Consider the following 115,343-nt stretch of genomic DNA (forward strand, 5'->3'; position numbering starts at 1 on the left):
TACTTACGATGTTTTGCAATGGGGGGCACTAAATACACCGGGTACGGGTGCCGGAAGTATTCCTTTCGAGTGGATCAGTGAAATTATGGGAGACCGCTGTTATGCCGGTGGAGACAATGCAACTGATGCAGCTACTATGGAACATTTCAATAGAGGAACTCTTGATGGAGATCTTGTTAATGTACGCTCTCTATGGCGAAAATATTATTCGGGAATATATCGGGCTAATCTACTGCTTGAAAAGTTGCCTGATGCCAAATTTGATAAAGAATCGAACAGAGAAAGATATGCTGCCGAAGCAAAATTCTTACGTGCTTATTTCTATTTCGACTTAGTGCGCTTGTTCGGCAATATTCCTCTTATAACCAAGACTCTTTCGAGTAGCGAATACTCACAAGCCCAAGCTGCTCCTGAGGCTGTTTATGGGCAGATAGCAACAGATTTGCAAGATGCAATATCGGTGCTTTCTCCATACAAGGAACTTCCTTCAGCCGAGCTGGGCAGAGTAACTAAGAGTGCAGCTCAAGGTCTATTGATGCGTGTATGGCTATACTATACCGGATACTATGGGCAGAGCCAACTCGGAGGAGTATCTCTTCAGAATATATTAGATATAAGCGAAGAACTGATCAATTATAGCGGTCACAAACTACTGCCTGATTATGGAGACTTATTTTCTCCATTGAATAAGAACAATACAGAGTCTGTATTTGAAATTCAATTTTCAGAAAAATCATATCAGGGATGGGACAATAACAATAGGGAAGTAGCTGATGGTAATTTATCCGTATTGTTGTGGTCGATGCGCCTTAACCCCGGAGATAAATCTAAATATGCCGACGGATGGTCTTTTGCTCCAATATCGAAAGCATATTACGCAATATTTAGTGATGTAGACACTCGTAAAGCTGCTTCTTTTGTTGTACCTAAAAGTGAAGGAATTAATTATAAGCCAGGCTATCAGGATTCAGGAATATTCCCTCGTAAGTGGGCTGCATTAAAAGAATTTCAGACAAATAAAGGAGATGTGCGGGTAAACTATCCATACAACAATCCTGTACTTCGTTTCTCTGATATTCTGTTGATGGCTTCCGAATTGAATTTAAAAAGTGGTGGAGATCCGGGCAAAGCTCTCAACTATTATAAAAAGGTTAGAGAGAGGGCTATGGGTGCTTCTGCGAATGTGACCTCTGTCAATTTGGATCTTTTATATACAGAACGCGATCTGGAGTTTGCCTGTGAAGGAATTAGATATTGGGATCTCATGCGTAGAGGTATTGACTATGCAAAACAACATATCGACGAATCTGATCCAAATGGAATTTATGTACAAAGGTTTAATTATGAAGCAAAAGGTTTATTACCAATACCTACTTCGGAAATAATCAACAGTAAATATAAACTTAAGCAGAATCCGGGTTATCTATAATCAATTATTAAAAGATAGAGAAAATGAAAAAGATAATATCAATTATAATTATAGCCCTTTTATATGTATGGGCTTGTACTCCCGATAATCCTAGTATGGATTTTGGCTCTATACCTGACGATGGACGTATAAAAGTATTCGATGTGGCCGATGATAATTCTTTTATGTTTGTCAATGGCTTGCAAGGGGCGGTTCTTCCCCCAAAATGGGATTTGGGAAATGGTCAGACGGCTGTAGGCGATACAGTATATGCAGGTTATGCGTTTACCGGAACTTATACTGTAACGATGACCTATTATAATGGGACAAAAGAAGTTTCCGTATCAAAGAGCATCAAAATTACACAAGATAATATGGCACTTGTGAGTGATCCTGTGTATAATATGCTTACCGGAGGAATAGATGCTCTGAATGGTAAAACATGGGTGCTAGACTCGTTGAGAACAGGGCATATACGTTTGTGGAGACGCCAGACAGGGCAGGAGTCAGATGATAAAAAAGCACCTTTATTTTATGCCGGTACAGGAATGTATGACGATGAAATAAGATTTAAGCTATTAGGTGCAGAGTGTACTTACGAAAATCATGGACAATCGTATTCTCATGGTGGAACAATAGATGGAGTAGCTCAATACCGTATAGAACAACTGAGGCAAATGGGTTCTGTAACCGGAGTTACGGCTTCGCCAAAAGGAGACTTTATTGTTAATTATACTCCGGGTATGCAGCCTCAAAAGTGGTCGCTCACCAAGCGAGAATTAAACGGTAAAATGTATTACTATCTCAAACTTACAGGAGGGGCGTATATGTTTTTCTATCGAGGAAACTCTCCTTCGGATATAGAGTACCGGATAGATTCGATTGCAGATAACTACCTGCGGGTGGTACATGCAGAAACATATCCGGCTTCTAGGGCAACAGCGAAATGGGAAGATCATTATTTACTTGTTCCAAAAGGGTATCCTATTTTGCCTGAAGTTCCGACTCAACCAGACCCTCCAAAAGAAGAAACTATAAAAGAAAATTTTGAAAGTGCATCTAAATCTTTGGCATTTACTCTTTCCGATATGGAGTCTAATCCTTGGGGCTTGCCTTCATATTCGACTGTGAGAAATGTAAGCATGACAGAGCCAAACCCTTCAGATTCTATAGCTCGTGTAGTTAGAGGATCTGGATACAATGAGCGACTGACTCTTAGTCGTAATTATACATTCAACCTTTCTTCAAAAAATAAATTGAAAATGCAGGTCTATCTACCGAAAACGAACAACTATGATGGAGTAAATCTTAAGCCGACAGTTTCAGTAAGCTTGGTCGATAGTAAAAATTCGGCATTGACTGTCGTGAAGACTCAAACAATTTTATCATCTAATTATGGTAAATGGGTAGATGTTGTGTTCGATTTTTCTGATAGTTCTGCCATCACTTCTTTCAATACTTGGGTCATACAGTTTGGTGGACAGTATACAAAAGGAACAAGTGCCAGTCCTGGTATATTCTACTTTGATAATATAGAATTAGTTAATTAAAAAATATACATTGTAATGAATTTAAAAGGGAAATTTTTATTATTGGGAATCTTATTCTGTAATCTATGGTCTTTCGGTCAGACCTCGAAAGAACTAGCTCCTCTGATCCAGAATGTTTATGATAGACAACGCATAAGCCTCAACGGTTACTGGAACTATACCGTAGATCCTCTCGAAACCGGATATTATGACTATAGACGTCGTCCTAACCCCGATGGCTTTTTTAAAGACCATCAGGTAGATAATATTAATACATATAAAGAGTACGATTTTGATACATCTCCCGTAATGCCAATACCGGGAGATTGGAATACCTTCTCTGATAACCTGTTCTTGTATGAGGGTACTGTATGGTTCAGACAACAATTTCTTTATACTCCTAAATCGGACAATAAGGTATATTTGTATTTCGGTGCATCAAATTATGAAACAAGAGTTTATCTGAATGGAGAAAGAGTAGGTATGCACGAAGGCGGTTATACTCCTTTCAATTTTGATGTAACAGACTTTGTGAAATCAGGTAATAATAAGTTGATTGTAAAAGTAGATAATAAACGCAGAGCAGATGCTGTACCGACTAATAACTTTGACTGGTTCAATTATGGAGGAATAACACGTGATGTAATGCTTGTAGAAGTTCCGCAGACTTTTATTCAGTCTTATAAAGTTCAGTTGAAAAAAGGAACATCCAATATTTTGGAAGTAAAAGCTCAAATGTCTGAGAAAATGGCAGGACAATCTGTGTATATAGAAATTCCCGAACTCAAGATAAAACAGACTATAACAACGGATGCCTCGGGTCTTGCTACAACAGAAGTAAAAGCTAATCCTGCGCTGTGGTCTCCGCAATCGCCCAAACTATATGCCGTAAAAATCGTATCAGGTAAAGATGCTGTAAACGATGAGATCGGATTTAGAACGATTGAGACTCGTGGGCGGGAAATTTTGCTGAATGGGAAATCTATTTTTCTGAAGGGTATAAGTATTCATGAAGAAGCAGCTTTCCGCAACGGACGTATTTTTAGCGAGGATGAAGATCTTACGTTGTTGAACTGGGCTAAAGAATTAGGGTGTAACTATGTACGTCTGGCGCATTATCCGCACAACGAGCAAATGGTACGTTTGGCAGAAAAAATGGGCTTGTTAGTATGGTCAGAAATACCTGTCTACTGGACAATTCACTGGGAAAAAGATTATGTATATGCAAATGCACTTAATCAATTAGATGAAATGATAGAGCGCGATCAAAACAGGGCTAATGTCTTTGTTTGGTCTATTGCAAATGAAACACCTCATGGAGATGCTCGTGATAAGTTTTTGTCATCATTGGCTAAATATGCTCGCGAAAAAGATGATACTCGTCTGATAAGTATGGCTATGGAGCGTAATGATAAATCGAAAGAAGTACTTTCTATAAAAGATAATATGAGCAACTATGTTGACATTGTCAGTGTCAATCAATATGTGGGTTGGTACGATGGTACTAATGAAAAGCTGGATCGTGTAAGATGGGAGGTTGATTATGATAAGCCGTTGATGATAAGTGAATTTGGCGGAGAGGCTGTAGCAGGCTACCACGGAGATGCAAGTCAGATATGGACAGAAGAATATCAGGCGGAACTATATCGTAAGACTCTGAATATGGTAGATGAAAGAATGGGCTATGTTGCCGGTATTTCTCCATGGATACTGAAAGATTTCAGGTCATCGAGACGTCTATTGCCTAATATTCAGGATGGCTTTAACCGCAAGGGTATTATCTCCGATAGAGGTGATCGCAAGCAAGCTTTTTTTATACTGCAAGAGTGGTTCAAGAAAAAATAAAGACTATAGCAGGTATGAATAAAATTATTATATTTCTTCTTTTCTTTTTCTGTATTTTCTCTATAAATGCTCAACAACAAAATGTTGAAAAGAGAGTTGATGAGTTACTGTCTAGAATGACTCTTGAAGAAAAGATCGGACAGATGAATCAACTCAACTACAGTAAAGGAGAAAGAGTAAGTTTAACTTCCAGAGTGGAAAGAGGGGAGGTTGGTTCTTTGTTGAATATAACTGATCCTATAGCTATAAATGAAATACAAAAAGCGGCTATGGAAAAAAGCCGCTTAGGTATTCCTCTTATTATAGGGCGAGATATAATACATGGCTTTAAGACAATATTTCCTATACCATTGGGACAAGCTGCGTCATTCGATCCGGAGTTAGTCGAAAACGGTGCACGTATTGCTGCCATAGAAGCTCGTTCTATTGGGATAAACTGGACATTTGCTCCCATGCTCGATATCTCCCGTGATGCCCGTTGGGGGCGGATAGCCGAAAGTTTGGGAGAAGACCCGTATTTGAGCGGACAGTTGGGGGCTGCTATGGTTAAGGGTTTTCAAGGAAATGGAAATTTATCAGATAGTAATGCAATTGCTGCCTGCGTAAAGCACTTTGTCGGATATGGAGCATCTGAAGGCGGACGTGATTATAACAGTACTAATATACCCCCTCATTTGATGAGGAATACATATTTGCCTCCATTTCGTGCTGCTATCGAAGCCGGAGCTGCTACTCTGATGACATCCTTCAACGATAATGATGGTATACCCGCATCCGGCAACGATTATATATTGAAGACTATTTTGAGAAAAGAATGGATTTTTGATGGTTTTGTTGTATCAGATTGGGCATCGATGACCGAAATGATAGCTCATGGTTATGCCAAAGATTCTAAGCAGGTATCAGAAATATCAGCCAACGCCGGAGTAGATATGGAGATGGTAAGCGGTTCTTACATTAAACATCTGGCCGGATTGGTAAAAGATGGAAAGGTGTCTATAGATGTGGTAGATGGTGCAGTGCGTAATATTCTTCGTGTGAAATTCAGAATGGGATTGTTTGAGAATCCATATGTAGATGTAGAAAGGCAATCGGTGTTATATGCCGAGAATCATTTGAAGGCTGCTCGTCAGGCTGCGATAGAGTCGGCAATATTGTTGAAAAATGATAATGGTCTTTTACCTTTAGCGGAGAATAAGAAGATAGCAATTATAGGGCCATTGGCAGATGCTCCGCATGATCAGATGGGTACGTGGGTATTTGATGGGGATAAGAATTATACTGTTACTCCTCTCACTGCTTTAAAGCGTGAATATAGCCATGTCAACTATCTGTATGAGCCTGCATTAAAATACTCTCGGGATAAAAATACCTCGGAATTTGATAAAGCAAAGGCGGCGGCAGCATCGGCAGATGTTGCGGTTGTGTTTCTTGGAGAAGAAGCTATCCTATCGGGAGAGGCTCACTCTTTGTCTAACATCGATCTGATAGGAGTACAGTCTGATTTGCTCAGGGCTGTAAAAAGTGCGGGTAAACCTGTTGTATTAGTTATTGTGGCAGGGCGTCCATTGACTATTGAGCGAGATCTTCCTTTTGCCGATGCAGTCTTGTACAATTTTCATCCCGGTACGATGGGAGGACCTGCTATTCTTGACCTTATATTCGGCAAAGCAAACCCAGGTGGAAAACTACCTGTAACGTTTGTAAGAGAGGTGGGACAAATACCCATGTATTACAATCACAACAATACAGGGCGTCCTGCTCCTGATAAGGTTATGACCTTAGATGATATATCTTTAGAAGCTCCGCAAACATCGCTGGGTAATACATCTTTCTATCTGGATTCGGGTAAGGATCCTTTATATCCGTTTGGATATGGGCTCTCTTATAGTAAATTCGATTACTCAGATCTGCACTTGTCATCCGGTAGCATTGCTTTGGGGGGAACTTTAACAGTAAAAGCTACTATACAGAACACAAGTAAAATAGACGGAACAGAGGTTGTGCAGCTTTATATTCAAGACTTAGTAGGCTCTATAGTTCGTCCTGTCAAAGAGTTGAAAGGATTTCAGCGTATATCACTGAAAGCAGGGGAGAGTAAAATTGTCGAATTCAGATTAACTACAGATGATCTGGCTTTCTATGGTCGCGATCTGGAGAAAAAGGCTGAAGCCGGTGATTTCAAACTTTGGGTTGGCGGAAGCAGCAAAGAAGGTCTTATGACAAAATTTAAGATCGAATAAACTTTTACTGAAAGATAACAGAACTTTATCTATAAAATGGCTCTCCAAACTCCCGTAGGGAGGCTTAGGCGAAGTAGAGATGATTAAATAATTACAATTGAAAAAGCAGATAAAAACTGTACAAGTTTGTCAGGTTTTAGTTAAAATAGCCCCACCAACCTCCCCGAAGGGAGGCTAGGGCAAAGCCAGGAGAATTGATGATATTGATCAATCAACAGTTAGCACAGGAGCAATGAATTGATAGCGTCAACAGTTTCTCCCCTCTGGGGGAGACAAAGAGGGGCTCAAAGTGTACAAGTTTGTCAGGTTTTAGTTAAAATTATAGTTGAAAGCAACTGGTCAAGTCGTTGTTTTGGATAAAGATTGACTACTGATCGGTATAATTAATTAGATAGAATGAGAAGAATATTGTTTTTATTGATACCCTTAGCACTTATTGTTTTGAGTTCTCATGTATTGAACCCTCAGAACGATAAGTTTATAAAAGTAAAAGATCAAAATCTGGTTATGCCGGATGGCAGCAAATTTTTTATCAGGGGTATTAATTTAGGTAATTGGTTGAATCCGGAAGGATATATGTTCTTTTTTAAGGATGTAAATTCATATCGCTTGATAAACGATGCCTTTTGTGAGATGGTAGGCCCTGACTTTACAAATTGGTTCTGGGAGGAGTTTCGGAATAATTATATTACGCATGAAGATATAAAATACATTAAACAAACTGGAATGAATTCGGTGAGAGTTCCTTTTCATTATAAATTATTTACCGACGATAACTATATGGGCAAGAATACAGGTAAGATCGGTTTTGAAATTTTTGACCGTTTACTCGATTGGTGCCGTCAAGAGGGCTTGTATGTGATTCTTGATATGCATGTAGCACCGGGAGGACAGACAGGAGACAACATCGATGACAGTTATGGCTATCCATGGCTTTTTGAAAGCGAGGAAAGTAAAGAGCTTTTTTGTAATATTTGGAAACAAATAGCTACCCGATATGCTGACGACCCTATTGTGTTAGGCTATGATCTTGTAAATGAACCTATAGCTCATTATTTTAAATCGGATTATGATAAGTTGAATACTGCACTCGAGCCTTTATATAAGAGATGTGTAGATTCAATACGTACTGTAGACCGAAATCATATAGTATTGTTGGGAGGAGCGCAATGGAACAGTAATTTTAAAGTATTTACAGATTCAAAATTTGACAATAATATGATGTATACCTGTCATCGATATAAATGTGATATATTGAAATCAAGTATTCAGGATTTGATAAGCTTTCGAGATAGTGTCAACCTGCCTATGTATATGGGCGAGACAGGAGAGAACACGGATGAATGGGTTGGAGGTTTCAGGCGTTTGTTGGAAGATAATAATATAGGATGGCATTTTTGGCCTTACAAAAAAATGGCAACAAGGGCATGTATGACAATTATTCCAACTCCTGAGAATTGGGATGTAATCGTTGAATATACAAAAGCAGACAGAAGCAGTTATGCGAAAATACGTGAAGCACGTCCAAATCCGGAAACAGTGAGGAAAGCAATGACTGAGTTACTGAATAATATGAAATTTCGTAATTGTATTCAAAATAATGGATATACCAAAGCTTTAGGTATGTCTGTAAATTAGATTTGTGGGTAGTTTAAAAAGAGAGTCAGCAAAGGGCTCTCTTTTCTTTCTGTAATTATATCAACTGCTTTTTCTATAAGCGATAATTGCTTACAAGTTAAACGCTATTGCAAACCCGCATAAGGCAAAGAGCTGAGGTAACAAGTCCATTATACTACTTCCTTTGAGATAGATCTCATTACCTGTATGAAGCAGTTTAATGAATTTATCTTTGTTATTATTTGTGCCCACTCAGGCATACTTGTAATTGGAGTATACAAGCCGCTCAATAAGATGAGAATAAGCATAAAGAAGAACATTACAAACATTGCTTGTTGCATAGTGTTCGAATAGTTGGAAATAACCAATCCTAATCTTGACACTACAAGAATATTAACAGCAGCATATAAGTAGATCGTTAGCAAGCTACCTGATGGTATAAGCCCATAAATAAGCATTGCCATTGCAAAATCTATACTTTTCATAGCCTCGCTATTCGGAGAAGAAATATCTTCGAGTATGAAATATCCCGAAGCTATTGTTTTATTCATCAAATGTTCCGAAAAATATCTCTAAAAGAAAAAGAAATATTACAATTTTTCATTCCTAATAATTTAAGGAGTTATGTTATTTGTGTTAAATTGGTCTTCCGTTCGCTGAGATGTTGGTGTTTTGTCTAGGTTGTTTGTGTTTGTGAGTTGCTTGTTGTTGATATTTATGACGAAATGATATAAAGGGTAGTCCTAGATTCTTTTGCCTCTATCGTATATTTATTATACTTTTGTTATCAAAAGATTGTTGATCTTTATACCCTATAACTAATCTGTGATTAGATATAGAGAGTAATAAATAAAGAATTTATATATCTTTATTACAAACAAGGCGCATATATGTGTCTTTGTACTAATACCAAAGCTCTACAGAGCTAAATATAATATCTAATAACTAGAAAAATAGAGTAAAATTGGTTAATATGTCTCAAGAACCGTCTATGCATATAACCTCTATAGAATTTGGTCAACTGTTTCAACAGTATAAATCCCAATTTGTAATTATAGCCCGTTCTTACGTACGTGACGCTATGGTTGCTGAAGATTTAGTAATGAATTGTTTTATCTCATTTTGGGAGAATCGGGATAAAATAGAATCATCTCAAAATATACCTTCATATATATTGGTTTCGATAAAGCGGCGTTGTTTAAATTGGCTGCGGGATCAGAGTATCCATTTGAAAATTCAGGAAGATATTCATAACTCTACCTTGCGGTTAATATCTTCACGTATAGAAACATTGGAGGCAAATGATCCCAGTTCTCTTTTTCTTGAAGAAATATCAGGTATTATAGAGCATGAATTAGAGAAAATGCCGAATCAGACTCGACTGGTATTTATTGCTAGTCGCTTCGAGGAAAAGACTTATAATGAAATAGGTGAATTATTCGGTTTGTCTTTTAATCAGGTTAGCTTTGAAATAAGAAAAGCAACACAGATCCTTCGTTTATCTCTTAAAGATTATCTTCCTCTTTTGGCCTTATTAAATATCTTCCCGTTTTTATTCTAGTATATTTTGTATATGGTTGAAATAATGCGTTTTATTGATAATCGGCGTAAATAAATGTTTTTTTATTACAAATGCAGAAGAGTTGTGTGTTTATTATAATATGATGGATATTTTAAATTTGAAGTAAAAAAATATCAATTATATTACAAACCAAGATTATTTGTGTGTCTTTATAATATATGGAAAAAGAATTGTTGTTAAAATATTTGAAATGTGAGACCTCTCAGGATGAAGAGACTCTTCTATCAGAGTGGCTTGACGCTGATCCCGAAAATCAGAAAGAACTGGATGCAATGCAGTTGATGATGGAAGGTTTGGCTTTATATGCACCAAAGATCGAACGAATGGATATGTCTACATCCACACATTCTCCCAAAACAACAATATTTGCAAAACTTTCGAAAATATCTGTAGCTGCCTCCATATTATTAATAATAGCTGCTGGTATTGGCTACTTCCATTTTACTAATGAGATAAAAAGCTTATCGGATCAGAAAACAATAGTTGAGGTTCCTGATGGACAGCGTATCAATATAACATTGAGTGATGGTACTGAAGTTTGTCTCAATGCAGGCTCTAAACTAGAGTACCCATCTGTGTTTTCAGGAAAGCAACGTCGTGTTAGTGTTTCAGGTGAGGCTATGTTTGATGTTAAACATGATGTTGAACACCCCTTTGTTATAGAGACTTTTGCTTGTGATGTGGAAGTGCTTGGAACGAAATTTAATATTGAAGCAGAAGAAGTGTCCAAAGTATTTTCTGTAGCACTCATGGAAGGCTCTATAAAACTAACAAGCCGATTGAAAGAAGAGAATCCCATTATAATGAAAGTAAATGAAGAGGTAGAGCTTGTTAACGGACATTTCCAATTAGGGAAAATACTAAATCATGATGAATACCTTTGGCCTGAGGGAATTATCAGTATTCATAATATTGGATTTGAAGAACTTATCACAAAATTTCAAAGAATATACAATGTTCAGATAGAAATAAAATGTAAAAGTATACCTAAAATTAATTATACTCGAGGAAAAATACGTGTTTCGGATGGTATAGATCATGCTTTACGGGTTTTACAATCCGCATCTGATTTTACCTATAATAAAGATCCTGAAACCGGAATAATAACAATATTATAAACCTTTATTCATAAAATTATTATAGCCTATGGATTAATACCTGAAAAACAACCAAAGTCTGTGATATAAAATAAGCCTGCCAATGCTGTAACATTAGCAGGCCAACGAATCACAGCAACTAACTTTAAAGTTCTAACCACTAATGATTCTTATTTCACAAAGTTATGGATAATAAAAATATTCAGCAAAAAAAAAGGCTTTTTGCGTATGTGCTGGCTATTAGTTTTTTTCTGATAAACCTACCGCTCCATGCGCAAAATATTCGTGTGACGATAAAAATGCAAGATGTCCCCATGGAAAGTGTCATGAACGAGATTGAAAAACAGACAAAATATCTGTTTATCTCTAATAATGATATTGACATCAAGCGTAAGATAACTGTAAATGTACAGGACAAATCTGTTAATGATGCCTTGGCTCAAATGGTAAAAGGAACAGATGTCTCTTACAAAATTAGTAACTCTAATATTCTTCTTTCCAAACAAAACCCTTCGGATAATAAACCTGTTACAGTATCGGGCATTGTTTCTGACGATCAGGGGAATCCTGTTATTGGAGCTGTAGTGAGTGTACGCGGGACTACTACCGGAACAATAACTGATGTTGATGGAGGCTTTACTTTACAAGTCAGTCCTCCTTTGGCTAGTGCTATTCTTGCAATATCGTGTGTAGGATACGAATCTGCAAGTGTCACCGTAGGAAATCAAACTCATTTTAATGTAACTCTTCCTGACAAGAATATTGTTTTGAGCGATGTTGTTGTTACAGCATTTGGTATCGAACGCTCCAAAAAGGCTTTGAGCTATAATGTTCAGGAAATAACTTCCGGCGATATTGTTGGGGTTAAAGATGCAAACTTTATAAATGCGTTGAATGGTAAAGTTGCCGGAGTTAATATTAATGCCAGTTCATCAGGAGTTGGAGGGGCCAGTAAAGTTGTAATGCGTGGTTCAAGATCTATAGAACAGTCTTCAAATGCATTTTATGTTATAGATGGTATCCCAATGAATAATGTCACTCGGACTGGAGGTACTGAATTTGATTCAGCAGGCTCTTCAGATTTTTTGGCAGACATCAATCCCGAAGATATCGAGTCTATATCTATTCTTACCGGAGCGTCTGCAGCTGCGCTTTATGGAAGTAGCGCTGCTAATGGTGCGATTGTAGTTACTACTAAAAAAGGAGCTATCGGGAAAACCAGTATAACCATTACACAAAATACTGAGTTTCTAAAACCTTTTGTAAAATACGACTTTCAGAACAGATATGGAACAAGTGCCAACGATACAAATATGAGCTGGGGCAATAGACTCAATAATTATAATTATATGGGTTATGATCCATATAAAGATTATTTTACAACAGGTGCAGTTACCACAGAAAGTGTTGCTCTTTCTACAGGAAACGATAAAAACCAAACGTACTTTTCTGCTGCTGTAGTAAACTCAGACGGTATAATACCTAACAACGAATATAATCGTTATAATTTTACCTTTCGTAATACGACCTCTTTTCTGAACGATAAGATGACATTGGATATTGGAGCAAGCTATATTAAGCAGACCGATTTGAATATGACAAGTCAAGGAGTTTATAGCAATCCAATAGCAGCAGCTTATCTTTATCCTCGTGGTAATGATTGGGAGAATGTGAAAATGTTTGAGCAATACGATGTCCAACGTAAGATATATACCCAAAATTGGGATATGGCTCCCGGCGAATATGTCTTGCAAAATCCATACTGGGTCAATTACCGAAACTTACGAGAGAACAAGAAAGATCGTTACATGTTAAATGCCGGCTTAAACTATAAAGTGCTTGACTGGTTAACACTCTCTGGTCGTGTTCGCTTAGATGATTCTCAGGAAAAGTCTACAAAGAAATATTATGCAACAACAAATACTCAGCTTACCGAGAATTCAACGAATGGTCTTTACGGAGAGAGTACGCTGGACAATAGGCTAATATATGCCGATGCAATGGCGAGAGTAAATAAACGTTTTAATGAAGATTGGAGTTTAGATGCCTTTGCCGGCGCTTCTATACAAGATACAAGAACATTTGTAAATGGTATCTCAGGCCCTATACGTGATGGTTCTGTTGATGGAGAAACTGCTCTTATTCCAAATGTATTTAATATACTTCAAATAAGTAATTCTCTTTCTAAAAGAGATGTTTCCGGAATAAAAGAGCAACAACAATCTATTTTTGCAAGTGCAGAGGTTGGGTTTAAAAATTCATATTACTTATCAGCTACATTGCGTACAGACTGGCCATCACAGTTAGCTGGTCCCGAATCTGTAAATAGTTCTTTTACATATCCTTCGGTAGGAGGTTCGTTGATATTATCCGAAATATTCAAGCTGCCCAAAGTAATAAACTATCTTAAGCTCAGGGGTTCTTATGCAGATGTAGGGTTAGCATTTCAACGATATTTGTCAAATCCTACCTATTCATGGACAGGAACACAATGGTCTACGACTTATGATTCTTACCCTATTAAGAATCTGAAACCGGAACGCACCCATTCATATGAAATAGGTCTTACCGCAAAATTCCTTAATGACTTCAATTTTGACGCTACTTTGTATCATACTAATACTTTAGATCAGCTTATAAATACAGGGATTTCACCCGGATCAGGTTATAACACCATGTATATACAGACCGGAGATGTTCGTAACCAAGGTATTGAGCTTAGCCTGGGATATGCTAAGAAGTGGAAAAATTTTGCATGGAACAGCAATTTTACTTTTAGTGCTAACAGGAATAAAATAATGAAGCTTGCGGGGAATGTAACAAATTACGAAACAGGAGAAACCTTCTCTTTCTCTCATCTCGATATGGGTAATCTTGGAGATGTTCATTACTTGGTTGCAGAAGGAGGTACTTTAGGTGATCTTTATTCGTCAGCAGATTTAGTTCGCGATAGCGATGGGAAAATTTATGTTGATGAAAATGGTCAGGTGCAAGCTATCCGGGGAATAAAAGATATCTCTCAGTGGAAAAAATTGGGGAGTGTTTTCCCTAAAGCGAATTTGGCATGGAGAAATGATTTTAGCTATAAAGGTATAAGTTTAGGTTTTCTTGTAACTGCACGTTTGGGTGGGGTTGTATTTTCTCGTACACAAGCTACTCTCGACTATTTTGGCGTTTCAGATGCCTCAGCTGCAGCTCGTGATAATGGAGGAATCGAGATAGATGGAAATATGTTGGATGCTTATAATTGGTATAGTGTCGTAGCTAGTTCTGATGGCATACCTCAATACTATACATATAGTGCAACTAATGTTCGTTTGCAAGAAGCCTCTATTGGTTATACAATACCAAGAAAATGGACTAAAATATGCGATGCGACAGTATCGGTAGTTGGCCGTAATTTATTGATGATCTACAAGAGAGCTCCATTCGATCCTGAATCTGTTTCTACAATTACTGACAATTATTATCAGGGAATGGACTATTTTATTACTCCGAGTACAAGAAATATTGGTTTTAGTGTACGAGTGAAATTTTAATTAGCAAAGATTATGAAAATAAAAATATCTAACATATTTTTTGTAATTGTCGTACTGTTAGCAACTGTTGCATGTACAGCTAATTACGAAGATATTAACAAGAATCCTTATTCTACAGATTCGGAAGAGCAAGGTCGTGATGGATATAATATATCAGCTCCATTACGTACAATGCAATCTAATGTGATTTCAACAGATGTGAATAGATGTCATCAGACTGATATATTACTAGGTGGGGCTTATGGTAGATATGCCTCTGAATCTAAAGCAAGTTCATGGCCGAACAAATTTTCAACCTTCGATGCTCCGGACGGTTGGTCGAGTGTGATGTTTGATGAGGTTATCCCAGAGGTATATCCCGCGTATATTAAGCTGAAAGGTCTTACCGATGATCAGATAACACTTTCTATAGCCGAGATTCTTAAAGTGCTAGCTATACACCGGGTTGCTGATGCATATGGTCCTATACCATACTCAAAGATTGGTGCTGATGGGGCAATTCAGGTTCCATATGATTCTCAAAAAGATGTCTATATGAAGATGTTTGAAGAGCTTGATGCTGCAATAGATGCTTTGACAGAGCGACAAACGGGGTCAATAAGTACAAATGCAGATCTTATTTTTGGTGGAGATGTTGTAAAATGGATAAAGCTGGCTAATTCTGTCAAGCTACGTCTTGCTATGCGCATAGTATATGCTGAACCGAGTATAGCTAAGACAAAAGCTGAAGAGGCTGTAAATCATTCGATCGGAGTTATGACGTCGAATGATGATAATGCAGCTCTTTCTACTTTTGGCATTGATGGTAATCCTATAAATGTAGCAGTTAAGTATAACGATGGAGACAATCGCTCTGTAGCAGATATGACAGCATATATGAATGCTTATAAAGATCCTCGGAGAGCTGCGTATTTCTTAAAGTCAGGATTTACTGGAGTAGATTATGCCGGTTATCGATCGGGAGTTTCTATTGGTAGTGTAAGCGAGTTTAAAGACTATTCTATTTTTAATATAAATAGAACAACTCCTTTGCAGTGGATGAATGTAGCAGAGGTTATGTTCCTGAGAGCTGAAGGTTCTTTACGTGGCTGGAATATGGGCGGAACAGCAGAGTCGTTTTACAATCAGGCCGTTACATTGTCTTTTAGTCAATGGGGTGTAACTGGTGCAGACACATATTTAGCAGATGCTACTTCTTTTCCTAATGGATATACAGACCCAAGTGGTAAATATTCTTATAATACACAATTATCGACTGTAACAGTAAAATGGAATACAGATGATGAAGCTAACTTTGAAAAGAGTCTTGAACGTATTATTATACAGAAGTGGCTGGCTAATTTCCCTTTAGGGCAAGAGGCATGGGCAGATCGTCGCCGTACCGGATATCCTGTTATGATTCCTGTTGTAGTAAATAATAGTCCAAATAGCATATTAGCTAATTCGGATATTCCTAGAAGATGTCCTTATCCTGCACAGGAAGCAATTAACAACACTGCTAATTATACTGCTGCAGTTTCTATGTTAGGTGGTGCTGATAATATTGCTACTCGTGTGTGGTGGGATTGTAAACCTAATAAATGATAAGTCATGAATAAAATGCTTAAATCCAAAGTTATATATACTGTTTTTAGTCTCTTGTTAGTCTTTACCGCTTGTAGTGATTGGACTGAAACCGAAAGTCTCGATCTGGTAGAGGCTGATATAGAAAAAGATAATCCGGAACTTTATGCTCAGTATCTGAGTAATCTTCGTGCATACCGAAATATAGACCATAAAATGACATATGTTTGGTTTGACAATATTAAGGATATGCCTAATAGTAGAGGGCAACGTATAAATGCGATACCGGATAGTGTGGATGTGGTGAACTTAACAAATCCGGAAGAATTATCTTCTTGGGTAATTTCTGATATGAAAAGTGTTCGTGAAAATAAAGGGATGAAATTTGTTTTCACTATAAGCTATCCTGATCTGGAGAAAGAATATGAGCAATATCTTTTGCAAAACGGAGAAACGGGAGATGAGACTGTCGATGGATTTTTGGCATATGCCGAGGAATTTGTGAACAAGAAGCTCTCAATCATTGATAAGTATAATTACGATGGAATTTCTGTCCTCTTTTATGGAATGAAAACAACTCATTTGACTGAAGCTGCTAAAAAAGCATATTTGGCTAGAGAGAATGCATTTATGTCGAAGGTAAGCGGATGGGTTAGTCAGAACTCTAATAAATTATTTATATTCGAAGGATATCCTCAGAACCTTACAGACAAATCTATCCTAAAAGAAGCTAAGTTTATTGTAATTCGTACCGAATCTTTAAAATATGCTTCAGGGCTTAGTTACGAAGTTCTTCTTTCTATCGAAGATGGAGTACCTACTGATCGCTTTGTTATAACAGTATCTACGAAGTCTCTTGATCCGACAGATCTAAAGACAGGCTACTATTACAATACAGAGAATGAATTAGTCTCTTGTATTCCTTTAGCAGCCGAGTGGATTGTTACATATGAATCGAAATTTACTAAAGCAGGATTGGGTATATTGAACGTACAGAATGATTATTACAACTCAGGTAATAGTTATCAAAACATACGGAATGCTATTAGTACAATGAATCCTTCACCAAAAAAATGAAAGATATGAATAAAATAAAAATATGCATATTATGTCTATTGACTATTATGCTATTCTCCTGTAAAGAAGATTTTGAAAATTTTGAGAGCAAGGCATATATTAATTCAGATTCTAAACTGACCACATATTTAATTAAGCCTGATGTATCTACATATTCTGCTTCTTTGAATATAGTTGTTCCAAAACCAGCTACACAGGATGTTGAGTTTACCTTCAAAGCTGATGCATCTCTTGTTGGGTCTTATAATAATATATTCTCAGACAATGCAGTAATACTTCCTTCCGACTATTACACTATATCAAAAGCAAATGTGAAGATAGCGAAGGAAAGTGTACGCTCTACTGATATAGATATTGAATTTAATGATATCAATCAGCTTGATCGTAATACTGTATATGTATTACCTGTTACTATAGCCAATGCTGGTATGCAGCTGGTAGAAAGTGCCCGTACACATTATTATTTATTTAAAGGAGGAGCTCTTATCAACTGGGCAGGAGACATCGAAGAGAATTATTTCCCTGTAAAATGGGGCAACAGTTCACTTGTTAGCGGAATGAGCGAGATAACTATAGAGAGTATGCTATATCTACGCCAAGCTGAAAGAGATGGATCTGATAGTCATATTATGACATTCTTCGGAGTAGAAAATGGTTTCTTGATCCGCCTTGGCGACACCTTCGAAGCAGGACAAATAATGGTCGTAAAAGGATCTGGTAAATATCCGGATAATGCGAATGATCGTACAAAAGCTCCTGTCGGAAGATGGTTCCATTTAGCTGTAACATACGATTCGTCAAATCTTATTAAGATATATATTGATGGTGTGTTGAAATCAACTAGTACAGCCTCTAGTGGAACAGTTAATCTTGCGTCTAGCTGCTATATTGGATATTCATATAATTCCAATCGCTGGTGGCCGGGAATGATTGCAGAAACACGTGTATGGAATAAAGCCCGGACACAGGACGAGATTACTACTTATATGTATGGTGTAACCTCAGATGCAGAGGGACTTGTTGCTTATTGGAAATTTGATGAGGGTAATGGTAATACTATAACCGATTATAGTGGCAATAACTCTTCTATTACGGCAAATTCGGCATTGAAATGGACCAGCGTGTCGTTACCTGAAGAATAATGTCTATTAATAAAAATTATCAAGAAATGAAACATTATAAAATATTCAAAACATATATACTTGTACCCAGTATAATGGCAATAATGTCGTTCGTGATGTCATGCACTGATGATGTCGTGGTTACAACCGGAGATTACGGAAAATATGAAGCCGTAAACAGTCCGTATGGGTATATCAAAAATGCTATTGCTCCATCAGAGAGGCTAGTCGATTTGTATCAAACAAATGTAGTCAGGAAAGTACAAATAGGTCTGACTAAGGCTATGAATCATGCTGTGGATATGAAGATTTCTGTTGATGAAAGTATTCTTGCTGTTTATAACAGTACCAACAATCAGAACTATCCAATGTTGCCGGCATCTTTAGTCACTATTGGTCAAAGTGGAGATATTGTTATTCCTCCGGGATATACGACTTCCGAACCAATAAATATAACAATTTCATCATCGGCTGATCTTGTTGAAGGAAAGACTTATGCTATACCTTTACGTATATCAACAAATGATGGTGAAGTGAAGCTGACAGATTCTCAAAAACAATACATCTTCTTTGTTGTAGCACAAGGAGAACGTCTTAATCCTGAAAAAAGTGCAGGCTATAAAGTTGTTAGTTGTATGGAAACCGGAGATGTAGACCCTCGTATTCATTGTGAATTCTTTCTTTCTAATGAAGGTAAACCTCTTTTCGATTATGTAATCTTATTCTCAGGAAACTTAAATTATAATGCTTCTAGTGGTAAGGTATATCTTCATACTAACAATAGTGTTGGGGCTATACTGAATAATAGAGACAGATACATAAAGCCACTACAAGATATGGGTATAAAAGTTATCCTTGGGCTTATGGGTAATCATGATCCGGCAGGAGTATCTCATCTACAAGAAGCTACGGCCATTGAATTTGTTAATTCTCAATTGAAGCCGGCTATAGAAGCTTATGGCCTTGATGGTGTCTTTTGGGATGATGAATATACTTCGGCTAATGCATCTATTCCAGGATTTTCTTCTGCGAGCAAAGCCAATGCATCAAGGCTTATTTTTGAAACAAAGAGAGCCATGCCCGATAAATTAAATATGGTATTTGCTTATTCTACCATTTCATCTTTAAATGAGATTGATGGTGTTAAATCCGGAGAGTATGTTGACTTCTATATTTCCAATTATGGTAGTACAATTGGTGTAGGAAACTTCCCCGGATCAACTACTAAGCAAGGAATGCCAAGACCATATGAGTTTGCATTACAAAGCACAGGTTCTCCATCGACTATTGTCAGTGGTAACTGGGGAGGTATTATGGTATTTGCTTTGAGTGAACATCGCAGTAACTGGAACTCATTCGGACTTCCGGCATTGAGGACTATTGCGAGTACAATGTTCAAAGATGAGCTTTATTATACAGGGAAAAGCTATCCTGTAGAATGGTAATATTCTATATCTAAAAAATGATTATTGTATGAAAAAGTTATTAATTATATTAATATCGTTAGCAGCGTTTCTTATAAGCTGTAGTGACGATAATGATAATACAGGCAGCTTTGAAAACCAAAATCTCTCTCTGAGTGCTGAAGCTATTATTTTAGATGTGCAGGGTAACGTCTCAGAAGGAGCTCAAAATACTATTACTGTAACATCTACGGCCGACTGGAAACTAACCGGAGATGTTTCTTGGTGCACTCCTTCTGTTACTAAAGGCAATACAGGAACAACAGTGACTTTTACTGCTGAAAAAAATAATACAGGAGAATACAGAGAAGTGAACTTATTTTTCATTTGTGGCGATGCTGCTAAGAAATTTACAGTGAAACAGTTTCCTGAAGGAGTAGTTGAGTTCATAAACTTGAGTGATACTTATACGATGAGTAACATTGGGGGACGGATGACTGTAAAGGTAAATACTAATCTTGATGTTTTTAATACTGAAATATCAGAGGATTGGGTATCGATACGTGCAGAGAAAGATAATTCGGAAACGAAATGGGTACAGTTTGTTTTTGATGCGAACAAAACGTTCTATGATAGACCTGTGACTATTACGATGTTTAAAGGAACTGATTTTGAGAAATCTTTTGTTGTAACTCAGACTAAATTTACTGGAGTTATAATAACAGGAACATCTGACTATGAATTTGGTGTAGAAGGAGGAAAAGTAACTGTAACAGCAAGTGCAAACGTCAATTTTAGTACTTCTATAACGACAGCTAATGCTGCATGGATAAGTGCTGTAGAGACATCTTCATCGGGTACTGATGTTATAACAAAAACTTTTGAAATTACTTGTGCAGCCGGAGCTTGGACTCGTAATGGGATTGTAACGCTGTCTCCTATATCAGGAACATCTGCTGTGATAAATATATCTCAAGTAGATCCGAATCCCGAATTATTTAGTGTTCCAGACAAAGTCTTTGCCGATCGTCTGGTTTCTCTCGGATACATTGTTGCTAAAGATAGTAAGTATTATATGACTTATTTGGGTTATACTGCGACATCTTTGTCATTTGGCTCTAGTTCTTATTCAGCAATGGAGTCTGTGGAAGGAATTGAACGCTTTGTTAACTTAACATCTCTGTCTTTGCAATATGTGAATGTAAGGAAACTGGATCTGAGTAAAAATACTAAAATTACGACCCTGACAAGCAATTATTTGCCTCTGGAAGAACTCATCTTAGGAGATCTTTCTCTGACATCTCGTTCTATAACTTATTTGTATAATTATTACAATAATACAAATAGAGCTAAGTCGTTTACAGCGTCGAGTAGTAAATTAACAAGCCTTTCATTAGCTCATACTTCAACTGCATCTTATGATGAAGTGGAATGGATTGATGTTACTAGATGTCCTGCACTAACATCTCTTAATTGCAATCGTAACAGTGGCAACTTGAAGTTCATTTATGTGACTGCTGCACAGAAAGCTGCGTATGATGGTGGTACCCTTGCTATTACAACGAATGCTAATTTTGATAAGACAACAGGAATTGTTGTAAAATAATATAAATTACTTATTCAATACCCCTGCATATTTGCAGGGGTATTCTTTAAACACATAATACTCCTTTTCTATCAAGAATAAGGATGGGTTGTAAAAGTCTATTTATTAGATTAATATGTCAATTTATAATGATGAAATGAAACCAGATTATATTTATGTTTTAAGGAAATCTTTAGGCTATCTATTTTTTGGTATGGTTATGCTTGTCTCTTCTTGTAAGGGAATGAATAGTCATCCTGAAGAATCCGATTTTGCACAATATGTAGACCAACGTATTGGAACAGGTGGGCATGGACATGTTTTTATGGGAGCAAATGTTCCTTTTGGACTTGTACAGTTAGGGCCAACCAGTATTCCGCAAACTTGGGATTGGACTTCGGGATACCATATTTCTGATACTACTGTGATAGGTTTTAGTCATTTACACCTTAGTGGTACGGGAATTGGTGATTTAAGTGATATTGTCCTGATGCCCACAACAGGGGCTGTTAATCACAATCGAGGAACAAATGATAGTTATGATACAGGAATGTGGTCTTATTTCAGCCGAGTAAATGAGCATTTTGCTCCTGGCTATTATGCTACATTTTTAGACCGTTATAAGGTCGGTGTGGAACTGACAACTACAAAAAGAGTTGGTTTTCATAAGTATTCTTTTCCGGAAAATGCTGATGATGCCCGTGTAGTTATTGATTTGGAAAATGGTACATGTTGGGATGCTCCTATAGAAGGTAACCTGCATGTGTTAGATAATCGTACTATTGCCGGATATCGTTACTCGAAAGGCTGGGCTAAAGATCAGCGAATATATTTTGTTGCCGAGTTCTCTCATCCATTCGAAAAATTCCAGATATACGATAAAAATACTCCTAAAGAAGGTTCTGTTTATACTTCACAGCAGGTATACGGAGAGGCTTGTTTTGGATCATCCATTGGCTCAGCACCTGTTTATATTAAAGTAGCTTTGTCTCCGGTCAGTATCGAAAATGCAAAACAGAATATAAAGGCAGAACTCCCAGACTGGGATTTTGAGTTAACTAAGAAAAATGCATATAGCGCATGGAATGAAGAGTTGTCTAAAATAAAGATAAAAACGGAAGATGAAAGCGTAAAAAGGATTTTTTACACAGCGCTCTATCATACAATGATAGCACCATCAGTTTTCTGTGATGTCAATGGTGACTACAGGGGTGCAGATGGAAATTATCATAGAAATGAAGGCTTTACTAATTATACAACTTTTTCACTATGGGACACTTATCGTGCTGCACATCCACTGATGACTATAATTCATCCCGAAAAGGTGAATGACATAATAAATACTATGCTGCATATCTATAAGCAGCAAGGGAAACTACCTGTTTGGCATCTGATGGGATGTGAAACAGACTGTATGGTAGGCAATCCTGCTATACCGGTTGTGGCTGATGCCATATTAAAGGGCTTTAATGGTTTCGATTCAGAATTAGCATACGAAGCAATGAAAGCTTCTGCTATGCTCGATGAACGAGGATTAGATCTGTATAAGAAATATGGTTATATCCCTTTCGATAAATATAATGAGTCTGTGGCCACATGTCTCGAATATGCTTTGGCTGACTGGTCCTTAGCTCAAGTTGCTCAACGAAACGGGAAAAAGATAGACTACCAATATTTCAATGATAGGAGCAGAGCTTATAAATACTATTTTGATACAGAAACATCTTTTTTAAGGGGACTTTCCTCTGATGGGAAATGGCGTACACCTTTCGATGCCTTTCGTTCTACACATCGAGAAGATGACTATACAGAAGGTAATGCCTGGCAATATACATGGTTGGTACCACACGATATTGAAGGCTTAATGGGACTTTTTGGTTCGCAGGAGAATTTTCATAATAAACTCGATTCTCTTTTTACTGTTGAGGGGAATTTAGGTAAGGAGGCTTCTCCTGATATCAGTGGTCTAATAGGTCAGTATGCACACGGGAATGAACCCAGCCATCATGTACTTTACCTGTATACTATGACAGGCCGGCCGGGAAAAACTGCTGATCTTGTAAGACAGGTACTTTCAACCCTTTATCATGATAAACCAGATGGATTGTCAGGAAATGAAGATGTAGGACAAATGTCGGCATGGTATGTTTTGTCTGCGTTAGGACTATATCAAGTAGAACCGGCCGGTGGTCGTTACTTCTTTGGATCGCCTATAATTGACGAAGCAATAATAAATGTAGGTAATGGCAAATCATTAACTATAAAAGTTGTCAATAATTCTAAAGAAAATAAGTATATTCAGAGAATAAAATTGAATAACAATCTATATAAGCAGGCTTATATAAATTTTACAGACTTATCTGCTGGTGGAATTCTCGAATTAGAGATGGGAGCCAATCCTACAGTATGGTTTGAATAATATTTATTATAAGTATAGTTTTTTATAGGAATCGCTAATTGTACATTCTTGCTAAGACATTATAACATGAGATTTAAATTATATATCATATCCTTCTCTCTCCTCATTTTACAGGGAACATTGAGTGTAAATGGCCAAATGGCGACAAGTTATGTATCTCAACGTAAACCTGTCGGAGAGCGGTTATTCTCCTCACAAGCTATTGAGAACGAAATAAATCGTATATCTGGGTTATTGAACAATCCTAAACTGAAGTGGATGTTTACTAACTGTTTTCCTAATACGCTTGAAACTACAGTGCATTATCGTATCAAAGACGGAAAACCCGATACTTTTGTTTACACAGGAGATATTCATGCAATGTGGCTGCGTGATTCAGGAGCTCAGGTATGGCCTTACGTTCAATTTGCAAATCAAGATCCTGAACTGAAACAAATGTTAGCAGGCGTTATAAATCGTCAGTTTATCTGCCTGACAATAGACCCTTATGCCAATGCCTTTAATGATGGATATATTGAAAATAGTCGCTGGAACAGTGATGTAACTAATGAAGAAGCAAATCCGTTAGTTTATGAGCGTAAATGGGAGATAGATTCACATTGTTATCCTATTCGCTTAGCTTATGAATATTGGAAGACGACAGGAGACACAAATGTATTTGACAATAATTGGATAAAAGCTATTCAGAATGTTTTGAAGACAATGCGGGAGCAGCAGCGTAAGGAAAATCCCGGAGAATATTTCTTCTTGCGGATAACAGATCGTCAACTTGATACTAAGAATAATCGAGGTTGGGGGAATCCTGTTAGGCCGGTTGGGCTGATTGCTTCTTCGTTCAGACCTTCAGATGATGCTACTACTTACGAATTCCTTATTCCATCCAATTTTATGGCTGTGACTTCATTGAGAAAAGCGTCAGAAGTTCTTACATCCGTCAATGGAGACTATAAACTTGCCCAACAATGTTCTGCTTTGGCAGAAGAGGTGGAAACAGCTCTCAAAAAATATGCGACATACAAACATCCTGAGTATGGTACTATATATGCATATGAAGTTGATGGCTTTGGTAATTATTATTTGATGGATGATCCGAATGTGCCTAGTTTACTTGCGATGCCTTATCTCGGAGATATAGATGTTAACGATCCTATCTATCAAAATACACGTCGTTTTGTACTCAGTCAAGAAAACCCCTATTTCTTTAAAGGACTAGCAGGAGAAGGTATTGGAAGCCCTCATATTGGCAGATATGATATGATATGGCCTATGAGTATTATGATGCGAGCCTTTACTTCACAAAGTGATGAGGAAATTAAAGATTGTATAAAACTTATATTGAATACTGATGCAGGCAAAGGCTTTATACATGAGTCTTTTAATAAAGATAATCCTGATGACTTTACAAGAGAGTGGTTTGCCTGGCAAAATACACTTTTCGGGGAACTTATAATAAAGCTGGTCAATGAAGGAAAACTTGATATCTTAAATTCTATATCTTAAAATGCTGATATTATGAGAAAAATATACTTATCTCTTTTGTTGATTGTTTTTATCTCTTTTATAAATCTGTCTTGTAGTACAGATTCTACAAAAGTAAAACAAGATGAAACTCGTCCATCAGATTATGTGAGTACGCTCGTAGGTACACTTTCTACATTTTCTCTATCTACAGGCAATACTTATCCGGCTACAGCAGTGCCTTGGGGAATGAATTTCTGGACTCCTCAAACAGGTAAAATGGGTGATGGATGGGTATATAATTATGCTGAAAGTGAGATACGAGGATTGAAACAAACGCATCAGCCGAGTCCTTGGATAAACGATTATGGACAGTTTGCTATAATGCCTGTCAATGGACGAAATAAAATAGATCAAGATAGCCGTAAAAGTAAATTTTCTCATAAGTCCGAGATAGCTAAGCCCTATTACTACAGTGTATATTTAGGTAGTCATAATATAATGGCAGAAGTAGCTCCTACGGAACGGGCTGCTATTATGAGATTTACTTTTCCAGAAAGTAATGAAAGTGCAGTTGTTATAGATGCTTTCGATAAAGGTTCTTACATAAAGATTATTCCTGATAAAAACACGATAGAAGGTTATACTACAAGAAACAGCGGAGGTGTTCCAGACAATTTCTGTAATTGGTTTGTCATAGAATTTGATACTCCTTTTACTGTTGCCAATGTATGGAAAGATGGAGGAGATATTGTCACAGAATCTACTGAGTATAAAGGTAATCATGCCGGAGCAATAATTGGTTTTGATACAAAGCGAGGCCAACAAGTTAATGTTCGTATAGCATCTTCATTCATAAGTACGGAGCAAGCATATACTAATCTGAAAGAAGTAAGCGGACACAAATTTGATGAAGTAAAGGATATTGCTCAGCAACGATGGGATGATGTTTTAGGGCGTATAAAGGTTGAAGGGGGTACTGATGAACAATATCGTACATTCTACTCTTGTTTATACCGAAGTCTTTTATTTCCACGCAAGTTTTATGAAATAACGGAAGCAGGTGAAGTTCTGCATTATAGTCCTTATAATGGAAAAGTCCTTCCGGGATATATGTATACCGATACAGGCTTTTGGGATACATTTCGTAGTCTTTTTCCTTTGCTTAACCTTGTTTACCCTTCTGTCAATCAGGAAATACAACAAGGTTTGGAAAATGTTGCTAAAGAGAGTGGTTTTTTACCCGAATGGGCTAGCCCCGGACACAGGGATTGTATGATAGGAAATAACTCAGCTTCTGTGGTCGCTGATGCTGCGATTAAAGGAGTCACAGGACAAGACCTTAAGGTATTGTATGATGCTCTTCTACATGGAACAGAGAATGTATATCCGAGTGTTAGTTCGACAGGCAGATTGGGACATGAATATTATAATACTTTAGGTTATGTGCCATATGATGTTAATATTAATGAAAATGCTGCTCGTACGCTAGAATATGCTTATAACGATTGGTGCATTCTTCAATTAGCCAAAAAGTTAGGAAGGCCACAGGAAGAATTAGATAAATGGGCTTCACGAGCATTAAATTACAGAAATGTATTCGATCCTACAACAAACCTGATGCGAGGACGCAACAAAGATGGAAGTTTTCAAGAGCCGTTTAGTCCTTATAAATGGGGTGACGCATTTACCGAAGGTAATAGCTGGCATTATACATGGAGTGTTTTCCATGATGTACAAGGTTTGATAAATCTTATGGGAGGTGAAGACCGGTTTACCCAAATGCTGGACTCTATTTTTATTGTTCCACCTATATTCGATGATAGTTATTATGGATATCAGATACATGAAATAACCGAAATGATGATAATGAATATGGGTAATTATGCGCATGGTAACCAGCCTATTCAGCATATGATATACCTTTACGATTGGGCAAGGCAACCTTGGAAAACACAATATTGGGCACGCGAAGTTATGGATAGGCTATATACTGCTGCACCGGATGGATATTGTGGGGATGAAGACAATGGTCAGACATCTGCCTGGTATGTGTTTTCTGCTCTTGGGTTTTATCCTGTTTGCCCTGGAACGAATCAATACGCCCTTGGTTCCCCTTTGTTTGAGAATGTTACTATCACTTTAGAGAACGGTAAACAAATAGGTATAACGGCAAACAATAACAGTAAATCGAATAGATATATAAGAACTATGAGTGTAAATGGTAAACCATATTTAAAAAACTTTATCACTCATGAAGATTTAATGGATGGAGCCAATATAAATTATCAAATGTCGAAAAATCCTGAGAAGGAAAGGGGCGTTCAGGTTGAAGATAAACCTTATTCTTTATCAATGCCACAATAGCTAATTATATAGTTTTGATAAGATTGAAAAAGTTTCTGTTTTCGTTGTAATTTATATTAGGACAGAATATTACATATTATAAGAGTTTCAAGAGGGTTTAGTGATTTATAAATTACTAAATCCTCTTTGTCTGTATTGAAGATAAATTTAATACTTGGAATGAGTAACACCTGAATAGCAGATAATTCTGCTGCTACTCTTCTGAATTCAAAGCTATATTCCCCTTTGTTGTATTTAATATAAATGCAACAACCGCTTAACTGTATTGTAATTGATTGATAATACTTTTGATAAGGATGAAAAAAAGTATTTATGAATATGAAATTTCAAGAAAATTTAAAGAATGAATTGGATAAATTTTTATCAATTCAGGAGAATAGATTCCCCAAGGAAGATATACTTAAGATAGACCTTCATTGCCACGATTATAATAGCGATGTTCCGGATGAACTGATAGGACGTATTTTGCGTGTCCCTGAAACATGGCTTTCGAGTGAACGTCTACTACAAGAATTGGAGAAAAACGGATGTGACGCTTTAACTATAACAAATCACAATAATGCACGTTCGTGCTATATATTACAAGACAAAGGGGTTGATGTGCTCACTGCTGCAGAATTTAGTTGCTGGGTACCGGACTTTGAAATAGGAATACATGTTTTAACTTATGGTTTTACTCCCGATCAGGAAGTACAACTAAACAAATTGAGGAAAAATGTTTACCTCTTTTTGCAATATACTCGCATACATAATATTCCCACAGTTTGGGCACACCCCCTTTACCATTATTCTGTAAAGAAAATGCCCCCAAAAGATTTCTTTGATAAGATGATGTTGATATTCGAACGATTTGAAACACTCAACGGACAGAGAGATACATGGCAGAATATGTTAGTGAAAGAATGGATAGATCAAGTAGATGAAGAACAAGTTGCAAAATATTCGAAAGAATTTGGGATAGATCCCTCAATATATTGCGTCGATCCATATAAAAAGAGTTTGACTGGAGGTTCTGATAGTCATATGGGGATATTTGCAGGGATGACAGGGTCTTATCTCTATGTGCCTGATCTCAAGAGCAGGATGCAAACCGTATCTAAATCGGAACTGGTACTAGAAGCCTTGCGCAATGGTAATATTGCTCCCTTCGGTGCACATCAGAATACTGAGAAACTGACTATTGCATTTCTCAATTATGTTTGTCAAATAGCCCTCAATTATAAAGATCCAGGGCTTATACGCATGCTTTTGCATAAAGGAGATATGTCGGATAAGGTCGTTTCATTCATGGCTTCCAATATGTTTAGTGAGGTGCAAAAACATAAAGTGACAATGTCTTTCATCAGGTTATTCTATAATTGTATGATGGGAGAGAAGCCCTCTTTTTTCAAAAAACTGCTCCTTCCATCACATTATAAACCAATATTCGAAGAGGCTGTGAAAATAGCAGAAATAGGGAAAGGGACAACTGATAAAGATGTGGTAGACGGATATTATAACTCGATACTGACTATCAATAACCAATTGAATGATTTGTTGGCTAATCGCTTAGATAAGAAGATAACTAATTTGCATCTAGATGATAAAATTGGAGAGAAATCGTTAGACTCTATTATCGAGAGCTTAGAACTTCCGATAAGCATTCGTTCATATATAGATAAGAGTAATAATAACTCTTCTATCGATATTTCTAAATTTTTGGATGGTCTCTCATTCCCGTTTTTTGCTTCAGTATTTATTCTAGCTGCACACTTTACCAGCGCAAAGACAATGTTTCATACTCGTCCTTTTTTACGACGATTTTCTGAACAATTGAAGAAATTTGAACAGCCTAAAAGAATCCTTTGGCTAACTGATACATTCGGAGATAAGAATGGAGTGTCTATGTTTCTGCACGAAATGCATGAGCAAATAAAAATAAAAGGACTTTCTATAGATATTCTTACATGTAGTAACGAAGTTGTGCCTGACGATAATCTGATTGTATTAAAGCCTATTGGAGAATTTACAACACCTATCTATAAAGATCAAAAAATTAATATCCCCAATTTTGTAGAATTACATAATCTCTTTCTTAAGGGAGAATATGATCGTATCATATGTTCTACTGAAGGTATTATGGGGATGTGCGGACTGTATCTGAAACATGCCTATACCGTAGAGGCTAATTTTTATATGCATACAGACTGGCTAATGTTTGCCCGTAAGGCATTGGGAATAACAGGGCATAATCTGGACAGGGTACGTCGTATGCTTCGCTTCTTTTACAGATCATTTGACAGGGTATTGGTACTCAACTCAGATCAGAAGAAGTGGCTTACCGGATCGGATATGAATCTTGAGGATCAGAAAGTCTTTCAGACTGCTCATTGGAGCAATAGTTGCTTTACTGTTCAGCCATCGGATAAGTCTTCTTTGTTCGGGGTAGAGACTAATACGCCAATCTTGCTCTATGTGGGAAGAATAAGCAAGGAGAAAGGAGTCTTAGAACTTGCTCCAATTTATAAACGGGTCAAAGAAGTACATAAAGATGTACGAATTGTAATAGTAGGAAAGGGGCCGGCATTGCAACAGTTGCAACAGGATATTCCTGATGGAATATTCATCGATTGGGTTCATCAGTCTAAGCTACCGGCCATATACTCTTCTGCCGATGTCCTTTTATTACCTTCCAAATTTGATACTTTCTGCAATGTTGTACTAGAATCGTTGAGTTGTGGGTTACCTGTGATAGCATATAATAAGAAAGGGCCTAAAGATATTATTGTGGATAATGAATGTGGTTATCTGGTAAATTCAATATCTGAAATGACGGAGAAAACAATAGAGTATTTGTCTTCGGATCTTAATGAAACGTTTAGATCAGCTGCAACAAAACGAGCAAAAGATTATGATGCCGATACTATAATAAAAGAGTTGTTACAATCTGTTGGTGCAGGAGATGAGCAGCAATAATACTGAGCAAACTTATTGGTGGAAATATGGAGTTGTGTATCATATATATCCCCAAAGTTTTATGGATTCGGATGAGGATGGGTTTGGTGATCTGAAAGGAATAATTCAAAAGTTAGATTATCTGGTGTCCTTGGGTATTGATGCAGTATGGTTATCCCCCATATATCCATCGCCGATGGTAGATTCTGGATATGATATAACAGACTACAAAAATATTAATCCTCTCTATGGAAATATAGATGATTTCATGCAGCTATTAGCACAGGCCCACTCTAGAGGGCTAAAAGTTATAATGGACTTAGTGCTTAACCATACGTCGGATCAGCATCCATGGTTCTTAGAATCCCGAAGTTCAAAAAATAATCCTAAACGAGGTTGGTATATATGGGAACCACCAAAACTGGGAAAAAAGCCCAATAATTGGATGACTAACTTTGGACAAAGTGCATGGACATACGATTCTTTCACCAATGAATATTATTATCATTCGTTCTTTAAAGAACAACCCGACCTGAATTGGCGAAATTCCGAGTTGAGGTCAGAGATGTACGATGTTATACGCTTTTGGCTCGAATTAGGTGTTGATGGGTTTCGTCTCGATGTTATAAACTTGATTTTTAAAGATAAGCATTTGAGGAAGAACCCGATTGGTTTTCTCCTTAGTAAGAAGAAAGTATATAACCGAAATCGTCCATCAGTATGTGAGGTGCTTACTGAGTTTCGCAGTATACTTGATGAATATCCTCATAAAACAAGTGTAGGGGAAATATATAGCCCTCCTCCGGGTGATCCTGACCTGACAGCTAGATTTCAGGGAAACGGTTCAGATATGCTTCATATGGCTTTTGATTTCTCTGCCTTTTTCTCGAGATGGAGTGCAAAAGCATATTATGAAATGATAAAAAATTATTATCAGGCTCTACCTAAAGATGGTTGGCCTTGTTTTGTTTTCTCCAATCACGACTTGGGGCGTAGTACTAACAGATGGATGTTTAGTTTCTATAAAATAGAGAAAGCTAAAGTACGAGCTATGCTTCTTCTTACACTAAAGGGGACTCCTTTTATTTACTACGGGGATGAGATAGGAATGGAGAATGTAAATATTTCTAGAAGTCAGATTCATGATATGTATGGGAAATTATTTTATCCTTTTTATAAAGGGCGTGATGCTTATCGCACACCAATGCAATGGAATAGTCAGATAAATGCTGGTTTTAGTAAAACACGACCATGGTTGCCCGTGCATAAAAATTATAAAACCATCAATGTAGAAAATGAAGAGGGTAGGAGAGATTCTATACTGTCTTTGTATAGAGGATTGATACAGTTAAGAAAAAAATATACCATATTGCAATATGGAGATTTTGAATTCATAGATTCTGGCAATCCTAAAGTGTTGTCATATCGGCGATATTTTGAGAATAAATCTATTGTTGTAATATTGAATTTTAGTAATAACTCTGAAAAAGTAGAAATATCCGGCTTAAGAGATTATTCATATTTATATTCAATATCTGACCTCGACAATTGTGATGACACACTTTCTGATATATTAGTGCTTAAAGCTTTCGAGGGTTTTATTTTATCTTCAAAATAGCAAAGTTTTGATAGTAGCTTTCTTTAGGAAACGAATAGAACTAGAGTAAGAATAAAAGGAATAGTATTGGAATAAGTATTCCTATTCCAAATTCGATACCTCCACGTCCCCAGAAACCTTTTGGCCCTTTTAACATAATTATTCCTGTAACAGTTATTATAAGCAACGATATGGCAAATATATCAGAGAACCATGTCCACCAGCGATTGGGGTTCATATGTAGTCGATTGAAAGTATTCAGTATAGGACGTTTCTGTAGTTTTTCATAAATAGCATTCCCTGTATTCATATTCACATCGAGAGAAGAGCCGCCTTTGAGGAAGACTTTCATTTTTTGTTCTTCGTAGTAGTAATGCTTGGCATAAGCATTTTGTTCGTCAATTTGTTTTAGTAAACTATTAACTGCCTGTTCATTTATGTTTGGAGCCATCGGGAACTTACCGGATAAGGTAAGTTCCTGACGAGAAATGCTGTAACTGGGATTGAAATCGCGTTTGTGATTCAGTGCAATACCGGATATCGCATATATAACAATTATACCGGAAAAGAAGAACGAAAGATCGCGATGGATAGTTCTACTCCATTTACGGATTTTAGCTCCAATTTTTTTCACTTCTATATTATTTTTTGTCAGTAGTATATTCGGATACTTCGAGAGTAAACTGGCTCCAATAGTTACGTCCGTGTTTTTCTCTGTTCTCACGCATAGCGTCATATATCTGAGATATTTGCTGTTTCAGTTGCGCAACTGCGGCTGGATTACCATTAGGCCCTTTCAGGCTTTCGTCAAGTTTTGTTTCCCAATCTACAAGAAAAAGACTGTCTACTCTTTTTTCGTGCAATATGCCTTTTACCGTTAGATTATTGAATTTTAGTTCAGAATTGAATGCCGAAAGCTGTTTGTTTGCAATAGCCTGTATAGCTTTTGTCGAATCACTGCCTTGCAATACAATCCAATCTCCTCCCTGGCACATATCGGCACAGAAACCGGATACAGAAAGAGTATCGCCTACTATATCGTAAGCTGCTTCGGTGAGTTCATCTACAGTATATACTTTTTCTGTTGTTTCAGAAGTGTTTTGTTTACAAGAATAGAAGGCAATAAATAGAGTTGCCAATAGTACATTAAATACTTTCATAATTATAATATTAATAGATTTATATTCCTACTTTTAATCCTAACATATACATATTTTCCAAATCTTTACGAAGAGCTATCTTCGATCCGAAGCTAAAATCAAATATTTTGTATTTAACCCCGAATCCGGCAGAGAAGAAATCGTCATTGTCGCCGGAATGGGCTCCTATACGAAGAGAGTACTTTTTGAAGAATGAATAATCGAATCCAATGCTAATAAAAGAGGTTGATTTATTGTCTGCTACCGGAAGAAAAACTCCCCCGTCTAAAAAAGTTTCTATTGTCTGATTACTTGCTGTTGGAATCATAATGGATCCTCCTAATCTTACATTTGGTGACAAGAAATCAGTTTTGCTTTTATAAGAATATTTTCCAAGATTACCGGCTGAGATACCTACCGAATAAGTTACATCTTTGTTGAAGAGATTACCGTTGCCATTATAATAAGAACCAAGATCTACCCGATAAGCCCAAATAGAAGCTACAGTTTTTTCTTTTACATAGCCTACTGTCGAATAGAAAGAAAAAGCTTCGTTAAGTTTGTATGCATAGCCCAGATCGATAGTATATGAGTAAAAACTGATTTTGCCAAGTGTGCTGTTTTCTTCCATGTCGTTATTGAGCCAATTGTCGAAAGAGCCCATCGACAAGTAGCGCCCTCCCACAAAAAAAGCGCTTTTACCATTTCGGTATGCTGTAGTCAATGTATGTAATAGATATGTATTTTCACTTTCGGAAGGAATGATTCCTAGCGAATAATCTACTGCTTTAGAGGTTGAATAAAAGAGTGCTGTCGGATTATTGTATATAAATGCATTGTCTATATTTCCCATCTTAGAGTTTCCCAAACTCAAAGATTTAGGAGAAGAGGGTGACTCTGTCACAGGTAGTATTCTACTTTGGGCTTCTGCCTTAAAGAAAGCTACTATAGCAAATAATAGTAATATATAAATTCTCATTTCTTTTCTTTATTTATTCTTTTACAAAAGATTCTTTATATGTTTTGCCGTTGTTTATTATGCTTAGTTCGTATTTTCCGGGGAAAAGAGAACCCACATTCACGAGTAAAGTGCGTTTCTGAGAATCAATACTATTAGTGTTGTATGTTTTCTCTAATGCCAGTTTGCCCATAATGTTTCGTATTCTTAATTGGATATCTCCATTAATAATATCTCCCAGCTTCACATACACGGTTTGTGATACAGATGTCGGATATAAACTATAGATACCTTCGTTTTGATATATAAATATTGGTAAAGTCAATTCTGATTTTTGGTTATGCTTGTCTGTAACAGAAAAAGACAGCTCCGTTTCTCCAATTTTCTTAGGGGTAATAGTCAGTTGATCGTTGAGGAGAGATACTCTGGCATTCTCATTCTTTAAAACACCAAGAGAGAATATTAACGAACTCTTGTCTTCATCTTCGATGAGATTTCTTAAAGAAATTGTTTTAGGACTGTCGATATGTACATTGATAGAACTGATACTATTTACGAGTCTCGGAGGGTTATCATTTTCTATTTTTACATTTAATTTTGCAGATGAAGAAGCTCCGTATTCATCATTAACAGTCAACTGAATAGTATGGGTTCCGGAAGCAAACTTATTAGCGAAAATTCGGATTCTAATGGTGTTCCCTGATTGTTCGGTAAAGAGTTGTTCTTTATAAGTTATGTTATAAGTCCATGCATGATTTTCTTTATCGTTTATTTCGAAAATAATCTCTTGTACATCGTTTCCAGCCAAGACAATGGTATTATTCAGGTCGACACTGGACGATATTGCTGGAGGGGTATTTGTAAGAGTCGATATTCCTCCTTGGTATATTACCAGATTTGAAGAATTTCCATTTCTGGAGAAGGCCTGAATTGCAAAATAATATGTTTTTCCACTTTTTAAGCTCTTTAGGCTTCTTTTCAATATATCATTCGGACTTGTGAAACTTGCAGTCACTTCAATTTGACTAACATCTGTATTTAGATAATTAGAGCTTGTTATTTCTTTATCAGAAAAGTATAAAATATAGCTTTGTATAGAACCATCATTACTCTCTGATGTAGATTTCCATGCTAATGATATTGAGCTGTAACTCCGTTCAGTCTGATCCGGAATAAAGGCCGGGTTGGCAGGTACAATATTATTATCGTAGTCGGATAGAGCAATTTGAGCGTCTATATAGCCTCTACCCAATTTATTGTGGTATTTTTCAGTATTATAATTATTTGGATTTATCTTTTTTACTCCGGTAAGGAGTCTTTGTCTTAACTCGCTTACAGTAAAATTATCTCCTCCATATTTTGATACAATTAATGCTGCTATTCCCGATACATGAGGACAAGCCATGGATGTTCCTTGCATATATCCATATCTGCTTTGCCCATTTTTGGAAACGATAGTGCTATAAATTCCGGAAGTCATTTCTCCTCCTTCGTAAGGATATTTTTGTCCTATTTTTTGGGTTCCTCCCGGAGCAGCTATATCAACCCAGTCACCATAGTTTGTATACCATGTTGCTGAAAAATCGGGAGCATAAGCTGCAACAGAAACAACATCTGCTTCGGCAGCAGGATATGCCTTAAATTCTGTATAATCATTAGATGCTGCAAAAACTACTAAGCCTCCTTTCATCTGTGAGTTTGTACTTCCTCCAGCATGTTTCGTAAAATAAGCAATGGCTTCTTTTACTACTTGCGGCGTAGATATACCAATATCATATCCCCACGAATTTTGGCTTATTACAGCGCCATTATTTGCCCCGTAGACAATCGCTGCTGCGGTTTGGTTGGTTGTTGTAGATATATTGCTGGACGAATCTGGATCGTTAGGATCATAGTTAGGATTTGTCATAAACATTTGGCAACTCATAAGCCTTACTCCCGAATTTGCAGAACCATCCCCCCCTGCTATACCGCAAATACCTTTTCCATTATTATTTTTAGCAGCAATAACTCCTGCTACGTGTGTTCCGTGATCGTGAGGTTCGATTATTCCTGTTCCATTTACAAAGTTGTACCCGTATACATCGTCTATAAAACCATTATTGTCATCGTCTATTCCGTTACCGGGGATCTCTCCTTTATTTATCCACAAATTGTCTATCAGATCTTCGTGGTAAATATCTATTCCTCCGTCAACAACTGCTACTATAACATTGGGATTGCCACTTTCTTCAGCCCACGCTGGTAATATATTAATATCTGCTCCTGTTATAGAGCTAATTATAACTTCACTGCCTATCTGATAATTACCTACTTTTCCTTCATTATACATATTCCATTGTCTGGAAAAGCCCGGATCGTTGAAGGAGATTTGAGATAAACTTTTAGTAGAAGGATTTTGAACCGCAGAAACTGTATAGTCTCCAATTACGGGATGATATACCGGCTCTACAAAATCGAAAATGCTGGCAGACACTGAAGATTTTACATTCGTTTTAGATTCGTTATACCATACTGTATACCACGCATTAAGACCTTCAGATATCTGTAGATCTTCTGATTTTCCCGCATATGGAAATATTCTTTGCATCTTATATGCTCCGATAGAATTTAAGTATTCGTCTAGTTGAGGATTGCCCGTAGGGATTGCCAATTCGCCAGCCTTATTATCAATTGTTTTTATAATTTGGCTTTGTAGCTTGACAGACTGCATACCCGGAATAGAACTAGGTTCTTCTGTCGTGGTTGTATCTTGATTTCCAATATCGGAAAAATTATCATCCTGACATGAAACTAACAATAGACCAAGGATGATATATAGAAAATATTTTCTCATAATGTATGTTATATAAGAGTGGTTCATACTTTTTTAAAATATATAAAAGAGGTTCAGATTTAGCCTTAAAGATTCTCTATCCGGCTCTGCGAACTGAGATAAAGAAGTGATATAAGGGGCTTTTGTGCGTTGCCCGTACAAAAAGGATATTCTGCTACCAATTTTATTTTTTTGATTCACTGAATGAGAGTAGGTGATCTCTGATGAAAATGTATTATTATCTTCTCCTCTGATAAGGTATGGGATATACGCCTGCTGAATAATTGTTTCTTTATCTACAGCAGGTAAGTCGAATACATTGTCTATGGCTCGTTTAGCAGAAAATCCTAGATTTATTTCGAGACTGTTTTTGTTGAAGATGCTATTATAGCCTATTCCTATGGATGGTGTAATAGATTGATTACAGATTCTTCTGTGGGGAGAAATATACTTTTCTTCATAATAGTCGTAATTTATTCTCCCTAGGAAATGTAGAGAACGAATAGGCGAAAGATTATAAATAGCCTTAAACTGTGCAGAATTGGAATATGAGTTTTGACTGTACAGTTTATTTGATCCTACTTTCACGTAATCTTTTAGAGATGAATTATTCTCGGATGAACTTACTTTTTCATAAACATGCTCTGTTCCTTTTCTGATGTTATTATTACCTGTTAGCAACAAAAAGAAAAGGAAGTCTTTGTGTCTTTTAGAGAGAATAAGGTTGGGACTGAAGTGATGAGTCGTAGAGGAAAATAGGTTTTTGTATGCTCTACTTGTCAATGAACTTGTCCCCATGAGATCCTCAGTGTTCATACTCCTATAATTATATACAAAGTTGAATGTGTAATTTATAGAATTATCATTCGTAGAGAGCCGTTTGTAAGTAATGTCTGCACCTATTCCGTTAATAGTCATGAGTTTCTTATAGGCATTGTCTATTGTACTTTCTTTTCGGTTCCATTCGCCGAATCCATAATAAAGAAAATAGCTAGCAGCCTTTTGTGTATAATTATTAGCATCTATATTTTGTCGGTTCAGCTCCGGATATATTTTGACCGAGTAAAGATTGTTTTTTATTATTTTAGCTATTCCAAAATCCAACCTTAACCACGAGTTGTACACAGATAAGCGTGGATCGGTTACTTTTGACGATGAAATACCTGTATAGGTACCTCCCAAACCGTAGTAATATCCTTTATGTTTGAAACTGAAACCTCCACTTATCTCATACTTCTCATTGTTTATATCTCCTACACCAAGAGTGTCTCCAACCAGATATGGGTAATAATCCGAAGGGTTAGTCGCATAATTGGAATAGATATTTTTTTTACGTCCCGAAGAAAAAGAGGCTGAGCCGTAAAGAGTACCCAGACCGTCAATTATCTTTTCGCCTCCGGCTAGTACTGAGCCTTCGAATTGTTTGTTACCATCATAAAAGACATAGTCTCCATTTGTTTTGTCGAACGATGCTGAACCCAAAAGGATTGCTGATGGTCTCATTCGCTTTATCTGATAACTATTTAGTGTACTGTCGGCGTTATTATAATATAAGTCGATAAATGCCGGATTTCGTCTGAGGATATATATATAATTATTTTCTATATCGAATATTTGTGAAGATACATCTTCGTAAGTCGATACCTTTTTTTCAAACTTGTTCAACTGATAACTGAGGTCGCTTTGTGACTTACACAACAGTGATACAAACAATAAAACCAGAACAATATAATTTTTCTTATTCATAGATTAATGATTAGTTCTGTACCAAAAAATGGAGAATGCCAGTCTCTCTCGGTTCTTTGAAAATTAGTTTTATATGTAGGACTGATTTCTAGTATATTGTTGGCAAAAAAAGAAAGTTTAACCGAGCGATTAAATTCTTTAGTCAGCTTCAGGTTTATCAACATCGAAACAGGTCGTTTATTTTTTTCATATCTAGCATCGTTAAAAACTCTTTTCATTGCTCTTAACTGAGAGTCGTTGTCCACTTCTTGTGGAGTAATATTTATAATGTTTCCATTCAAATCCATGTATTTACTTGGATAAGGATCTACATCGCGTCCTAACTGTGAAGACTCGAACCAAACCAACTGAATAAAATTTGTAAATATCAATTTCAGTTTAGGCAGGTGGGTATTTATCCATACATTTGTATTGAAGCGATCTGAGTATGTTTTTTCGTAACCATCATATATCCCAATATAAGGGTAAAATCCGTTAGCATCTATTCCCCTTGGACGTTCCATCCCTGGTACTCCACTTGTATATAGTGTTTTGTAATAGGCCCCGTTTATTTCAATGTCTGATTTTATAATATCTATCTTAGGTATGCTAATCCGGTATTCAAGACCTTTTTTTATAATCTTGGCACTGTTGACAAGGTTGCTACTGATTATATAATCAGATATTTGTTTAGATTCGAAATCATCTATGTTTGGTTTTTCGGTAATAGGAGGGTTTTTCGGTTTTTCACCATCATACTTTGTATAAGATATGGCTGTATATCCCGGATAATATTCTATGCCTCCTTTCATTTTCTCTCTGAATAATGTAAGTGAAAATATATATTTGTCATATTTTATATCCCAGCCCAGTTCTATTTTCTTGTTTTGATTCTCCCTTATGCCCGAATTGGATGGATCATGTACCGTTGAATAAACGTAGGCTGTTCTTAATTCAGATGTATTGCTGTAATAATTTAATGCGACAAAATCTTTATACACTTTATCCGGATATAAAAAATCTAATGACGGAAGCTTATTTTCAATACCAAATCCGAACCGGATGGTGTTAGAAAGCATGCGCTCTTCCTTTATTTTATTCCGCAGAGTGTAGGAAAACTGTATTCTGGGTTCAAGCAATAGTAATCCATTCAAGGCATAATCCTTAGGCAGGTTTAGCACCTGTGTACCTCTTAGCCCGATAGATGTATTTAGCTCGTTTTTCCCTTTTTGGTAGCGAAGCTTTGTTTCTATGTAAGATGCACTGTTTACAAGAGCAGGTATGTCTGAGTTTGCACGAGGTCTGGTATAAGCATCTGAAGGGAATGGTGGTCTGAAAAGATCAACAACTACTCCTCGTCCGTGATTTTTGACATGGCTCAACGAAGTTCCTGCCAGTACCGAATAATTCAAATTTTCAACAATTAGGCCTTGCTTTGTTCCGCTTATTGAGCTGAAAATATTCAGAGGTTTATTTTCTATCTTATAACTTGTTCTGTACAAATCGGGCAGATATATGGCTTCATTTATTCCTTCTTGTGTTGCTGTTGATGAGATTGTAACTGTAGTAAGCGAAACCTTTTTGTCGTGATTCAGAATATCCTTTGAATAGTCGGCAGATATAAGCACTTCCAATTCGTCGATTATCGGGTAGTCAAGCGATGCTATTATTTTGGAAGATGCAGTATATCTTTTATATGTTGTCTTATAGTGCTCTGTATTTTCTTCGGTCAATTCATCCTTCTTTGTATTACTAAAAGACGAGACAAGGCTACCTCTTAGGTTAAAGTCTATTTTCTTTCCAAATAGATAAAACAAATTATTGTAGTTTGCCTGAGCTGTAATTCTGTTATATGCGTCTTTCGTACTTCTGAGGTCGCTGGCCGACTTTGTTATATCTATTCCTGTATGTAAGGTTCCCAGTTTTTCGGATAAGAAGAATCCTTTTCCCACATAAGCTAATTTATTCAATGGGTCTATTTTTGCTCTGATTCTGAGAGGTGTTTTCCCTTTTTTAGATGATACCTTAATAGAACCACTGCTCAGATTACCCTCTTTTGCTGAAGCTATACCTTTCGTTACAGTTACACTCTCGATATGGTCTGTTGATATTGTTCGCAGATCGACACCTGTATTCAGAGAAGAAACTTTGCCATACGGGTCAGTAGACGATTGACCGGTATATCCTCCCATTTGCATACGTATTCCGTCGTTTTGCATAGGCATTCCATCTACAGATACTCCCATGCCAAAGGATGTGCTTTGGTCGCTGCCTGCTTGTCGGGACGATGTAAGCGAACGATTTTGGATATTGTTGCTGCCGATTGTACCACCCGGTAATAGAAGGAAGATATCTTTTATGGATGTCGGTTGAATGTATTCTAGCGCCTCTTGCCCTATTTTTGCATCGCTTCCCATATTCTCTGAATATTTAGCTGTAACAGAAAACTCTTCCAACTCGATGCTCAGTGGCATTAAAAGAATCTCAATTTGGGATGGATTCTTTTTTATAGTAATATTTTGGGTTGCATACCCTAAGCTACTGAATCTTATTCTCAAATTATCTCTGTATGTTGCAGAAAAAGAAAAGAATCCGTCAGCATCGGTTATTGTTCCTTTCTCTATATCGGGCATATATATATTTGCAAAAGGAATGGGCATCTTGGTAGAATTATCTAATATCCGTCCTTTAATCTGGTATGTAGAACCACCGTTCTGTGCTATAATACCGAAGGCGCAAAATGCAGAAAAAAAGAATACAAGGAATAATCGCCGGATTGTTATATCCATATTGTATATTCAGCAAGATAGGAGATACACTGAACAAAGCAATGTATCTCCTTTTACTTATTTATTTTGTGAGGAATTATTTTTTAGGGTAGCTTTTTTGACCTCCGATATTTAGAATGAAGTCCTTAGCACTGTCATTAGTGTCTTGTACGATATTATTACCTTTGTCGTCTATTATTGGTGTTCTTTGAACAAACTGTTCGTTGAATCCTCCATAGAATGCATCATTTATACGGATAGAACTTCTGTCTACAATAAGAGGGAGTACTTTTCCATAAAACTCGTCAGCGCATCCTGTTTCTACTGCATCAATAATATATTTAGTCGGTAGTTTTACGAAATCTTGATTCATTATTCCCATCGATGCCGGATTTGGTAGGTTCACTTTATTATTTTCAAGGAATGTTGCAGCATCTTCTTCAAGTCGGAACAAGATCATAGGTGCAGCACCTGAATATTGCCAATGGAACGCCTGAAATACAGAGTAGTTTACTATCACGTTAGGAACATCCGGATTGTCTGCGGTCATCCCTCCTTCTACATAAATTTCAAGATCGGCTCCTGAAAGGTCCAGACTCTTTGGCTTGCTTCCGCTTTCGTTATGGTTGATAGCAGAGAAAGCTATAACAAGGCTTTTGTTTGGCTCTATTTTATATGTTCTTCCATCTCCGGGGATTGTATAAAACTGGCTGATAATTACATTGTCGGGCAGATATTTAGACATGTCGTCTCCTATTTCCAATGCATTATAATCACCTGCCACTCCAAATGAAAGTCCATCGGCATATAATGCTCTGTCGCTGATATTACGTATTGTGAAATATTGTTCGTAGTAGGTATAATTCCAACTACCGTTCTTGGCACCATTGAAATATAATTCGTCGAGGACAAATGTTTTTTCCAAAGTGTTCATTAGAGGCTCTACCTTTATCGATAGTGTAGCTTGAGATCCACTTAGAGTATAGTTTTCTACACTTGCATACATAATGCTGGCTCCATCGATTAGATCCTCTACTGTAATTTCGTATGTACCCATAGGCAGTTCAAAAACAGAAGTTCCACTTGCATTAGATTTTCCAGTAGATTTTGTTCCGGTTCTAGACTCTGTAATAGATATTTGAAATATAGAGTAATCTTTGATTGTTTCGTCACTTGTTATTTTAATCGTTAACTGACTCAAAACTTCATTATTATCATCACTGCTACAAGATACCAGTAACAATGCAAATAATAGGATGTGAATTGCTTTCTTCATTTTTAAATAATATTTATGAAAATTAGTTGTCGTAATTTTATGCAAAGGAAAAAGTTTATAGGCGGGGGCACAATACCTAAAAATAATGATTTTGGAGGCCATCTTTTGTTAAGTCTCCCAATAAATAATTAATTTGAACCATTATATTTGTTTGATACTTTTTATAGATGAAGGAAAAAAGGCTATATTTTGTATATAGTCAAAAATGATGAAAGCCGTCTATAATTAGAAGAGTTTTGTAAAAGAATATAAGCAGAGAATATAGTGTTTTTTATAGTGTTACGTCTCTGTTTATCAGTTTTGTATAAAATAAATCAGACTATATTAAGAATATAGCCTGATTATTAATTTCGATAAGTTTATCTTTTATCCGTTTACTTTTTTCATTCCTGCAATGGAATCCAGTACTTTACATGAGAATCCCCATTCATTATCGTACCATGCAACTACCTTAACGAAGGTAGGGCTTAGCATAATTCCGGCTTTTTCATCGAAAATGGCTGTATTAGGATTGCCTATCATGTCAGAAGAAACCACTTCATCTGCTGTGTATGCCAAATATCCTTTCAGTGGGCCTTCCGAAGCCTCTTTCATTGCTTTACATATATCATCATAAGTAGTCGGTTTTACTAAACGTGCTGTTAGATCCACTACAGATACATCGAGAGTTGGAACTCGAAAAGACATACCCGTAAGTTTACCATTAAGTTCGGGTATTACCTTTCCTACAGCTTTTGCTGCGCCTGTTGAAGATGGAATAATATTTCCTGATGCAGCACGGCCTCCACGCCAATCTTTCATAGATGGACCATCTACTGTTTTTTGTGTAGCTGTGGTAGAGTGTATAGTACTCATCAGGGCTTCTTCTATTCCAAATTTGTCGTTTAATACTTTGGCTATTAGAGCCAGGCAGTTGGTGGTACACGATGCATTAGATACAAACTGAGTTCCTTTTATATACTTATCGTCATTGACACCTGGAACAAACATTGGAGTATCGTCTTTAGAAGGGCCTGACATTACTACATATTTTGCTCCTGCGGCAATGTGACCTTGTGCTTTTTCTTTAGTCAGAAAAAGACCTGTAGATTCTACAACATATTCAGCCTCTATAGCACTCCATTTCAGGTTTGCAGGATCTTTTTCAGCTGTAACACGTACCGCATTCCCATTCACAATCAGTTTGTCGTCTTTAATCTCAATGCTTCCGTCAAATTGTCCGTGAATGCTATCATACTTTAGCATGTAAGCTATGTATTCAATATCTATAAGGTCATTTATTCCTACTATTTGTATGTCGTTTCTACTTTGAGCAGCCCGAAATACTAAACGTCCGATACGTCCAAAACCGTTGATGCCTACTTTAATTACTTTCATAATGAATTGGTTTTTAGTGAATAAATTATTCTGTTATCTTTTGTATCACAAAGATACATTATAATATTGTTGTCTGAAATGACAAAAAGTATGTAATTTCTGCCAATCGTATTGTACTCTGATAAATAATATTTACTTTTAAATAACAAAGACTGAGTATCGATCTTTTTAACTAAAAGGTGACAAAAGTGACATATTTTACTTACTTTTTACATATACCTTTTGACATTCTCTAAAAAAGATATTTCCTTTATAGATAAACCTGTAAAATAAATATGACTATGGCGTTAAATATAAAACATATAGTAATATTAGTCCCTCGAAATTCTACGTTACTGACTACTGTAGGCCCATTAGAAGTTTTTACCAAAGCAATAGATCAGTTTTCTTGTGCGCAAGAGAAGCCGGACTTTGTATATCAGACACATGTAGTATCTATGGAAAAGGAGAAATTAATAAACACTTCTTCAGGTCTTCCTATTATGAGCGAAGGATCATATTCGAAGATAGATTATCCTATAGATACTCTTATTATAACAGGATTAGCACGAGATATCGAGATAGATATAAGAACGCAGATGTTAGATTGGTTAAGAGAACAATCGAAGGCTATTCGTCGGATATGTTCGGTATGCTCAGGGGCTTTTATTCTTGCTGAAGCAGGATTGTTAGATGGAAAGAAAGCTACAGCGCACTGGTCAAAGAATGAAGAGTTGGCTCAAATGTATCCTTTGATAGATGTGCAAATAGCACGCATCTTTGTCAAAGACAATAATATATATACGGCAGCAGGTATTACTTCGGGGATGGATCTGGCTTTGGCTCTCATCGAAGAAGACCTAGGACAGTCATTTGCTTTGCAAGTTGCACGATGGTTGGTTCTATATCTGAAGCGCCCCGGAAATCAGTCTCAATTTAGCACTCATTTAGATTGTAAAAAGATAGGTAATCCGACTATACGAAAAGTCTGTGAGTGGATTTTAGAGCATTTGCGAGAAGATATAACAGTAGAAAATCTGGCGGAATATGCCCTTATGAGCCCTCGCAATTTTGCTCGGGTTTTTGTTCGGGAATTAAGGGTGACTCCGGCCAAATTCATTAATAAACTTAGAGTAGAGAATGCTAGCCGGCATTTGATCGAAACAGAGTTGTCGTTGGACGAGATTGCTTATCATTGTGGACTAAGAACAGGAGAGAACTTAAGACGCCAATTTATCAGTCTTTTTGATACTACGCCTGCTCAATATCGGAAAAGTTTTCAGACTTCGCTATGCGATGTGTAATTTTGATTATATTTTAGTCGCTTTTTGTTAAAATAGTGTAAGGTATACTTTGAAAATAATTCAATATTGCTACTTCATTCTTACACTTGCTGTTGTATAACATTATAAATATCTATAATAACTGTACTGAATAAGTATATTTTTGTATTTGGATAAATTTTAATATTTTTGACTCCGATATAATCAAAGCTAAGCGTAGATCTGAGTTGTAATGCTATTTTAGAATTTAATAAATTAAATCGAAATCTTCGGTGATATTAAATTAATATCAGAGCTTATGGGGCAAAAAACATTCGACGATGATCAAGACATAATTGGTCTTCGGACAGGAGATGAACTCTATTTCGAAAAAGTATATAAAAAATATTTTGCAGGGTTGACTGCCTTCGCTTCACAATATATTTCTCTCGAGGATGCTAAAAGTATTGTTCAGGAAACAATGCTTTGGCTATGGGAAAACAGAACCTCGTTAAATCCTAATTTGTCTTTGAAATCGCTGTTGTTTACTATTGTAAAGAATAAATCTCTGAACAAAATAACTCATATCGAAACCAAAAGCAGAGTATTACAGATTATAGAAGAAAAATATCAGGAACAGCTAAGCGACCCCGACTTCTATTTAGAAAAAGAGCTTATAGGTTTGTATGAGCAAGCACTGGAAAAACTTCCTCAAGAATTTCGTAAAGCTTTTGAGATGAATCGGCTTGACGGCTTTACTCACAAAGAAATAGCAGATAAATTGGGAGTCTCGCCTCAAACAATTAACTATCGTATCGGACAAGCATTGAAAATTCTTAGAAAAGAATTGAGGGATTATTTGCCTCTGTTCATTATTTGTATTTCAGCAAGCGATAATCCTTACATTGAACACTTATTCGATTCTTTGTTTTTAAACTAAAGTGAATTGTAGTCATTATAATAGCTGTGTATCTTTTCAATATACTTCCCTTCTAATCATTAATATGGACTATAGAATTATATGACCTTAGAAATCATGTTTGTGATTTCTAAAGTTGCTACAGTATTTCTTTATAAAAATACTGTGCTTTATCGAGAGACTTTAAAATATTTAAAAAAAAAGACAAAACTGTTTAGTATGTTTCTTTTTTGAATTGTATCAATTACAAAGAGGTTAAGAAAAATGGATCAAAAAATAGATAATCAAATATTAATATCATATCTGAACAATCAGCTAGATGCATCTCAATCCGAAGAAGTAGAAGCATGGTATTGGGCATCCAGAAAAAATCAGAATCTTCTGGAACAATTATATTATACTCTCTTCATTGGAGAACGCTTGTATGCCATGAACCAGATTGATGTGGAAGCCTCTTTCAAAGAGCTGCAAAAACAAATTAAGAGTAGAAGGCCTAAGCCTTATATGAGGATTCTGAAATATAGTGGACGCATAGCCGTTGCAGCAGCACTTGTGGGTCTTCTGTTTATGGCCGGATTATTTATAAAAGAAATGCACGATACTTTATCGCAGCCCTTTGTTGTTGTTACAGACTTAGGAGAACGCACACATACTATTTTACCCGACGGAAGTAAGGTTTGGGTTGCTGCGTATAGTAAAGTAGAATACTACAATCCTTATCCTTTTTCGAAAGAAAGAAGGGTGAAACTGGAAGGCGAAGCATATTTTGAAGTAAAGAAAGATGAATCTCATCCGTTTATAGTCAATAGTGGAAATCAGTCAACAAGAGTTTTAGGTACTAAATTTAATATTCGGGCTAATAAAGGTGACCGATATATGGTTACAACTCTTATTGAAGGACGCATACAGCTAACTTCTCCTTTATTAGCAGAAGAAGGGGTGTATATGAAACCCAACCAACAATTCAGAATAGATACTCAAACAGGGAAATCTGAACTTTATGATTGTTCATATGCCGAAGAGTTTGTCAGTTGGATAGATGGTTCTTTACATTTCAGGCAAACGACGTTAGCTGAAATTGCTTTAGATCTGGAGCGGTATTATAATGTAGAAATAATTATAACAACCGATAAACTGAAAGAAGAACGTTTTACGTGTGATTTTGAAACATCTGATAATATTTATCAAATATTTTCTATTCTCAAGTTAACCAATAAGTTCAATTATAAGATAGAAAACAGACGGGTTACCATTTTTGAAAATTAAAGTGGTTGTGTTGCCCCATATTTAGTTTATGTAAAAGCTTACCTCGAAATAATAAAAACAATCCATTAAAAACCAATTGTATGAAACATTGAATTTCTACTCTAATGCTGTACACAAAAAAGAGACAGCAAATTCCTTTATTCTAAACTATTATTTATTAAAGTATTGAATTAAATGATGAAAACTATGGAAAAACCAACAGACAAAATTGCTGTTTGTTGTAGTAAGGCATCGAAATGCCTGAGAGGAAGGCTATTCCTTCTCTTACTTGTTTTGTCGGGTTTGACGACTTCCGTTTTTGCCCAAACGGCCCGTGTCAATTTAAATTTTAAAGACACTCCTGTTACAGATATTTTACAGGAAATCAAAAAGCAAACACAATTGTCTATTGTGTACAATGTTAATGACCTTGATCTAGCTAAAAGCATATCTATAAATGTGCAAAACGAGGAAGTAGGTAACGTATTGAAACAAATACTGTCACCGCTAGATTTGACTTATTCTTTTAAAGACAATCATATTATATTGGCGAAAAGAGAAAAAGGAAAAGATGTGAAAGCTGACATTCCGGTTACCGTTACGGGAACTGTTATTGATGCAAGTGGAGAACCTCTAATAGGGGTGAGCGTAAAAGTACAGGGAACAACACATGGAACTGTGACTGATATTGATGGTAAATTTTCATTGAAAGCTTCTGTCGGCAACAGGTTGGAATTCTCTTATGTAGGATATACAACACAAAACATCAGAGTTGCTGATGCTAATCCACTAAAGATAACAATGGCTGAAAATACACATTTGATGGATGAAGTCGTTGTTACAGCTTTGGGTATCAAAAAAGAAGCAAAATCATTGTCTTATAATGTGCAACAGATTAGTGCCAGTGAGGTTACTAAAGTGCCGGATGCCAACTTTATCAATAGTCTTAGCGGAAAAATAGCCGGGGTGACAATCAACAGTGCCTCTTCCGGGGTAGGTAGTGCTTCACGTGTGGTAATGCGTGGTACAAAATCTATATCGGGAAGTAATAATGCCTTGTATGTGATAGACGGAGTGCCTATGTTTAACGTAGAAAGAGGTGAAATCACAGATCGTTTTTCCGGAGCAGGACAGTCCGGAGATGCTCTTGCGAACATTAACCCTGACGATATTGAAAGTATTTCGGTACTTAGTGGAGCCTCTGCTGCTGCATTGTATGGTAGTGCTGCTGCTAACGGGGTTGTTATGGTAACTACAAAGAAAGGTCAAGAAGGAAAGACTTCTATCAACTTCTCTAATAGTACCACCTTCTCTGAAGCTTTGGTATTGCCTGATTTCCAAAATACTTACGGAACATCTAGTGCAGGAGATTTTTATAGCTGGGGTGATAAAAGCGCTACACCTTATTCTTATTCTCCAAAAGATTTCTTCCAGACAGGATATTCCTTGACTAACTCGTTGAATCTATCTACGGGAACAGATAAGAATCAGACTTATGTTTCTGTTGGTAATATGATGGCGGAAGGAATTATCAGGAATAATGACTACAACAGAATTAATTTTACATTCCGTAATACGACTAAATTCTTGAATGATAAATTGATTCTCGATTTGCAGTATACATTGAGTAATATTAAGGAAGAAAACATGGTTGCTCAGGGTGAATATCACAACCCGATTGTTCCTGTTTATCTTTTCCCTGCAGGAGAAGATTTTCAGAAAGTAAAAGCATTTGAAAGATACGATGCATCGAGAAACTTCCCTGTACAGTATTGGGATTACGATGACGGTATGGGACTTCAAAATCCTTATTGGGTAACAGATAGAGAGCTGTTCCAAAACAAAAAGAACCGTCATATGACTACAGCATCCTTGAAATACGAACTCACAAAGGGAATCAACCTGTCGGGACGTTTCAAATTGGATCAGTCAAATGAGAAATCTGAAAAGAAATTTAATGCATCAACAAACAATCTATTTGCTTCTAAAACCGGATACTATTCGTTAGATAATGTTACTAGCCGTCAGATGTATGGAGAAGCATTGTTGAATATAGACCGTTATTTCTTAGAAGATAAACTAAATCTGATTGCCAATATTGGAGCAAGTATTGATGATATTCGCTTCGATCGCGATCTGTATGGAGGTAAACTCGCTAAAGTACCTAATATGTTTTCATATAGCAATGTGGCGAGATCAACTGCTGAGGCGATTCAGACTGGTTACATTAAACAAAAACAATCTGTTTTTGCCAGTATGCAATTAGGTTATAAGAGTATGGCGTATTTGGATGTTACAGCCCGTAACGACTGGCCATCGACACTAGCTAATACTAATAACTCTTCGTTCTTTTACCCTTCTGTCGGTTTGTCTGGAATTATAACAGAAATGTTCAAGATCGACACATGGGTGATGCCATATATGAAATTGCGTGTTTCTTACTCTGAAGTGGGAAATGAACCGTTGTATCATATTACTATTCCAACTTATCTTGTGGCAGATGGTACACCATATACTCAAACAAGGCTGCATAACCCTTATTTGAATCCTGAGCGTACAAAAGCATGGGAAATAGGAGCTAATTTTGGCCTTTTCAAAAATAAACTAAAGGTAGACGCTACATTATACAAATCAAGTACCTACAATCAGATATTTGATGTGCCTCTAGCTGCCACTTCTGGATATACAAGTATCTTCCTGAATGCAGGAAAGATCGACAATCGTGGGATTGAACTTTCTGCCAGATATGGAGATAAGATAGGCAAATTCTCATGGAGTACTTATCTTACTTATTCATTGAATCAGAATAAGATAGTTAAATTAATTGACGAGAATACAAAAAATCCTGTAAATGGAGATGATATTACATTACCATCATTCGATATGGCCGGAACAGGTAACTATCGTATCTCTCTCAAAGAAGGTGGATCAATGGGCGATATATATGTAAGTTCGATAAGAACAGACGAACATGGTGTTATCTATGTCGATCCTCTATCCAATAAAGTTGTGGCAGAGTCTAACAAGTTTATCTATGCCGGTAACGCTGCTCCAAAATACAACCTTGGATGGGGTGGAGATTTTGGTTGGAATGGTATTTCTTTAAGTTTCTTAGTGTCAGCCCGTGTAGGTGGTGTTGTGGTATCTAATACACAAGCTCTTCTTGATTATTATGGAGTATCTAAAACGACAGCTGATGCTCGTGATGCCGGAGGTGCTTTGGTTAACGGTTACCGTATTCCTGCTAAAGATTACTATCAAACAATTGGTGCACCTAATGGTGGAGCTGCTTCTATGTATACATATAGTGCAACTAACGTACGATTGGGAGAACTTACTTTGGGCTATGATGTGCCTGTCAGCAAATGGACAAATGTTATTAAGGGATTGAATGTGTCGTTTATCGGTCGAAACTTATTCTTCTTGTATAGAAAAGCACCTTACGATCCGGAAGTAACAGCCAGTACAGGAACATATTTCCAAGGGATAGACTATTTTATGCAGCCAAGCCTTCGCAATCTTGGATTTTCTGTTAAACTTCAATTCTAATAAATATGATTATGTTAACAAATAGATTATATAAATATGCTAAACTGATAACCACAAGCGTTATTGTTGGCACGTTTACCATGGGATGTACTGACTCATATATGGATTATAATGAGAACAAACATCAGGCAAGTGAATATCAGATGTCTTTGGACAACCTTAAGACAGGAGCCTTCTTTTCTCAAATGCAACGAAATGTAGTAATATTTAAAGATGGAGTAAATGCAAGTAGTGACTATCAGGTTGCTCAAGGGCTTTCTTCCGATCTTTATGCCGGATATGTAGCTCCAACAGGAACATGGCTCGGTGGTGTACATAATGGATCGTATGCATTTCAGACAGGCTGGATTGCTCAGATGTTCGAAAAACCATTTGTATATGTTATGCCTGCATGGCAATCAGTTTCGAAAATTTCTAAAGATCAAGGACTTCCTCATATAGCTGCTTTGGCCACAGTTGTTAAAGTTGCAGGAATGCATAGAGTTGCAGATACATATGGTCCTATCCCTTACGTTAACTTTGGAGGAGGTGAATTACAGAGCGGATACGATTCGTTAGAAGATGTCTATAAAAAATTCTTCGAGGAGTTGGATAAATCAATAGATGAATTGACTGCTTATGTAATAGGTAATCCGGGAGTCAAAATCATGGAAGACTTCGATTATGTGTACCAGGGTGATGCTACAAAATGGGTGAAGTTTGCTAATACTTTAAGACTTCGTTTAGCAATGCGTGTAGTATATGCAGATGCTACTCTAGCTCAAAGAGAGGCTGAAAAGTCAATAAATAATCCTATTGGAGTGATTACTGCATCTAATGAAAAAGCAAGTCTGAAGCATTCGTCAGATCTTATCTATTATCACCCATTGTGGGAGATAAAAGACTTTAATGCCGGAGAAGCTAGAATGAATGCCAGTATGGATGCTTATATGAATGGATATGCAGATCCGCGTCGTGCTAGATACTTTACTCCTGCTGTTTCGGATGGAGGATATCATGGCGTACGTTTAGGTATTGTTACAACAAGCTGGGGTGATTATGTAGGAAACAAAATCTCGAGCTTCAATATGGATCAGAGCTCTACAGAAATAGTTTGGATGAGTGCTGCTGAATCATATTTTCTTCGAGCAGAGGGAGCTATACGTGGCTGGAGTATGGGAGGCACTGCCCAAGACTTTTATGAGAAAGGTATTGCTGTTTCTTTCGAAGAAACAGGAGCCGGAGCAGCTACTACTTATATTGCCAGTTCTGCCACTCCTGCGGCTTATGTAGATAATGCTAAAGGTTCGAACGGAATGGTTGCCCCTAGTACTATTGCTATAAAATGGTCTGAAACAGATACTAATGAAAAGAAGCTGGAACGTATTATTACACAAAAATGGATTGCTATGTTTCCTAATGGACCGGAAGGTTGGGCTGAATTTCGCCGCACCGGATATCCTAAGCTATTTCCTGTAGTAAGTAATAGAAGTAACGGTACTATTAATACAGATATTCAGGTTCGTCGTATTCCATACCCACAATCGGAGTATAATAAGAACGAAGCAGGAGTACAATCTGGTATAGCTAAACTTGGAGGTGCCGACAATGGAGGTACTAAACTATGGTGGGACAAAAAGTAATTCAAAAATTAAAAATGAATATTATGAAATTTAGAATTATATATTTAATCGCAGTTACGGTGGCAGCATTAGCTTTTGTCAGTTGCGATACCGATGTCGAGACTTTAGAAATACAGAAGCCATATACGTATAGCGAAGAGTATTATGCTGCTTTGCGTGAATACAAAAAATCTGACCATCAGATTAGTTATGCGTATTATGAAGCGTGGTCTCCTGTAGAAGGTGTAGAAGGAACAAAATATCCGTCTTCTTGGGGCGAACGTATAATGGGATTGCCTGATAGTATTGATATCGTAAATCTATGGATGGGAATACCCACAGCAAGTACACATCCTCTAGCCTATCAGGATATGAAGTTTTGTCAAGAGAAGAAAGGTACTCGCTTTGTAATGCATGCTGATGCTTCTCACTACAGACATAAGTTTACTGTTGATGGAAAAGAATATGATATGGGGAATAATCGTAACAATCTTAACGATGAAATGATGGCTGCATATGCAAAATGGATTGTAAATCAGGTACTAGAACCGGGTCTTGATGGTGTAGACGTAGACTGGGAAGGCTGGGAATCTCCCGATTTGTCAAGGTTAATAAAAGAACTGGCCAAATATTTCGGGCCAAAGAGTCCAGATCCGAGTAAACTGCTTATAGTTGACTTTTTTAGTCATGTTCCGCCAACAGATATAATACCTTATTGCGACTATTTTGTCAGCCAGTCTTATTCTAATCAGACCGGTGGTATTTATCATCCATCTGGTTTTCCTTACGAGAATATGATCTATTGCGAGTCATTTGGTGTTTTCTATGCTGATGGAGGCAAACTCCTTGACTATGCAAGGTGGCAGCCGGCAACAGGTCGTAAAGGTGGCTGTGGTGTTTTCTTCTTAGGAAGGAATTACTATTCTGCATCGGGTATTCCTTATAATGAATTCCGTCAATCTATTCAAATAATGAATCCTGCAGCTCATTAATATTCACTTTAAATGGTAAATTAATATGAAAACTAAAAATATATATATTATTCTCTTATGTCTCGTAGCCATCTTAGGCTCTTGTACAGGAGATGATAAATTTGATCCTAACAAAAACTATCTGATGTTTACAGGTACCGAGAGGGAACCTTTTGTTCAGTTCCAGTTAGACGATACACCATCATCTCATACTGTAACTACTTCTTCTACACGAAAATTGACAGAGAATGCAATTGTTTATTATGAGATAGATAATGCTGCACTCGAAGAGTATAATCAGAAGAATAAGACTACTTATTTTGCTGTGCCCGAGTCATCTGTGAAATTATTGGAAAATCACGATACCATTTATGCTGGAAAGGCTGCATCTACAGGTGCCAGAGCTCAGATTATTTCTACAGAAGATTGGGTAGATGGACGTACGTATGTTGTTCCTGTATCGGTTAAGAACATATCGGGAGGAAGTCTGGAAGCGCTAAATTCTTCTAAGACTGTATTTCTGAAAGTTTCTCGCAAAATAATGTTCAGTTCATTGGATGTTTCGGATAATAATTTGTACAGTGAATTTTTGTTTGAAAAATCAAAACAAGGATTTACTCCTATTGATCTTCCTCAATTTACCTGTGAAATAAAAGTATATCTTACCGAAAGCAAGCCGGGTAGAATCAGACGTTTATGTAACTGGGGTGGTGTAAATGGACAAAATATGCTCCGTTTTGGAGAATCTGGTATGGATGGGGATCAGTTGCAATGGGTTTCTCCTGCCGGTAGTATTCCTTCCAAAACCTTATTCTCGCCTAATAGATGGTATACTGTCTCTTTAACTTTCGATGGAAGCAGATATACAATGTATGTTGACGGGGTAAAGGATAACGAAATCAATGGCGGAGATAAATCATTTAAATTCACTAAATTTGAAATAGGAATGTCTTGGGCTGGCTATACTTCTTCTCAGCGAGTAAGAGGTAGAATTTCTGAGATTAAGCTATGGAAGAAAGCTCTCGTATCAAGTGAAATTCAGCTTGGAATGTGCGGTCTCGATCCTAAGACAGAAGGGCTTGTTGCTTATTGGAAAATGAATGAAACATCAGGAGCTATTTTCCATGATGCTACAGGGAATGGCTATGATATAGATTGGTCTGATACTTGGCGTTCTCCGAAAGAAGATGATGTTTATCAGCCATACAATAAGAGCAGTTATGTGAAGTGGCTTAAGGATGAGAAAAACGAATGTTATCAATAATAGGTAACTCTATTGATAATAAGATATTCAAGACTCTTTTAGAGTCATAATAAATTTTCAGTTTTGTTCAATCTTTATACTGAGAATCAGATGTAGATAAAGATTTATTTGGTCTATCAAAGAGGCGGTTTCCTTCTAAACCGAAAACCGCCTCTTTTTTTACTATAACATTAGTATTTCATGAAAAACAATTTTTTATATCTATTTCTAATGTTTTTTTTCAGTGCAAATCTTTTTGCACAAACTCCATCATCTCAACTCTCATATGATAAGCGTATCCACGACTTTGGAGAAATACAAGAGAAGGATGGAAAAGTATCCCATACATTTATTTTTACCAATACCAGTAAAGTTCCTGTTGTAATAGGTGGTACTCATAGCGGTTGTGGTTGTACCTCGACAGACTATACTAAAGAACCTATCAAACCAGGTAGTACAGGAAAAGTGACAGTAACATATAATCCTGCAAATCGTCCCGGCTTTTTTTCTAAAGAAATAGTTGTTTTTTCTAATAATGCGAAAAACTATACCCGTATATGGGTAAAAGGAACAGTAGTTCCTTCCTTGCGTCCGGTAGAAGAAGACCATCCATACAATCTAGGAAGTGGACTTCATTCTAGTCTCAAGGTACTTACTTTTGGTTCTGTGAAAAGAGGCGAAAGCAAAGAAATAGGCATGTTCTATGCCAATAATACAGAAAAAGAAATGAATCTTACCTTTATTGTAGAAGGTAATCATTCCAATATAACGTTTACTAATCCGGGCAAACTAGCGCCGAAAGGAAGAGGGAAAATAAACTTCAAATATACCTCTTCATCTAAAAAACAAGAACGCTTGACTTTCAATATCTATCCTTATGTGAACGAAAAAAAAACGTCAACCCCGATAATTGTTAAAGTAACTGAAATAAGTGATTAATTATAAGATATATAACATGAAGTTTAAAAGTGCTTTTTATTTACTATTTTTCTTCTCTGCTTTTCTCTCTTTCGATGGTGTAGCTCAAAATAAACACACATTTGAAATAAAACAAGGCAATTTCCTATATGATGGTAAGGCAATCCAAATTCATTCGGGTGAAATGCATTATAGCAGAATACCCCATCAATACTGGCGTCATCGTATGCAAATGTTGAAGGCAATGGGGTTGAACAGCGTTGCCACATATGTATTTTGGAATCATCATGAAATTTTACCCGAACAATGGGACTTTGAAGGGGATAAAAATCTGGCAGAGTATATTAAGATTGCAGGAGAAGAAGGCTTACTTGTTGTCTTGCGCCCGGGGCCCTATGCCTGTGCCGAATGGGAATTTGGAGGTTATCCATGGTGGTTGCAAAACATATCCGGTATGGAGCTTCGCAGAGATAATCCGGAGTTTCTGAAACGTACAGAAATTTATATTAATCGTTTATTTAAAGAAATAGGACACTTACAGATAACTAATGGTGGTCCTGTAATTATGGTACAGGTGGAAAATGAGTTTGGCTCTTATGTATCACAAAGGAAAGACATTCCTCTAAATGAGCATCGTAGTTATAATGCAAAAATAAAAGACCAGTTAGTTAGAGCTGGATTCAATGTCCCATTGTTTACCTCGGATGGAACATGGTTATTCGAAGGCGGAGCTATAGATGGAGTATTACCAACGGCTAATGGAGAAGGTAATATTCTAAATCTGAAAAAAGCAGTTGATCAGTATCATGGCAATAAAGGGCCTTATATGGTAGCAGAATTTTATCCGGGATGGCTTGCACATTGGGCAGAACCACATCCGGCTATAGATGCTTCTAATATTGCCCGACAAACAGAGGAATATCTGAAAAATGATATTTCATTCAATCTCTATATGGCTCATGGAGGTACAAATTGGGGATTTACCAGTGGAGCCAATTACGATAAAAAACATGATATACAACCAGATCTTACCAGCTACGATTACGATGCCCCTATAAGCGAGGCGGGGTGGGCAACACCTAAGTTTGATTCGTTGCGTGCTGTGATTAAAAAATATGCTCAATATGATATTCCGGATATACCGGCACCTTTCTCTACAATAGAGATACCATCGATAAAGCTAACAAGAGTTGGTGATGTATTGAGTATTCTCGAAAAGCAGAAAAGTGTTCAGAGCACTACTCCTCTTACATTCGAACAACTGAATCAGGGATACGGATATGTTTTATATTCTCGTAAGTTTAACCAGCCTATCAGCGGCACTCTTGATGTATCAGGATTGCGTGACTATGCTGTTGTCTATATCAATGGAGAGAAAGTAGGAGAACTGAACAGGTACTATAATAATTATACTATGGAGATTGATGTCCCGTTCAACTCTACCTTAGAAATCCTTGTTGAAAATATGGGGCGCATCAATTATGGACCTGAAATAGTAAACAATAAAAAAGGTATAATAAGCCCTGTAAAGATTAATAATATAGAGATCGAAGGCAACTGGGAAATGTACACATTGCCAATGCAGGAAGCTCCTGATTTAGATAATATAAAAAAGAATGATGTGTTTAATGTACCTGCTAAAACGAAACAGTTACAAGGGAAACCTATTATTTATGAAGGAGTTTTCGACTTGTCCGAAGTCGGAGATACATTCCTTGATATGGAAAATTGGGGAAAAGGCATTGTGTTCATCAACGGCATTAATATCGGGCGTTATTGGCATGTAGGCCCACAACAAACCCTGTTTATTCCCGGAGTCTGGCTTAATAAGGGGAGCAATAAGATTGTAATATTTGAGCAGATCAATAGTGAGTTGAAAAGTGAAGTGAAAACAGTGAAAACCCCTGTTCTGAATAAATTAAAATAAATAGACATGAGACATATTTCAATTTTATTTTACTCTGTTTTTTTACTACTGCTATCTTCATGTAGTAGTACTCTTCCTCCCAACCCATATGGAGCAATACCTTCTCCTGCTCAGCTCGAATGGCAGAAGATGGAATACTATATGTTCATTCATTTTGGGCCTAATACATTTACTGATGTAGAGTGGGGGGATGGGAAAGAAAATCCTAAGGTTTTTAACCCTTCCGATTTAGATTGTCGCCAATGGGCTGCAACAGCAAAGGCTGCCGGTATGAAGGGGATAATAATAACAGCAAAACATCACGATGGTTTTTGTCTTTGGCCTAGTAAATATAGTACACATACAGTACGTGAAAGTCCTTGGAAAGAAGGTAAGGGCGATTTGCTCAGAGAACTTTCGGATGCATGTAAAGAATATGGACTTAAATTTGGCGTATATCTTTCTCCTTGGGATCAGAACCATCCTGATTATGGAACCCCTGTGTATAATCAAACATTTGTCAATACATTGGATGAAGTGCTGAGTAATTACGGAGATGTGTTTGAGCAATGGTTTGATGGTGCTAATGGAGAAGGTCATAATGGTAAAAAACAGATTTATGACTGGGAACTGTTTAATAATACTGTGTATAAAAAACAGCGGGATGCAATTATATTCAGTGATATAGGTCCCGGATGTCGATGGGTTGGCAATGAAGAAGGCTATATGAGCGAAACCAACTGGTCGAGATTGAATGTAGAAGGATTCGAAGCCGGAAGAAAATCGCCTCCTCTCGATACATTAAATATAGGAAATACACATGGTGAAAAATGGGTGCCCGCTGAAGCAAATACATCTATCCGTCCGGGATGGTTCTTTAGCCCGTCTACAAATGATAAGGTGAAGTCTCTCGAAAAACTCTTAGACATTTATTACGCCTCGGCAGGACGAAATGCAAACCTATTACTTAATGTACCGCCTGACAGAAGAGGACGTATTCACCCCAACGATTCTACCCGTTTAATGGAATTTAGAAACGCTTTGGACAAATCGTTCGAAACGAATCTTGCAAAAGGAGCTGTTTCTGCCAGCTCTGTTCGGGGAGATTCTAAAAGTTATTCTCCCGATAATATTCTGGATGGAAATTATGATAGTTATTGGACTACCGATGATGATATTACCACTGCATCTATAGAGTTGCAATTTGCTTCATCCCGTACTTTCAACAGAATTCTTTTACAAGAGTATATTCCTCTTGGACAGAGAATAGCCCGTTTTAATATTGAATATTGGGATGATGATACCAATTCTTGGAAATTCTTATCCGATGGAACTACAATCGGTTATAAACGTATCTTATGTTTTCCGTCAATAACTACTTCTGGAATAAAAATTAATATAACAAATTCTTTTGCGTGCCCTATTATTAATAATCTGGAAATATACAATGCTCTCAATTTTTCCTCCGGTCTAAAAGAATCAATAGATATTCATGGAGGTATATCGACAGCTAAATGGTCTGTATTTTCGCCTGCATTGGAGAATGTTGGTAGAATAATTGATGGAAAAGATGATGACCCTATATCTCTGGCTATACAATACCCTGTTATCGTCGATTTGGGAGAGAGGGTTGAGTTTAAAGGCTTTTTCTATATTCCGCAAAACTCAGTGGGTGCAGCCAATGTTTCACGATACAATTTTTATGTTAGCGATGATAATAAAAGTTGGATTAAATTGAAATCAAATTCATTGTTTAATAATTTAAGGAATAATCCAATACGACAGGATGTCTTTTTCGACAAAGAAACTAAAGCTCGGTTTATTAAATTCGAAGCTCTCGAATTGACTAATGATGGGGATAAATACAATATTGTAGAACTAGGTATAATTAAGCCATAATGAATAATAAAACAATTATATTCTCTTTTTTTCTATTAGTTAGTAGTATTATTTCAGCTCAGAATGCGGAAAAAGATATTCCCTTAATCCCTTATCCTCAAAATGTAGAGGTAAGAACAGGAGCTTTTACTCTATCATCAAAGACACAATTGGTGCTGCAGGATAGAGGTTTGTTTTGGCAAGAAGCAGCTTATTTGCAGTCTTTAATAAACTCTCTTGTCGGACAAGGTCTGTCTGCTAAAGAAGGTGATAATCGCATTGTTATTACTTATTCTGACAAGATTGCCAAAAGCGAAGGATATGAGTTAGACATAATGCCGGCTCAGATACAATTATCGGCTGCTGATACCAAAGGAATGTTCTATGGTATACAAACCCTTCGGCAATTACTTGAAATATCGGGAAACAGCGAAGGTGGGCTAACTATTCCTTCAATGTATATATCCGACTATCCAGCTTTCGATTGGCGAGGGTCTATGATAGATGTTTCACGCCATTTTTTTTCTATCGAATATTTGAAGAAACATATCGACAGGCTGGCATTTTACAAGATGAATAAACTACATATTCATCTCACCGATGATCAAGGATGGAGAATAGAAATAAAAAAATATCCGGAGCTCACCGGTAAAGGCGCATGGCGCACATACAATAATCAGGATTCTATATGTATGAATTTGGCGAAAAGCAATCCGGACTTTGAGATCGACTCTCGTTATATTATAAAAAAAGGAGAGAAGGATCTATATGGTGGATATTATACTCAAGATCAACTTCGCGATTTAATACAGTATGCCGCAGCACGCCATATAGAAGTTATACCCGAAATAGATATGCCCGGACATATGATGGCGGCAATATCTACCTATCCCGAACTTACTGATGGGAAAATAGGGTGGGGCGAGTTATTTTCTACACCTATATGTCCATGCAAAGAAGGTGTTTATACATTTATAGAAAATATACTGGACGAAGTTGCAGCAATATTTCCGTCCCGATATATCCATATTGGAGCCGATGAGGTAGATAAAATAACATGGAAAGAGTCAGAATTGTGTAAAAAGCTAATGCAGGAAGAAAATATTACTGATGTTGAGAAGCTACAAAGCTACTTTGTTCATCGGGTACAAGATATAGCTCGTTCGAAAGGAAAAGAAATTCTTGTTTGGGATGAGGCATTAGATGGTGGAATTAATTCTGATGCTACTGTTATGTATTGGCGTGGATGGGTAGGTGATTCTCCCCGAAAAGCGGCATTGAATAACAATAAAGTGATTATGTCTCCTACTAACCCTCTCTATTTTGATTATGCTCCCGATAAAAGTTCGCTACATAGCATTTACAATATGAATGTTGTTTATGAAAATGTACCTGCCGAAAAATCTCATCTTATACAGGGTGCACAAGCTAATCTTTGGACAGAACAGATTCCGTCAGAGAACAGAGCCGACTTTCTTCTTTTTCCTCGTCTGACCGCATTGTCTGAACGAGTATGGACTAATCAGAACTTGTATGATAGTTATAGTCAGCGTCTCATAACTCATTTTCCTGTTTTCGATAAATTAGGAATTAAGTATCGCCTTCCCGATCTATCTGGCTTTGCTATGGAAAGTGTATTTACAAAGGAGGCTTTCTTCAATGTTAAAAATCCTCTTCCTGAGATGCAAGTGCGTTATACGACCGACGGTAGTGTTCCTAGCCTGCACTCCTCTATACTTGATTCCCCTATCAAAATAACCGAACCTATACAGTTAAAGTTTGCATTGTTTAGCCCTGCCGGCTCAAAAGGAGATATTTATACCGTTAATTACAGAAGAGTTTCGATGCCAAAAGCTATAAAGCTTAATGCAACAGAGGTGAAGCAAGGTTTGTTGTGTCGTTTCTATGATGGTCTTGTAAAAGGTACGACAGAAATTAAAGAACAATGGGATAAAGAGCAACAAGTCGCATCTATTACTGTTCCAAAAGATTTTGTAACATCAGCTTTTGCCCTGAAATACGCAGGATATATCAATGTGCCTGAAACAGGCATCTATACCTTTTTCCTTACTTGCGACGATGGAGGTGTACTTAGCATCAACAATAAAGTTGTTGTAGATAATGATGGATTGCATTCTGCTATCGAAAAAAGTGGGCAGGCTGCTTTAGCAAAAGGATATAACGCTTTCCAACTCAACTTTGTGGAAGGTGGTGGAGGCTTTACCTTAAGACTTCAGTATAGTTTCAATGGTTCCGAACCTAAAGATATACCCGATAGCTGGTTTGCTTATTAACGGACTTACTACTTATAAAATAATCTCATGAAAACGACTATATATCTTTTTTGTATTCTTTTTTTTAGTATTTCATCTCTCTCGGCACAACAATCTTTCAAGTACAAAGATCCTACATTAAGTGTAGAAGAACGTACTAAAGACCTGTTGAGGCTTATGACTCTGGAAGAAAAAATAGGACAGCTTCTCTGTCCTTTGGGATGGGAAATGTATGAGAAAAAAGAAGGTAAGATAACACATTCTGCCAAGTTTGAAGAATATGTAAGCAAACAACATATTGGTATGCTATGGGCTACCTACAGAGCTGATCCTTGGACTAAAAAAACACTTGAGAATGGTTTAACTCCGGCTCAGGCAGCAGAAGCAGGAAATGTTTTGCAGCGTTATGTTATGGAAAATACCCGCTTGGGAATACCTGTCTTCTTGGCCGAAGAGGCTCCTCATGGGCATATGGCTATAGGCACTACGGTGTTTCCTTCGGGGATAGGACAGGCTGCAACGTGGAATCCTTCCCTTGTAGAGAAGATGGGAGAAGCTATATCTAAAGAGATACGTTTGCAGGGAGGACATATAAGCTACGGGCCTGTACTCGATCTGTCTCGTGATCCACGCTGGTCTCGGGTAGAAGAGAGCTTTGGAGAAGATCCTGTACTTACTGCCGAGATAGGAGCTGCTATAGTGAGAGGTACTGGAAAAGGAAATATTAGAGATCAATTTGCTACCATTGCCACTCTGAAACACTTCACCGCTTATGGTATACCCGAAGGAGGGCATAATGGGAATACAGCTACTGTCGGCCCACGCGAACTTTTGGATAATTTTTTACCCCCTTTCAAGAAGGCAATCGAAGCAGGAGCTTTATCTATAATGACGGCCTATAATTCTATAGATGGAGTGCCGTGTACATCAAATAAATACCTATTGACAGATATATTGCGTGATGATTGGAAATTCAGAGGATTTTCTGTTTCCGATCTTGGTAGTATAGAAGGCATTCATGAAAATCATGCTGTCGCTTCGTCTGTGAAAGAAGCTTCCACCTTGGCTATTAATGCCGGACTCGATGCCGATTTGGGAGGAAAAGCATATCTGCAATTGATAGATGCAGTTCGTGAAGGCAAAGTACAGGAAGCTGTGATTGATACTGCAGTCTGTCGTATTCTTCGTCTCAAATTTGAAATGGGGTTGTTCGACAATCCTTATGTAGATAGTAAAAAAGCGGCAACAGAAGTTCGAAATGACTCACATGTTACATTAGCCCGCAAGGTAGCACAGGAATCTATTGTTTTATTAAAGAATGAGAATGGTACTCTTCCTTTATCCAAGAAGGTAAAGATCGCCTTAATTGGCCCCAATGCAGATAATATATACAATATGCTGGGAGACTATACTGCTCCACAAGAAACAAAAAATATTAAAACTGTGCTGGATGGCTTGAAGAGTAAAACGCAAAATAGTCGTATAGAGTATGTAAAAGGATGTGCCATACGCGATACTGCTAACCTTTCTATAGACGAGGCTGTTGCAGCTGCTAAGCGTGCCGATATAGCTATTGTTGTGGTTGGAGGCTCCAGTGCTCGCGACTTTAAGACTAAATATATTGAGACAGGAGCTGCTGTTGCGTCCGAAGAAAGTGTCTCTGATATGGAGAGTGGGGAAGGTTTTGACAGATCAACTCTTGATTTGCTGGGAAAGCAAGAGGAACTCCTCAAGGCTATCAAAGAAACAGGTAAACCTATGATCGTTATTTATATACAAGGACGTCCTTTGAATATGAATTGGGCGGCTGATAATGCTCAGGCATTACTTACAGCATGGTATCCGGGGCAAGAAGGCGGTTTAGCGATTGCCGATGTTCTTTTCGGAGATTACAATCCGGCAGGACGATTACCTATATCAGTGCCGAGATCGGTAGGACAGATTCCTGTATATTACAATCGTAAAAATCCGTGGGGACATAATTATGTTGAAATCACATCTAAACCTTTATATACGTTTGGTTATGGATTAAGCTATTCTTCATTCGAATATAAAGATCTGAAGATAACAGAAAAAGGTGAAAGTGGATATACAGTGTCCTTAAAGGTGAAAAATGCCGGGCTATACGATGGCGATGAAGTTGTGCAACTTTATATTAGAGACGAATTTGCTTCTGTGGTACAACCTGTAAAGCAATTAAAACATTTCGAACGAGTTAAACTGAAAAAAGGGGAAACTAAAAATATTGTTTTCTCTCTATCCAATAGCGATTTGTCTATCATAAATGAAAAAATGGAGAGAATTGTTGAGCCGGGCACTTTCTCTCTTCTGATAGGAGCTTCAGCCGACGATATTAGGCTTGAAGGTAAACTAAATGTAAAATAACTAAATCATTGTATCATGAATATATTAAAACAAATATTAACGTGTGGGGTTCTTCTCGGCGGACTATTCTGTTCTTGTGCCAATCAACAGAACGAAAATAACAATTTAGCCGAACTCACGCAGTATGTTGATCCATACATCGGTACGGGAGATCACGGGCATGTTTTTATGGGAGCGAATGTTCCTTTCGGATTGGTTCAACTAGGCCCTACGAATCTGAGTACAGGTTGGGATTGGTGCTCGGGTTATCACTATTCCGATTCTACAATATTAGGATTTGGTCATATGCACCTTAGTGGAACGGGTATAGGCGATTTGGGAGATATAAGCCTGATGCCTGTATTGGGTGATGTAAAATTAGAGAAAGGTACTTTACCCGATCCTTCTACCGGGCTGTATTCTTTTTTCTCACACGAACGGGAGACTGCAAAAGCCGGATATTATGCTGTTCATCTCGATAGATTCGGTATAGATGTAGAACTGACAGCTACAAAGAGGGTTGGTTTTCATAAATATACATTTCCCGAGTCGGATGATGCCCGGATTATTATCGATTTGGAACGTGGCATAGGCTGGGATACACCAACAAAAGGATATGTTGTTCAGGAGAACGACTCTGTTGTATCAGGATACCGTTATTCAAGGGGGTGGGCTAAAGATCAACGAGTATATTTTACAGCTGTCTTTTCTAAACCAATTACGGGTTTTTCGGTACTCGATACCACCCGGATAAGCGATACTCGCAAAGAGGAAATGCATAGTGTTTTTGCCCAAGTACATTTGTCTAAAAGTCTGAAGAATGAACCCGTATTTGTAAAAGTAGCTTTGTCTCCTGTTAGTATAGATAATGCTAAGTTGAACATGGAGCAAGAACTCTCCGGTTGGAATTTTGATCAAACGGTTGCCGAGGCCGATAAAGCATGGAATGAGGAACTGAATAAAGTGAAGATAGAAACTAATGATATACATGTCAAGCGTACATTTTATACAGCATTGTATCATACAATGATTGCTCCATCTGAGTTTTGTGATGTAAATGGAGACTATTATGGTGCTGATCAACAGAATCACTCTTCCGACGGATTTGTCAACTATACTACTTTTTCTTTGTGGGATACCTATAGGGCTGCACATCCGTTGATGTCGATTATTCACCCCGAAAAGATGAAGGATATAATAAATACAATGCTTCATATATATAGCCAGCAAGGCAAGCTGCCTGTATGGCATCTTATGGGGTGCGAAACAGATTGTATGGTTGGTAATCCGGCTATTCCTGTAGTTGCTGATGCCATACTGAAAGGTTATGACGGATTCGATTATAATCTGGCATACGATGCAATGAAAGCGTCTGCTATGTTTGATGACAGGAGTCTCGATCTTCTTAAGAAGTATGGATATATACCTTACGATAAGGATAAATCATTTGAGACAGTAGCTAAGGGGCTCGAATATGCCATAGCAGACTGGTCGTTGGCTCAGATTGCAAAAAAGATGGAGAAAAACGATGACTATGAATACTTCAGTAAACGGGCAATGTCTTATAAGTACTACTTCGATACGCAAACTCGTTTTATGAGAGGAGTTTCTTCACAAGGGAAATTTCGTGAACCTTTCGATCCCATTCATTCTATCCACATGGGTGATGATTATACCGAAGGTAATGCTTGGCAATACACATGGCTTGTGCCTCACGACATACCGGGACTTATTAATCTAATGGGAAGTAAAGATATTTTTATCAATAAACTGGACTCCTTATTCACCATACAAGGAGATATGGGTAAGGAAGCTTCTCCCGATATTAGTGGATTAATCGGACAATATGCTCATGGAAATGAGCCTAGTCATCACATTCTGTATATTTATCCGTATGTTGGTCAACCTTGGAAAACCGCAGATAAGGTGCGGGAGGTGATGTCTTCATTCTATTCTGATAGTCCGGCAGGATTGTCCGGAAATGAAGATGTCGGACAGATGTCAGCATGGTATATACTCTCTGCTCTGGGTTTTTATCAGGTAGAACCGGCAGGAGGTAAGTATATTTTTGGTAGTCCTCTTATTGATAAGGCCGAAATAAAAGTAAAAGATGGTAAGGTCTTTTCTATTATCGCTAAAAATAATAGCTCTGAGAATAAATATATACAAAATATAAAATTGAATGGAAAAGCCTACAATAGTTATTATATTGATTTCAAAGATATTGCAGTAGGCGGACTATTGGAAATAGAGATGGGTAATACACCTTCCAAAACTTATGGTGTACAATAAATGAACTAAGGAAACTTAGGCCGCTATATTTTTATACCTCTAAAGATGTAAATTATGTTTTAAATCTTTAGGGGTATTTTTATTTTCAATTGTCATAGGGTTAAAGTTCGGATAAGAGAGCTTATTCGTTAGTAATACAAATCTGCATCTGAAATTATTTTATTGTTTGTAAAGATTTATCTATAAGGTAAATATATTTCTTGTAGTAATGATTAAAGTAATAAACGAAAGAAGAGTGAAAACCGTTACATTCGTTACTTTTTAGTTAAAACGATGATTCGTGAAAAGTGTAAAACGAAAGGTGAAAATAGAATGAAAACCTGTAAGGTTTGTCAGGTTTTAGTTAAAATTTCGATTGTCGAAACAGATAGAGTAATTATTTCAAATGATGTTAATCTTATTTGTATTATGGAATATATAGAGCATTATTCTCTATAACTTGTAAAGTAGATTCTAAATATTCACACAAACAATAACTCCTATGAAAAAGTTTTTTATGTATTTGTTAGCTTTAGTCTGTTCGGGTACTATATCCGCTCAGATGCCTTCTATAGCGAGTGCAGATAATGCAGTTGTATTCCAAAAGTTGCGAATAGATGTCAAGATTGTAGGTAATGTAGCTTCATCCACATGGACAATGACGTTTGAGAATAAATCTCATCGCACGATGGAAGGAAATCTTACTTTTCCTTTGGGTGAAGGCATTGCTGTAGACAATTATGCTATCGACATAAATGGGAAAATGCGTAATGCTGTTCCTGTAGAAAAAGCAAAAGCTACAACTGTATTCGAGGACATATCACGAAGAAAAGTCGATCCGGGTATATTGGAAAAAATAGACGGAAACAGTTTTCGCACACGAATATATCCTATAGCAGCAAGGGGTGGAACTCGTACGGTTTCTATAGGATTCAATGAGGAATTGACAGTAGAAGATAATATGCTGAAGATGAACATTCCTCTTGCATTTAAAGAAAAGTTAAAAGACTTTACTGTCAATATTGATGTTATAGAGAGTGCTTTACCTCCTAAGATAGTAAACAGTAGTCAGTTTGTTTTTGAAAAAGCTGAACAAACATATAGCCTAAGCAAAACTTTTAAAGATTATATACCTGACAACTCGATAAATATTGTTATTCCGAAAAGTTCGAATGTACCTGAAGTTAGTATACAGAAGCTGAACAATAGTTATTACTTTCTGGCTAATGTAATGATAGAGGGACAAAAACGGGTTAAGCCTCAACCAAAACATATAACTATTCTTTGGGATCAATCACTTAGTTGCGAAAGCCGTAATCTAAAAAAAGAGCTGGAAATGCTAGGCGCTTATATAACTAAAGTGCAGCCCGCAACTGTACGTCTGATTGCTTTCAGCAACGATATAATAGAAGATAAAGATTATACTGTGAACGGAACAGACTGGAGCAATTTGGAAAAGCGGCTGAGGGCTACAATTTACGATGGTGCGACTAATTATGCTCCATTGAAACTAAAAAAATATAGAACGGATGAATTCATTCTTTTTAGTGATGGATTGGCCAATTATGTAGGTGAAGAATTAGAAATTGGTAGATCGGCTGTATATACTATAGCCTCCAATCCTAAGAGTAATTTCTCTTTACTTAAAAGTATTGCATCTAGGTCGAAAGGTGAATTTATTAATCTCAATGTGTTAGATACAGGACAGGCAGTAGACCTGTTAAGCACTCAGGTTTTTAAATTTTTGGGAGTAAAAGAGAGTAGAAGTGAAAATAATGGAGCTTTATTGCTTTCTCAGAATACAAATGAGTATTATCCCTCCATACCTACTGCCGTTTCCAATAATATACTGATTGCAGGTTGTGTTGCCAACTACGGGCAGGCGATTACCCTTCAGTTTGGATATAGTGGAGATGTAACAGTTGAACGTACTATAGAAATAAAAGGGAAAACAACCGACAAACTCGACCTTAGCCGTATATGGGCAGGCAAAAAGATTGATGAGTTGGATATGGAGTATGATAAAAACAGAAAAGAGATAGAGGAGTTAGGACGGAGATATGGTATTGTTACTCGTAATACTTCATTGATGGTACTTGAAGAAGTTCGTGACTATATCCGTTATAATATAGACCCTCCGGCTGAATTGAGGGCTGAGTATGATCAACTAAGGGGACGAACTCCTAATAATAAGAATAGCTTTGAGCAATCTATTTTCAATCTTGAATATCTGTTGGCACGTCTCGATAAATGGTATAATTGGCAAACTCCGGTAGTAAAAAAAGAAAGACCAATAAACAACTCTGTGAAGAATAATAACAAGTTTGTCCCTCCTGCTATTGTAAGTGACAATGAAGTTACAGAAAGTTCTTTTGTTATGGAAGATAATTCTGATATTTTAGAAGAGGTGGTAGTCGTTGGATATGGAACACAGAAAAAATCACATGCTACAGGAAGTGTATCGTCTGTTCACTCTTCTGAATTGAGTTCGGCACTGAGTGGTAAAGTTGCCGGAGTATCTGTTACTAATGCAGAAGAAAAGAAATCGGTATCTAAAGATGCTGTTTCAGATGCAAGTAATAAAGATATCTCAATAAATGTACAACAAGCAGAGAATAATACTATACCTACAAGTGTATTTAAACCTCATGTCGCTGAAAATAGGAAATATCTGTCTACGATAGAAAATGCGGACGATAGCTATATTGCTTATCTGGAATGCAGGAACGAGTATCGTACTTCGACTAAATTCTATTTCGATGTTGCTCAGTTCTTTGCCGACAGGAATGAGAAAGAAATCGCTTTGCGTATATTGTCTAACATAGCCGAACTGGATCAGGAAAACTATGAACTATACAAAGGTCTTGGTTACAAGCTAAAGGCTATGGGACAACATCATGCAGCCAGCTATGTGTTCAAAAAAGTTTTGGCATGGCGTCCTATGGAACCTCAACCATATAGAGACTACGGACTTTCGCTGGTTGATGAAGGTAAACTGCAAGAAGGGTTAGATATGCTGATTGAAGGTATAACCCGTAAATATGCTGCTAATATTCCAAATCTTTTTAGAGGAGTTCAAGAAATATTCTTTACCGACATAAATGGATTAGTAGCCAGATATCCCGATCTTAAAGTAAAGGAGGATTTCCGGAAATATGTAAAACCTGTAGACTCTGATGTGCGTGTGATACTCAGCTGGAATCTTGCCGACTCTTATATCGACCTGCATATCACCGATCCTAATAGTGAGCTTTGCGATTACAGAAATATGAATACCAGTACAGGAGGACAGTTTTCATCCGATTTTGCAGGAGGATATGGACCTCGTGAATTTATACAACACAAAGCTGTAAAGGGTACTTACCGCATTCAGACTAACTACTATGGTGATAATATACAGAAAGTCGCAGGTCCGGCTATGATTATGGTAGAGGTCTATAAAAACTTTGGTACATTCAAAGAGCAACGAACTATTGTTGCTGTACATCCGAATACGACTAAAGGTAGCATGTTCGATGTAGGTGAATTGGTATGGTAGCAAGCCCAACCTTGTAACAACGTTTCCGGACATAGGCAATGAGACTATGTCCGGATTATTTGTTGCTATCTGATTAAGTTAGTGTCTTTATCTGCTTCAGAAGACTAGCAATCTCACCTTCTTCTTTTTTTATCATTTTGAGAATATCATTGCCCAATTGTGTCAGGGTAAAATACATCTGACGTTTGTCTTCTTTCCCTAATGCCCGCTCAATGAATCCTTTGTTTTCTACCGATTTTATAACCTTCGATGTATTGGAGCCACTCAAAGCCAAAGCTTCGGCGAGTTCAGAAGAAGAAAGTTTCTTTTCTTTCAGGCTACACAAAAGCATACCTTCATTTAGAGACAGATCATGTTTCTGCTGAAAATATTCTTCAAACTCTCTTATCGAACGATAAATATCCCGTATGGTACAAAGCGTTTTCATCCTTATTTTTTTTCTAACAATATCTCATTTATTAACTTCTTAAATTCACTTTTAGGCAGAGCACCCTGAACCATTTGTGGTTTTCCGTTCTTTGGAACAAATAAAAGAGAGGGGATACTTCTTATTCCGAATACGGCAGCCAGTTCTTGTTCTTGTTCTGTATCTATTTTATAGATATAAATTTCTTTATCATATTCTTCGGCCAACTCTTCCAATACAGGAGCTATTGCTTTACAAGGGCCACACCAGTCTGCATAAAAGTCTATGATTGCCGGTTTGTCGCCCAGATACTTCCATTCGTTAGGATTAGCCTCGTAATTTGCTATTTTAGTAAGAAAGTCGATTTTATTTAATTTTATTGTTTTCATTTTATTTTCTACTATTTTTGTTTCACTTTTATTTGTTGATGAAGACTGTCCGTTGCAAGACATAAAGTGCATGCTCGAGATGATTATTAAAGTCGCTGTAATTATTTTTTTCATTTATTATCTGTGTTATTAGATTATTGTATCATTTTTTTCTCCCAAAGAAACGTATTACTGATCCTGTCCCTTTATGTCCAGCTCCTTCGCTTAGTTCTATTTCTATTTGTTCCAGGTTGATAATTTCAAGTTCGGGAAAATCTGTTTTTATTTCATCTGTAGAATATAACATATCGACATCGGAAGGTCCTCCTACCGAAGAATTTATTTGCTGGTACTCTAAATGCTCTTTGCTAAATCCTTCCAGAATTATATACCCTCCCGATTTTAGCAAAGATAATAACATTTTATAGTATTCAGTCCTTTTGCTATGTGCTATATGGACATATATAAGTGCTATTGCATCATAATAATCAGGAATATAATTTTCTTTTGCTTCTTCAAAATCAATTACTTTGTACATTATGTTTACACCGTTCTTTACTGCCAACTGCATCGCTTTTTCTTTGGCTTGTTTGCTTTGGTCGAAAGCATCTACTGTCCATCTCTTTTTTGCTGAGTAGACACCATTACGGCTTTCTCCGTCAGCCGGGAGTAAGATTTTACCGGGAGGCAAAGTGTCGATTATTTCTTTGAAATAGTTGTTTGACGCTTCTCCATAGGCATATTCCTTACCACTATATTTTGTGTCCCATCTTCCGTTCATACTTGATGCTTTATAAAATTATCAATCTGAAATTAATCCAACTACCTCCATTGTGACAATTAGAGAAGCCATTCTTTTTCATCAGGCTCACAGCACTGGAACTTCTCATACCGCTGGCACATACTACAACAAAGCATTGAGTCTTGTCTAGCTTTTGCAAATGCTTACTCAATTCATCCAAAGGAATGTTTTTCGAGTTTCTGATATTCCCACTTGCATATTCACTTTTTGTCCGGACATCCAAAAGAGATGCACCATTTTCTAAAAGCTCTCTTAACTCAGCTTTAGAATTCATGTTAAACATATTCTTTAGAAACTGTATCATTGTTGTCTATCTGTTCTTGAAAAAAACATACTCAGTAATGTGGCTCCCAATAGTGTCCCCCATAATATACTCATGGTAGGAGATGCGGTAATAGGGCATGTACCTGTGCTACATCCTATATAGTACCAATATATGTATCCTCCTGCTCCTCCGATGAGCCCTCCTACCAGATAGGGCCAGTTCTTTTTTGCTAATCTGATTATTTTGTCCATTTTTTGTCCATTTTAAATTGTCCTATCAAAGTATTTTTGATTTGAAACTACTGATTTATGAATTTATATAGTCATCGCTTTTAACTAAAAAGTAATGAAAGTAACTGTTTTTATCTGTTTTTATTTGTCGCTTTTCTATCCGTTTTAACTAAAACCTGACAAAGTTGTACACATTTTCTTCTGTTTCACAATTATCATTATTCAGCTCTCTTGGTTTCGCTCAAGCTTCTACCTCGGAGAAGTTCGAAGAGCTTCTCTATAGATAAATCTTTTAAATTCAACGACTAAATCTCTTTATATACAAATATAGGAATAAAATTCCATAAGAAAATAATTCTATAGGAATATTATATAGTTTTTTTCTATGGTTGATAAATCTTTTCTTGTTTGTAACAACTATTTAATATTAAGCTTTTTCAAGATCAATTCGAGAGGACAAAACTTAGTAAAAGATGACTGAATAAGGTTGATTGCTACAAAAGCAGGAAGTAATAACCAACCTGCCGAAACTAAATATGCAAGGATAGTTCCTGTTAATACAAGTGTTCCTGCCACGATTCGGATAATATATTCTCGTTTCATATCATAAAAATTTTGAAAAGTTTTCTATATCTAGTATAAACGCATGCACCGGAAACGGATTTTGGGTTTCCTCGTTACACTTGTCTATTTTTGAAATGGTTTTATTCGCTATTTCTTCGGTGGTAAAGCTGAATAGCATAATAGAATTTGTTTTGGCATCGCCGGCATTGGCGGCAAACCAACCCGGGTTTTCCTTCTTTTTCTTGTACCCAATAATATTACTTACACTAAATCTTTTTATACCTGTATTTTGGAGCAGGTCGGCTACCTGCTCCTGATGCTCTTTTATGCTTAATACGACTAATAATTTCATAACAGTTTATTTTATTTTATTTTTCAGCATTTTGTAATACAACAGAGGAACCACAATAAGGGTAAGTATTGTAGAGGTTATTGTTCCTCCCATCAGAGAGATTGCCAATCCTTGAAATATGGGATCGAAAAGTATTACTATAGCACCCAATACCACTCCTCCGGCGGTAAGTATAATGGGTGTAGTGCGTACAGCACCGGCCTCTATTACTGCTTGTTTGAGAGGAACACCTTCTTTCAGGCGTATATCTATAAAGTCTATCAGGAGTACTGAGTTTCGTACCATAATACCCGCCAGGGCGATGAAACCTATCATAGAAGGTGCACTAAAGTAAGCCCCCATAATCCAATGTCCGAATATGATACCTATCAGAGATAGTGGTATAACTGATAGCTGTACTAATGGGGTGATAAAGTTCTGAAACCATGCTACAATGAGCACATAGATAATAATAAGCACAAATAAGAATGCCAGTCCCAAATCACGAAAGACTTCGTAAGTGATTTGCCATTCGCCATCCCATTTCAGAGAAAAATTGTCTTCATACTTGGGTTGCTCGCTATACTCTTCCGATAGGGTATAGCCTTCGGGTAGTTTTATCGACGATAGCTTTTCCGACACCTCTGTAATCGGGTAAACAGGACTTTCCAAATTTCCGGCCACCTCAGTAAGAACATATACTACACGTTTCTGATCTTTACGATGTATGCTCTTGTCTTTTTCTCCCTCTGTTACATTTATCAGATCGCCTATCGGGATAGTCATTCCTTGTTGGTTTATAGCTTTCATACTAAGTACTTCTTCTATGCTCGATTTATCCTTGTCGGGTAATTGGAGGTTTATTCCTATCTGATTTACAGTCGAAGGGTGATGTAGTATGTCCACCTGCATACCCGATAGAGCGGCCTGTACGTTTTGTACTATCTGAGCATTAGGTATTCCTAGCTTCATAGCCTTGTCTTTGTCTACTTCAAATTTGTATTCCGTCTGGTTGTCCTCTACAGACCAATCTACATCTACTACATTTTCCGTTGCTACCAGCAGGTCTTTCACTTGCTTTGCCACTGCTATTTGCTGCGTATAGTCCGGCCCGTATATTTCGGCAACAATGGTAGACATTACCGGTGGGCCCGGTGGAACTTCTACTACTTTCACATTGGCATTATATCTTTTACCTATATTTTGCAATTCTGAACGCATCGACTTGGCTATGTCGTGGCTTTGTTCGCTTCGGCTGCCTTTGTCTACCAGATTTACTTGTATGTCGGCTACATTATCGCCCATGCGCATGTCGTAGTGACGTACCAAGCCATTGAAGCTGATAGGTGCTGATGTGCCTATGTATGTCTGATAGTTAGTAACCTTGTTGTTTCTTCCTATATATATGGATAGTTCTTTGGCTACGGCAGCAGTACGCTCAAGGGTTGTACCCTCGGGCATATCTATAATTACCTGAAATTCGTTCTTATTGTCGAACGGTAACATTTTTACAGGTACCGATTTTGTGTAGAACAGAACAAAAGAACCTAGCAGAACAACGCTTAGTGTAATCATAAAAGTCCAGCGCTTTTTCCTGCTTTCGAGAAAAGGGGAAACAATATGCGAGTATATTTTATATATTTTGGTTTTATGCAAAATTTGTTCGGAATCTTCAGCTCCTTCTGTATTTGAGCCTCCTTTTTGTTCTTTATGTCTTAAGAATAGATATCCGAAATAGGGGGTGAGGGTAAGGGCTACAAGCAATGAAAATATCATGGCTATGGATGCCCCGATGGGCATCGGACTCATATAAGGGCCCATCATACCAGAGACGAATGCCATAGGTAATACAGCTGCAATAACGGTAAGTGTAGCCAATATTGTAGGATTACCTACTTCATTTATCGCATACAAGGCTGCTTGCAATGGCGGTAATTTTTTCATCTTGAAGTGGCGGTGCATATTCTCAGCAATGACAATGGAATCGTCAACCACAATACCCGTAACGAAGACCAATGCAAACAGAGTTATCCTGTTGAGGGTATATCCTAAGAAATAATAGGCAAATAGTGTGAGTGCAAATGTAACGGGTACGGAAAGGAAGACCACCAGTCCGCCACGCCATCCCATTGCTGCCATTACGAAAAGTGTGACCACGACGATAGCAATAGACAAGTGCCATAGCAGCTCAGATACTTTATGTGAAGCTGTTTCTCCATAGTTGCGTGTGGTTTCTACTTGTATGTCGTTCGTTATCACGTCTTTTTTTAAATGTTCTACTTTTTCGATGACTACTTCGGCGAGTCTCATGGCGTCTGCACCTTTTTTCTTTGCAACAGAAATTGTTACGGCCGAATAGTCGTCTGGCATAGCTGCTCTTTTGTCGACTGAATTAGCTCCATATCCGAAGGAAACATAGCGTTGAGCTGTTTCAGGACCGTCTTCTATTTCGGCTATCTGATATAGATATACAGGCTGATTGGTATTTGTTCCTACTATCAGATTCTTCACTTCGTCTACATTGGCAAAAAAGTTTCCTGTACGAACAGAATATACCATATCGACTGTAACTATGTTTCCGCTGTGCATCTGTGCATTATTAGCCTGCAATGCTTGAGATATAGTACCGAAATCGAGTTTGTTTTCGGCCATTTTATCTTTGTCGAGCATCACTTTCACTTGCCTGCTTCGCCCTCCTATAATATTTATTTGTGAAACGTCTGGTATCTTTTTTATCTCGTTGCCAACCACTTCTGCTACTTGCCGTATCTGATAATCGCCTACATTGTCGCTCCAGAGGGTAAATGCCAGTGCGGGTACATCGTCAATAGCCCGTGTTTTTACCAGAGGCATAGTCGCTCCCTGTGGCATGCGATCCATATTCTTTATTATTTCGTTGTAGAGTTTCACCAGTGAGCGCTCTACATCTTCTCCCACATAAAACTGGACAGTGAGCATGGCCATGCCGTTCATTGAGGTAGAATAGACATGTTCCACGCCTTTTATATTTGATATTATTTTTTCGATGGGCTGCACCAGACCCGATTCCACTTCCAGAGGTGTAGCTCCCGGGTAACCGATCATAATATCGGCCATAGGAACTTCTATCTGAGGCTCTTCTTCTCTTGGTATAAAGTATATACTAAATATGCCAAGGAGTATGAAAGCAAACATGAGTAGAATGCTCAGTTTCGATTTAATAAATGCTCCGGCTATTTTTCCTGAAATTCCGTTTTCCATAATTTGCTCGCTTATTTAGATGTTGCAACTTTCTTACCGTTATATAATTTCCTTTCGGCTTTTAGTACAATTCTCTCATTTGGTCTAATCCCCGAAAGAACTTCGACCCGATTGCCCGACTTTTTGCCTAAGCGTATCCAGCGCAGTATAGCTTGATTCTCTTCGTCTACAATGTATACCCCTGTGAGTTGGTCGCGGTGAACAATCGAAGACTCTTCTATCATTATCCGAGAAGAAGTTCTCTCTTTTGTATTGTTGGGAATGAAGATACTGGCATACATACCCGGACGGATGTTCGTTTTATCTTTACTGTTTATAGCCAGCTTCATCGAATACTGTCCTCCGGTCCGATATGCTGATGGACTTAACTCTACTATTTTGCCGGTTATTGCTATATCCTGTGAGTTGAGCTCTATTTGGGCCGTATCGCCCACTCTTACATATTGTATATAGTTTTCGGGTATAGTAGCCGATACTTGTAATTCGCCATGCTGTTCTAATGCAAGTATTGGCATTCCCGGATTTGCCATGCTGCCTTCATCTGCCATTTTTTGTGTTACAACGCCTGAAAATGGTGCACGGATACTTGTATAGGCCAGCATTGCATTTACTTCGTTCATTTGTTGGTGTGCCATCTGTGATTTAGCCTTCATTGAAGTGTTTTGTAGTGCTACATTTTCCAGCTCTTTATCTGATACGCTGTTTTGTTCACGCAGGATTTTGAAACGTTCATAGTCTCGTTGTGCGTTCTTGACTGCGGCTTCAGCTTCTTGAATCATAGCTTGTACTTGTGCCTTTTTGGCCAACACATCGTCGCTACTGATAGCTACTAAAAGCTGGCCTTCTGCTACTTTATCGCCTGGTTTTACATATATTTTACGTATGTAGCCCATTGTGCGGGTACTTATAGTCGCTGTCTGTTTTGCAGTTACTTCTCCACTGAGGTTAAAGCCTTTATTGTTGTTTTCGGTCGGAGAATATACTTCTACTATTGTGGCTTTCTCGTCTTTGTTTTCTTGGTTGTTTGTTGAGCAGGAATATAGTGCAGCGAATCCGACTATGCCCAAAATTGTATTCTTTAATGCTTTCATTACTTTATATTTGTCTGATTAATAATCTATTTTGATAAAAAAATGAGATATGCCAACGCTATATTATATGTCATTACAGCCTGTGCTTGCAAAAGCTTTTGTTGCGAGAGTTGAGCCTGAGACATCAGCAGGTCTGTAGTGCTTACCAGTCCTTCTTTGTGTCGGTTGCTTTGGATGCGCAGAGCTTCTTCCGACTGTTCTACACTTATTGTATGCTTGTTTATTTCTATTTGTAAGTCATTTATTTCTCTATTCGTTTTCTCTATTTCGAGCTTACTCTGTTTGATCTGAAACTTTTGTTCTTCTCTGAGTCTGTCTCTTTGATACTGATAGGTTTTTATTTTGCTTCTGTTCTGATTGCCTGAAAATATATTCCATGTAAGATTTATGCCTATCAGATACGAATCGGCATGGAATCCAAAAGGCTTAGAATCATTTAGCTGATATGTACCAAAGGCATTGATACGGGGTAGATAAGCCATTTTAGACGATTTTACCATCATATCTGTGGCATCAATAGCTTTTTCCATAGCTCTGATGTCAGCTCTGTTAGTTAATATTTCATTTGTAGTGAAATTTCTTTCTGTCTCAGACAGTGTGTCGGATATGTATATTGTACTTTCTACCTCTGTTCCCATCAGTAAAGCAAGACCATCCGATGCATTTTGTATACTGCTTTCGGCTTTAGATAATGCGCTTTCTATGGTGTTTACCTGTACTTGAGCATTTAGCAAGTCAGATTTTTGTATTAAGCCTTGATAGTAGAAATTATTAACAGATTCATAAATCAGCTTTACATCATTTAGCGAATTTGATAAAATGTTTTTTGCCATATATGAGAATTGAAGTTGTGTATATGCCTTTTTTACTTCAAATTCGATATATTCTTTTGTTCTCTGTGTCTTATGTTTATACATTTCCTCTTGTGCTTTTGCTCCCCTTCGGGAATATATCATGTCCATATTCAGTAAAGGTAATTTTGCATCTACTTTGGCACTATAATCTTGTACTGCTCCCGGATTGTTTAGTTTGCTAGGATCGAAGTCCATAGCCGTTACAGTCTGTTGTTGCAGCAGAAAACCAAAAGCATTCAACGGATTGTTTGTGCTCAATGCTGTATAACCCAAATCTACTGACGGAAGAAAAATGGCATCAGTCTGCCTATATCGTGCATTGGCTGTTTTTTGCTCCAGTTCGGCCATCTTTATTTGGCTGTTGTCCCTTACTGCTATATCTATGGCTTCTGCAACAGATATATAGTGTTTATTTTGTGCTTCGAGAGTGCCGGCAAGTAGTATTGCGGCGATGGCTGTTATTAAATTTACTTTCTTAACCATATTTGTTGTTCTATAGGAAATTATGTCTTATGGAAATTATATGCAAAGGAAAATAATATTTCCCGATAAAACAAATTTCCAAAGGAAAATAATTATAAATGTAATATTGGGAGGGTGTTAAGAAATTATTATTTGAAATAACAGAATGAATAAACTGTTGCCTTATCTAGATAATAGAACTGGCTATAAGAAAAAAGCCCGGTAAAATACCGAGCTCTCACAATAAATTAAACTACAAACTTTAAGACTTGGGAAAATTATTCAAGTCTTTTGACTAAACTAACTATTTATTAAAACTTATGTGTATTCAAATTTTTATCAACAAGGAAACCATCCGTAGCTTTCAGCTCAAATTTTATTTTTCTTTTGGCTTTCAGTTTAATTATAAATAAATCAGAGGTTCCCTCAATAGTTTCTTTGTTTCCGATGTTTACAAATGTAGGATAGAGAGATTTCACACCATTGGTATGAAGACGGTCGTTTGTCAGATTGTCCATTTCTTTCATATTCAGACTTTGTACACCTACAAATTCATAATACTGAGGGTCGTATTGCAAAGCAAAACTTAACGCATTTACAGATAGAAGATTAGTTCCTTTTACATGGATTTCTATAATCTCATCTTTGTTATAGGTTTGTTTTGTTGTACTAAGCTCGATACTTCCTTCTACATTGTCTACTTTCTTATTATCTATACCTCCATCGAGCTGAGTAGCCAATACGGAAATATCATAAGCATCAATCAGTCCGTTTTTGTTGATGTCCCCATTACTAATATATCCTTCAAAGTCGGCATCTCCACTTCTTAGTCCCGTATAATTGGTGTATGAAGTCAAATCATTTCTGTCGAGTAGTCTGTCGTTATTGATATCTCCCGGAAGATAGCTTTCTGTTCCTGGAACTTTGAATACATACAGTTCTCTGCCCGATCCAAAGCCTCCGACTCCATCAGTTACAGATAATTTTATATAGCGTACTGTAGGCTTGTTAGTGAAGTTGAATATTTTCACTTCATCATTATTTTTCCATTCAAAGTTTCCGGCTTCGTTCCAGTTTTCTTTATCGTTGCTATAATATACTGTTCCTTTCAGAAGGTTTCCGTTGCCTCTGCCTGTACGTGGCAAGTAATGGAACTTATCCAATTGATTTATTGTTTTCAGATCTATAACGATATCGAATGGAATAGAACTTGTTCCCCACTTGGTATGCCACAGATTACTTTCGTCGAAATCGAATAGTTTATTAATAGCATATCCCCTCTGATTTTCAGCACTGGTTTCTCCTGTTATGCCTTTTATGGCAAATTCGAGAGGATTCGATTTAGTTGTGGCTTTGAAGCTTGTCCAGTCCGAATATCCATCTTTATTTACAGCTCGTAATTTGAATGTATAATCAGTTTCGGCTGACAGCCCGTCGAAAAACAGCTCTGTATTTTTGATAGTACTGTAGATCATACCATCGAAGTCGATTTCGTAGTAGTCGGCATTGTCTACTTTGTTCCATGTCGGTTTTAGTGTATATGCCTCTGTATTTTCGTCTGTTATCACAGCATTGGAAGGGGCGGTCAATGCTCCTGAAGTGACTTTATGGCTATCGTTTGGTTCAAAAACAAAACCTTCAACGTTTACAGTTGTCACAGCTGATGTTATATCAGAAGATGCTAATTTGATCAGTACCTGCGGATTTTTTAGAATAACCTCTTTCTCAAATTCGCTTCCTTTGGTTGCAAATTTGTTCAGATTCGGTGCAGCATCATAAAAGAAAACATTGTTGCCTTTCTCGTATTCTTTTATTGAGTTTGCTTCAGCTAGTTTAATCTTATTCTTTCCTATCTTAGCCGATACTTTTTTAGGTTTTGCAGTAACATTTATCTTAACCTCTGTTGCTTTCTCTTTAACAAAACCTGTAAAATCGCCCTTAGTTGGATGAATAGTGAAAGATACATTGTTTTTATTGTCTACTGCTGATTCAATAAGAGTCGTAGTCCCTTTACCTAGTCTATATTCTTCTGTAGTGCCGTCGTCGTCGTACTCCGTAAACGAGCTGTTCCCTTTAGGATAAATCTCATATATACGAAGACCTTTGTTTATCTCAGACACATTATTATTCGGGTTAGTCATAGGTATGATAGCTCCGTTTTTGACAAACACAGGTAGCTTCCAAAGAGGAGAAGCAAAGTTGTTGATGATACGATTACCTGCATATTTTTCTCCTGTGAGATAATCTATCCATTCTCCTTCGGGCAGGTAGATACCGTCCCTGATATCGTTACCTTTTTCGTCCGATTTTGTGTCCTGATAAATAGGTGCTACAAGGAAATTAGGACCATAAAGATATTGATATTGGGTTGCTTTGCCTTTGGTATATGCATTAGGATACTCCAAAAACATAGCTCTTATCATAGGCATTCCGTCAACGGCTTCTTTGGCAATACTATAGGCGTATGGCATAAGTTCCGATTTCATTTTCAGATACCAACGGTTTATCGATGTAGCTGGTTCGCCCAAAGCATGAGGATATTTTTCGTTAGAGCCCCATCCATCCATATTGAGCTCCATAGGAGTGAATGTCTTCCACTGAAAGTCTCTTGTATTTATAATAGGCTTTTTACCTCCGAAGATACCATCCATATCCGAAGTTATATTCGGCTGTCCCGAAAGTCCTGATCCTATATAGGTAGGTATATGAAAACGGATATATTCCCACACGCCGCCGGTTTGGTCTCCCGACCAAATACCTGCATAACGCTGTGTACCTGCCCATCCGTCGAGCGAGATAATGAAAGGTCTGCTATTGTTGCCATAGTAAGTCATAATGTGCGATACGTCCATAATACCGTTCAGCCCGAACGAATATCCTGCTCCAACCCAAGCTACGTCAGTTTTCAATACACGTACTCCGGCATCTCTTACTTCTTTTACTATATCTCTTTGCAGCAGAGCGCTGATCTCAGGCTTAGGATGTAAGTCCGATTGAGTCCAGAGACCGATTTCCACTCCGTTTTTATGGGCATAATCTGTCAACGATTTCAGATTCTGAATATTACCATCCAACGTTTCGGTTTGTCCGTATCCGGCTCCATATCCATCGTTTGGCAACAACCAACCTAATGGCATATCATGGTTCTTGTATCTGTCTATTACGCCACGAGCCGAAAACTGATAATTGTTTTTTTCTCCGTTCAGAGATTCTTTTATACCTCCGTTATCTTTCTGGCTTTCTTTGTAGCGTTTGCCATCTTCGAATAATATTCCGGATTCGTCTTCTTTCCAGTAGTCTCTGTTATATGCATTCAAGTGACCTTGGTAAAAGCCGAATTTAGGTAATAGGACAGGATTTCCTGTCAACTGATAGAAGTCGTTTAAAAGAGCTACAGCACCATCGTTTATCATGAAGAAAACATCCAGATAGTTAGTCTCGTGGTATAATTTTACTGTGCCTTTTTCTTCAGCTCCGAAATCATATTTTCCTTTTTTGAACGTGTGCCACATTATTCCATAGCCATTTGTAGACCAATAGTAAGGGGTAGGGGAGGCTACACCTCCGTCTGTCCAGCTATTTTGGTTTTCGATAGCTATAATTTTCCCTTTGTGAGAAAAACGTCCGTTCTGAACGCCTCCTCCATAGAAATATTCTTCGGCATTCTCTTTAAAAGATTGAACAACTCTATTCTTTTCGAATGCAACAGGGGCAATCTCTTCTAATGCAACGGTATTAGAGGTGAGGTTGGTCACTCTCATCAAAGAGGTTGTTTTGTTTATTCGAATATTGATTTTTTTAGTTGATATAGAAATATCATTGCCCTCATCTGTAAAAGAAAGTTCAGACAATGTTCTTCGTGGATTTTCTACCAATATTTTAGCATCGGGCTTAGCATCGGGGTCTCTTATTATTCCTCCGGAATTATCTTGGAATAATCGAAAAATATTTTCTCCATAAAAGTCAAAAACCATTCTTTGATTATTGGATAGTAATACTTCAATAGTAGTCGGATTAATCTTTTGTGCTCCGGTAACAATCTCTTGCTGTATATCTTCTATGTTTTTGTTTCCGCGTTTGAGATGCGCAGAAGCATTAGAAAATATCATAGGCAAAACTAAAGCAATCAAAATTGCCATTCTTCTTGTAAAAGAAGTGTTCAAGTTCTTCATGATTTTTTATATATTTATTTTTTTTGAAATGTTTCGATATCTGTGCTTTTCCAGATGTGCAAATTGCCTTTTGTTATACAAAGAAATTATGCAGTGATCTTTTGTGATTTTTAGAAATACAAAGATAGCGGTCTGAAACAGACAGTTAATAATAATTTCAGAACTATTTTTTATCGTAATTGCTTATAAATTTATCGTATTAAACATTTGTGTTCTATACCATCGACAGACAGGCTTCCGGCATGCAATTTTATTCTCTCGATAAATTTCGCTATCTTTGCATCTCTTTAGATTAATATCCACAGATGTAATTATCTCTTGAATAGCTTAAAATTGATTTTTTGAGCTAGTTAGTGATTTCCGTGTCCGGTAGGAATAAGGAATCGCTTACATAAAACTATAATTAAGATCCTTATGCACAAAAAGACAAAAACATTTTCGACAATAATACAGAGTAATAAAGAGGCTATTTCCAAATTCTATTATAAATATATCTTTTTGGTTATCATATTTTCTACAATTTTGGTGAGTGTAATACTGTATCTTATGGATACTCATATTATACTGTTTGGAGATAATGAGACAGCACTAGGAGAGTATGTAAAGACTATGGCTACGGTTTTAGGTGGAGCTTTAGTTGTTCTTGGTCTGTGGATAAACAATAGAAGAGTGGTGGAGCAAACACGACAGAACAATATTGCCGAAAAAGGGCAGATAAATACTCGGTTTAAAGATGCAGCGACTCTGCTAGGTGCAGAGCATGTAAGTACAATTCTGTCGGGAGTGTATGCTTTGCACCAAATCGCAATGGAAACTTCGACCGGACATAAGAGCCAGAGAGGGTATATAAATATAGTGCATGATATACTTTGTGCATATATAAGAGAGAATACAGCAACCATTAAAAATGAGGAAAACGGGAAAGCCTGGCGGATAAATGAGAAGCCGACAATCGTTATCCAGACTATAATTAAGGTATTATTCAAAAATGATGGATTTATATATAGTGATCTGATCACAGACTTGTCTGATTGCGTTTTTGAAGATATCTATCTGGATGAAGCCAATTTGGTCGGCGTAGATTTTTCCCGGACTAAATTTATTAAATCCAGTTTCAAAAATGCCCGTTTTACATCGTGCTATCTGGAAGAAACATTTATTGATGAAACTGATTTTTCACGAACAGTTTTCAATAAGGTTGTTTTCGACCATTCATATATACGGGACTGTAAATTTGTGCAGTCAACTATTCAGAACTCTGATTATTGGGAAGTTACTTTTAATACCGTCAATTTTAAAGATGCGGTCTTTAATCAAGTCGATTTTAAAGATTCTGTATTCGAGCATGGTGTAAATTTCGGTAATACGCTCTTGGAAAATTATTCTGAAGAAGAAATAAAGATGAATAGTATTAAATTAACAACTCATTGATATCACTAAAGAAATTAAGCATTTAACAATATGTAAGGTTTGTTATTTTTTGAACGATAATCGGGCTATTTGTAAAGTTTATATAAAATATTTGGTTATCTGACTTTTAAGGACTAAATTTATATAATTCGCTATTATATAGTTTTTTACACTGTATAAAGAGATGAATTAATTTTACCTTTTTAGGTTTGTTGAATTTCTATTAATTAAAAAATCACTAAAATGGATGTGCAAAGTAAAACTCCCTCGAAAGGGAGAGGACGCGTTATGAAAAAGCCTGAACGTATAAGTCAGGAGGAAATGTTAAAAAAAATATTAGACGATCATAAGAAAAGTTTAGGAGATGTTGTCTGGGTAAGAATTGATGATCGGACTCATATCGAACTACCTGCTAATATGTCAGAAGCCGACAGGAATGAAAGAATCGAGAATTATTTAAAAAATTCGAATTTCAAACCGGCAAAGAGGTTGTAAAACCGGAACGAAGATAAAAGTTGGGGTGTAATTATCCTCTAAAAAACTATTTAATAAAAATTTAATTGTTTTGATATTATGAAAGTTGCATTAATTGGAGCTACCGGATTTGTAGGCTCTCAGGTATTAAAAGAGTTATTAACAAGAGGTCATGAAGTAACTGCTATTGCCCGCAATGTAGCAAAAATAGAAAAGACCGATGACAAACTCTCTGCTGTAGGTGTCGATGTGATGAACACAGAAGCCCTGACAGAAGTGTTGAGAGAAAATAAATTAGTTATATGCGCTTATAATGCAGGTTGGGACAATCCCGATCTTTACAATAACTATGTCGATGCCTACGAGTCGATACAAAAAGCGACAAGAGCAGCAAACATCAGACGCTTCTTTGTAGTAGGCAATGCAGGGAGCTTATATATTGGAGGAAAACAACTGGTAGATACCGAAAATTTTCCTTCGAAGATGAAAGAGGGTGCAAGAGCATCTCGCGACCATTTCGATAAATTGAGGCGTGAGACTTATCTCGATTGGGTATACCTATCACCCCCTACAGAGATGAATGACCAAATAACAACAGGCCGTACAGGACGGTATCGTATCGGTCGCGACGAACCGGTAATAAAAGATGGAACAGCATCTGTTTCGGTCGAAGATCTAGCAGTAGTAGTTGCAGATGAAATAGATGAAAGAAAGCATTCGCGACAACATTTTACTGTAGGATACTAATGTCTGTATATGAAATTTACAATATAGAGAACTCAATTGTTCATGCCTTTGTATAGCAGTAACAATTGAGTTTTTTCTTCTAATTGTCCGTCCTATAATCGCAATTAAGAAAAAATGTGATAACTTAGCAGTATTGCTAATTATATTGACATATGGGTTTAGACAAAATTTCGGATGAGCGCCTTTTCCAGAATAATACAAAAGAAGAAATAAGTTCATGGTGTAAGCAGTTGCAATACTTTCACTACATGAGATCGAGAGGAGGGCATAATTGCGAAGGAGATTCTTTTTGTGTCTATTTTAAATACGATGGACTAGGCGATTTGAAGACTAAACTCGGTGCATTAAGTATTACTTTAAGTAACCTGAAAGAAGGAGATATAGCTTTCGATCCTCTCGAATCATATTCCTTTGATGATTTGGATAAGTTGAAAATAGTAATACCCTGTTATACTGATGTAGAACAACCACAATATGTAGAACTGTTTGGATATAAGGCTCATGTATGGGTAATGGATTTCCGTTTTGAGATTTCTATTTCCGGTACTAAAGACGGTCAGACTTATAAAGTATCAGATGAGGATTTTAAGGCATGTTGTGCACTAGAAAAAGAATTTGAACGTTTAGAGTGGAATATTTTTCTGGATGAAGATATAAAATCACAGGTTCATTGTATATCAAGAGAAAACTATCCCGAATTGTTTTAATTGTTGATACTATTATCAGGTTTCTCTTCCGAAATAGAATTGTCTTCGCAATCCAATTCCGCTTCAGAAATATTTCTTTGCAATAGCTCTAATATTTCGTTTACCTGATGTCCCGAGTATTTCTCTATATCTACAATTAGCTCTGCCAATTGAATTAATTCAACTTTTTTCATAATACAATTTACTGAAATGTATAACTGACTTCTGGTTGTGTAAAGTTAGGGTATTTATTGCAAATGACATTTATAAAAAGGATATTCTTCGGGATGTATCTTAAATACCGTTAATTTATTGCCTTCGCCACTGGTTAAAAGTTGTTATTTGGAGATCTTTTGTTCTAGTATTTTGTTCTTTTGTAAGAAGTATATTAACCAAACATAAAACAAAAATGAAACAATTAACGAAATTCGCAGCCGCTTTACTTACAATCTGTTTATTTACTGCTCATTCCTTATCAGCGTCAGCTAAAGGTGGAGATGATGTTTCTCCCTTTCCTGCTGCCCCCGAAGGTATGGTGAGGCATGTGATAGAACTAAGTAAGAAATCGGATGAATCTGCATTCAAAGTAGAGATAGTTCCGGGTAAAGTAATGAGTGTAGATTGCAATGTGCATCGTCTGATGGGTACTCTGACTGAAAAAAATCTGGAAGGATGGGGCTATACATATTATGAGTTTTCTTCAGATGGTAAAACTACATCTACTCTGATGGCTTGCAACAAGCCTAATGTAGACAAATTCGTTTCGGGACAGACTTTAATTGTAAGATACAATAGTAAATTGCCTATAGTAGTGTATGCTCCAAAAGGTTTTGAAGTAAAATATAAAATTTGGAAAGCAGGAAAAGAACAAGTTTCGAAAGTTAAATAAGCTTATTAATTATAAGTGTTTTAAATAGAGAAGAAAAAGGATTGAGAGGTTACTCCCAATTCTTTTTCTTCTCTATTTTTTTGTTGGATTTAGAAACGATTGCTTATTCCAGTTTTTAGATGCAAATATTCCTTTTTTCTTAGACCTTATATCTTCGACCAGATAAAAAACGTTGGAGTCAAACTCTGATATGATTGTTACTACTTCGTTCAGCGACTTTCTGTCTATAACTATTTCTACAATATGAACTTGAGAAATAGCTCCTTCTCCTCTGATGAAAGTGGCTCCAATATCTTTTTTGTTTAATAGTTTAATAAGCTCTGTAGCATCTTTTTTTGTATATACCCGAAGTAGCTGATAACCAAAAGCAATACGATTCTCAACTAAAATACCTACATAATTCCCTGCTGCATATCCTGCTGCATAAGCTAGATAGGCCACAATACTATCAGCATGAGCAAAAATTTGGGAAATAATCACAACCCATATGAATACTTCAAAGAAACCTACAATAGGCGCTTTGTAACGCTCTCCTTTTGATACGAAAATGATGCGTAAAGTACCTAATGTAACATCACAGATACGTCCGAAGAAAATAACAATGGGTAATAGCCAGGGGTAAGTTTCGAAGATGGTAAACATAATGTTCTGTTTTTAATCAATATCAAACTGTATATACTATATTCAAATTACTTATAAAGATACGTAAAATAGCTATGCAGAGTGTGTTTGTTTTGATTATAAAGGGATTATTCCGAATACTTGAAAAATAGAATGAAGAGATTCTTTCTGATAAGAATGGCAATATGATTTTTTATTTGTTAAAATAACGAAAATAGTGTAACCTTTTTTAGTTTATTACGACATATAAATAATAAAGATCTCAGAATATAAGCTGAATAAAAAGATATATTCTATTTTTGGATATTAAAAAGTATATATTTAATAAATAGACAGGCGTGATAAAAATTGAAAATCTGAACAAATCGTATTATAATGGGCCTGTACCCTTACATGTTTTGAAGGGGATCAACCTGGAAGTGGCAAGAGGAGAATTGGTATCCATAATGGGAGCTTCGGGTTCCGGAAAATCGACTTTACTCAATATTTTAGGAATTTTGGATACCTATGATACAGGGAAATATTATTTAGATGATGTTCTAATTAAAAATCCCAGTGAAACTTTAGCTGCTGAGTTGAGAAATAAGAAAATAGGATTCATATTTCAGTCTTTCAATCTTATTTCCTTTAAAAACGCTGTAGAAAATGTAGCTTTACCTCTTTACTATCAAGGAGTGAACCGTAAAAAACGCAATGCACTGGCTATGGAATATCTGGATAAGATGGGATTGGCTAGTCATGCCTTACATATGCCTAATGAGCTTTCGGGTGGACAAAAGCAGCGTGTGGCCATTGCTCGTGCTCTTATAGCCCAACCTCAAATAATATTGGCCGACGAACCTACCGGAGCACTCGATAGTAAAACTTCACGAGAGGTAATGCAATTACTTCGCGAAATAAATACAAATGATGGCATCACTATGCTTATTGTTACCCACGAGCAAGCTGTAGCTAATGCAACAGATAGAGTGATACATATCAAAGATGGCGTAATAGGTGCAATAGAAGTCAATGAGAATCCAATAATAGAAATGTAAAAAAAACCTGTATGTTCGATTTCGATTCTTTGCGAGAAATCCTTTCCACTATCAGTAAAAATAAGTTGAGGACATTCCTTACCGGAATTGCTGTGGCATGGGGTATATTTATGCTTATCATCTTATTGGCAGCAGGTAATGGTCTGAAAAATGGAGTAACTTCAAATTTTTCGCATCGTGCAAAAAATTCGGTGACACTGTGGCCGGGATGGACTTCGATGCCGTATAATGGAATGCCTTCTAACCGGAATATAAAATTCGATTACAAAGATTACGACCTTATAAGAAATAAAATACCCGAAGTGCAATATGTTTCGGTACGGGTAGATCAGAGTGTAACTATATCTTATGAAAAAGAATACGGAGCATGGTCTCTGAACGGAGTAACTGAAGAGGCGGCCTATATTAACAATATAGAAGTATTGACTGGCAATGGAAGGTTCCTTAATAAAATAGATGTACAAAATCGCAGGAAGGTTGTAGTGATAAGTCCCGATATGAAAAAGGTCTTGTTTAAAGATCAAGATCCAATAGGGAAGTATATTGTCGCAAACAACTCTATAGCTTTCAGGGTGATTGGTGTATATGATGATTCTAATACATTCAGCAACAACCCTCCGGCATATATACCGTTTACTACAGCTCAAATGTTGTATAATAAAGGATGGGGATTTCGGAGTATAGACTTCACTGTTGTGGGACTTGATTCGAAAGAAAAAAATGAGAAGTTTATAGAACGTCTGCGTATGCAGATGGGCAAGTTGCACAACTTTGATCCCGCAGACCGATCGGCTCTGTATGTGAGAAATACAGCTCAGGATATGCTCGAGGCTGAAAGTATATTTTTTATAATTACTGCATTTATTGTTGTCATCGGAATTTCTTCCTTACTCGCCGGAATTGTCGGCGTAGGTAATATTATGTTGATAACAGTAAAAGAACGTACCCGCGAAATAGGTATACGCAAAGCAATAGGAGCAACACCTTTTTCAGTACTTAAGCTAATTATCTTTGAGTCTATAATTATAACATCTGTAGCCGGATATATGGGAATGGTAGCTGGAGTGGCTTTAACAGAGCTTATTAGCAATATGATGGCGGCTAGTGCCGGAGCATCGGACGGCCCCAGTATATTTAAAGATCCCACAGTAGATCTTACCACAGTCATTATAGCTACTTTGGCGTTGGTTGTGGCCGGTACTGTTGCAGGATTAATTCCTGCACTGAAAGCAACAAAAGTGAGTCCGATAGAAGCAATGAGAGCCGAATAAAATTAGAAATAAAATATGTTTGATTTAGATAATTGGCAAGAAATATGGGCAACCATAACCCGAAATAAGTTTCGGAGTATACTTACCGGACTAGGTGTGTCATGGGGGCTGTTTATGCTGATCATTCTTGTTGGAGTAGGTAATTCCTTCGAAGGAGGAATTCTGAAGAACGTTGATGGATTTGCTGCCAACTCATGTTTCTTTTTCACCGATCGCACCAGCGAGGCTTATAAAGGATATCGGAAAGGACGTTGGTGGAATATGAACAATAGAGATCTTACGCTGATTAAGCAAAAAGCTCAATCGGTAGAACTTATTTCGCCTGTACTTTTTGGCGACAGTGGAGATAAGAATGTTGTACGAGGCCCCAAATCTGGTTCGTATGGAACAAGAGGTGTATATCCGGCACATTTTCAGATCGAACAGCAACATATCTTGGCGGGGCGACTATTCAATGATCTGGATATCGAAGGCTACAGGAAAGTATGTGTGATAGGTAAAGAGGTGTATGAAACACTCTTTAAACCTGACGAAAACCCTCAAGGGCAATATATACGTGTCAATGGCATCTATTTTCAAGTTATAGGCGTTATCAGACCCAAATCAGGAGCTTCTATCGGGGGAGATGTCGAATCTACTGTTTTTATTCCGTTTTCTACAATGCAGCGAGCATTCAATCAGGGAGATAAAATTCATTTTCTTGCTTGTACAACAAAATCGGGTTATACCGGAACAATGGTTGAAGAGGAAGTAAAGAATATCCTTCGGGTTGCTCACGATATAGCACCTACTGACGATAAAGCAGTAAGAAGTTTCAATATTGAGAAAGAATTTCAGATGTTCAATAATCTTTTCACCGGAATAAACTTTCTAATATGGTTTGTAGGTGGTGGTGCATTACTTTCAGGTATTATCGGTATCAGTAATATTATGCTTGTAACAGTAAGAGAGCGCACCCGCGAAATCGGTGTTAGAAGAGCGCTAGGGGCTAAGCCTGTTACTATTGTAAAACAGATATTGAGCGAGAGTTTTGTCCTCACAGCTTTGGCTGGGTTCATTGGCTTTTTTGCAGGAGTAGCTTTAGTCGAACTGGTAAGTTATTTTATGACGGGAAATATAGGCGATGATGTATTCCTTATACCTCCGTTCGTCTCTTTCTGGACAGCAATTAAGGCGATGTGTGTATTGATTATCGCCGGAGTTTTGTCTGGTCTCATGCCTGCAATGAGAGCTTTGAGTATCAAAGCCATTGATGCAATAAGGGAAGAATAAACGATAAATGATAGAAGATAATAAACGATAAAAAATTATAAACTAAATAATATGAAAAAAGCTTTTAAGATTATACTGATTGTAGTCATTGGTGTTATATTCATTGGTACATTCGTCTTTCTTGCAATAAAAAGTCAACCAAAGGAGGCGGTATATGAGATTGTATCGGCAGATTTGGGCGATGTAGAGAATACAACAGTGGCTACGGGTAAAGTTTCGCCTCGCGACGAAATCCTGATAAAACCTCAAATATCGGGTATTATCTCAGAGGTGCTTAAAGAGGCCGGAGACTTTGTAAAAACCGGCGATATTATTGCAACAGTAAAAGTCGTACCTGATGTAGCACAGCTCAATTCTTCTGAATCGCGTGTAACTGTGGCTCAGATTAGTCTGACTCAAGTAAGGGCTGAATATAATCGTCAAAAAGAATTATTTGCAAAAGGTGTTATTGCAAAAGAAGAAATGGATAAGTCTGAAGCCGACTTTAAAAAAGCTCAGGAAGAATTGCAGAATGCAAAAGATAATCTTGATATTGTGAAAACAGGTATTTCACAAAAGACAGCTCAATATAGTAATACTCAGATACGTTCTACTATTACAGGTATGATACTCGATGTGCCGGTAAAAGCTGGTAACTCTGTAATACAGGCCAATACATTCAACGATGGTACTACTATTGCTACTATTGCCAACATGAATGATATGATATTCATCGGAAAAATTGATGAAACAGAAGTCGGGCGTGTGCATACAGGTATGCCTATAAAACTATCGGTAGGTGCCATAGATGGACAAAAGTTTGATGCAACGTTAGAATATATTGCACCAAAAGGGGTTGAGGAAAATGGAGCTATTTTGTTTGAAATAAAGGCTGCTGCTAGAATCCCTGATACAGTGGTGGTTCGTGCCGGATATAGTGCAAATGCAGCTATAGTATTAGCCAAGGCAGAAAAAGTGCTTACCATCCCCGAAAGTACTATAACTTTCAGTAACGATTCTACTTTTGTTTATCTCTTGAAAGACTCAACAGATAATAAGCAGGTTTTTGATAAATTACCAGTTAAAATTGGATTGTCGGATGGCATTAAAGTAGAGGTAAAAAGCGGCTTGAAAAAAGGAGATCGAATCAGAGGCAACGAAGTTTTGGATAAGTCGAAACAAAAGACAGAAAAAAAATAACTAATAGGATATGAAAACATATATAATAGCTATAGGTTTATTGTTTAGTCTCTCTTCTCTGGCTCAGAATAAATGGACTTTACGTCAGTGTATTGATTATGCTGTGGAAAATAATATAGAACTGCAACAACAGTCCTTGAATGTGAAAAGTGCAGAAATAGATCTTAGTACAACTAAGAATAGTCGATTGCCCGACCTGAATGCGAGCTTAGGACAAGGATTTGATTTTGGACGTTCTATTTCAGACGATAATACGTCGGTAGCTTCAAACTCTTCAAGGTCTTCGTTTAATGTAAAAACATCTATTCCTTTATTTACAGGATTTAAGATTCCGAATCAGATAAAGGTTGATAAATTGAATTTGCAAGCGGCAACTGAAGGATTGAAGAAAGCAAAGGAAAATTTGGAATTGCAGGTAGTATCTTTATTTTTGGAAGTCCTTTTCAAGAAAGAAATACAAAAAGCTTATGAGGAACAGTTTAATCAAAGTAAATTTCAGGTAGATAAAACTGAAATACTGTTGCAGACAGGAAAAATTCCGGCATCGCAGCTATATGATATAAAAGCGCAGGCTGCTAAAGATGAGTTGAATATAATACAGGCATCTAATGATTTATCTTTATCTTTACTTAACCTGTCGCAATCTCTCAATCTTCCGGTCTCGGAAGGATTCGATATTGTTCAGCCCGACTTGGGTGATGATGCAATAGATAATAATATAGGAAGTGTGTTGCCTCCTAACAATGTATATCAGATGGCATTAGGTATAAAGCCACATGTTAAAGAAGCAGAGTTGAAATTAGAGAGTAGTAAGAAATCTTTGAAAGTTGCGCAATCCGGATATTGGCCAACTTTAAATTTTGAAGCAAACTATCAAACATATTACTTAAAACTATCAGGAGTACGAGGTATGGGTTTTTTTGATCAGATGAATAAGCGTGGTTCCGAATCATTAGGTTTTAGCCTAAGCATTCCTCTTTTCAACCGTTTCCAAACACGTAATCAGGTGCGTTCTGCCCGTCTGAATATAGAAAATCAATCTTTGATTCTCGAAAATGTTAAGCTGGCCTTGTTTAAAGATATTCAACAAGCGTATCAGAGTGCGGTAAATGCACAGGCTAAATATACCTCTACAGGAAAAGCATTTGATGCTGCCGAAGAATCTTTTAAATATGCACGCGAGAGGTACGAAGCCGGAAAGTCTACAGTTTTTGAGCTTAATGAAGCACAGACAAAATTGCTGACAAGTAAATCTGAGCGTATACAAGCTAAATATGATTTTATATTCAGAGCCAAAATACTCGATTTCTATCAAGGAAAAGAAATAAATATAGATTAATAAAAGTTTAGTGACCGTTCCATAATGATTAAATCCCTGTGAGATATATTTTCACAGGGATTTATTTTATCTTGTTTTATTCTTTCTTATACTCCAATCATTAAACCAATAGTATAAGTTCTTAATTCGGGACCTTTGTCTTTTTTGAACATGGATATAGGGGCATAATAACCATATATTGCAATATCGTTGAATCCTATTTGAATCCTTAATCGTAAATCTATCGGGCGTATATTGAGGTCTCTTCCTTTATTCTCCACATACTTTTTATTTTCAATGTAGTATTTTACCTGAGATTTAGAATAATATTTAAACATTGCAACAGCTCCGCCTGAGATATGAAAATTAGAGGCTTGATATTCGAACAGTAAAGGTACTGTAACATAATAGGCAAGTAGTTTGGTCGATTTGTAGTTTATTCCTTCGGGAGCTGGTTCAAAGAGTGTTTTTCCGTCCTGTTTGGTCAAGGTAGCGTTCTCATCGAAGTGGTAACGTGACCACTCTGTACCTATACCGCTAACTAATAGCCAATGGTTACTTAACTGCTTATGAGAGTCGAACAGATTGACTGTGAAATTATGAGATGTACTCATCTTGAGACTTCCATTAGGTATTTTATCGCTGTTGTAATCCATAAAGCCCATTCCTATTCCTGTCCAATGCGGACTAAGATGCTTCTTGTTCTTCTTCCATGAAAAGATGACGTTGTAAGACGAGCCATTATATATTACACTGCTATTTTCACTACTTCCTGTTTGTTCAGCCTCAGCTATTGTTTCGGTAATAGTGTCTTGGAGACAGATGTACTCTTTTGCACTTATTGATAAAATGAAAAATACGGATAGAAATAAAATTGTTAATCTTTTCATAGTGTTATTGTAATTTTATACGTTTATTATTTACATAGATTAGTAAATCTTTCAGTTTTCCTAATTCTGTTTCAAGGTCTTTGGGTGTGATTTTTCCATTCAAATAGACCAATATGATTTTGTCCCCTTTATTTTTATAAAGGATAAATTCGTTATCTTTCGAAATTTTATTTTCTATATAATAAGTTAGATATTCTATTTTTCCATTTTTCTTCGCTTCCGATATTATTATACCATCCACTATATCTGTTTTGATTGCGTTTACAATATCTTCCTCTACTACGCCTCTGCAACCTATGATCAGACTTTTATATAATGTGATATTTGTTTTCGGTGCAAGAATATCTGTTGATAACTGAACAAGTATAGATCCTTCTCTCTTTCCATATTTGTCAAATATATTTTTGACTTTCAGATGATTCTGTGCTCTGCCGTACACACACACTACCTGAAGAAGGCATAATATCATTAATAATTTATACTTTACCATACTTATATATTTATTCGATAAAAGAGGCTACTATATCTATTTGGGAATTCAATACATCCTCGTTCATCTCGGATATATTTTCTATGGATATTAATGCCTTGTTATTTATAATATTTAAATCAGTACTTTTTTTTCCGTCAATATAGACTACCGATTGGCTTGTATTGCTATCTAATGGCGATACAAATACAATGTAAGCTCCTATCAGTAAGGCTATACTGGCTGCAATATTGGTGCAGATGAACAGAATATTTCTTCTCTTTGATTTGCTTTTTGATCGCGGTTTTTGATTCTCTGAAAAATAACTAAACATAGGAGCATAGCTTTTATATTTTTCTTCGATGTTAGGTCGGGAGAAATATTCACGAAGTTCTTGTTCATCTTGTAAAGAGGTTTCTCCTTCAAAATATTTTTCGAGTAATTTATCTATATTTTTCATATCTTATTTATTTCCAAAAATTGGATTCTTACATTTTTTCTAGCTCTCGAGAGATTTACTCTTACAGCTGTGACGTCGATTCCTATTATTTGAGCTATTTCTTCCAATTCAAATCCTTCTATATCTCGCATTTTTATTACCTGCTGCTGTATTTTAGGTAGTGATTCTATTATATTTCTAATAATCGAGTTATTATCTTGTTGTTCAGTGTATGTATATGGTGTTAGAGTCGTTTCGGCAATACTTAAATCATCCAAAGAAATATTATGTTTCTTCGTTCTTAACTTGTCGATACATATGTTTTTTAGCGTTTGCATAGCATAGCCTTTGATATTGGGATGGTTAGAGATCTGGTCTTTAACCTTCCACAATTTCATATATGTCTCTTGAATAGCATCCTCTGCTTCATCTTCATCCTTTAGCATGCTTAGAGCAAAGCTTTTCAGATTTTTCCTTGTGGTTGCGACTATTCTTTCAAATTTTTCCAACTCCATTTATTTAGATAACGATACTAATGAAAATTTGTAACATCAATAAGTGTGTTTTTATAAAAAAAGAGCTATAAGTTTTTTCGTAACCTATAACTCTCTTATGATTTAATGCAAATTACTCCTATTTATCTTCGCCGAAGATACTTCCATAGCGGTGATATTCATGTGCAATACTTTGTTCTTTCAGATAATGTAATAATTCTAACCTACCTTCTACAAGAGGTTTGTTTGATGCTATGTGCTTACCTAGTTTGGCAGCTTTTTCATAAATAGCATCGGATAGATTTGCTGAACACGTACGAACACGCTCATATTGGTGCATCTCTTCGATAAAATTATTCTCCTCTTGGATCTTTATCACTATACCCAACAAGAGGCTGGCAGCTTTTTCTATAGCGTGTAATTTGCTGTCGTTTCCTGAAAGACTTATAATAAGAGGTGTTGTCGTTATTTTTACAGCACTTAGTATGAGTAATATATCTGTAAGGCTGTCGCTCTCTTGTACGCGTAGTCCTATGTTTTTTAGAGGAAGGTAGCGGAAAATATTTTCTTCTCCATATAGGTTATTAACATCCCTTTCTTGTGAAAATTCAGTTATCCAAGCTTGTTTATTACTACCCCACGCATAACTTAATCGAGCTTTATCCTTTTCATCGGTAACTAGATCGGCTAAAGGAGACTTCTCTGTGACAGATAGAGTTTGTCCTTCTGTAAATTCGACAAAGCAAGACACATAATTTGGGCCTCCGGCCTTGATACCACCTCCGAAAGCAGAACGTTTCATCCCTCCAAATGGTTGACGGTTTACAATTGCTCCTGTAATGCCTCTGTTTATATACAAGTTGCCGGCTTCGATACTGTTTCTCCAGATTTCAATTTCATTTTCATCCAGACTCTGCAATCCTGCTGTAAGTCCGTATTCTGAAGAGTTTGCATATTCTATTCCCTGTTCCAGATCGTCGATGCATACTACAGACAGAAGCGGAGCGAACAATTCATTGGTAAAAGTAAAGCTTCCCGGTTTTACTCCCCATTTCACCGTTGGTTTGAGAATATATTTCTTTTCATCTGCAAATTCGGGAGCCACAAGCCACGATTCACCATTTTCGAGATTGTTGATAGCATGCAGCAGTTTTTCATTATCGTTGGTAATCATAGGACCTACCATATTCATTGTATCCCATACGCTACCGGTGCGCATACTTATTACTGCATCCTTTAGTTTTGCTTTGAAATTTTCGTCATTATATGTTTTCTTATCAACAAGCAGTAATGAGCATGCCGAGCATTTTTGTCCTGCATTGCCAAAGGCAGATGCCACTACATTTAGTATAGCATGATCCTGATCTCCGTTTCCGGTCAGTATTATTGCATTTTTCCCTCCTGTTTCGGCAGAGAGTGGAGTTTTTGGGCTGTTTTCTAAGAGCCTGAATGCCGTATCCGTACCTCCTGTTAATATTATATGTTTCACCGAAGGATGAGATGTAAGATAGTTGAGCGAAGAACGATCTGCACTACATACTACTTGTAAAGCATCTTTTGGCACTCCTGCATCCCAAAAGCATTTTGCAAATTCCCATGCAATAGGTAAGGCGACGGTTGCAGGTTTTAGTATAACGGTATTTCCTCCTGCTAAGGCAGCTGCTACTCCTCCTACAGGTATTGCCAATGGAAAATTCCAAGGCGGGATTACCAGTATTATTCCTTTGGGAGAGTAGGATATAGTGTTCAGCTCTTCGAAGTGTTTCATCGTTATAGGGTAGAAGCGGCAGAAATCTATTGCTTCCGAAACTTCCACATCTCCTTCGGTAAAGGTTTTTCCGGTTATGGAAGCCATGCAGCCGATTAGATCGCCTCTTTTAGCACTCAGATTGTCTGCTACCTGATGAAGTATTTCGTTGCGTTTGTCGATGCCTGTTTTTCTCCACTCCGATTTGTCTTCTTCCGCTATTGCTATTATTTCCTTTAGCTGATCGAGAGAAGAAAGGTTTGCTTCGCAGAAGCATACTTCGTCATTACGACTTCGGTCAAAGTATTTCTTCTTATTTTCTGTAATAATTTCTTTATCCCCAATCTGAACAGGAACAACAAAGTTCTTATCATTAATCAGTGTACCCCATTTTCTTAGCGATTCCAATGCCCACTCACGATTCTGGTCGAGATCGAGATCTGTATCTGGTTCATTCTTGAATACATTGATGTCTTTTACAGCTATTGGTTTGTCGTTTCTGTTTTGAGTACGGAAGGCTTGATGAACGATGCCGTCTTTTAATTTATAAGCATCTAAAAACTGTTGCGCAAGGAAATTCCACTGCGAACTGTCCAACTTTAGGTTGAAAGAATAACTCAGAAAGTTATCTTTTCCTGTATTCTCGTCCAATCTCCGTACTAAATATGATATTGCATTGAGGAAATGCTCTTTTTTTACTACAGGTGTGTATAATATAATTTGTTTACCCAGACTTCTCATAACCCGCGGCAAATGGTTAGCCATACCTTCCAACATTTCGAAAGTAACATAATTGGAAACCTCGTTTTTCTCGCTGAGTAAATATGCGTATGCTATACTGAAAAAGTTATGCGATGCTACTCCAAGGTGTAATGCTTCCGCATTTTCGGGAATCATAGCTATATCGAGTATATGCATATAATTAGCATCTACTTCCACTTTTGTCGGGTAAATGGGGTTTGGCCACCCTTTAAGGGACGATATGATACTTTCCATTTGTAGGTTGGCTCCTTTTACCAATCGCATCTTTAGAGGAGCTCCGCCATTCGCATAACGCTCTTTTGCAAATTTCAATAGTTTTTCTTGCAATAGCCCTGCATCAGGGAGATATGCCTGTACAACTATACCTGCTGTGTAGTTTTTGAATTGAGGCATGCTTAGTACCGTGCGGAATACGTCTAAAGTCAAGTCCATATCTTTATATTCTTCCATATCAAGATTTACAAACTTCGGTTTGCTTGTTCCGTCTTGTTCTGTATAAGGATTATCTATGGCCTGTTGATATATGGTTGCTACTAATTCGCAAAGTTCTTTTTTGTTTTGCTCATAGCTGAGAGAGTGTATTTGAGCATAGATGCCCGACAGCTTAATAGAGATGTAATTAATATCCGGTTCTTTTAATGCTTCCAGATAATGTTCGTATCGTTTACGAGCTTCTCCGTCTCCCAAAACGACTTCACCCAGCAGATTTACATTTTGTCCTATCTTGTTTTTCCATCTATTTGATAGATGGCTGGTAAGAGCTGGTCGTTCTTCTGATATGATTATTTTATTTGTTTCTTTTCGTAGTCTTTGATTAAATAACGGCATAGCTATGTTGGGTGCTAAAAAACCGAAATTCATAAATAGTTGCAATTGAAATCGATCGAAAGAATTAAAGAAATCGGGTATTCCGTATTCTTTGATCAATAATGTCATTCGTTTTACAAGTTTGCTATTGTCCCTTATTTGGGACGACTCATCCAACATTTTGGATAATAGAGTTTTACTTGAAGGTGTTTGTACTAATGAAGCAAATTTTTTCTGTTCTTTTACCTCTTCGGTAGTTAATTCTTTTTCCGCTTTGTCTAAAAATTGTTTAGCCCAATCAAGGACTTCCGAGGTTGTGATTTTTTCCATAGGTCTCAATGTTTAAGGATACATCAAATTTTGTTCTAAGGTAAATAAAAAGAGTGACAACGAAAAAGTTTATTTGACTATAAATTATGACTTTACTATCATTTTGTAGCAGAAAACTAAATTTGTTATTTTATGGATAGTCTAAAATATATATATTGTGCAGATAATAACATTGGATGGATCAGGTATGCTATCTACAGTCTATTGTCGTACATGTTGATAGTATATTGTAATATAAGATAATAGCAAAAAGATATTATTCAACATGTTTGGTGTTTTAGAGCCTAAAATATAACCGTTTCCTCAAAACATTTCATTAATTTTGGAAATATCGCCTCCAAAAAGAGGCTCTTTTGGTAAAAGGTACATAAATATTAACCATGTAAAAACATTTTAGCCATGAGAACTTACCAAACACAAGAAATCAAGAATATTGCTATTCTTGGTAGTTCGGGAGCGGGCAAAACCACTCTCGCCGAAGCCATGCTCTATGAAGCGGGTGTCATAAAACGCAGAGGAAGTGTTAAGGACGGAAATACTGTCTCGGACTATTTCCCCGTGGAAAAAGAATACGGATATTCCGTTTTTTCCAGCATTTTCTCTGTGGAATGGATGAATCGTAAACTAAACTTTATTGACTGTCCGGGGTCGGATGACTTTGTGGGTAATGTAGTTACATCTCTCAATGTAACAGATACTGCACTTATGGTACTTAATGCTCAGTATGGTATTGAGGTGGGAACCATCAACCAACTGAGATATACACAACGGTTGAAAAAACCTGTTATTTTTATTGTAAACCAGCTGGATCACCCAAAAGCAGATTTTGATAATGTGGTTTCTCAGCTGAAAGCCGACTACGGAGAAAAGGCCGTATTGGTACAATATCCTATAAACTGTGGTGAAGGTTTCAACGCAGTTGTGGATGTTTTGAAATTTAAAATGTTCAGATGGAAACCCGAAGGCGGAGTTCCCGAAGTGCTGGATATACCTGCCGAAGAAATGGATAAAGCGGCAGAATTGCAACAGAAATTAATAGAAGCAGCAGCAGAAAATGAAGAGTCTCTGATGGAAAAATTCTTCGATCAGGGTACACTTACCGAAGACGAAATGCGTATGGGGATTCGTTGGGGATTGGTCAATAGAGATCTCTATCCTGTTTTCTGTGTGTCTGCCGAAAAAGATATGTGTGTGCGTCGTACTATGGAGTTTCTTGGAAATGTAGTTCCCTATGTACGTGATTTGGCTGCTCCTGTAAATACAGAGGGTGCGGAGATAAAACCTGATTCGGATGCTCCTACCAGCTTGTTCTTCTTCAAAACAATGGTGGAACCTCATGTGGGAGAAGTTTCATATTTTAAGGTAATGAGTGGGAAAGTACATGAAGGTGATGATTTTGTAAACGCTGACAGAGGATCGAAAGAGCGTATGGGACAACTATTCTGTCCTGCCGGACAACAGCGTACAAAGGTAGAAGAATTAGTTGCCGGAGATATCGGGGCAACAGTTAAGCTTAAAGATGTGCGTACAGGAAATACCCTGAATGTAAAAGGTGTTGATAATAAATTCAATTTTATAAAATATCCTGATCCTAAATATCGTCGTGCAATAAAGGCGGAGAACGAAAAAGATACAGAAAAACTGAGTGAAGTTCTTCAACGGATGAGAGAAGAAGATCCTACATGGTTGATCGAGAACTCGAAAGAACTCAAACAAATGATTGTATCAGGGCAGGGAGAGTTTCATTTGAAGACCTTAAAGTGGAGAATAGAAAATAATGATAAAATAGCAATTGTATATTCCGAACCTAAGATACCTTATCGAGAAACGATAACAAAAGCTGCTCGTGCCGATTATCGTCATAAAAAACAATCGGGAGGAGCCGGACAATTTGGTGAGGTACATTTGATTGTAGAACCCTATGTAGAGGGAATGCCTATGCCGGAAACGTATAAGTTTAACGGACAGGAATTTAAGGTTCAGGCGCGCGATACTCAGGTTTATGATCTTGACTGGGGTGGAAAACTCGTTTTTGTGAGTAGTATTGTTGGCGGAGCTATTGATACACGCTTCTTGCCAGCTATATTGAAGGGTGTGATGTCTAGATTGGAGCAAGGGCCTCTTACAGGTTCTTATGCCCGAGATGTACGCGTTATTGTTTATGACGGCAAGATGCACCCTGTAGATTCGAATGAAATATCCTTTATGCTTGCGGGGCGTAATGCTTTTAGTGAAGCTTTTCGTAACGCAGGCCCTAAAATATTGGAGCCGATATACGATGTAACTGTCGCTGTGCCTTCCGATAAAATGGGAGATGTTATGAGCGATTTGCAAGGGCGTCGTGCAATGATTATGGGTATGGAAAGCGATAAAGGTATTGAAATGCTGAATGCGAAAGTACCTTTGAAAGAAATGGCTAACTATTCCATATCTCTGAGTTCTCTCACTGGAGGACGAGCATCATTTACTATGAAGTTTGCCAGTTATGAGCTTGTACCTTCCGATGTGCAGGATAAATTGCTTAAGGAATACGAAGCAAGCCAAAAAGACGAAGATTAATCATATATATCATTTCATAAAAGAAGTGCCGGAATAATATTCCGACACTTCTTTTATGTATCATTTCCTTTTATACTCGGAAGGCATCATAATATCGTTGCCATCTCTTTTTGCATAGAAATGTGGAGACATAATCTCGATTCCTGCCTCATTGAATTTATCTATTATGTTCTGATGTAGTTCAGAATATACACGAGGCATGGATAAGTCTCTGTCTGTATAGGCATTTATCTGATAACAGCAATAAAAATCGGCAAGCTCTTTAACTAAGACGAAAGGCTCAGGTTTCAACATTATTCCATCTGTTTGTGTGGCTGCGTCGATTAGTAATTGTTTCACTTTTTGCCAAGGAATTTCATATCCTACTGTGATGTCTGAATAAACTACAATTCCACGATCGCGGGCAGATGCACTATAGTTAGTAGTTTGAGAAGACATGATAAAAGAATTTGGGATAGTGATTATCTCGTTTTTCGATGTTCGTATACGGATCACGAAAGGAGTTTTTTCTATCACGTTGCCTACAGTATCGTTTAGTTTTATCTGGTCTCCTATCTTAAAGCCCCGCATATATGTGATAACGAGTCCTGCCATTAGGTTACCAATAACAGTTGTGGAACCTAAAGAGATAATTAAACCGATGAATACCGAAACTCCCTGAAATACCGGAGAACTTGAATTGGGGAGTAATGGCCATATCATTATAAGCATGAATGAATATAGTAAGAAACGCAATATCTGGTAAGTAGACATAGCCCAATCGGGATAAAATCCTTTTATTTTTAGTCGTTCTGCCGATATCTCATTAGCTATATATTTTAACCCACGCACTGCATATCTGAAGAATAAATATATTAGTACTATTTTGAACAGATTCGGAAGAAAGCTTGCTATAGCTTTTAGTATATCTTTTGCCGGATTCCATATATAAGACAGTAGGAGGTATGCGTACTTCTCTGTTTCCGGAAAAATAGAAAATACGACAGACAAGAAAATGATAAGCTGGATTATTATCAATATGTATTTGATAATATTGGTAATAACCATCAGTATTCGCTCTTGTTTCTCATTGTTCAGAAATTCGTAGTTGAAAATAGATATGGTTTTTAGTTTTTCACTGGTAAACTTCTTTATATATATACCTATCTTTTTGAAAAGTTTATTGGTTAGGTATATTAAAAGTATTTGTAGAAAAATAACTAAAATAAGCAGTAGAAAAGATTTTATTTTCTGTTGAAGCCCGTATTCGGCATGCAGTTCTGAAACCTTATTCGAGATGGTTTGTAAATATTGGTGTGCAAGATCTTCTCTTGTTGTGTTTTGCCATAACCCATCTTGGTCTGTGAGAGTGATTATAACTTGATCTCCTGACATAATATCAGTTACAAATTCACTTTCGAAGACATAGATAGAATCGGGTTTCATTGTAAGTTTTTTACCCAACCCTACTATCATATCAGTGGTCTTTTTTGCTCGGTCGGCAGGCATTACGCCTCCTCTTCTCGAATATAAACTAAATAAGGTATCTCCTTCTACAATGACAGGAAAGCCTCTTGTTACCAAACGGAGTGAGTCTATTTGTCTTTTTTGGTCAGCTTTTTTTATCGAGTCAGCTTTACCTTTACTACTCTTCTCGTTAATAAATGCTATTTCATTCAGTTTCAACTCTTGAATCTGTACTTCCAATTCCTGAATGCGTAAAGAATCTTGTTCTATTCTTGATGTTTGTATAGAGTCGAGAGTATTCTGATGTGTATTTTGCGCATTGATGTAAGATGTCGATAAGGCATAGATCAATAGAACTATATGCAGGAAGATATATTTGATCTTTGGTTTCATACTTATTTTATATAGTTTATTCTCCACAAATATAAAATTTGAAAGTTAAATATAAACCTTTTCACACTAAAATTATATATTACTATCAAATATAAAACCCTATTGTTCTTGAAAAAAGCGTTTGTTTTCCAGATTTATTCTACCTTTGTAAAATGAGGGTAAAACAAATACTCATTTTAGTGCTATTGTTGTCAGCCAATATTTTTTTATTGGCTCATTCAGTTTTGCCTCATTCTCACCACGATGGTATTGTGTGTTTCTCCTTAAATGAATTGAAGCATCAGCAAACTTGTTCCGATCATCATGACGATATAGGAGAATGCTGTTGTTGTGGTACACACTCACAGCAAGAACACCATCATTCAAATTCAGAAGACTGTGATCTGAAGGAAATTGTCATTCGCAATAATGATGATATTCACGACGATCTAATACCTTGCGGACATTGTCTTTCTCTCCTGTTCTCCATATACTCTCTGAATCAGTTCTTTATGGAAATGCCTCAGTTTGGGTTGATACAGGAACAGAAACCATATCTCAATTCTTATATCTCCCCGTATGTAGGTTCTGTAAAAAACCTACGAGCACCTCCCGTATCTTATTTTTTTAGTTAAGTATCCTCTGTGGTACTTCTATCTATCCTTTCCTAGATAGAACGATAAATAGTTTCTGTTGGATTGGTATATATTAAGCTTAAAAAAATAAGAACATAAAATGAAAAAATATATAATTTTTTTCGCTTGTCTGTTGGCGATAATGTGGGGCTGTAGCTCCTCTCCTAAAACAACAGAAGATCATTCAGGACATAATCATAGTGAAGAAGGACATCATTCCCATGCCGAGGGAGAAGCGCACAGCCACGCTGAGGGTGAGGAGTGCGATCACGATCACAATGAATCGGAAGGTGAACATACTCATGGATCGGATAAGGAAGCGCATGGTGATGAAATATTATTCACACCCGAGCAGGCTAAGCTTGTAGGTTTGAAAACTGTGACAGTTAGTCCCGGAAAATTTCATAAAGTAATAAAAACAAGTGGACAAATACTTTCTGCTCAAGGCGATGAAGTCACTATCTCTGCTACAATAAATGGTATTGTTTCTTTTAGTAGACCATCACTCAACGAGGGTGCATCTGTAAGAGCAGGGGAGTCTTTACTGGCTATATCGTCAAAGAACATACTTGATGGAGATCCTGCTTTAAAGGCCAAATCTTCATATGATATAGCCTTGCGAGAATATCAGCGGGCACAATCTCTGATAGGAGACAAACTAATCTCGGAAAAAGAATATAATGAGACAAAACTCAATTATGAGAATGCAAAGGTGTCGTATGATGCTTTCAGGCAAACAACATCGGGCAGAGGAGTCTCTATTTCTACGCCTATTGCCGGCTTCATAAAAACCCAATTGGTGAGTGAAGGGCAATACGTAGAGGTAGGACAAGCCTTGATGACGGTGACTAAAAACAGACGCTTGCAACTAAGAGCCGATGTGTCCGAACGTTTTTATAAAGATCTGGGTGGTATAGTTTCGGCTAACTTTGTTACATCTTACGATGATGCTATTCACCGTCTTTCCGATCTCAATGGGCGTGTAGTCTCTTATGGCAGAGCTACCAACGGACAGGAGTATTACTTACCTATAAATTTCGAATTTGATAATGTAGGGCAGATTATATCAGGCTCTTATGTCGAAATCTATCTGTTGGGGCAAGCACGCGAAAATGTGATAACCGTACCTGTGTCTGCACTGACAGAGGAGCAGGGGATTTACTTTGTTTATCTGCAAGAACATGATGATGCTTATAAAAAGCAAGAAGTTACTCTTGGTGCCAGTGATGGCAGTATGGTAGAGATCCTCTCAGGACTCAAAGATAAAGACAAAGTAGTATCGGTAGGGGCTTCGCACGTAAAGTTGGCTTCGGCGTCCGGTTCCATACCTCATGCTCACGAGCATTAACTGAGAGGAGGATAACGTTATGTTGAATAAAATAATACAATTCTCGCTCAACAATAGGCTGGTTGTACTTATTGCTGCTGTCTTACTTTTGATTGCAGGTATATATACAGCTAAGAATATGGAAATAGATGTGTTTCCCGATCTTAATGCGCCTACTGTTGTTATAATGACCGAAGCTAACGGCATGGCTCCCGAAGAGGTTGAACGCTTAGTTTCTTTTCCTATCGAGACTGCTGTGAATGGTGCTACTGATGTGCGTCGTGTACGATCTTCTTCCACAACAGGATTTTCTGTGGTATGGGTAGAGTTCGACTGGGGTACGGATATATACAAAGCCCGCCAGATAGTAACCGAGAAGCTGGCTACTTTGAGCGGATCTTTACCCGAAAATATCGGACAACCTACTCTTGCTCCACAATCGTCTATCCTTGGCGAAATAATGACTATCGGGTTGTCTTCCGATTCAGTCTCTTTGCTCGATTTACGTACGATAGCCGACTGGACTATCCGCCCTCGTCTGCTGTCTACCGGAGGTGTGGCTCAGGTTACTATTATAGGGGGAGATATTAAGGAATATCAGATTCTTCTCAATCCCGGACGAATGAAACATTATGCTGTAACTCTCGACGAAGTGCTCGAAGTTACACGCAATATGAATCAGAATGCGTCGGGTGGAATATTGTACGAATATGGCAATGAATATATTGTAAGAGGTGTCTTGCAAAGCCTAGATACTGATGACCTGGGAAAAGCTGTTATAAAGAAAGTCGGGGAGAGCCCTATTTTAATCAGAGATGTGGCCGAAGTGCGAATAGGAGCTAAGTCACCAAAACTAGGATTAGCTTCGGAAAAGACAAAAGCGGCCGTACTGCTTACTGTAACCAAACAGCCTAATACCAATACTATAGAGCTGACTGATAAACTTGAGGCATCTATTGCTGATCTGCAAAAGAATCTGCCTGCGGGTATTAAAATTTCTACCGATATATTCAGGCAAGAACGCTTCATAAACAATTCTATTCATAATGTAGAAAAGTCTTTGTACGAGGGCGCTATATTTGTGGTCATTGTCCTGTTCTTGTTTCTGATGAACGGACGTACTACTTTTATTTCGCTAATGGCTCTTCCTCTGTCTTTGCTGTCTTCCATACTTGCCTTGAAAGCGATGGGACTTACTATAAATACAATGAGTCTGGGTGGTATGGCGATTGCAATAGGCTCGCTGGTGGATGATGCTATTATAGATGTGGAAAATGTATTTAAGCGGCTGCGCGAAAACAGGCAGAAACCCAAGGAGGAGCAGAAAAGCGTGTTGACTGTAGTCTTCGAAGCATCCAAAGAGGTGCGTATGCCTATTTTGAACTCTACTCTTATCATCGTTACCAGCTTTATCCCTCTGTTTTTCCTTACCGGAATGGAAGGGCGTATGTTGGTTCCTCTTGGTATAGCATTTATAGTAGCACTCTTTGCATCCACAGTTGTAGCTCTTACCGTTACGCCAGTGTTGTGTAGCTATTTACTGGGTAAAAACAGAAAAAATAAGGAAGAAAAAGAGCCTGTGTTTGTTGTAAAACTGAAAGCAGTGTATGAAAAGAGTTTACACTGGGCATTGGATCATCAAAAAATAGTGTTGGGTATAACAGGAGCTTTGCTTGCTTCGGCTGTTATTATATTCTTTACATTCGGGCGAAATTTCCTTCCTGCCTTTAATGAAGGTTCATTTACTATTACTCTCAATACTTTGCCCGGTATTTCGCTCGAAGAATCGGATAAAATAGGGCGATTGGCCGAACAGCAGTTGTTGAGTGTTCCCGAAATTCAGACCGTAGGACGAAAAACTGGACGAGCCGAACTTGACGAACACTCTTTCGGGGTAAATACCTCGGAAATAGAAGCTCCGTTCATTCTTAAAGACCGTTCGCGCGAAGAAATGACACAGGGGTTGAGGGATAAACTAAATGCCATACCCGGAGTAAGCATCGAGATAGGGCAGCCCATATCGCATCGTATAGACCATATGTTGTCGGGTACGAAAGCCAATATAGCTATAAAGCTGTTTGGATCGGATTTGAACAAGCTTTATTCGATAGGTAATCAGATAAAATCGAATATAGAGAATATAGAAGGTATTGCCGACCTCAACGTAGAACAACAGGTTGAGCGCCCACAACTGAAAATAGAGCCTCGCCGTGAGTTACTGGCTAAATATGGTATAACTATGCCTCAATTCTCGGATTTTGTAACAGCTATGCTTTCGGGAGAGGTGGTGTCGCAGGTATATGATGCGGGTAAGAGTTTCGATCTTACGCTGAAAGTAGACGACAGCTTCAAAAATCAGGCAGATAAAATACGAAATCTGATGATAGATGCCGATGGTAAGAAAATACCGTTCGAGTATGTTGCTAAAATAACTTCCTCGTCAGGCCCTAACACTGTAAACAGAGAGAATGCACAGCGGAAGATTGTTGTTTCGGCAAATGTGGCCGGACGTGATTTACGAAGTGTGGTAAACGATATCAGAGAGAAAGTGGATAGCGATATCCAATTGCCCGAAGGTTATCATATAGAATACGGAGGACAGTTTGAGAGTGAACAGGCAGCTTCGAAAATATTGCTTATTGCTTCTGTTTTTGCTATTATGATTATATTTCTACTATTGTATAATCAGTTCAGAAATATAACTCAGTCAGCTGTCATTCTGCTAAATCTGCCTTTGGCTCTTATCGGAGGGGTGTATGCTATACTGTTTACGTCCGGTGAAATCAGTATTCCTGCAATAATCGGATTTATTTCGCTTTTCGGTATTGCTACTCGTAATGGCATCTTGTTGATGGCACATTACAACGATTTGGGTAATAGTGGCTTTTCTGTCAACAAGAGTATTCTGCAAGGATCGCTCGACCGATTGAATCCTATATTGATGACAGCGCTCTCGTCGGGCTTGGCTCTTATTCCATTGGCAGTACAAGGAGATCTGCCGGGTAACGAAATACAAAGTCCTATGGCAATTGTCATATTAGGAGGTTTGTTTACTTCTACATTGCTTAATATGTATGTTGTTCCTATTGTGTACAGAATGCTAAAGAAGCAGAGAACATTAAAAGAGGAAACTGTATAAATTCTTTGTTTGGATAAATAGATTATTAATTATGAAAAAGAAAATATATATACTGCTATTTGCAGGATTGTTTATTCTCAATATTGATTTAAGATCTCAGGATGTTTTTTCTCAGGTTCTTAGCAATATCGAGTTGAATAATACAACATTAAAAGCTTTAAAGGAAAAGACCGATGCTGATAAGATAGGAAATAAGACTGGTATAAATCTGTCTAATCCAGAGGTTGAGTTCGGATATCTTTGGGGATCGCCGGCTGATGAAGGCAAACGAGTAGATCTTGCCGTAAGCCAATCTTTCGACTTTCCTACAGCATACCGTTACAAATCACAATTGTCGGACGGTAAAAATAAACAGGCTGATCTGACATATGAAGAACAGCGCAGGGGCATACTTCAGCAAGCTCGTTTGTTGTGTGTAGAATTGGTGTACCAACAAAAGATTCACGATCAGTTAACCGAGAGACTTCAGCAGGCAAAAAGCTTGTCTCAGGCCTATCAGAGAAGCTTCGATCAAGGGTCTATAGATATTTTGGAATATAATAAGACAAAACTAAACCTACTGAGTGCAGAGAAAGCACTACAAATGAATGAAGTAGATATGGAGCTAGTGAAGTCGGAGCTGATAAGGATGAACGGAGAACAGCCGATTGAAATAAATTTCAGGAATTATCCTTCATACTTATTATCTATCAACTTCGACGACTGGTTTGATAAAGTAAAGGAGAATAATCCATCTGTGCAGTTGTCTGAAAAGGAAATAGAACTGAGTAAGAAACAGGAACAACTCACCAAGGCTCTTAATCTGCCTAAATTCTCGCTGGGATATACGAGCGAGCGTGTTTCGGGTACTACCTTTCAGGGTGTTGCAGTTGGAGTGTCTATTCCTTTGTGGGAAGGACGTAATACTGTAAAGCATCAGAAAGCACAGACAATGGCTTTGCAGATGCAGTACGACGATTTGAGAATACAGTTTCGCAATGCTCTGAAAAATCAGTATGTAAAAACATATAAGTTGTCTGTTTTGTTAAAAGAATATCAAGATGCTTTGAACGTAACAAACAATAAAAATTTATTGAAAACGGCTTTGGATAAAGGACAACTGTCTCTGATTAATTACCTGCTCGAGCTATCCGCATATAATGAAACTGTAGACAAATATCTTGAAACAGAACGTGATTATCAGCTAGGTGTAGCAGAATTACATCAATGGGAATATTGATGAGTATATGATATACTATTTGTACTGCCTTGTCTAAAATAATCAAATATATTTGTTTCTATACAAGGCGGTACAATAGTATTTTTTTGAAAAAATATAGATGCCATTATTGCTCGTTCCAAGTATCTAATATAAAAATAGTACTTTTGACAAATAAGTAAAATAAACGAGAATACCATGATGGTCATTTACAGATACATTCTATTTTTATTATTTATATTAGCAGCTTTACCTCTATTTTCTAATAAACCACATATAATAAACTTACATAGAGAAGACTATAAAGCAGATAATAAAAATTGGTCTATAGGACAAGACGAAAGAGGATCCATGTATTTTGGTAATGATATAGGATTACTGGAGTTTGATGGTATTGAATGGATACTCAACCGAATACCCAATTCGTTAATAGCAAGATCCGTTGTCGTATTGTCTCATAATACTATATTTACAGGAAGCTATGAGGAGTTTGGGCGTTGGGATAGGGATGTCTCAGGCAAATTGGTCTATACCTCTTTAAGCGATAGTCTTGATAAAGCTCTTTTTCGGAACGATGATTTCTGGAAAATCTGGATAGCAAAAGATTGTGTCTATTTTCAGTCTTTTTCCTCTATATATGTATATGATTATAAGACAGTAGAGAGAGTCCCTTCCGAGAAAGGATTTCTCTTTTTGTCGAAGGTGAGGGAAGAGTTTCTGGTTCAACAAATGTTAGGCCCCCTTTTCCGGCTGAAAGGTACTCATCTCACAAAGATAGAGGGCAGTGAGATATTTAGTGGTACAGATGTGCGGGTTATTCTTCCTTACAAAGACAATCAGTATATTATAGGAACAACAACAAAAGGAATCTATCTGTATGATGGAGTGACTTTTAAAGAATGGAATCCCGCGTTGTCGGGAATTATGAAATCGAAAGAGCTTAATTGTGGAATATTATCTTCAAGAGGGACTTATTATTTCGGTACTATTCTCGATGGTATGTATGAAGTAGACCTGACAGGGGAGATAATAGACCATATCTCAACAAAGAATTCTTTACAAAACAATACGGTTTTGTCTCTTTACGAAGACAATCTTAACAATGTATGGGTTGCCCTCGACCGGGGAATCTCCTATATCCAATATATTGACAATATGAGTAGTTTCACAGACCCTACAGGTAATACCGGAGCTGTATATGGGGGTGTATTGTGGAATGATAAGTTATTTATAGGAACCAATCAGGGTGTATTCTATATTCCTCAGGCGGGACTAAATAAATCAGTTTCTCTTTCCGATCTGAAAATGATTGATGGAACACAAGGACAGGTTTGGGGGTTTAAAGTTGTAGAAGGTAAGCTATATTGTTGTCACAACAAAGGTCTGAAAGAGATACACGAAAACCTGACTGTGAGTGATGCTTTTGCAATAGGTACAGGCGTATATAGTATTTCTAATGCGAGAATTAAGAGTGTCGATTTACTGATACTGTCTACTTATCAGTCAATAAGGATAATAGATAAAAAAACGAATAAAATATACAGACCCGGACAAATATCAGAACCGATAATAAATGCAGAATTAGACCATTTAGGAAATGTTTGGCTTGAGCATTTCAACCGAGGCGTTTATCGTTGTCGCTTAGACGAAGATTTGACAGGGTTTCGTAGTTTTTCTTATTATGGAGGAAATAATAATGATGAGTTGCCATATAAACTGAAGCTGTTTAAAGTAGGAGGGCGTATCGTTCTTCTAGGTAATGATAGTTTTTATACTTATGATGATATAGTCGATAAAATTATACCTAACAAGAATTTGAATGACTGTTTCAATAATGTAAAAGATCTTAGACAAATTATTCCTATCAAGGATGAACTCTTTTGGGCACTTACGAGTAATGCCATATATAAGTTTTCTTATGATGGCTACAATGCATCGATTCTCGAGAATTATAATTTAGGAATGAATTTGTCGTTGGTAAATGCTTACGAAAACATTTCTATTTTAAATGATTCACTTAGTCTTATTTGTCTCGATAATGGATTTCTTCTGTATAATAACCAATCAGTTGACAGAAATTATAGAAATACAAAAAGAGTATTGCTTCTACCTTATCTCGAATCGTTAGAATGTATTAACTCTGATGGAGTATCTGAATATAAAAGTCTGACAGAGCCAGTTAAGATATCATATAACTTCAATACAATAACATTTTCTTTTTCTTCAGAAAATACATATGCAAATAGTTTATCTTTTCAGTATATGCTCGAAGGCGTAGACTTGGATTGGTCGGCTGCTCAAAAAGTAAATAATGTAACCTATGCACGCTTGCCTAAAGGAGAGTATACTTTTAAGGTAAGAACGGTAGATGGTTTAGGTAATTATTCGGATATCACTTCATTCCGCTTCGAAGTATCTTCTCCATGGTATTCTACAATATGGGCATACTTCTTATATGTAGCATTAGTTATATTTTTAATGTACGCTTCTTGGATGTTGGTTTTGAGAAGATACCGAAACTTACACTTGCAAAAGATACGGCATAGAGAAACTAAGAGACTCAGAACCTTAGCCGGAGAGTTACAACAAGAAGTAGAACAGAAGAGTGCAGAAATACTTACTCAAACCTCATTTATAATACAAAAAAATGAACTGATTCTGAAAATAAAAGATATTATTGATGAATTCTATTCTAAGAATAAAACGAATACATTATTACCTTTGTATCAGAAGATCAATTCTTTATTAAATAATAACCTTAATTCGGAAGACGACTGGAAGATGTTTTTAATAAAGTTTGAAGAAAAACATACCGGATTCTTCAAAAAATTAAAAATGCTTTATCCTCAACTTACTAATAGTGATCTTAGATTATGTGCCTGCCTGAAGCTCAATCTGGAGACAAAAGAAATTGCTTCTCTAATGAATTTATCAATCAGGGCTGTTGAAAATAGCCGTTATAGACTACGTAAAAAGTTAAATTTACAGCCTTCTCAAAACCTCAATGAGTTCTTCCTTAAGATAGATTGATGTATATGTATCTTATTGTTGTTTAGCGTTTTATTTTTTTTTGAGAGGTAATAGTGAGTTTGTAATACTGTTAAAATCTAATGGTATGTATCTATGATGTATTAACTTTTTATAAGGTTTTGGTCGTGTTGCATAATTTTGACACAGATCTAATATCATACGACCGAAAACAGCCATGATGTATTGACTATTTGATAGATTATTTCGAAGGTTAATAAACAGCGTTTCCGTAAACTGTTATCATTACTTTTCTGTTGTTCATAGTAGATTTATTTGAAAAAAGTGTGTTTAAATAAAAAGTAAAACTATGAAAATTAAACCTAAAAGAACATTTATTACACAAGGAGCAAATTCTTTCCTCAGGAAAAGTTTTGTATTCTTGACTTGCTTCCTACTGGCAAGTACTGTAAGTATTTATGCTCAAAACAAAACTGTTTCAGGTAAAGTTACAGATGCCCTAAGCGAACCGCTTATAGGAGTAAGTGTAAAAATACAAGGAACTACAAATGGAACAATTACTGATATAGATGGTATGTATTCATTGTCTGTTAAACAAGGAGATGCTTTGGAATTTTCTTATGTTGGCATGAAGACACAGCTTATAAAAGTTACTTCTCAGAGTACTATTAATGTAATATTGGCAGATGATGCAAGAGTATTGACTGAAACTGTTGTCATTGGTTACGGTACTTCGAAGAAAGCTGACCTTACAGGATCTATCGGTAGTGTAAACTCAGATGCAATAATGAAACAACCCGCACTCAATGCTGTACAGTCTGTACAGGGTAAAATTTCGGGTGTTAATATTATTAGTAATGACTCTCCGGGTTCTACTCCTACAGTGATTATTCGTGGTATGGGTACTACCTTAGGGGGACGTAATCCTTTATATATTGTTGACGGTTTTCCTGTAGATGATATAAAGAATATAAACTCTTCCGATATCGTTTCTATGGATGTTCTTAAAGATGCATCTTCGGCTTCTATCTACGGTGTGAGAGCAGCTAATGGTGTTATTTTAGTAACTACCAAAAAAGGAAAAACCGGTTCTGCAAAGATCGGAGTAGAATCATATGTTGGGATGAAGACTGTTTTGAATAAAGTGAAAATGGCAAATGCATCTCAGTATATTGAGTACTTCAATCAGAATCAGGATTTGTTGAAATCATATGCTAAGGAAGCAGATAAAAAGAATTTCTATAATCTGGCACCTGCTAGCGAACAGGCTAATAATACAGATTGGTACGATGAACTATTACGTACAGGTGTGTTTACTAACAATGTTGTTTCACTGTCAGGAGGTAGCGAAGCTGTAGATTACTATCTAAGTTATAACTATTACGATGAAAGTGGTATTCTTGACAATCAGAATTTTCAACGTACGACTATCAGAAACAACAACGTCTATAAGTTTTTTAATGATCGTTTAAAATTCAGCCAGAATCTGAATCTATCATTCTCTACCGATCGCCCGAAACCTTATGGTGCATTCAATGAGGCTTATCGTCAATCTCCGCTGGTAGGACCTAAGTTCCCTAATGGACGTTGGGGTACATCAAGTGTCGATAAAGCAAGCGGTATTGCCGGACTTGAAGGTACTAATATGGGTAAACTTAATTCAATAGGCAATCCTTTATTTAATATCGACAAT

At 37.0% G+C, this 115,343-nt stretch carries 75 protein-coding genes and 2 pseudogenes (2 of these 77 running past the window's edge); 49 read left to right on the forward strand and 28 right to left on the reverse strand.

Annotated elements, in window-relative coordinates; translation table 11 throughout:
• From BGC7_RS00775 to BGC7_RS00795, 5 genes are all read left to right on the forward strand, one after another.
• On the forward strand, positions 1–1,429 hold the 3' portion of the coding sequence (locus BGC7_RS00775) for a RagB/SusD family nutrient uptake outer membrane protein (protein WP_050699643.1). Its footprint begins 149 nt before the window's first position; the window shows 1,429 of its 1,578 coding nt (coding positions 150–1,578); its start codon lies beyond the left edge, outside the window; it ends in the stop codon at positions 1,427–1,429.
• 23 nt (positions 1,430–1,452) lie between these two features.
• Complete coding sequence (locus BGC7_RS00780; protein ID WP_050699644.1) at positions 1,453–2,958, forward strand: hypothetical protein; 1,506 nt, start codon at positions 1,453–1,455, stop codon at positions 2,956–2,958.
• Positions 2,959–2,973: 15 nt separating this feature from the next.
• Positions 2,974–4,782: a glycoside hydrolase family 2 protein gene (locus BGC7_RS00785; RefSeq protein WP_050699645.1), complete on the forward strand. Its 1,809-nt coding sequence runs from the start codon at positions 2,974–2,976 to the stop codon at positions 4,780–4,782.
• A gap of 14 nt (positions 4,783–4,796) precedes the next feature.
• The gene (gene bglX / locus BGC7_RS00790; protein WP_050699764.1) at positions 4,797–7,025 is read left to right on the forward strand and encodes a beta-glucosidase BglX; all 2,229 of its coding nucleotides are present in this window, start codon (positions 4,797–4,799) and stop codon (positions 7,023–7,025) included.
• Positions 7,026–7,421: 396 nt separating this feature from the next.
• A complete protein-coding gene (locus BGC7_RS00795; RefSeq protein ID WP_050699646.1) occupies positions 7,422–8,663 on the forward strand; it encodes a glycoside hydrolase family 5 protein in 1,242 nt (413 codons plus the stop codon).
• 90 nt (positions 8,664–8,753) lie between these two features.
• Here the strand turns inward: BGC7_RS00795 and BGC7_RS00800 are convergent.
• Positions 8,754–9,112, reverse strand: a pseudogene (locus BGC7_RS00800) (ABC transporter permease); the annotation flags it as partial.
• A gap of 503 nt (positions 9,113–9,615) precedes the next feature.
• Here BGC7_RS00800 and BGC7_RS00805 point away from each other — a divergent pair.
• From BGC7_RS00805 to BGC7_RS00865, 13 genes are all read left to right on the forward strand, one after another.
• The gene (locus BGC7_RS00805) at positions 9,616–10,203 is read left to right on the forward strand and encodes an RNA polymerase sigma-70 factor (protein ID WP_050699648.1); all 588 of its coding nucleotides are present in this window, start codon (positions 9,616–9,618) and stop codon (positions 10,201–10,203) included.
• Between the two features lie 179 nt (positions 10,204–10,382).
• Entirely contained in the window at positions 10,383–11,342 is a 960-nt protein-coding gene (locus BGC7_RS00810) for a FecR family protein (protein ID WP_050699649.1), read from the forward strand.
• 164 nt (positions 11,343–11,506) lie between these two features.
• Positions 11,507–14,860: a SusC/RagA family TonB-linked outer membrane protein gene (locus BGC7_RS00815; protein WP_050699650.1), complete on the forward strand. Its 3,354-nt coding sequence runs from the start codon at positions 11,507–11,509 to the stop codon at positions 14,858–14,860.
• A gap of 12 nt (positions 14,861–14,872) precedes the next feature.
• On the forward strand, positions 14,873–16,444 hold the full coding sequence (locus tag BGC7_RS00820) for a RagB/SusD family nutrient uptake outer membrane protein (RefSeq protein ID WP_050699651.1): 1,572 nt from the start codon (positions 14,873–14,875) through the stop codon (positions 16,442–16,444).
• 6 nt (positions 16,445–16,450) lie between these two features.
• Positions 16,451–17,500: a glycoside hydrolase family 18 gene (locus BGC7_RS00825; RefSeq protein WP_050699652.1), complete on the forward strand. Its 1,050-nt coding sequence runs from the start codon at positions 16,451–16,453 to the stop codon at positions 17,498–17,500.
• A gap of 5 nt (positions 17,501–17,505) precedes the next feature.
• Complete coding sequence (locus tag BGC7_RS00830; RefSeq protein WP_185112926.1) at positions 17,506–18,642, forward strand: DUF1735 and LamG domain-containing protein; 1,137 nt, start codon at positions 17,506–17,508, stop codon at positions 18,640–18,642.
• 26 nt (positions 18,643–18,668) lie between these two features.
• The gene (locus tag BGC7_RS00835; RefSeq protein WP_157258607.1) at positions 18,669–20,066 is read left to right on the forward strand and encodes a BT_3987 domain-containing protein; all 1,398 of its coding nucleotides are present in this window, start codon (positions 18,669–18,671) and stop codon (positions 20,064–20,066) included.
• 28 nt (positions 20,067–20,094) lie between these two features.
• Positions 20,095–21,630, forward strand: coding sequence for a BACON domain-containing protein (locus BGC7_RS00840; protein WP_050699655.1), 1,536 nt, complete (start codon positions 20,095–20,097; stop codon positions 21,628–21,630).
• A gap of 115 nt (positions 21,631–21,745) precedes the next feature.
• Positions 21,746–24,028: a GH92 family glycosyl hydrolase gene (locus BGC7_RS00845; protein WP_369799066.1), complete on the forward strand. Its 2,283-nt coding sequence runs from the start codon at positions 21,746–21,748 to the stop codon at positions 24,026–24,028.
• Positions 24,029–24,094: 66 nt separating this feature from the next.
• Positions 24,095–25,528, forward strand: coding sequence for a glycoside hydrolase family 125 protein (locus tag BGC7_RS00850; RefSeq protein WP_050699656.1), 1,434 nt, complete (start codon positions 24,095–24,097; stop codon positions 25,526–25,528).
• A gap of 12 nt (positions 25,529–25,540) precedes the next feature.
• Positions 25,541–27,853: a GH92 family glycosyl hydrolase gene (locus BGC7_RS00855; protein WP_050699657.1), complete on the forward strand. Its 2,313-nt coding sequence runs from the start codon at positions 25,541–25,543 to the stop codon at positions 27,851–27,853.
• Positions 27,854–28,171: 318 nt separating this feature from the next.
• The gene (locus tag BGC7_RS00860) at positions 28,172–30,808 is read left to right on the forward strand and encodes a glycosyltransferase (RefSeq protein WP_185112927.1); all 2,637 of its coding nucleotides are present in this window, start codon (positions 28,172–28,174) and stop codon (positions 30,806–30,808) included.
• Positions 30,795–32,405: a glycoside hydrolase family 13 protein gene (locus BGC7_RS00865; protein ID WP_050699659.1), complete on the forward strand. Its 1,611-nt coding sequence runs from the start codon at positions 30,795–30,797 to the stop codon at positions 32,403–32,405. Before BGC7_RS00860 ends, BGC7_RS00865 begins: the two co-directional genes overlap by 14 nt.
• A 40-nt stretch (positions 32,406–32,445) precedes the next feature.
• Here the strand turns inward: BGC7_RS00865 and BGC7_RS00870 are convergent, their stop codons facing one another.
• The 8 genes from BGC7_RS00870 to gap all read right to left on the reverse strand — a co-directional run bounded on the left by BGC7_RS00870 (position 32,446) and on the right by gap (position 44,442).
• The gene (locus tag BGC7_RS00870; RefSeq protein ID WP_050699766.1) at positions 32,446–33,024 is read right to left on the reverse strand and encodes a PepSY-associated TM helix domain-containing protein; all 579 of its coding nucleotides are present in this window, start codon (positions 33,022–33,024) and stop codon (positions 32,446–32,448) included.
• Position 33,025: 1 nt separating this feature from the next.
• Positions 33,026–33,544, reverse strand: a complete 519-nt coding sequence (locus tag BGC7_RS00875) for a hypothetical protein (protein ID WP_050699660.1) — start codon at positions 33,542–33,544, stop codon at positions 33,026–33,028.
• 19 nt (positions 33,545–33,563) lie between these two features.
• Entirely contained in the window at positions 33,564–34,502 is a 939-nt protein-coding gene (locus BGC7_RS00880) for a PorV/PorQ family protein (RefSeq protein ID WP_050699661.1), read from the reverse strand.
• Between the two features lie 13 nt (positions 34,503–34,515).
• The gene (locus BGC7_RS00885) at positions 34,516–37,317 is read right to left on the reverse strand and encodes a S8 family serine peptidase (protein WP_185112928.1); all 2,802 of its coding nucleotides are present in this window, start codon (positions 37,315–37,317) and stop codon (positions 34,516–34,518) included.
• A 33-nt stretch (positions 37,318–37,350) separates the two neighbouring features.
• Positions 37,351–39,042 (reverse strand): DUF6850 family outer membrane beta-barrel protein, encoded by a 1,692-nt coding sequence (locus BGC7_RS00890; RefSeq protein ID WP_050699663.1) that lies wholly within the window; start codon positions 39,040–39,042, stop codon positions 37,351–37,353.
• Entirely contained in the window at positions 39,039–41,810 is a 2,772-nt protein-coding gene (locus BGC7_RS00895) for a TonB-dependent receptor (protein WP_087880025.1), read from the reverse strand. The genes BGC7_RS00890 and BGC7_RS00895 overlap by 4 nt, the downstream gene beginning before the upstream one ends.
• Before the next feature lie 76 nt (positions 41,811–41,886).
• Positions 41,887–43,065 carry a DUF4876 domain-containing protein gene (locus tag BGC7_RS00900; RefSeq protein WP_050699664.1) on the reverse strand — a complete coding sequence of 393 codons (1,179 nt, stop codon included), beginning with the start codon at positions 43,063–43,065 and terminating at the stop codon, positions 41,887–41,889.
• A gap of 366 nt (positions 43,066–43,431) precedes the next feature.
• Positions 43,432–44,442, reverse strand: a complete 1,011-nt coding sequence (gene gap / locus BGC7_RS00905) for a type I glyceraldehyde-3-phosphate dehydrogenase (protein ID WP_050699665.1) — start codon at positions 44,440–44,442, stop codon at positions 43,432–43,434.
• Positions 44,443–44,723: 281 nt separating this feature from the next.
• Between gap and BGC7_RS00910 the strand changes: the two genes are divergently transcribed.
• The 14 genes from BGC7_RS00910 (at position 44,724) to BGC7_RS18270 (ending at position 70,359) form a co-directional block, all read left to right on the forward strand.
• Positions 44,724–45,725: a GlxA family transcriptional regulator gene (locus BGC7_RS00910; RefSeq protein WP_242034404.1), complete on the forward strand. Its 1,002-nt coding sequence runs from the start codon at positions 44,724–44,726 to the stop codon at positions 45,723–45,725.
• A 277-nt stretch (positions 45,726–46,002) separates the two neighbouring features.
• Positions 46,003–46,623 (forward strand): RNA polymerase sigma-70 factor, encoded by a 621-nt coding sequence (locus BGC7_RS00915; RefSeq protein WP_050699667.1) that lies wholly within the window; start codon positions 46,003–46,005, stop codon positions 46,621–46,623.
• A gap of 243 nt (positions 46,624–46,866) precedes the next feature.
• Positions 46,867–47,868 carry a FecR family protein gene (locus BGC7_RS00920; RefSeq protein WP_050699668.1) on the forward strand — a complete coding sequence of 334 codons (1,002 nt, stop codon included), beginning with the start codon at positions 46,867–46,869 and terminating at the stop codon, positions 47,866–47,868.
• A 186-nt stretch (positions 47,869–48,054) separates the two neighbouring features.
• Positions 48,055–51,396 carry a SusC/RagA family TonB-linked outer membrane protein gene (locus tag BGC7_RS00925; RefSeq protein ID WP_242034403.1) on the forward strand — a complete coding sequence of 1,114 codons (3,342 nt, stop codon included), beginning with the start codon at positions 48,055–48,057 and terminating at the stop codon, positions 51,394–51,396.
• Positions 51,397–51,407: 11 nt separating this feature from the next.
• Positions 51,408–53,018, forward strand: coding sequence for a RagB/SusD family nutrient uptake outer membrane protein (locus BGC7_RS00930; RefSeq protein ID WP_050699769.1), 1,611 nt, complete (start codon positions 51,408–51,410; stop codon positions 53,016–53,018).
• A 23-nt stretch (positions 53,019–53,041) separates the two neighbouring features.
• Positions 53,042–53,989 (forward strand): endo-beta-N-acetylglucosaminidase family protein, encoded by a 948-nt coding sequence (locus tag BGC7_RS00935; protein ID WP_050699770.1) that lies wholly within the window; start codon positions 53,042–53,044, stop codon positions 53,987–53,989.
• Between the two features lie 25 nt (positions 53,990–54,014).
• On the forward strand, positions 54,015–55,232 hold the full coding sequence (locus BGC7_RS00940) for a BT_3987 domain-containing protein (protein WP_050699669.1): 1,218 nt from the start codon (positions 54,015–54,017) through the stop codon (positions 55,230–55,232).
• Positions 55,233–55,442: 210 nt separating this feature from the next.
• Positions 55,443–56,150, forward strand: a complete 708-nt coding sequence (locus tag BGC7_RS00945) for a DUF1573 domain-containing protein (protein ID WP_157258608.1) — start codon at positions 55,443–55,445, stop codon at positions 56,148–56,150.
• 16 nt (positions 56,151–56,166) lie between these two features.
• Positions 56,167–58,056, forward strand: a complete 1,890-nt coding sequence (locus tag BGC7_RS00950; RefSeq protein ID WP_050699771.1) for a beta-galactosidase — start codon at positions 56,167–56,169, stop codon at positions 58,054–58,056.
• A gap of 6 nt (positions 58,057–58,062) precedes the next feature.
• A complete protein-coding gene (locus BGC7_RS00955) occupies positions 58,063–59,934 on the forward strand; it encodes an alpha-L-fucosidase (protein WP_050699671.1) in 1,872 nt (623 codons plus the stop codon).
• Positions 59,934–62,207 (forward strand): family 20 glycosylhydrolase, encoded by a 2,274-nt coding sequence (locus BGC7_RS00960; protein ID WP_050699672.1) that lies wholly within the window; start codon positions 59,934–59,936, stop codon positions 62,205–62,207. Before BGC7_RS00955 ends, BGC7_RS00960 begins: the two co-directional genes overlap by 1 nt.
• Positions 62,208–62,234: 27 nt before the next feature.
• Positions 62,235–64,571: a glycoside hydrolase family 3 N-terminal domain-containing protein gene (locus BGC7_RS00965; protein ID WP_050699673.1), complete on the forward strand. Its 2,337-nt coding sequence runs from the start codon at positions 62,235–62,237 to the stop codon at positions 64,569–64,571.
• 15 nt (positions 64,572–64,586) lie between these two features.
• Complete coding sequence (locus BGC7_RS00970; protein WP_050699674.1) at positions 64,587–66,842, forward strand: GH92 family glycosyl hydrolase; 2,256 nt, start codon at positions 64,587–64,589, stop codon at positions 66,840–66,842.
• 481 nt (positions 66,843–67,323) lie between these two features.
• Positions 67,324–70,359: a VIT domain-containing protein gene (locus tag BGC7_RS18270; protein WP_082206393.1), complete on the forward strand. Its 3,036-nt coding sequence runs from the start codon at positions 67,324–67,326 to the stop codon at positions 70,357–70,359.
• A gap of 73 nt (positions 70,360–70,432) precedes the next feature.
• On the opposite strand, the gene BGC7_RS00980 is transcribed toward BGC7_RS18270, so the two are convergent.
• The 11 genes from BGC7_RS00980 to BGC7_RS01030 all read right to left on the reverse strand — a co-directional run bounded on the left by BGC7_RS00980 (position 70,433) and on the right by BGC7_RS01030 (position 83,144).
• Positions 70,433–70,786 (reverse strand): MarR family winged helix-turn-helix transcriptional regulator, encoded by a 354-nt coding sequence (locus BGC7_RS00980; protein WP_050699676.1) that lies wholly within the window; start codon positions 70,784–70,786, stop codon positions 70,433–70,435.
• A 2-nt stretch (positions 70,787–70,788) separates the two neighbouring features.
• Positions 70,789–71,217 carry a thioredoxin gene (gene trxA, locus BGC7_RS00985; RefSeq protein ID WP_242034408.1) on the reverse strand — a complete coding sequence of 143 codons (429 nt, stop codon included), beginning with the start codon at positions 71,215–71,217 and terminating at the stop codon, positions 70,789–70,791.
• A gap of 79 nt (positions 71,218–71,296) precedes the next feature.
• Positions 71,297–71,914: an SAM-dependent methyltransferase gene (locus BGC7_RS00990; protein ID WP_050699678.1), complete on the reverse strand. Its 618-nt coding sequence runs from the start codon at positions 71,912–71,914 to the stop codon at positions 71,297–71,299.
• Positions 71,915–71,924: 10 nt separating this feature from the next.
• Positions 71,925–72,209 carry a rhodanese-like domain-containing protein gene (locus tag BGC7_RS00995; RefSeq protein ID WP_242034402.1) on the reverse strand — a complete coding sequence of 95 codons (285 nt, stop codon included), beginning with the start codon at positions 72,207–72,209 and terminating at the stop codon, positions 71,925–71,927.
• A 26-nt stretch (positions 72,210–72,235) separates the two neighbouring features.
• Complete coding sequence (locus BGC7_RS01000) at positions 72,236–72,451, reverse strand: hypothetical protein (RefSeq protein WP_185112929.1); 216 nt, start codon at positions 72,449–72,451, stop codon at positions 72,236–72,238.
• A 396-nt stretch (positions 72,452–72,847) separates the two neighbouring features.
• A complete protein-coding gene (locus tag BGC7_RS01005) occupies positions 72,848–73,033 on the reverse strand; it encodes a YgaP family membrane protein (RefSeq protein WP_050699680.1) in 186 nt (61 codons plus the stop codon).
• Position 73,034: 1 nt separating this feature from the next.
• Positions 73,035–73,346, reverse strand: a complete 312-nt coding sequence (locus BGC7_RS01010; RefSeq protein WP_050699681.1) for a hypothetical protein — start codon at positions 73,344–73,346, stop codon at positions 73,035–73,037.
• A 6-nt stretch (positions 73,347–73,352) separates the two neighbouring features.
• Positions 73,353–76,565 carry an efflux RND transporter permease subunit gene (locus BGC7_RS01015; RefSeq protein ID WP_050699682.1) on the reverse strand — a complete coding sequence of 1,071 codons (3,213 nt, stop codon included), beginning with the start codon at positions 76,563–76,565 and terminating at the stop codon, positions 73,353–73,355.
• A gap of 11 nt (positions 76,566–76,576) precedes the next feature.
• Positions 76,577–77,656, reverse strand: a complete 1,080-nt coding sequence (locus tag BGC7_RS01020; RefSeq protein ID WP_050699683.1) for an efflux RND transporter periplasmic adaptor subunit — start codon at positions 77,654–77,656, stop codon at positions 76,577–76,579.
• A 26-nt stretch (positions 77,657–77,682) separates the two neighbouring features.
• On the reverse strand, positions 77,683–78,993 hold the full coding sequence (locus BGC7_RS01025; RefSeq protein WP_050699684.1) for a TolC family protein: 1,311 nt from the start codon (positions 78,991–78,993) through the stop codon (positions 77,683–77,685).
• A 290-nt stretch (positions 78,994–79,283) separates the two neighbouring features.
• Positions 79,284–83,144: a TIM-barrel domain-containing protein gene (locus BGC7_RS01030; RefSeq protein WP_050699685.1), complete on the reverse strand. Its 3,861-nt coding sequence runs from the start codon at positions 83,142–83,144 to the stop codon at positions 79,284–79,286.
• Positions 83,145–83,690: 546 nt separating this feature from the next.
• Between BGC7_RS01030 and BGC7_RS01035 the strand changes: the two genes are divergently transcribed.
• From BGC7_RS01035 to BGC7_RS01050, 4 genes and pseudogenes are all read left to right on the forward strand, one after another.
• On the forward strand, positions 83,691–84,575 hold the full coding sequence (locus BGC7_RS01035; RefSeq protein ID WP_157258610.1) for a pentapeptide repeat-containing protein: 885 nt from the start codon (positions 83,691–83,693) through the stop codon (positions 84,573–84,575).
• A 222-nt stretch (positions 84,576–84,797) separates the two neighbouring features.
• Positions 84,798–85,049: a hypothetical protein gene (locus BGC7_RS01040; RefSeq protein ID WP_050699687.1), complete on the forward strand. Its 252-nt coding sequence runs from the start codon at positions 84,798–84,800 to the stop codon at positions 85,047–85,049.
• A 72-nt stretch (positions 85,050–85,121) separates the two neighbouring features.
• Positions 85,122–85,775, forward strand: a pseudogene (locus tag BGC7_RS01045) (NAD(P)-dependent oxidoreductase); the annotation flags it as partial.
• Between the two features lie 152 nt (positions 85,776–85,927).
• Positions 85,928–86,482, forward strand: a complete 555-nt coding sequence (locus BGC7_RS01050) for a hypothetical protein (RefSeq protein WP_050699689.1) — start codon at positions 85,928–85,930, stop codon at positions 86,480–86,482.
• Here BGC7_RS01050 and BGC7_RS18010 read toward each other — a convergent pair.
• Positions 86,479–86,655 (reverse strand): hypothetical protein, encoded by a 177-nt coding sequence (locus tag BGC7_RS18010; protein WP_185112930.1) that lies wholly within the window; start codon positions 86,653–86,655, stop codon positions 86,479–86,481. The genes BGC7_RS01050 and BGC7_RS18010 overlap by 4 nt on opposite strands.
• 215 nt (positions 86,656–86,870) lie before the next feature.
• Here BGC7_RS18010 and eco point away from each other — a divergent pair, with 215 nt between their 5' ends.
• Positions 86,871–87,350 carry a serine protease inhibitor ecotin gene (eco, locus tag BGC7_RS01055; protein WP_050699690.1) on the forward strand — a complete coding sequence of 160 codons (480 nt, stop codon included), beginning with the start codon at positions 86,871–86,873 and terminating at the stop codon, positions 87,348–87,350.
• A gap of 72 nt (positions 87,351–87,422) precedes the next feature.
• Here eco and BGC7_RS01060 read toward each other — a convergent pair whose 3' ends face one another.
• Positions 87,423–87,992: a DUF2179 domain-containing protein gene (locus BGC7_RS01060; protein ID WP_050699691.1), complete on the reverse strand. Its 570-nt coding sequence runs from the start codon at positions 87,990–87,992 to the stop codon at positions 87,423–87,425.
• Between the two features lie 317 nt (positions 87,993–88,309).
• Between BGC7_RS01060 and BGC7_RS01065 the strand changes: the two genes are divergently transcribed.
• From BGC7_RS01065 to BGC7_RS01085, 5 genes are read left to right on the forward strand one after another with little or no spacing between them, the layout of a single operon-like run.
• Positions 88,310–89,008: an ABC transporter ATP-binding protein gene (locus tag BGC7_RS01065; protein ID WP_050699692.1), complete on the forward strand. Its 699-nt coding sequence runs from the start codon at positions 88,310–88,312 to the stop codon at positions 89,006–89,008.
• Positions 89,009–89,019: 11 nt separating this feature from the next.
• Positions 89,020–90,279 (forward strand): ABC transporter permease, encoded by a 1,260-nt coding sequence (locus BGC7_RS01070; protein ID WP_050699693.1) that lies wholly within the window; start codon positions 89,020–89,022, stop codon positions 90,277–90,279.
• A 15-nt stretch (positions 90,280–90,294) separates the two neighbouring features.
• Entirely contained in the window at positions 90,295–91,551 is a 1,257-nt protein-coding gene (locus BGC7_RS01075; RefSeq protein ID WP_050699694.1) for an ABC transporter permease, read from the forward strand.
• A gap of 51 nt (positions 91,552–91,602) precedes the next feature.
• On the forward strand, positions 91,603–92,730 hold the full coding sequence (locus BGC7_RS01080) for an efflux RND transporter periplasmic adaptor subunit (RefSeq protein WP_050699695.1): 1,128 nt from the start codon (positions 91,603–91,605) through the stop codon (positions 92,728–92,730).
• Positions 92,731–92,740: 10 nt separating this feature from the next.
• Complete coding sequence (locus BGC7_RS01085) at positions 92,741–94,069, forward strand: TolC family protein (protein WP_050699696.1); 1,329 nt, start codon at positions 92,741–92,743, stop codon at positions 94,067–94,069.
• Between the two features lie 86 nt (positions 94,070–94,155).
• Here BGC7_RS01085 and BGC7_RS01090 read toward each other — a convergent pair whose 3' ends face one another.
• The 5 genes from BGC7_RS01090 to BGC7_RS01110 all read right to left on the reverse strand — a co-directional run bounded on the left by BGC7_RS01090 (position 94,156) and on the right by BGC7_RS01110 (position 99,986).
• Complete coding sequence (locus BGC7_RS01090; RefSeq protein ID WP_050699697.1) at positions 94,156–94,938, reverse strand: outer membrane beta-barrel protein; 783 nt, start codon at positions 94,936–94,938, stop codon at positions 94,156–94,158.
• Positions 94,939–94,942: 4 nt separating this feature from the next.
• Positions 94,943–95,428: a DUF6108 family protein gene (locus BGC7_RS01095; RefSeq protein WP_087880026.1), complete on the reverse strand. Its 486-nt coding sequence runs from the start codon at positions 95,426–95,428 to the stop codon at positions 94,943–94,945.
• Between the two features lie 10 nt (positions 95,429–95,438).
• The gene (locus tag BGC7_RS01100) at positions 95,439–95,867 is read right to left on the reverse strand and encodes a hypothetical protein (RefSeq protein ID WP_050699698.1); all 429 of its coding nucleotides are present in this window, start codon (positions 95,865–95,867) and stop codon (positions 95,439–95,441) included.
• Positions 95,864–96,361 (reverse strand): RNA polymerase sigma factor, encoded by a 498-nt coding sequence (locus tag BGC7_RS01105; protein WP_050699699.1) that lies wholly within the window; start codon positions 96,359–96,361, stop codon positions 95,864–95,866. Before BGC7_RS01105 ends, BGC7_RS01100 begins: the two co-directional genes overlap by 4 nt.
• A 118-nt stretch (positions 96,362–96,479) precedes the next feature.
• The gene (locus BGC7_RS01110; RefSeq protein ID WP_050699700.1) at positions 96,480–99,986 is read right to left on the reverse strand and encodes a bifunctional proline dehydrogenase/L-glutamate gamma-semialdehyde dehydrogenase; all 3,507 of its coding nucleotides are present in this window, start codon (positions 99,984–99,986) and stop codon (positions 96,480–96,482) included.
• Between the two features lie 399 nt (positions 99,987–100,385).
• On the opposite strand from BGC7_RS01110, the gene BGC7_RS01115 reads away from it, so the two are divergent.
• Positions 100,386–102,545, forward strand: coding sequence for an elongation factor G (locus BGC7_RS01115; RefSeq protein WP_050699701.1), 2,160 nt, complete (start codon positions 100,386–100,388; stop codon positions 102,543–102,545).
• 60 nt (positions 102,546–102,605) lie between these two features.
• On the opposite strand, the gene BGC7_RS01120 is transcribed toward BGC7_RS01115, so the two are convergent.
• Positions 102,606–104,384: a mechanosensitive ion channel family protein gene (locus BGC7_RS01120; protein WP_050699702.1), complete on the reverse strand. Its 1,779-nt coding sequence runs from the start codon at positions 104,382–104,384 to the stop codon at positions 102,606–102,608.
• Positions 104,385–104,536: 152 nt separating this feature from the next.
• Here BGC7_RS01120 and BGC7_RS01125 point away from each other — a divergent pair, with 152 nt between their 5' ends.
• The 6 genes from BGC7_RS01125 to BGC7_RS01150 all read left to right on the forward strand — a co-directional run.
• Positions 104,537–104,998, forward strand: coding sequence for a DUF6769 family protein (locus tag BGC7_RS01125; RefSeq protein WP_050699703.1), 462 nt, complete (start codon positions 104,537–104,539; stop codon positions 104,996–104,998).
• 100 nt (positions 104,999–105,098) lie between these two features.
• Positions 105,099–106,346 (forward strand): efflux RND transporter periplasmic adaptor subunit, encoded by a 1,248-nt coding sequence (locus BGC7_RS01130; protein WP_050699704.1) that lies wholly within the window; start codon positions 105,099–105,101, stop codon positions 106,344–106,346.
• Positions 106,347–106,365: 19 nt separating this feature from the next.
• Positions 106,366–109,464 (forward strand): efflux RND transporter permease subunit, encoded by a 3,099-nt coding sequence (locus BGC7_RS01135; RefSeq protein WP_050699705.1) that lies wholly within the window; start codon positions 106,366–106,368, stop codon positions 109,462–109,464.
• 31 nt (positions 109,465–109,495) lie between these two features.
• Positions 109,496–110,683 (forward strand): TolC family protein, encoded by a 1,188-nt coding sequence (locus tag BGC7_RS01140; RefSeq protein ID WP_050699706.1) that lies wholly within the window; start codon positions 109,496–109,498, stop codon positions 110,681–110,683.
• Between the two features lie 177 nt (positions 110,684–110,860).
• Positions 110,861–113,692: a triple tyrosine motif-containing protein gene (locus BGC7_RS01145; protein WP_369799067.1), complete on the forward strand. Its 2,832-nt coding sequence runs from the start codon at positions 110,861–110,863 to the stop codon at positions 113,690–113,692.
• A 307-nt stretch (positions 113,693–113,999) separates the two neighbouring features.
• On the forward strand, positions 114,000–115,343 hold the beginning of the coding sequence (locus tag BGC7_RS01150) for a SusC/RagA family TonB-linked outer membrane protein (protein ID WP_082206395.1). 1,866 nt of this gene lie beyond the right edge of the window; only the first 1,344 of its 3,210 coding nucleotides appear in the window; it begins with the start codon at positions 114,000–114,002; the stop codon falls past the right edge of the window.

It is taken from the genome of Dysgonomonas sp. BGC7, assembly GCF_001261735.1.
Lineage (GTDB): Bacteria > Bacteroidota > Bacteroidia > Bacteroidales > Dysgonomonadaceae > Dysgonomonas.

What these genes read in the sequence shown, in the direction of transcription:
- BGC7_RS00780 (WP_050699644.1), top strand. Translation starts at nt 1,453, where the DNA reads ATGAAAAAGATAATATCAATTATAATTATAGCCCTTTTATATGTATGG.
- BGC7_RS00785 (WP_050699645.1), top strand. Translation starts at nt 2,974, where the DNA reads ATGAATTTAAAAGGGAAATTTTTATTATTGGGAATCTTATTCTGTAAT.
- bglX (WP_050699764.1), top strand. Translation starts at nt 4,797, where the DNA reads ATGAATAAAATTATTATATTTCTTCTTTTCTTTTTCTGTATTTTCTCT.
- BGC7_RS00795 (WP_050699646.1), top strand. Translation starts at nt 7,422, where the DNA reads ATGAGAAGAATATTGTTTTTATTGATACCCTTAGCACTTATTGTTTTG.
- BGC7_RS00805 (WP_050699648.1), top strand. Translation starts at nt 9,616, where the DNA reads ATGTCTCAAGAACCGTCTATGCATATAACCTCTATAGAATTTGGTCAA.
- BGC7_RS00810 (WP_050699649.1), top strand. Translation starts at nt 10,383, where the DNA reads ATGGAAAAAGAATTGTTGTTAAAATATTTGAAATGTGAGACCTCTCAG.
- BGC7_RS00815 (WP_050699650.1), top strand. Translation starts at nt 11,507, where the DNA reads ATGGATAATAAAAATATTCAGCAAAAAAAAAGGCTTTTTGCGTATGTG.
- BGC7_RS00820 (WP_050699651.1), top strand. Translation starts at nt 14,873, where the DNA reads ATGAAAATAAAAATATCTAACATATTTTTTGTAATTGTCGTACTGTTA.
- BGC7_RS00825 (WP_050699652.1), top strand. Translation starts at nt 16,451, where the DNA reads ATGAATAAAATGCTTAAATCCAAAGTTATATATACTGTTTTTAGTCTC.
- BGC7_RS00830 (WP_185112926.1), top strand. Translation starts at nt 17,506, where the DNA reads ATGAATAAAATAAAAATATGCATATTATGTCTATTGACTATTATGCTA.
- BGC7_RS00835 (WP_157258607.1), top strand. Translation starts at nt 18,669, where the DNA reads ATGAAACATTATAAAATATTCAAAACATATATACTTGTACCCAGTATA.
- BGC7_RS00840 (WP_050699655.1), top strand. Translation starts at nt 20,095, where the DNA reads ATGAAAAAGTTATTAATTATATTAATATCGTTAGCAGCGTTTCTTATA.
- BGC7_RS00845 (WP_369799066.1), top strand. Translation starts at nt 21,746, where the DNA reads ATGTCAATTTATAATGATGAAATGAAACCAGATTATATTTATGTTTTA.
- BGC7_RS00850 (WP_050699656.1), top strand. Translation starts at nt 24,095, where the DNA reads ATGAGATTTAAATTATATATCATATCCTTCTCTCTCCTCATTTTACAG.
- BGC7_RS00855 (WP_050699657.1), top strand. Translation starts at nt 25,541, where the DNA reads ATGAGAAAAATATACTTATCTCTTTTGTTGATTGTTTTTATCTCTTTT.
- BGC7_RS00860 (WP_185112927.1), top strand. Translation starts at nt 28,172, where the DNA reads ATGAAATTTCAAGAAAATTTAAAGAATGAATTGGATAAATTTTTATCA.
- BGC7_RS00865 (WP_050699659.1), top strand. Translation starts at nt 30,795, where the DNA reads ATGAGCAGCAATAATACTGAGCAAACTTATTGGTGGAAATATGGAGTT.
- BGC7_RS00875 (WP_050699660.1), bottom strand. Translation starts at nt 33,544, where the DNA reads ATGAAAGTATTTAATGTACTATTGGCAACTCTATTTATTGCCTTCTAT.
- BGC7_RS00880 (WP_050699661.1), bottom strand. Translation starts at nt 34,502, where the DNA reads ATGAGAATTTATATATTACTATTATTTGCTATAGTAGCTTTCTTTAAG.
- BGC7_RS00885 (WP_185112928.1), bottom strand. Translation starts at nt 37,317, where the DNA reads ATGAGAAAATATTTTCTATATATCATCCTTGGTCTATTGTTAGTTTCA.
- BGC7_RS00890 (WP_050699663.1), bottom strand. Translation starts at nt 39,042, where the DNA reads ATGAATAAGAAAAATTATATTGTTCTGGTTTTATTGTTTGTATCACTG.
- BGC7_RS00895 (WP_087880025.1), bottom strand. Translation starts at nt 41,810, where the DNA reads ATGGATATAACAATCCGGCGATTATTCCTTGTATTCTTTTTTTCTGCA.
- BGC7_RS00900 (WP_050699664.1), bottom strand. Translation starts at nt 43,065, where the DNA reads ATGAAGAAAGCAATTCACATCCTATTATTTGCATTGTTACTGGTATCT.
- gap (WP_050699665.1), bottom strand. Translation starts at nt 44,442, where the DNA reads ATGAAAGTAATTAAAGTAGGCATCAACGGTTTTGGACGTATCGGACGT.
- BGC7_RS00910 (WP_242034404.1), top strand. Translation starts at nt 44,724, where the DNA reads ATGGCGTTAAATATAAAACATATAGTAATATTAGTCCCTCGAAATTCT.
- BGC7_RS00915 (WP_050699667.1), top strand. Translation starts at nt 46,003, where the DNA reads ATGGGGCAAAAAACATTCGACGATGATCAAGACATAATTGGTCTTCGG.
- BGC7_RS00920 (WP_050699668.1), top strand. Translation starts at nt 46,867, where the DNA reads ATGGATCAAAAAATAGATAATCAAATATTAATATCATATCTGAACAAT.
- BGC7_RS00925 (WP_242034403.1), top strand. Translation starts at nt 48,055, where the DNA reads ATGGAAAAACCAACAGACAAAATTGCTGTTTGTTGTAGTAAGGCATCG.
- BGC7_RS00930 (WP_050699769.1), top strand. Translation starts at nt 51,408, where the DNA reads ATGTTAACAAATAGATTATATAAATATGCTAAACTGATAACCACAAGC.
- BGC7_RS00935 (WP_050699770.1), top strand. Translation starts at nt 53,042, where the DNA reads ATGAAATTTAGAATTATATATTTAATCGCAGTTACGGTGGCAGCATTA.
- BGC7_RS00940 (WP_050699669.1), top strand. Translation starts at nt 54,015, where the DNA reads ATGAAAACTAAAAATATATATATTATTCTCTTATGTCTCGTAGCCATC.
- BGC7_RS00945 (WP_157258608.1), top strand. Translation starts at nt 55,443, where the DNA reads ATGTTTTTTTTCAGTGCAAATCTTTTTGCACAAACTCCATCATCTCAA.
- BGC7_RS00950 (WP_050699771.1), top strand. Translation starts at nt 56,167, where the DNA reads ATGAAGTTTAAAAGTGCTTTTTATTTACTATTTTTCTTCTCTGCTTTT.
- BGC7_RS00955 (WP_050699671.1), top strand. Translation starts at nt 58,063, where the DNA reads ATGAGACATATTTCAATTTTATTTTACTCTGTTTTTTTACTACTGCTA.
- BGC7_RS00960 (WP_050699672.1), top strand. Translation starts at nt 59,934, where the DNA reads ATGAATAATAAAACAATTATATTCTCTTTTTTTCTATTAGTTAGTAGT.
- BGC7_RS00965 (WP_050699673.1), top strand. Translation starts at nt 62,235, where the DNA reads ATGAAAACGACTATATATCTTTTTTGTATTCTTTTTTTTAGTATTTCA.
- BGC7_RS00970 (WP_050699674.1), top strand. Translation starts at nt 64,587, where the DNA reads ATGAATATATTAAAACAAATATTAACGTGTGGGGTTCTTCTCGGCGGA.
- BGC7_RS18270 (WP_082206393.1), top strand. Translation starts at nt 67,324, where the DNA reads ATGAAAAAGTTTTTTATGTATTTGTTAGCTTTAGTCTGTTCGGGTACT.
- BGC7_RS00980 (WP_050699676.1), bottom strand. Translation starts at nt 70,786, where the DNA reads ATGAAAACGCTTTGTACCATACGGGATATTTATCGTTCGATAAGAGAG.
- trxA (WP_242034408.1), bottom strand. Translation starts at nt 71,217, where the DNA reads ATGTCTTGCAACGGACAGTCTTCATCAACAAATAAAAGTGAAACAAAA.
- BGC7_RS00990 (WP_050699678.1), bottom strand. Translation starts at nt 71,914, where the DNA reads ATGAACGGAAGATGGGACACAAAATATAGTGGTAAGGAATATGCCTAT.
- BGC7_RS00995 (WP_242034402.1), bottom strand. Translation starts at nt 72,209, where the DNA reads ATGAATTCTAAAGCTGAGTTAAGAGAGCTTTTAGAAAATGGTGCATCT.
- BGC7_RS01000 (WP_185112929.1), bottom strand. Translation starts at nt 72,451, where the DNA reads ATGGACAAAATAATCAGATTAGCAAAAAAGAACTGGCCCTATCTGGTA.
- BGC7_RS01005 (WP_050699680.1), bottom strand. Translation starts at nt 73,033, where the DNA reads ATGAAACGAGAATATATTATCCGAATCGTGGCAGGAACACTTGTATTA.
- BGC7_RS01010 (WP_050699681.1), bottom strand. Translation starts at nt 73,346, where the DNA reads ATGAAATTATTAGTCGTATTAAGCATAAAAGAGCATCAGGAGCAGGTA.
- BGC7_RS01015 (WP_050699682.1), bottom strand. Translation starts at nt 76,565, where the DNA reads ATGGAAAACGGAATTTCAGGAAAAATAGCCGGAGCATTTATTAAATCG.
- BGC7_RS01020 (WP_050699683.1), bottom strand. Translation starts at nt 77,656, where the DNA reads ATGAAAGCATTAAAGAATACAATTTTGGGCATAGTCGGATTCGCTGCA.
- BGC7_RS01025 (WP_050699684.1), bottom strand. Translation starts at nt 78,993, where the DNA reads ATGGTTAAGAAAGTAAATTTAATAACAGCCATCGCCGCAATACTACTT.
- BGC7_RS01030 (WP_050699685.1), bottom strand. Translation starts at nt 83,144, where the DNA reads ATGAAGAACTTGAACACTTCTTTTACAAGAAGAATGGCAATTTTGATT.
- BGC7_RS01035 (WP_157258610.1), top strand. Translation starts at nt 83,691, where the DNA reads ATGGATACTCATATTATACTGTTTGGAGATAATGAGACAGCACTAGGA.
- BGC7_RS01040 (WP_050699687.1), top strand. Translation starts at nt 84,798, where the DNA reads ATGGATGTGCAAAGTAAAACTCCCTCGAAAGGGAGAGGACGCGTTATG.
- BGC7_RS01050 (WP_050699689.1), top strand. Translation starts at nt 85,928, where the DNA reads ATGGGTTTAGACAAAATTTCGGATGAGCGCCTTTTCCAGAATAATACA.
- BGC7_RS18010 (WP_185112930.1), bottom strand. Translation starts at nt 86,655, where the DNA reads ATGAAAAAAGTTGAATTAATTCAATTGGCAGAGCTAATTGTAGATATA.
- eco (WP_050699690.1), top strand. Translation starts at nt 86,871, where the DNA reads ATGAAACAATTAACGAAATTCGCAGCCGCTTTACTTACAATCTGTTTA.
- BGC7_RS01060 (WP_050699691.1), bottom strand. Translation starts at nt 87,992, where the DNA reads ATGTTTACCATCTTCGAAACTTACCCCTGGCTATTACCCATTGTTATT.
- BGC7_RS01070 (WP_050699693.1), top strand. Translation starts at nt 89,020, where the DNA reads ATGTTCGATTTCGATTCTTTGCGAGAAATCCTTTCCACTATCAGTAAA.
- BGC7_RS01075 (WP_050699694.1), top strand. Translation starts at nt 90,295, where the DNA reads ATGTTTGATTTAGATAATTGGCAAGAAATATGGGCAACCATAACCCGA.
- BGC7_RS01080 (WP_050699695.1), top strand. Translation starts at nt 91,603, where the DNA reads ATGAAAAAAGCTTTTAAGATTATACTGATTGTAGTCATTGGTGTTATA.
- BGC7_RS01085 (WP_050699696.1), top strand. Translation starts at nt 92,741, where the DNA reads ATGAAAACATATATAATAGCTATAGGTTTATTGTTTAGTCTCTCTTCT.
- BGC7_RS01090 (WP_050699697.1), bottom strand. Translation starts at nt 94,938, where the DNA reads ATGAAAAGATTAACAATTTTATTTCTATCCGTATTTTTCATTTTATCA.
- BGC7_RS01095 (WP_087880026.1), bottom strand. Translation starts at nt 95,428, where the DNA reads ATGGTAAAGTATAAATTATTAATGATATTATGCCTTCTTCAGGTAGTG.
- BGC7_RS01100 (WP_050699698.1), bottom strand. Translation starts at nt 95,867, where the DNA reads ATGAAAAATATAGATAAATTACTCGAAAAATATTTTGAAGGAGAAACC.
- BGC7_RS01105 (WP_050699699.1), bottom strand. Translation starts at nt 96,361, where the DNA reads ATGGAGTTGGAAAAATTTGAAAGAATAGTCGCAACCACAAGGAAAAAT.
- BGC7_RS01110 (WP_050699700.1), bottom strand. Translation starts at nt 99,986, where the DNA reads ATGGAAAAAATCACAACCTCGGAAGTCCTTGATTGGGCTAAACAATTT.
- BGC7_RS01115 (WP_050699701.1), top strand. Translation starts at nt 100,386, where the DNA reads ATGAGAACTTACCAAACACAAGAAATCAAGAATATTGCTATTCTTGGT.
- BGC7_RS01120 (WP_050699702.1), bottom strand. Translation starts at nt 104,384, where the DNA reads ATGAAACCAAAGATCAAATATATCTTCCTGCATATAGTTCTATTGATC.
- BGC7_RS01125 (WP_050699703.1), top strand. Translation starts at nt 104,537, where the DNA reads ATGAGGGTAAAACAAATACTCATTTTAGTGCTATTGTTGTCAGCCAAT.
- BGC7_RS01130 (WP_050699704.1), top strand. Translation starts at nt 105,099, where the DNA reads ATGAAAAAATATATAATTTTTTTCGCTTGTCTGTTGGCGATAATGTGG.
- BGC7_RS01135 (WP_050699705.1), top strand. Translation starts at nt 106,366, where the DNA reads ATGTTGAATAAAATAATACAATTCTCGCTCAACAATAGGCTGGTTGTA.
- BGC7_RS01140 (WP_050699706.1), top strand. Translation starts at nt 109,496, where the DNA reads ATGAAAAAGAAAATATATATACTGCTATTTGCAGGATTGTTTATTCTC.
- BGC7_RS01145 (WP_369799067.1), top strand. Translation starts at nt 110,861, where the DNA reads ATGATGGTCATTTACAGATACATTCTATTTTTATTATTTATATTAGCA.